Origin of the sequence: Streptomyces sp. NPDC051987 (assembly GCF_040680735.1) — a bacterium.
Classification (GTDB): Bacteria; Actinomycetota; Actinomycetes; order Streptomycetales; family Streptomycetaceae; genus Streptomyces.
In genome coordinates this window covers 113338-213370 of sequence record NZ_JBFAXI010000003.1, presented here as the reverse complement: position 1 = coordinate 213370, position 100033 = coordinate 113338, and the positions used below count along the sequence as shown (strand labels likewise).

The following is a 100033-nucleotide window of genomic DNA, read 5'->3' as shown; positions in this document are numbered from 1 at the left end:
AAACGCCCGGTTACATTCCGAACCCGGAAGCTAAGCCTTACAGCGCCGATGGTACTGCAGGGGGGACCCTGTGGGAGAGTAGGACGCCGCCGAACAAATATTGAGAAAGAGCCCCACACCTCACGGTGTGGGGCTCTTTCGCGTTGGTGCGTGTTCCTCAGAACGTGATGTCCGCCGTTTTCACCGTGCCGCCCTTTCGACCTGGCGCCTCCTGCCAGTTCCAGTAGAGGTTCGTGTGCGAGATGACCTGGTCCGGGGCCGGCGCCCCGTACGGGGAGAGGTCCTCCGTGGTGTGGGCGTCGGCGACCAGCGTGGCGTCGTAGCCGCGGACTATCGCGCCGTGCAGCGTGGAGCGGATGCAGGCATCGGTCTGGGCGCCGGTGACGACCACACGGCCCACGCCGCGTTCCGCGAGCACGGTCTCCAGTTCGGTCTCCTCGAAGGAGTCGCCGTAGCGCTTGTGGACGAGGGGCTCGGCTGCTTCGCGGATCAGCTCCGGGACATAGCGCCAGGGGGCGCTGTCGGGCTTCAGCTCGTCGCTGGAGTGCTGGATCCAGACGACCGGGACCGCCTCGGAACGGGCCTTGGCGAGCAGCGCGTTGATATTGGCGATGACCTCGTCGCGGTTGTGGGAGCCGTCCACCACTCCGTTCTGCACGTCCACGATCAACAGGGCGGTGTTCGGGCGGTTCGGCAGAGTTGTCATGGCGCTCACCGTAGACGGTGGCACTGACAAACCAGGTGAGAGCGTCGGCCGGCCCGCGCTAGCGTGGCCGCATGAGTGCTACGACCAGTGCTACGACCAGCGGTGATTACGAGATCCGGGCGATACGGGCCGACGAGTGGGAGGCAGCCAAGCGGTTGCGGCTCGTCGCGTTGAAGGACCCGGTGGCGGACATCGCGTTCCTGGAGAGCTACGACGATGCGCTGGGACGGCCGGACTCCTTCTACCAGGAGCGGGCGGCGCGGTCGGCCGAGGAGCCGAGCGGAGCCCGGCAGTTCGTCGCGGTGGCGGCGGACGGGGAGTGGGCCGGGACGGTGACCGTGCTGATCGAGGAGGCCGGGACGACGGACTGGGCGGGGTTCCCGGTCGAGCGCCGACAGGGACATGTCGTGGGCGTGTTCGTCCGGCCCGAGCACCGGGGGAGCGGGTTGGTGAAGGCGTTGTTCGACGCCGGTGCGGAGTGGGCGCGGCAGCGCGGTGCGGAGCGCATGCGGCTGCTGGTGCACGCGGACAACCTGCGGGCCCAGGGGGCCTATCGCAAGGCGGGGTTCGCGCCGAGCGGGGTGGTCGTGCCGTTCTCCAAGGACGAGGCACAGGACGAGATCGAGTTCGTCCTGGAGTGGCCGGCCTAGACCGGCAGTTCCCGGTGCGGCCAGCGGGAGCGGGCCTGTTCGTGGGAGCGGAGCAGGGCGAGGGCCGGCAGGCCCAGGTCGGGGCCGGTGGCCAGCAGGTCGGGGAGCTGGGGGAGCGGGGCCACGGCCGCCACGTCGTCCAGGACCAGGGTCAGTGGTGGGTCGAGCCGACCGGAGGATGACCGTTCGGCCATGCGCCGGCCGTGCTCGACCACGCTGGAGGCGAGAGCTGTCAGGAGGGGCATCGCGCCCGGGTTGGTCCTGGGGTCCTCGATGGATTCACCGACCACATAAAGCGTGCCCCCTTCGGCGACGAAGGAATCCAGGGCGAGGGCATCGGATCGGTTGGGTGTGCAGGCCTCGCGGACGTTGACGGTGAAGAGGGCGGCGAGCGCCCGTGCCGTCAGCTCCTGGGCGATGTCCCGGCGTTCGGGGTGGGACGTGAGGGCTGCCTCCAGCTCGCCGGCGGCGCCGGGGGCCGCCTTGGGGTGGGTGCGCAGGGTTCGTACGGCGTCCTGGACGCCGGTGCCCTGGGCCCAGCGGTGGACGTGACGGATCGTGCGGTTCTCCAGGGCGGCCGCGTGCAGGTAGCTGCGCAGGAGGGTCTCGGCCGTGTCGGAGACCGTCTGGTCGATCTTGGCGGTGGGCCTGACCGGGGTGAGGAGGGCGTGGGCGCGCCGGATCGCGGTCTGCTTGTCCTCGCAGTGGGCCGTGGGGGACCAGTGGAAGCGGGCGGGGGTGTCGCAGAGGTGGTTCGGGTCGTAGAGGAGGACGGGGCCGAGTTTGGCTCGGGCGTCCTTCGTCTCCGCCCAGAGGGTGGCGTTCGAGGTGACGACGAGGGCCGGGCCGAGCGCGTCCTGGATCGCCTGGACCGCGGTGGCCTGTCGGCTTTCGCGCGGCGCGACGTGGATCCTGGTCCAGTTGCCCAGCCGGTCGTCTGCGGCGGCGGGGCGGATGTCCGCGAGCTCCGCGAGGGTGTGCTCCCCGGGGGTCTGTTCCACGGAGGCCGCCGGGCTCCCGGCCGGGATCGCCGGCTCCTGGAAAGACTTCTGGAGCGGGGCCTGGAGCGGGGCCTGGGGAGTGGCCTGCGGCGGGGTCTGGTGAAGGGCTTCGTGAGAGACCTGGAGCGGGGGCTGGAGATAGGGCTGCTGAAGGGCCGACCGGGGGGCGTCCTGGACCGGCTCCCGTTCGGTGTGGGGGTCCGGCAGGGTCCCCGCGCGTCTCCGGCGCCGCCCGGCCCGCCAGCGGGCCACCGTGCCCAGCAGGAAGACGGTGAGGACGAGCAGGATCATCAGCTGGCCGATGAACAGGCCCCAGAACAGCCCCCAGCCCGCCAGCCGGGCCGCCGGTGTGTCCGGCCAGGCGCCCGCGATGTCGTGCGGGGCGCCGATGAGATGGCGCATCGCGAGCGGGGTGTGGGAGAGGGTGACGGTCGACGGCCAGCTGCCGTGGGCGAACCAGGCCGCCAGACCCGTCGCCGTCCACACCAGGATGGTGATGCCGAGCAGGAACACGAGTATGCCGATCAGCAGGCCGTCGGGAATCCCGCCGCCCTGCTGGTCGCGTTCCTGCCGAGGGTCCGGTCTCACGGACGGTCCTCCCTACGCCACCGTCGATTCGGAGTCGCCGAGGTGCTGCTCCACGAAGGCCGCCGCCCGCCGCTCCGCCTCCAGTTCGGCGGCGAGGAGGGCGTCGTCCTCGGCCATGACGTCGCTGGAGGACTCGGTCATCGCGCGGTCGGTGAAGACGAGCGGGCGTTCGGTCTCGGTGACCAGGTGCTTGACCACCTGGACGTTGCCGTTGACGTCCCAGACGGCGATACCGGGGGTGAGGGTCGGGATGATCTCGACCGCCCAGCGGGGCAGGCCCAGCACGCGGCCCGTCGCCCGTGCCTCGTCCGCCTTCTGGGCGTAGACCGTCCTCGTCGACGCCATCTTCAGAATGGCGGCCGCTTCCTTGGCCGCTGCCCCGTCCACGACGTCGGACAGGTGGTGCACCACCGCCACGAAGGACAGTCCGAGCCGTCGGCCGAACTTCAGCAGCCGCTGGAACAACTGGGCCACGAACGGGCTGGCGATGATGTGCCAGGCCTCCTCGACCAGGAAGATGCGCTTCTTGCGGTCGGGGCGGATCCAGGTGTGCTCCAGCCACACGCCGACGATCGCCATCAGGATCGGCATGGCGATGGAGTTGCGGTCGATGTGGGAGAGGTCGAAGACGATCAGCGGGGCGTCGAGGTCGATGCCGACCGTGGTCGGGCCGTCGAACATGCCGCGCAGGTCACCGTCGACCAGGCGGTCCAGGACCAGGGCGACGTCCAGGCCCCAGGCGCGCACGTCGTCTATGGCGACGTTCATCGCCTCGGCCGACTCCGGTTCGGGGTGCCGTAGCTGCTCGACGATGTCCGTCAGGACGGGTTGGCGGTCGAGGATCGTCTCGTTGACGTAGGAGTGGGCGACCTTGAGGGCGAAGCCGGAGCGTTCGTCGAGGCCGTGGCCCATCGCGACCTCGATGATGGTGCGCAGCAGCGCCAGCTGGCCGGTGGTGGTGATCGCCGGGTCCAGCGGGTTGAGGCGGATGCCGTGGTCCAGGGCCGCCATCGGGTCGAGCCGGATGGGGGTTATCCCCAGCTCCTCCGCGATGAGGTTCCACTCGCCGACGCCGTCCTCGCCCTGGGCGTCCAGGACGACGACCTGGCGGTCGCGGAAGCGGAGCTGGCGCAGGACGTAGGTCTTCTCCAGGGCGGACTTGCCGTTGCCGGACTCGCCGAGGACGAGCCAGTGCGGGGCGGGGAGTTGCTGGCCGTAGAGCTGGAAGGGGTCGTAGATGTAGCCCTTGCCGGAGTACACCTCGCGGCCGATGATCACGCCCGAGTCGCCGAGGCCGGGCGCGGCCGTGGGGAGGTAGACCGCCTGGGCCTGGCCGGTGGAGGTGCGGACCGGGGAGCGGGTCGTCTCGACCTTCCCGAAGAGGAAGGACGTGAAGGCTTCGGTGAGGACGGACAGCGGGTCCCTCATCAGCGCATCAGCCTCTACCTTCGGATTCCGGTGGCGAAGGGCAGTGTGTTCACGAAGGCGCGGTGGTGCTCGCGGTCGCACCACTCCAGCTTCAGGTACGACTTTCCGGCGGACGCCCTTATCGTGCGCTTGTCGCGGTTGAGGGCTTCCGGGGTGCGGGAGGAGACCGTGATGTAGCCGACGAGGTTGACGCCGGCGGCGCCGCTGGCCAGGTCCTCGCCGCGCTGGTCGAGGCGGGTGTGGGCGGCGATGTCGCGGGGGTCGACGGTCCGGTTCATCTTGGCGGCTCGGGACGCCTCCGCCTCGTCGTTGGTCTTCTCGGTGAGCATCCGCTCGATGGCGACCTCGGTGGGTTCGAGATCCATGGTGACGGCGACGGTGCGGATGACGTCCGGGGTGTGGACCAGGAGCGGGGCCAGGAAGTTGACGCCGACCGGGGTCATCGGCCATTCCTTCACCCAGGCCGTGGCGTGGCACCAGGGCTCGCGGGTGGCGGACTCGCGGGTCTTCGCCTGGAGGTAGGTGGGCTCCATGGCGTCCAGTTCGGCAGGCCAGGCGTTGCGCTGGGTCATCGCCTGGATGTGGTCGATGGGGTGGTCCGGGTCGTACATGGAGTGGATCAGCGACGCCAGGCGGCCCTGGCCGAGGGGCTGGCGGACGCGGATGTCCGCTTCCTGGAGGCGGGAGCAGATGTCGGTGAGCTCGCGGGCCATGACGACCGCGAGGCCGGCGTCGCGGTCCAGCTTGCGGCCGGCCTGGGGGCGGGCCGCGCGGGCCATCGCCTGGGCCTCGGAGGCCAGTTCGCGGGAGTAGTGCATGCAGGCGACGAGGTAGGCGCGGTGCTGCTCGCTGCTGGTGGAGACCATGGACTGGAGCTGGTCGTAGGAGCGGGCCAGCCAGTCCGGGGCCTTGTCGTCGCCGCGCTGGGCGACGTCCTTGGCGTGGGCGTCGGGGTCGGCGGGCAGGGTGCGGGCGAGCATCTGGAGGCGGGTGACGAAGCCGTCGCCGTTGGCCACGTGCTTGAGGAGGGTGCCGAACCGGTCGACGAGGGCTTCCTGGTCCTCGGAGTCCCGCAGGCCGACGCCGGGGCCCTCGATCTCGATGGCCGCCGTCACCGTCTTGCGGTCGGCGTGCAGGAGTACGGCGATCTCGTCGGGGCCGAAGGGCGCGGCGAGCCAGGTGATGCGGCCGATGCCGGGCGGCGGGCCGATCTCGACCTCGCGGCCGTCGAGGCGGGTGCCGGCCTCGGCGGCGGCGGAGCGGTAGGCGGTGCCGTTGCGCAGGTTCCGCTTGTAACTGCGGTTGATCTCGAACCACTTGTAGAAGGTGCGGCGCTTGTAGGGCACGTAGACCGCGGCCAGCGCGATCAGCGGGAAGCCCATGAGCAGCACGATCCTGAGGGAGAGGATCGGGACGAGGAGCCCGCACATCATGCCGAGGAACGCGCCCACGATGATGAGCGCGATCTCGCCGGACTCACGGTTCCTGCCGATGATCGCGTTCGGCCGGGCGCGGCCGATGAGATACGTACGGCGGGGCGTGATCGGATGGGACAGGTGGGACTCTGTCGTCAACGCCCTTCACCTCCCGAGCTGTTGTTGCGGGTGTTGCTGGCATGCGGGGTGTTCGCCGGGCTGGGCGCGCGGGGCGCGGGGGCGGCGGAGGGGACAGTTCCGCCGCCACCACCGGTCGAGGTGCGCGTACTGTGCGCGGCGACGCCGCCCGAGGCGGGGTTGGCCGGGCGGGCGGCGGAGGCGCCGCCCCCACCGCCCCCGCCGTTGTTGTCGGCGCGGGCGCTGTGGGTTCTGATGCCCTGGGCGACGAGGTTGGCGGGGCTGCTGATGACGGCGGCGGCCTTGCCTTCGGCGCCCTGCATGATGCGGTTGCTGCGGCCGGCCGCGATCTCGTCGCCGAAGCCGGGGACGAAGCGGTAGATCATCGCGCTGGCGAAGATGGCGAGCAGGATGATGGCGAGGCCGGAGACGACGGCGGAGAAGGCGTCGGGGCCGCCGTCGGAGGACAGGGCGCCGGCGAGGCCGAGCACTATCACGATGACCGGCTTGACGAGGATGACGGCGATCATGATGCCGGCCCAGCGGCGGACGTGGCCCCACAGGTTCTTGTCGACGAGGCCGGCGTAGACGACGGTGCCGAGGAGGGCGCCGACGTAGAGCAGGGCGGCCCGGATGACGAGCTCCAGCCAGAGGACGCCGGCGGCGAGGATGCTGACCAGGGAGACGACGATCAGCATGATGGGGCCGCCGCCGATGTCCGTGCCCTTGTCGAGGGCGCCGGAGAAGGTGCCGAAGAACGTGTTGGTCTGGTCGCCGGTGGTCTTGGCGAGGACGTCGGAGACGCCGTCGGTGGCGGAGACGACGGTGTAGAGGATCAGGGGGGTGAAGGCGGAGGCCAGGACGGTGAGCCAGAGGAACCCGACGGCTTCGGAGATGGCCGTGCTCAGGGGGACCCCGCGCACCGCCCGCTTCGCCACGGCCAGCAGCCACAGCAGGAGGGTGAGGATCGTGGACGCGGCGAAGACCACGGCGTACTGCTGGAGGAACTTCTCGTTGGTGAAGTCGACGTTGGCGGTCTCCTTGACGGCGCCGCTGAGCTTGTCGATGGTCCACGAGGCGGCCTTGGCACACCCCTGGCCGAGGGAGGTGAGGGGGTCGAGGGTGGAGGTGAGGGGGTCGGTGGTGGTGCTGCTGCCGCCGCCGCGGGAGCTGCTCTCGCAGAGTTGCAGGGAGGGGCCGGTCATGCCCGCGCAGTTGTTGCTGCTCGGGGTGGCGGACGGCGTCACGGAGGGGGAGGCGCTCGGCGAGGGGGCGGCGAGGGCGCGGGTGGCCAGGAGGACGACGCAGGCTTGCGCGGAGGCCACCAGGCCGGTCAGCTTGAGCACGCGGTGCTGGCTAGCGGGCATAGGTGAACCCTCCGAATTCCTGGACCGCCTTGCTGATCTCGTCGGACCCGGACACGGGGTTGTCCCCGTTGACCGGGGTGGGGCCGGTCCTCTGGCTGGACTCCAGGACCTTCCAGTCGCCGTCGCTCCAGGTGAGCTTCATGGTGACGGTGAACCAGTTGCTGGTCACGGGGTTGGTGGAGGTCTGGCTCGCCATGCCGAACAGGCCGTTGCACCAGACCTCGACGGTGGCGGCGCTGTCGCTGTACGCCGTGATCGTGGTGCCGGCCGGCAGGGTACGGCTGACGAAGGTGCTGCCCTGGGGGGCCGTGCCGTCGGCGGTGAGGCCGGCCTTCTTCAGGAAGTCGGCCGAGTAGTCGCTGTCGAAGCCGGACTGCATGCTGGTCACGACGGTGGGGTCGGCGACGGTCTGCACGATGGCGTGCCGTCTTGCCGTGTTGAACATGCCGTCGGAGCCCAGTGCCGTCGCGTAGTTGGCGGCCGCGCTCTGGGCTCCCTGCTCGCTGTGGGCGAAGCCGGTCGGGATGCCCTGGTTCTTGGTCTGGACCGGCTTGGTCCCGCTGGCCGCCGTGGCGGAGGTGCCCGGCCGGCCGCCGTCGGTGGTGGAGCCGGTGTCGCTGCCGCTGGAGGACGTGTCGTTGCCGCCTCTGTTCGCGAAGGCGATCGCTGCGATCAGGAGGACGACCACGCCGACGACCGTGACCAGGCTGCGGGAGGAGGAGCGGCCGCCGCGGCGGGCGGCGCCGCCGTAGGGGTCGCCCTCGGGCAGTCGGGTGCGGGTGTGGCCGGTCTCCGGGTATCCGGGCTCGTCTCCGAGGCTCATGCCGGGTACTCCCCCTCCACGTCGTACCGGAACGCGTAGCAGTACGACGGTAGCCGTGCTGGTTCCCGCGCGGGCGCGGTGTGGTGACTCGACATCAGGGAAACGCAACCTCGGAGCGGGGGAAAGGGAGGTGCAAGTCGCTAGACGGCCATGCCGTACACGATGGTGAACAGGGTGCCGAGTGAGCCGATGATGAAGACTCCGGTCAGGCCGGCGATGATGAGACCCTTGCCCTGTTCGGCGCTGAAGGTGTCGCGGAGGGCTGTGGCGCCGATGCGCTGTTTGGCGGCACCCCAGACGGCGATGCCGAGGCAGATCAGGATGGCGACGGCCATGACCACCTGGATCATCGTCTTCGCCTCGTTGCCCAGGCTGCCGAAAGGCCCCCAGTCCGGAGCGATTCCGCCGATGATGGTGTTGATGTCTCCCTTGTCGGCCGCAAGGAACATGTAAGTCACCGCCCCTGGTGGGTAGTTCTCTCCGCCTCTGCCGAGTGCAGAGGTCACGCATCATTGTCGCCGACAACGCCGCCGGAGTATGTCGACTTGACGTCATTGATTGGCGGGTTTCGTACGAAGGTATCGTACGGTCACTCTGTGTATCACGGCAGGTCACGCCGGGCAATGAGGACTGGACGGAACCTGTGTGTGGTTCCGTCGTTGACCCCTTTTACGGCCTGGCGGGGTTCTTGACGGCCAGTCGGGTGAACAGCCACCGTCCCGATGTTCTCATGACGAACGGGCCGCGGCTGGTTGCCGCGACCCGTGGGGTCCGTCGGGGGACGGGCCTGACTAGTTGGCGAAGGCGGTGATGCCCTCGGGGGTGCCCCAGCCGGTCGGGCCGTCGTAGCCGGTGGTGGCGGTGCAGTAGTACGAGACGGAGCAGGAGCCGTTGTTGCCGCTCGTCACGTCGTTGAGGGCGGAGGTGCCCGCGTAGTCGTACGGGTACTGGGCGGGGTAGGTGCCGCTGGCCGGGGTGCCGGCGAGGGCGTAGACACCGGCGATGATCGGCGCGGAGACGCTGGTGCCGCCGAAGGTGTACCAGCCGGCGGTGACGCCGTAGGAGTCGTAGACGGAGACGCCGGTCGCCGGGTCGGCCACCGCGGAGACGTCGGAGATCATGCGCTTGGTGCAGCTGGTGTCGGTCTGCCAGCTGGGCTTGGCGTCGTAGGCGGAGCAGCCGGAGCCGGTGCCCTCGGTGCTCGACGTCTTCCAGACGGTCTCGGTCCAGCCGCGGGTGGTGGAGGACGTGGACAGCTTGGTGCCGCCGACCGAGGTCACGTAGCGGGAGGCGGCCGGGTACTCGGCGCCGTAGGCCGAGTCACCGGCGGAGACGGTGATGGCGACACCGGTGTGGTTGAAGTACGAGGAGTCGTACGAGGTGTCCGAGGAGGACTCGCTGCCGCCGTAGCTGTTGGACACGAACTTCGCGCCCAGGGTGACCGCCTCGTTCACCGCGGTGCCGAGGTTGGCCATGGTGGCGCTGGTGGCCTCGACGAGCAGGATCTTGCAGTTCGGGCAGATCGCGGAGGCCATGTCGAGGTCGAGGGAGATCTCCTCGGACCAGCCGGAGTCGGAGGAGGGCAGCGAGGTGGTGGAGCCGGTCTGGCTGACCTTCTTGAAACAGCCGTTGGCCGTGGTGCAGGCGGAGAGGCCGTAGTACGAGCGGTAGGTCGCGAGGTCGGACTCGGCGTTCGGGTCGTTGTACGCGTCGACGATCGCGATGGTCTCGCCCGAGCCGTTGGAGGCGGCGGCGGAGGTCAGGCCGTAGGCCGACCGGAGGTTGGCCGGGCTGTAGCCGGAGGGGGTGGACGCGTCGGCGGCCTTGGGGGTGATGCCGGTCCTCGCGGCCTGCTGCTTCTGGTAGGCGGTGAGACCGCCGGTGACGCGGTAGGAGTTGCAGGCGAGTTCGCCCTTGTGCTTGGGGGTGGCACAGGGGGTCGCGGTGTAGGTCACCTTCGAGGAGACCGACGGTGCCGCGTCGGCCTGGACGGCGGTGCCGAAGCCGGCGAACACCAGCGCGGCCGTGGCCGCCGCGGCGGCGCCGATGCGGCGCAGGCCGCGGCGGGCGGACGGTCTGTTGGGGGGAGTGGAACGCATACGTGCAGCCTCCTGAGTTCCGGTACTGGGGTGGGAACAGGGGCGGTGCGGGTGCGATCTGGTGCGTGCGCCGTCGGTACGGGTTCCCCGGCGGCGGGGCGGCGGCCCGCGAAGAGAATCCTTTGTTGAGTACGTGACAACAAGAGGCTGCTGGAATCCTGACTTCCGCATTGCCGAACAGGGCCTTCGCGTGACCCTTCGATGGCCGCCCGTTGTCCTGGGGGTGACGGATGCTTGACGCAACTCACAGGTTTTCCACGGGAGTTGCAAAGGGCATGGAACCGGAGTCGCCAGGAACATGAAAGACGGGCCACGGCCGGCTGCCGTGGCCCGTCTCTCTTTCCCTGCCGCCGAGGGGACCCCACGTCCCCCTCACGATGGCGGCTCCCCGTGACCCGACGGGGAGGTCGGTCGGCGAGGGGCTCAGCCGGTGAAGGCGCCGGTCCCCTCGGGGGTGCCCCAGCCGGTCGGGCCGTCGTAGCCGGACTTGGCGGTGCAGTAGTACGAGACGGAGCAGGAGCCGTTGTTGCCGCTCGTCACGTCGTTGAGGGCGGAGGTGCCGGCCGCGGCGTACGGGTACTCGGCCGGGTAGTCGCTGCTGCCCGGGGTGCCGGCGAGGGCGTAGACCGAGGCGATGATCGGCGAGGAGGCGCTGGTGCCGCCGTAGGTGTTCCAGCCGGTGCCGTCGGAGCCGTAGGAGTCGTAGACGGAGACGCCGGTGGCGGGGTCGGCGACGGCGGAGACGTCGGCGATCATGCGCTTGGAGCAGCTGGCGTCGGTCTGCCAGCTGGGCTTGGCGTCGTAGGCGGAGCAGCCGGAGCCGGTGCCCTCGGTGCTCGACGTCTTCCAGACGGTCTCGGTCCAGCCGCGGCTGTTGGAGGAGGTCTTCAGGGCGGTGCCGCCGACGGCGGTCACGTACCGGGAGGCGGCCGGGTACTCGGCGCCGTAGGCCTCGTCACCGGCGCTCGCGGTGATGGCCACGCCCGCGTGCTTGTAGTACGAGGTGTCGTAGGACGTGTCCGAGGACGACTCGGAGCCGCCGTAGCTGTTCGACACGAACTTGGCGCCCAGCTTGACCGCCTCGTTCACCGCGGTGCCCAGGTTGGCGTCGGAGGCGGACTTGGCCTCGACGAGCAGGATGTTGCAGTTCGGGCAGGTCGCGCTGACCATGTCGAGGTCGAGGGACTCCTCGCCGGCCCAGCCGCTGTCGGCGGAGGGCAGGGAGGTGGTGGAGCCGGTCTGGGAGACCTTCTTGAAGCAGCCGTTGTCGGTCGTGCAGTCCGGCAGGCCGTAGTACGAGCGGTAGGTCGCGAGGTCGGCCTCGGCGTTCGGGTCGTCGTAGGCGTCGACGATGGCGACGGTCTCGCCCGAGCCGTTGGCGGCGGCGGCGTCGGTCAGGCCGTAGGCGGACTGGATGTCGCTCGGGCCGTATCCGGTGGGGGAGGCGGAGGCGGCGTTCGGCTTGACGGTCTTCGGCGTGACGCCCTTGAGGGCGGCCTGCCGCTCCATGAAGGCGGTGGTGCCGCCGGTGACCCGCAGGGCGTCGCAGGCGGCGTAGCCCTTCTTCGGGGTGGCGCCGCAGCCGGCCTTCTCGTACCGGACGTGGGCCTTGGCGACCTGAGCGGCGATGGCCTTGGCGCTGACCTTGTGGGTCGCGGTGGGGGCCGCGGTGGCCGCGCTGGCGTGGGCCGCGGTGCCGAAGCCGGCCGCGAGAAGCGCGGCGGTGGCGGCGGCTGCCGACCCGAGCTGCCGCCATCTGCCGCGTATGTGGGGGGAGTTGGGGGTGGTCGTACGCAAGGTACTGCCTCCTGGGGAGAGGTCGGGACAGAGGCCTGCGGGTGGGGGACCACCGGTGTGGTTGCCGGTGGGGGCGGCGGCCCGCGACGAACCATCCCGTTGTTGAGTACGCGACAACAAGGGAGTTTCGGAATCCTGACTTCCGCGTTACCCAAGGGCGGGAAGGGCTTACTGATCATTGGGGCCCGGATGGCCGGAAATTGGGGTTCGATTGACCCGAAGTCCGTTCCGGGCAGGGCTCAATGCGCGTTGATCGGGCGTACCGAGCCGCCGGGAAAGCCGAATCAGGCCTGGATCAGCGGGGCTTGAGGCCGTACAGCATGAGGTGGATGTGGTGCTCCAGGCCGGCCAGCACCGCCTCCGGCCGGAGGCTGCCGTTGGTGGCCAGCGCGGCCAGGCCGTGGATGCCTGCCGCGGCCGCGAGGGTGACGGCCTCCGGGTCGCCCTCGACGATCTCGCCGCGCCGCTGGGCGTCGGCGACCAGCTGGACGAAGCAGCCCATCGCGTGCTCGGCGGCGGTGGCCAGTTCGGCGTCGATGTCCGGGTCGTGCTTGCGGGAGTACATCAGCTCCAGCAGCTCGGGGTTGGTGACGGCGAAGGTGACGTAGGCGCGGGCGAGCGCGGTGAGGCGCGGTTCCAGGGCGGTGTCCGGGAGGTCCGCCGCGTCCAGTGCCTCGTTCAGGCGCTCGAAGCCGGTGCGGGCGAGCGCGTCCAGCAGGGCCTGCTTGTCCTTGAAGTGCCGGCCGGGGGCGGCATGGCTCACCCCGATGTCGCGGGCCAGTTCGCGCAGGGACAGGGCGGCGCTGCCCCGCTCGCGCAGGGTGCGCTCGGCGCTGGCGAGCAGGGCGGCGCGCAGGTCTCCATGGTGGTAGGGGCGGCTTTGCGACATGCCGGTCATCGTAACCCGATGTTGTCGTTGACATCATTGTTGTCGGCGCCTACATTTGCGGCCATGGCTGAGAAGAAGAACAAATGGAACGTCTCCCAGCTCCCCGATCTCTCCGGACGTACGGCCGTGGTCACCGGGGCCAACAGCGGCCTCGGCTTCACGGCCGCGGACGCGCTGGCCGGCGCGGGCGCGCACGTGGTGCTGGCGGTACGCGACGTGGAGCGCGGGCGGGCGGCCGCGGCGCGGGTGACCGGCAGCACCGAGGTCCGCCGTCTGGACCTGGCCGACCTGTCCTCGGTGCGGGAGTTCGCCGCGGGCTGGGACCGGCCGCTGGACCTCCTGATCAACAACGCGGGCGTGATGATGCTCCCGGAGCTGCGCACCAAGGACGGCTTCGAGATGCAGTTCGGCACCAACCACCTGGGCCACTTCGCGCTGACGAACCTGCTGTTGCCGTATGTCACGGACCGTGTGGTGACGGTCTCCTCGGGTCTGCACCGGAGCGGCGACGGAGTGATCCGCTTCGAGAACGTGAACCTGGAGGGCGCCTACCACCCGACCCGGGCCTACGCCCAGTCCAAGCTGGCGAACCTGCTCTTCGTGCTGGAGCTGCAGCGCCGGCTGACCGAGTCCGGCTCCCGGGTCCGCGCCCTCGCCGCCCACCCCGGCTACGCGGCCACCAACCTGCAGAGCCACACCGCCAGTCCGCTGGCCCGCCTGGGCATGCGGCTCGGCAACCTCCTCGTCGCCCAGGACGACCGCGCGGGCACCCTGCCCACGCTGTACGCGGCGACCCAGGACCTGCCGGGCGCCAGCTATGTCGGCCCGGACGGCCTGGGCGAGATGCGGGGCGCGCCCACCCTGGTCGGCCGCAGCGCGGCGGCCAGCGACCCGGCGGCGGCCCGCAGACTGTGGACGCTGTCGGAGGAGCTGACGGGCGTGCGCTGGCCGCTGGGCGTCGAGACGGCGTGACCGTGCGGGCCGGCCGCGCGACCGTGCGGGAGTGCCGCGTGATCGGCGGGTTGGTGACCGAGGGCGGGCCGGGTGGCCGACGGGTGTGCCGGGCGACCGGCGGGTCGGGCGGGTGAGCGTTCGGGTGCCGGGTGGCCGGTAGGACCGGTGTGGCGTCCGGATACGGTGAGCGCAGACGACGGATCGACGGATACGACGGCTCTCCGGGAGGTGGCCGGATGCGCGGCGGCGCCGTGGACTTCACGCTCGACGGGCGTACGGCTCTGGTGACCGGCTCCGTGCGCGGGCTCGGCCTGGAGATGGCGCGGGGGCTGGCCGGCGCCGGTGCGCGGGTCGTCCTCAACGGCCGGGACGCCACGGCGCTGGCGGAGGCGGTCTCCCGGCTGCGGGAGGACGACGGCCTGGACGTGACGGGCGCCGCCTTCGACGTCACGGACCGCGAGGGGGCCGAGGAGGCCGTGACCGCGCTCGGCGCGCTCGACATCCTTGTCAACAACGTGGGCCCCCGGGACCGCGGAGGCGTCGAGGAGATGACCCCCGAGGAGCTGTCCGAACTGCTCGACGTCCACCTGACGTCGGCGTACGCGCTGAGCCAGACGGTCGCCCGGGGACTGGCCGCGCGCTCCACCCCGGGCCGCATCATCAACGTCTCGTCCGTCGTCGGCCGGCTCGGCCGCATCGGCGACGTCGCCTACGCCACGGCGAAGGCGGGCCTGGACGGCCTGACCCGGGCGCTCGCCGCCGACCTCGGCCCCAGCGGCACGACCGTGAACTCGGTGGCCCCGGGCACCTTCGCCACGGACGCCGACCCGGAGCACGCCGAGGACCCGGAGCAGGACAGATGGCTGCGCACCAGGACCGCACTGGGCCGCTGGGGCCGCCCGGCCGAGATCGCGGGCGTCGTCGTCTTCCTGGCGAGCGACGCGGCGTCCTTCATCACCGGGCAGACGATCGCGGTGGACGGCGGGATGACGACGACGTTCTGAGCGCCGCGGCGCCTGACGGATTCGCCACGAAAGGACCCGTTCCGGGGACGACGTACCGGCCGCAAGGGCGGTTCCCAGGAAAATCTCAGCGAAGTCGGGAACCGTTTCTCACCTTTGTGGGGGACAGTGGGCGCTGATGAAGCGCACCTCGGGTATCTCCGTCACCTCGCGACGCGTCGCGCTCTGCGCCGTGCTCGTACTGGCCGCCACCTCGGCCTCCGTCGCGGCCGCCGACGAGGCCGCCGGGCCGTTCGGGGTGACCGCGGTGGTCGGGGACACGGCTCAGAGCGCCCGGGTCGGGGCGCTGTTCGGCGCCGACAAGGCCGGCAGCCTGTCCGGCAACCACTTCTGCACCGCCTCCGTCGTGCACAGCCCGCGGCGGGACCTGATCATCACGGCCGCCCACTGCATCGACGGGGAGGGCGACGCCACCGGACTGGTGTTCGTGCCGGGATACCGGGACGGCCAGGCGCCGTACGGGGTGTGGAAGATCGGCAAGCGGTACCTGCCCGACGGATGGGCGCACGGGCAGGACGAGGACAGCGACATCGCCTTCGCCGTCCTGGACGAGCGGGGCGGCAGGCGGATCGAGGACGTGACCGGGAGCAACCGGTTCGCCGCCGGGGTGGCCACCGGCGCCACCGCCGTCACCGTCACCGGCTACCCCGACTCCCGTGAGGTGCCGGTCAGCTGCACCAACAAACCCGTCGCCCACAGCGCCACCCAACAGCGCATCGACTGCCCCGAGTTCACGGGCGGCACGAGCGGGAGCCCGTGGGTGAACGGGGACCACGAGGTGGTCGGGGTGCTGGGCGGGCACGAGCAGGGCGGGTCGACTCCCGACGTCTCGTACAGCGTGGTGCTCGGCCGGGAGGCCGCCGAGCTGTACCAGGACGCCACGGCCGGCTGAAAGAGAGCCGCTGAGGGGGCGTCATGTGGGGCGTCTTCCTGTGAAATAGCGCCACTCTCGGCCGAAATGGCGTTGAACAGCCCTGACATGGGGGAGGGTTGGGGCGTGCGGAAAGTATGGGTGGTCGGTGGCGCGGTGACGGCGCTCGGGGTGAGCTTCGTCATGCTGCTCGTCGTCGGCGTGTACATCGTCGCCGGGAACCTTCTCAACGGCGTCGGCGGCGCCGGCAAGACCCTGGCCAAGGGCGCCGTACCGGCCGCGTACTCCACGCTCGTGCAGAAGTGGGGCAACCTCTGCTCCGCCCTCAACCCCGCGCTGCTCGCCGCACAGCTCTACCAGGAGAGCGGGTTCAACCCGAGGGCGCAGAGCCCGGCGGCCGCGCAGGGGATAGCTCAGTTCATCCCGGGCACCTGGGCCACCCACGGCATCGACGGCAACGGCGACGGGGTACGGGACGTCTGGGACCCGAACGACGCGATCCCGTCGGCCGCCTCCTACGACTGCGAGCTCGCCTCGTACGTCAAGGACGTCCCCGGCAACCTCTCCGAGAACATGCTCGCCGCCTACAACGCGGGGGCGTACGCGGTCATCAAGTACAAGGGCGTGCCGCCGTACAAGGAGACCCAGAACTACGTCAGGACGATCACCACCCTGGAGCAGAGCTTCGCCGCGCCGGTCAGCCGGCTCTCCCCGACCAAGCAGGCCGCCGGGGCCATCAACTACGCCCAGACGAAGCTCGGCACCCCCTACCTCTGGGGCGGCAACGGCACCGCCGCGGACGGCGGCCGGTTCGACTGCTCAGGGCTGACCAAGGCGGCGTACGCCAGCGTCGGGATCACGCTGCCGCGCGTGGCCAACGACCAGTACAACGCCGGGCCGCATCCCTCGCGCAGCGAACTGCTCCCCGGCGACCTCGTCTTCTTCTCCACCGACCTCACGAACTCCCGTGCCATCCACCACGTGGGGATCTACGTCGGCGGCGGATACATGATCGACGCTCCCTACACCGGGGCCGTGATCCGTTTCGACCCCATTGATTCCGCCGACTACTTCGGGGCCACCCGCGTCACCGAAGATGGCGCGAAAGCGCTCCCCACGACGGTGTGAACGGAGCGTATAACCCACCCCCTGAGCTGGGGCTTTGTATCTCTCTTCGATAACGTCTGCGTGATCATTCGGTGGAACCTGGAACGCAGGGGTGGGGGGCATGCGTTCCTGTTGACGTAGCCGACCACGGGGGTGGCAGCGAGCGACGCACACCAGGTGCGTCCCGGAACGACGACGAAGGGGCCGCAGCACGATGGCTGTACTCGCCGAATCCGGATCGAACCCCGACGTCGACCTGCTCTACGACATCAACGGCCTGGCCAAGGACGCGCCGCACTGGTTCGACCGGGCCGTGGAGTTCGTCGGGGAGTACGGACTGCTGGTCGCGATGGTGCTGCTGGTGGTGGGGTGCTGGTGGTCCGTGCGGCGCCGGGCGGACGAGGACCTGCCCGCCACCATGGCCGCGCTGGTCTGGGCGCCGCTCGCCGCCGCGATCGCCGTCCTCGTGAACGTTCCCATCCGCGGCTTCGTCGAGCGGCCCCGGCCGTTCCTCACCCACCAGGGCCTCGACGTCCTGGTCTCCGGCAAGACCGACTACTCCTTCGTGAGTGACCACGCGACGATCACCATGGCGCTGGGGGTCGGCCTGTTCGTCGCCCACCGGAAGTTCGGGGTGGCGGGGATAGGGCTGGCGCTGCTTGAGGGGTTCTGCCGGGTGTACATGGGGGTGCACTACCCGACGGACGTGATCGGCGGGTTCGCCCTCGGCACGGCGGTCGCGCTGCTGCTGTCCCCGCTGGCGACGGCTCTGCTGACGCCGGTGATGAAGGCGGTGGAGGGGGCGCCGCGGGTGGGGTGGATCGTGCGTCGGCGGTCGGCGCGGGTGGGACTGGTGCGGGGGGCGCGAACGCCCGTGGCAGCGGAGGAGCGTGACCTGGCGGCGTAGGCCGGGGCTGGGGGCCCGAGGGGGGGCTTACCGGCGCTGGCAGGGTGCCGCTGCGCCCACCCGTGCCGCCCCAGCGGCACGACTGCCCGCAGCTGAGAAGTGTCAGGAGCGCGCGCGGCTGGGAGGAGGCGGCGAGCGAACCGCCCCGCAAGGGGCGCGGGGAACTGCGCGATCAGCCCCCCCCCGCGCCCGTGGATGCACGATCCGCCCAGCCACCCCGCTCTACATCTACAACCCCTGCGGCGAAGAGAAGAACCGGTTCGGGTCGTACTGCTTCTTCACCTTGGCCAGTTTGGTCACGGCGTCGCCGTAGTACGCCTGCTTCCAGCCGGTCAGCGTCGGGTCCGTGTAGTTCTGGTAGGCCGCGCCGGAGGCGTACGGCTTCATAGCGGCGTGTGCCGCGCCCAGCCAGGACTGCCCCGTACTGCCGGTGCCCCCCGCCCCCCACGACACGATGTACTGCGCCAGCATCCGCGACCGCCGGTGCACGAACGCCGTGGCCGTCGGCGCCACCCTGTTCACCGCTCCGCCCAGCGCCGTGAACGCGATACTGCCCGCACCGCCCCGGACGCCGGCGATCTGCCGCAGGGCCGTCTGGATGCCGGCCGCCGAGAGCGAGCGGTCGAAGAAGTCGGAGCGGGCCGCGTACGTCTCGCGGCCGAGCCTGCCCTGCGGGGAGCGGCCGGGGGTGGAGCCCGGCAGGTGGCACTGGGGTTCGGTGGCGAAGGAGGAGCAGCCGGCGTAGATCTCCATCACCTCCTCGTAGGCGTGGCGGCGCAGCGAGACGGAGGAGGCGTTGGCGCCCGCCTTGTGGGCGAGCGCGTCGACCGCGTTCTGCAGCTCGCCGTACGTGCCCATCGAGAAGCAGGCCACCGAGACGCGCGGGCCGCTGCCCGAGTTCTCCAGGTGCAGGGAGGACCAGATCTCGTCGGGCTGGGCGGGGCCCCACTCCTGCCAGGCCTTGAGGACCTGCGCCGCCTTGGACCACGGCCAGGTCAGGTACGCCGTGACCCCCTGCGGGGTCGGGTGGGTCCGGAACTGGAGTTCGGTGACGACGCCGAAGTTGCCGTTGCCGGCGCCGCGCAGGGCCCAGAAGAGGTCGGCGTTGCTGCTCGCGTCGGCGGTCACCTGCGTGCCGTCGGCCGTGACGGCCGTCGCCCGCGTGAGGCTGTCGCAGGTCAGGCCGTACGCGCGGGACGCGACCCCGTGGCCGCCGCCCAGGACCAGGCCGGAGACGCCGACGGTGGGGCAGGAGCCCGCCGGTATGGTCACGCCCTTGGCCGCCAGGGCCCGGTAGACGTCGATCAGTTTGGCGCCGGCGCCGACGACCGCGGTGCCGCCGCTGACGCGGACGCGGTTCAGCTTCGAGACGTCGACGATCAGACGGCCGTCACCGGAGGAGTAGCCCGCGTAGGAGTGGCCGCCGTTGCGGATCGAGACCTTCAGTGCGTGGGCCTGGGCGTAGGACAGCGTGGTGCGGATGTCGTCGGCGTGGGCCACGTACGCGACCGCCGCCGGTTTCAGGCCGTCGAAGCGGGTGTTGTAGAGCTGGTGCGCCGTCGCCCAGGAGGCGTCGCCGGGGCGTACCAGGGTGCCGTCGAGGGCGTGCGCGAGGGCCGTCCAGTTGGCCGCGGCCGCCGCGCTGGTGGTCTTCAGCGCCGTACGGGAGGATGTGGTGGCGAGCGGCGCCCCGGTTGTGCGGGCCGCGGTGGCGCCGCCGGAGCTGCACCCCGCCAGTGCGGTCGCCGCGAGGGCGGCCGCCCCGCCCGATATGAAGGTACGCCGTTCCATGCCCGTGCCTTTCGTCGGCTGTCGTGGGACGAGACGGCGTTCGTCGCACACGGGTTCCCGTGCGGTGTAACGGACGCTGTGACGTCGTAACGACTGCGATGGCGAACGCCGAAGACTTGTTCGCTTAACCCGCCCGTTGGAACCGGCACGTGCCCTCACCGTAAGCGTTCCGTGACCTCACCGGGTTGACGGCAGGGGTTCACCCTCCGTTCACCTATGGCCATCGGCCGCTTCACCTGTTCTGCCTAATTTCGGCCGTACCGGGTGCGGTGAGCGGCCGTCAATGCCCCAGTGCAGGAGGTCGTCGCCCACCACTTACTTCGCACGCCGCCGAAGGTGGCGCCTCTGGAAGGAACTCCCGAAAGTGAAGCTTCAGCGCAAGAACCGGCTGCGCGCCCTGTCTCTCGGTGCTGTCGCCGTCTCCGGCGCCCTGGCCCTTACGGCGTGCGGCTCGGACGACAACGGTGGCGGCAGCGGTTCGAGCACGTCTTCGGCGTCCGCCAACGCCAGCTCCATCAAGTGCGACGGCGCCAAGGGTCAGCTGCTCGCCGACGGCTCCTCCGCGCAGAAGAACGCGATCGACGCCTGGGTGAAGAACTTCTCGCAGGCCTGTGGTGTCCAGATCAACTACAAGGGCTCCGGCTCCGGTGCCGGTGTGACCGCCTTCACGCAGGGTCAGATCGCCTTCGCCGGTTCCGACTCCGCGCTCAAGCCGGAAGAGGTCACCGCCTCCAAGAAGGTCTGCTCCGGCGGCCAGGGCATCGACCTCCCGATGGTCGGCGGCGCCATTGCGATCGGCTACAACGTCCCGGGTGTCGACAACCTGGTTCTGGACGCGCCGACCCTCGCCAAGATCTTCGACAGCAAGATCACCAACTGGAACGACGCGGCGATCAAGAAGCTGAACCCGACCGCGAAGCTCCCGAACCTGAAGATCCAGGCGTTCCACCGCTCGGACGAGTCGGGTACGACGGACAACCTGACCAAGTACCTGATCGCCACCACCCCGTCCAACTGGAAGTACTCCGGCGGCAAGGCCTGGCAGGCCAAGGGCGGCCAGTCCGCTCCGCAGTCCGCGGGTGTCGCCCAGCAGGTCAAGCAGACCTCCGGCGCCATCGGCTACTTCGAGCTCTCCTACGTCTCGGACGGCATCAAGGCCGCCAGCATCGACACGGGCGCCAGCAAGCCGGTCGCCCCGTCCACCGCGTCCGCCACCGCCGACATCGCGGCCGCCCAGGTCGTCGGCACCGGCAAGGACCTGTCGCTGAAGCTGGACTACAAGACCAAGGCCGAGGGCGCGTACCCGATCAGCCTGGTCACCTACGAGATCGCCTGCGACAAGGGCAACAAGGCCGACACCCTCCCGGCGACCAAGGCGTTCCTGCGCTACATCGCCTCCGAGGACGGCCAGAAGATCCTCTCCACGATCGACTACGCCCCGATCCCCGACGAGATCATCGCCAAGGTCCGCACCACCGTCGAGGGCCTGAGCTAAAGATCCGCGAGTGCGGCCGGGTTCCGGACGGAACCCGGCCGCACCGTCCGGTGCACCGCCGCCCGGAGCCGTACGCCCTTACGTGTGGGGAGTACGGCTCCTCCGAGCCGCCCTCAGGCGACTCCGCAGACCGGAGAACCCGATGGACATAACGACGCAGACAGCAGACGACGCCTCTCCCCCCACACCCCCCCAGCCCTCCGTGGCCGAGCAGAAGCGCAACGCGCGCGGCGCCACCCGGGTCGGTGACCGAGTCTTCCTCGGTCTCTCCCGCGGCTCCGGCATCCTGCTCCTGGTGATCATGGCCGCGATCGCGGTCTTCCTCACCTACCGGGCCGTCCTCGCGATCAACCGCGACCACGGCAACTTCCTCACCACCTTCGAGTGGAACACCAACCTCATCCCGCCGAGCTTCGGCATCGCGGTCCTCGCCTTCGGCACGATCGTCTCCTCGATCATCGCCATGGCCATCGCGGTCCCGATCTCGGTCGCGATCGCGCTGTTCATCACGCACTACGCGCCGCGCCGCCTGGCCGGCCCGGTCGCCTACGTGATCGACCTGCTCGCCGCCGTGCCGTCCATCGTGTACGGCCTCTGGGGCGGCCTGGTCCTCGTACCGCACATGACCGGCCTGTTCAGCTGGTTGAACGACTACTTCGGCTGGACCGGGATCTTCTCCTGGGACGGCGGCGCCCCGCGCTCGATCCTGACCGTGTCGATCCTGCTCGCGATCATGATCCTGCCGGTCATCACCAACGTGAGCCGCGAGGTCTTCCGCCAGGTCCCGCAGATGCACGAAGAGGCCGCCCTGGCCCTCGGCGCCACCCGCTGGGAGGTCATCCGCATGGCGGTGCTGCCCTTCGGCCGCTCCGGCGTGATCTCCGCCTCGATGCTCGGCCTCGGCCGCGCCCTCGGCGAGACGATGGCCGTCGCCACCGTGCTCTCCCCGGACTTCGACATCCATGCCAGCCTGCTCAACCCGGGCGGCGGCACCTTCGCCCAGAACATCGCCAGCAAGTTCGGCGAGGCGACCTCCGACGGCCGTGACGCGCTCATCGCCTCCGGTCTGGTCCTCTTCGTCATCACCCTGCTGGTCAACGGCGCGGCCCGCGTGATCATCGCCCGCCGCGCGGAGTACTCGGGGGCCAACGCATGAGCACCGCAGCAGTCGACAGCAGCGCCAGCACCCTGCGCGGTGCCAGCCTCCCGAAGTGGTCCCCCTACGCCATCGTCGGCGGATCCGTCGTCCTCGGCGTGCTCATCGGCCTCGTGGCCGGCCTGGACAGCAAGGTCCAGTGGGGCCTGATCGCCGGCCTCCTCTACGTCCTCGGCACCTATGTCATCGCCGCCCGCGTGGAGGGCAGCCGGCAGGCCAAGGACCGGGTCGCCACCTCGCTGGTCTGGGTCGCCTTCGTCGTCGCCGTGGTCCCGCTGGTCTCCCTGCTCTGGGTGACCGTCTCGCGCGGTGTGAAGGTCCTGGACCCCTACTTCCTCTCCCACTCCATGGGTGTCGTCGCGGACTCCCAGCCCGGTGGTGGCGCCTACGCGGCCATCATCGGCTCCCTGGAGCAGGTCGGCCTCGCCACCCTGATCGGCGCCCCGATCGGCATCCTCACCGCGGTCTACCTCGTCGAGTACGGGCGCGGCCGCCTCGCCAAGGCCGTCACCTTCTTCGTGGACGTGATGACCGGTATCCCGTCGATCGTCGCGGGTCTGTTCATCCTCAGCCTCATGCTGATCTTCGACATGCAGCCCTTCGGCTTCGCCGGATCGCTGGCCCTGGCCATCCTGATGATGCCGGTGGTCGTGCGCTCCACCGAGGAGATGCTCAAGCTCGTCCCGAACGAGCTGCGCGAGGCGTCGCTGGCGCTCGGCGTGCCCAAGTGGCGCACCATCCTGAAGGTGGTCCTGCCGACCTCCATCGGCGGCATCACGACCGGTGTCATGCTGGCCATCGCCCGTATCGCGGGTGAGACCGCGCCGGTGCTGCTGCTGGTGTTCGGCAACCCGTTCATCAACAACAACCCCTTCGAGGGTGCGCAGTCGTCGCTGCCGCTGTTCATCTACCAGCAGTACGCGAACAGCGCCGGTGCCAACGCGGCGTACGACCGTGCCTGGGCGGCCTCGCTCACGCTGATCGCCTTCGTGATGATCCTGAACCTGGTGGCCCGCGGCATCGCCCGCTGGAAGGCCCCCAAGACCGGTCGCTGACCGGCCGACAGCGACCGACTCCTGGAAGTGAAGAAGTAATGTCCAAGCGAATCGACGTGAGCGGGCTCACCGCCTACTACGGCTCCCACAAGGCCATCGACGACATCTCGATGAACATCGAGCCGCGCACCGTCACGGCGTTCATCGGCCCCTCCGGCTGCGGCAAGTCGACGTTCCTGCGCACGCTCAACCGCATGCACGAGGTCACCCCCGGCGGCCGTGTCGAGGGCAAGGTCCTCCTCGACGACGAGAACCTGTACGGCGCCGGTATCGACCCGGTGTCGGTGCGCCGCGAGATCGGCATGGTCTTCCAGCGCCCCAACCCCTTCCCCACGATGTCGATCTTCGACAACGTGGCGGCGGGTCTGAAGCTGAACGGCAACTTCAAGAAGAGCGAGCTGACCGACATCGTCGAGAAGTCGCTCAAGGGTGCCAACCTCTGGAACGAGGTCAAGGACCGCCTGAACAAGCCGGGTTCCGGTCTCTCCGGTGGTCAGCAGCAGCGTCTGTGCATCGCCCGCGCGATCGCGGTCGAGCCGAAGGTGCTGCTCATGGACGAGCCGTGCTCGGCGCTCGACCCCATCTCGACGCTGGCGATCGAGGACCTGATCGGTGAGCTGAAGGAGCGCTTCACGATCGTCATCGTGACGCACAACATGCAGCAGGCGGCGCGTGTCTCCGACCGCACGGCGTTCTTCAACCTCGCCGCCGTCGGCCAGCCCGGCAAGCTGATCGAGATCGACGAGACGGAGCGCATCTTCTCCAACCCGTCGGTCCAGGCCACGGAGGACTACATCTCCGGCCGCTTCGGCTGAGCCGAGGTGCCCACCGACCCCTCGCGGTGCTGCATGGCGGTGCCACCGCGAGGACGCAAAGGGCCCGCCCCTGGCTCCCGGGGGCGGGCCCGCCTGCGTTTCCGTGCCTGCCCGACTGCCCGAGAGGGGTGAGGCCGAGGGTGGGTGGCGCCGTGCGACGACGGCCGCGGGCCTGGGTGGGCGCGGACGGGGTGGGGGGCACTGTCGTACGGCGGCTGCGGGTGGGTTGTGGCTGGTCGCGCAGTTCCTCGCGCCCCTTTCGGGGGCGTTGAGTGGACCGGGTCCCGGAAGGCTTCCGTGGGTGGGGCTGGCGTGGGGCGGGTGCGGTGTGGCTGGTCGCGCGGTTCCTCGCGCCCCTAGGGGGGGTGCTGTTGGGGTTCGGGTGCGGGTGGGGTGTGGCCGGTCGTGTGGTTCCTCGTGCCGCTGGTGGGGTGCGGTCGGGGGTTCGCGTTCGGGGTGTTTCGACCTGGGCTTTTCACCGACCGAGTCGGGTGGGTGGGTGGGCCAAGCGGTTACAGGAACGCGAGGTGCACGATGCCGTAGGCCGTTGCCGCCACCAGGGCCGCCGCCGGCATCGTGATGAACCAGCCGAGGACGATGTTCTTGGCCACGCCCCAGCGGACCGCGTTCACCCGCTTCGTCGCGCCGACGCCCATGATCGCCGAGGTGATGACGTGGGTCGTGGAGATCGGCGCCTTGAACAGGTACGCCGTGGTGAACATGATCGACGCGCCGGTGGCCTCGGCCGCGAAGCCCTGCGGGGGGTCGAGTTCGATGATCTTGCGGCCGAGGGTGCGCATGATGCGCCAGCCGCCGGCGTAGGTGCCGAGGGAGAGCATCAGCGCGCAGATGATCTTCACCCACGCCGGGATCGGGTCGCCGTACGTCTCGTGGCCGGAGATCACCAGGGCCATCACGACGACACCCATCGTCTTCTGGGCGTCCTGGAGACCGTGACCGAGGGCCATGCCGGCCGCCGAGACGGTCTGCGCTATCCGGAAGCCCCGCTTCGTCTTGTGCGGGTTGGAGCGGCGGAACAGCCACATGATCGCCGTCATGACCAGGTAGCCGAGGATCAGGCCGACGACCGGCGACAGGAACATCGGGATGATGATCTTGTCGAGGACGCCGTGCCACAGGACGGTCGTGCCGCCGGCCAGTGCCGCGCCCACCAGGCCGCCGAACAGCGCGTGCGAGGAGGACGAGGGCAGGCCGAAGTACCAGGTGACGAGGTTCCATACGATCGCGCCGACCAGCGCGGCGAACAGGATGCCCATGCCGGTGGCGCCCTTGGGCGTCTCGATCAGGCCCTCGCTGACCGTCTTGGCGACCCCGGAGCCCAGGAAGGCGCCCGCGAGATTCATCACAGCCGCCATCGCCAGGGCCGCGCGCGGCGTCAGGGCCCGGGTGGAGACCGAGGTGGCGATCGCGTTCGCCGAGTCGTGGAAGCCGTTCGTGTACGTGAAGAAGAGCGCGACCATGATGGTCACGATGAGCGCGAAGGTGTCCATCGACGGCTCAGGACTCCTTGACGGCGATGGTCTCCACCGTGTTCGCCACGTGCTCGAACGCGTCCGCCGCCTCTTCCAGGACGTCCACGATCTGCTTGAGCTTCAGCACCTCGATCGCGTCGTACTTGCCGTTGAAGAGGTGGGCGAGAAGCTTGCGATGGATCTGGTCCGCCTGGTTCTCCAGGCGGTTCACCTCGATCCAGTACTCGGTGAGGTTGTCCAGCGTGCGCAGGTGGGGCATCGCCTCGGCCGTCAGGTCGGCGGCCCGCGCCAGCACCTCGATCTGCTGCTCGACGCCCTTCGGCAGTTCCTCGACGTTGTAGAGGACGACCAGGTCGACGGCCTCCTCCATGAAGTCCATGATGTCGTCGAGGGAGGACGCGAGGGTGTAGATGTCCTCGCGGTCGAAGGGCGTGATGAACGAGGAGTTCAGCTGGTGGAAGATCGCGTGTGTGGCGTCGTCACCTGCGTGTTCCGCTGCCCGCATACGCTCCGCGATCTCGGCTCGGGCAGACGCGTCCGCCCCGAGCAGTTCCATCAGGAGTTTCGAGCCCGTGACGATGTTGTCCGCGGAGGCGGCGAACATGTCGTAGAAGCTCGTCTCCCTGGGGGTCAGACGAAAGCGCACTTGGGGTCCTCGGTAAGCATGGGTTTCGGTCAGGGTGATGCTAAGCGCATCATCCGGCCACGGCTAATGGGCCGCCGTCCAGTTTCGCTCATCGGCCACGGTGATCAGCAAGGGGGCTTCCCGAGGGCCCTATACCCAGCAGAGTTCGTTACCATATACCCACCAGGGGTATATGAATCCATGATGCGGAGGACGCGATGACGACCACCGAGGCCGGCGCCACGACACCCTCCGGAAGCGGTGCGTCAGCGGCGACCACGCACGGCTACCACAAGCAGAAGGACGAGCACCTCAAGCGGCTGCGCCGGATCGAGGGGCAGATCCGGGGTCTGCAGCGGATGGTCGACGAGGACACCTACTGCATCGACATACTCACCCAGGTCTCGGCGTCCACCAAGGCCCTGCAGTCCTTCGCCCTGCAACTGCTGGAGGAGCACCTGCGGCACTGCGTCGCCGATGCGGCGGTCAAGGGCGGGGACGAGATCGACACCAAGGTCGAGGAGGCCACCCAGGCCATCGCCCGCATGCTGCGGACCTGACCCGACCCGACGTGACCGGGGCGGGCCCGGCCTGGCTGCCTGGCCTGAATCAGTGGGTCTCGTGCTCCTCGCCCACGCGCAGCACCTCGTCGATGCTCTCCAGGCTGAGCCGGTCCTCGGCGGCCGACGCCGCGATGATCAGTTCTCCGCACAGCTCGATCTCGGCGAGGGCCACGTGGTCCTGAACTGCCGTACCGCCGACCGGAGCCACGTGCATCACCTCTTCTCTGCCGTCACCGACTCTCTAGAGTAGGCAGCGGTCTACACAACGCGCATGGCACGGACGGGCTAGTTCACAGGTTGTACGACATGGTTCCCGGACTAGTGCGTCGGCTGGTTTTCGGCGATCCGGCCCGCGTAGATGTCCGCGGAGCGGGGCAGTTTCACGTCCACCGGGGTGCCGAAACCGTACAGTTGAGTCGTCGAGGCGACCGCCACGGTGCCCTTGCCGCTGTCGTTGACGAAGCTGAACCGCTGCCGGAGCTTCCGGATCCGGCCCTGGTCGTCGAGGTAGACGTCGAACGGGACCTCGGCGGTGGCGAACCCTTTCGCCGCGGATGCCAGGGCGGCCCTGTTGCCGGCGGAGGCAGAGCGGGCCGCGGCCGCCAGGTCGGCGATGCCGCGGAAGTGCCGGACCTCGGTCCCGGCGAGCTCGGTCTTCCCCAGGTACGTCGCGGAGCGCGTGCCGCGCAGCAGCTCGGCCGCGGCGAACGGGTCGGTCGCGCCGCCGGTGACCAGGTTGCCGTCGGAGAGGGTCGCGGTCTCCACCCGGACCCATTTGTCGGCGGGCACCCCGGCGCCCCGGTTCTTCATGAACAGCGCGCCCGGGGCGAGGAGTTCGGTGATCGGGCGGTGCTCGGAGGCGCCGGCGGGGTCCTGCGGGAGGACGACCGTGAGTCTGCCGAGCTGGCGGTCGTAGTCGTAGACGCCCGTGCCGCGGATGGTGACGCGGGTGCCGCCGGCGGCCATCTCCATGGAGGTCGTCGCCTGAGAGGTGCGGGTGGCGCGCAGGGTGTCCGCCGTGCGCTTCAGGAGGGCGAGGGGGTTGTCGCCGGGGGTGCCGCTGGCGCCTTCCGCCGTGGCGCCGCCGCAGCCGGTGGCACATGCGCCGAGGCCGACCACGAGTCCTACGGTGACGGCCGTCATTCCAGCGCGCCAGTGCTGCCGCCGTTCCATCGCCTGCCTACCCCCAGCCGGTACGTCCGTCACGGGTCCCGCGTCGTTCCGCTTAACGAGGGGTGGGTGGGGCCGTCACGCATGCCTGGGCTTTACCCGGCGTGGGTAGCGTTGTCGGTGTGGCGCAGGAAGACGGTTCCGGGCGGGTCCTGCAGGGGTCGGGACACAATGCGAGCACCGTTGAACAAGGGCGGTTCTGTTTCGCGCGGTGCACGTGTGGGTGGCGGGGGCCGGCCAGGAGGGCGAGAAGCCTTGCGCGGACCGATGCGGAGGGGCACGTGACCGGCGGGTGAGGCAGGTCCCGTCCGGCGCGGCTGGGTGACACAGGCCACAGGAACTCCCCGGGTGCCGTGGAGAGAAGTGGTCGTGAGGGACTCAGAGAACGAGGTGCGCCGCCGCGTGCGCGAGGGGGACCGTGAGGCGTTCGCCCAGCTGTACGAGGAGTTCGCCCGCGCCGTCTACAACCACGGGCTGCGGCTGACCGGCGACTGGTCGACAGCCGAAGAGATCATGTCCGAAACCTTCCTGACCGCCTGGCGGACCCGCGACCGGGTGCTGGAGGACGGCGGCTCGCTGCTGCCCTGGCTGCTGGGCATCGCCACCCACAAGGCGGACAACGCCCGCCGCGGGCAGCGCAGACGCCAGCTGTTCCTGGCACGCCAGCCGCAGCCGCCGGCGGAGGAGGACTTCGCGCCCCGGACGGTCGGGCGCATCGACGACGCACGGCGCCTGCAGGCCGTGCAGGCCGCCCTGGGCCGGCTGCGGCGCCAGGAACGCGAGGTGCTGGCCCTGTGCGTGTGGTCCGGTCTGGACTACCGCGAGACGGCCGAGGCCCTGGGCATCGCCATCGGCACCGTGCGGTCCCGGCTTTCGCGGGCCCGCCGGAAACTCGCCCGGCTCGCCGAGGAGAACACGGAACTGCCCGCCGACCGTGGAGAGATGACAAGTGCGGCCGCGATCGCGGCCCTGCCCGTACGGAAGGAGCTCACATGAACGACGGCGACCGCGAGGAGATCGCCCGCCTGCTGCCGACCCTGGCCGACCAGGACCTTCCGCGCGAGCAGCACCATCGTCACAAGGAACTGCTGATGCACCGCATCGACCAGGACATCGCCATCGCCCGGGAGACCGGCCGGGGGACCGGCCGGGAGCGGGTCACCCGTACCCGTTCCGGCCGCCGGCTGCTGCGGCCCGCGCTGCTGGCTCCGGCGACCGCCCTGACCCTGGCCGCCGCGCTGGCCGCAGGAGTCGCCCTGAACGGCGGCGCCCGGGAGCACTCCGGCGCCACCGCGCACGGCGTGGCCACGGACATGCGGCCCGCCGCGGCCCTCCTGGGCCGGATCTCCGACGCCGCCGGGGACCGCACCGTGCCCCGGGTGCGGGACGACCAGTTCGTCTACACCCGGGAGAAGGCCCAGGGGGCCGATCTGACCAGCGGGAAGGCCGTCCTCGACCCTCTGCGGGAACGGGAGACGTGGATCGCCCAGGAACCGGGTCCCCTGCACAGGCTCGGGCTGGTCCGGGAGGACGGTGAGACCCTGCCGGTCAACGCCGAGCTCGGGGACACCGACGGCACCCCGGCCGGGCTCGGCCGGCCCACCTACGGCTGGTTCAGTGCGCTGCCCACCGACCCCGACAAGCTGCTGACCTACCTGTACGCGCACACCCCGTTCGCCGAGGGCCGGGGACGGGACCAGGCGGTGTTCGAGCAGATCGGGTCCCTGCTCGGCGGGATGATGCCGCCGGCCACGGCCGCCGCGCTCTACCGGGCCGCGGCGAAGATCCCCGGTGTCACTGCGGCCCCGCAGGCGCGCGACGCGATCGGACGGCGGGGGCTCGGGATCGCCCGTGACGACACGCGCTACGGGGTGCGGACCGAGTGGGTCTTCGACAAGGAGGACTACTCGTTCCTCGGGTCCCGCAGCTACCTGATCAAGGACCGGTCGTACGGGAGGGCGGGGACGTTGCTGTCCAGCGAGGCGGAGTTGGAGATCGCCGTCGTGGACAAGGCCGGTCAGCGGCCCTGAGCTGAGCTGTGGTTCTGTGGTCGGCTGCGGGCCGGTGGAGGCTCGTCGCGCAGTTCCTCCCCCCAGCCTTCGGCGGGGGTACCCCCCAGCGCCCCTGACGGGGCGCAGTCCCCCCCGCCCTTCCGCCCCTGATGGAGCGCTGATCTACTGCGTGTTGTCGAGTGACGCCAGGAGTTCGGTCACCAGTTCGGCGTCCCTCGGCTGTGTCAAGCGGCTTCGTGCCTGGGGTGGGCTCAGCCACAGGATGCGGTCGACCTCGTGGTTCGGGGTGAAGTGGCCTTCTCCCGCTTCGCCGGCCCAGTAACGGACCTCCTTGGGACGGCCGTTGGCGTAGTAGTGGACGGTGGACAGCTCGCTGCCGAGGGCCGCCGTGTAACCGGTTTCCTCCTCGACCTCGCGCAACGCGCCGGTGACCGCGTCCTCGCCGCGCTTGAGCTTGCCCTTCGGGTGGGACCAGTCGTCGTACTTGGGGCGGTGGACGAGGCAGACCTCCAGGTCACCGTCGACCGGCGAGCGGCGCCACAGGACGCAGCCCGCCGCCTGGACCGGGGTGTCGCTCACACGGCCTCCACCCGCTGCTTCTGCCAGGCCTGCTGGAACGCGAACCGGGCCGCCTCCACCTCGTGCCGCTGGTCGGCGTGGAGGACGCCGAGGGCGTAGGCCGTCGCGGGGGCGATCCGCGGGGTGCGGGCCGCGGCGGCGGCCGCCGCGGCCGCTTCCGAGGCGTCCCGGTGCCGGTTCAGGGCCTGGCCGGCTGCGAGCAGCCGTACGTCCGCCGGCGCGCCCTGGCCGCACATCACCTCGCGGGCGTAGCGGTGCAGGCGCAGCAGGAGCCGGACCTGGTGCCAGGGGCCGTCCTGGGGATGCGGGGACGGGTCCGGGGACAGGCCGTGGACCAGGGCCTCCGCGTTGTAGGGGTGGCCCGCGGTGACCAGGGGGAGCGCGGCGATGGCGTCGGTGAGGCGTTCCTCGGCCGCCGCCGCCTGCGGGCGCAGGTCGGTGGCGGGCGCCGCGGCCGTCAGCGGGACCTCGCTGGCCAGCACCGCGACCTTGTCGGCGACCGCGTGGAAGCGGGAGGAGCCGAGCGCCTGGAGGGCGGTGGAGTGGGCGCGGGTGCGGGCGAGGGTGAGCTGGCGGTCCAGGAGGGCGCCCGCCTTGGCCGCGCCGACGGTGAGGGTGCCGCGCTCGGCCACCGCCTCCGAAGTGGCCTGGGCGGGCAGGGCCGTCGACCCGGAGAGGCGGTGCAGCGCCAGCAACAGGCGCTCCAGCCGGGCCTCGTAGGCGTGCTCCAGGCCCAACGTGCCTGACAGCCAGGCCAGTTCGGGCCGGATCTCCTCGGACCAGTCGGTGTCCAGGAGCGGTCGGAAGGTGTGCAGGCTGCCGCTGATGCGCCGGGCCGAGCGGCGCAGGGCGCGGGCCGCGTCGACGGACTCCTCCGCCGCGCTCGCCGTCCCGGTCTCCCGGTGCAGGCGCAGCGCGCGGAGGAACTCCGTGGCCTGGGCGCGCAGGTAGCCCGCGAGGGCTTCCCCGGTCACGGCCCGGGTCGTGGGGTCCGTCGGGTCAAGGTGTTGCTGTGCCACGCCGGCGCCTCCGGGCGTCTATGAGCATCTCCTGGATGTTGCGCAGCGGCTGCCCGTCGGCGTCGGTCGCGTGCCGGGTCCATTCGCCGTCCGGGCCCAGGTGCCAGGAGGAGGTGGAGTCGGACATGCCGCTTTCGAGGAACCGGTTGAGCGCGGACCGGTGGGCCGGGTCGGTGACCCGGACCAGGGCCTCTATCCGGCGGTCGAGGTTGCGGTGCATCATGTCGGCGCTGCCGATCCACACCTCGGGCTCGCCGCCGTTGCCGAAGGCGAAGACCCGGGAGTGCTCCAGGAAGCGGCCGAGGACCGAGCGGACCCGGACGTTCTCCGACAGGCCGGTGACGCCCGGCCGTATCGCGCAGATGCCGCGCACCCAGATGTCCACCGGCACGCCCGCCATGGACGCGCGGTACAGGGCGTCGATGATCGCCTCGTCGACCATCGAGTTGACCTTGATGCGGACGAACGCGGGGCGTCCGGCCTTGTGGTGCTGTATTTCCTTCTCGATACGCGCGATCAGGCCGTCGCGCAGCGACTTGGGGGCCACCAGCAGGCGGCGGTACGTCTCCCGGCGGGAGTAGCCGGAGAGGCGGTTGAACAGGTCGGACAGGTCGGCGCCCACCTGCGGGTCGGCGGTCAGCAGGCCGAGGTCCTCGTACAGTCTCGCCGTCTTCGGGTGGTAGTTGCCGGTGCCGACGTGGCTGTAGCGGCGCAGCGTCTCGCCCTCCTGGCGGACCACCAGGGAGAGCTTGCAGTGGGTCTTGAGCCCGACCAGGCCGTAGACGACATGGCAGCCGGCCTCTTCCAGGCGCTTGGCCCACTTGATGTTGGCGTGCTCGTCGAAGCGGGCCTTGATCTCGACCAGCACGAGGACCTGCTTGCCGGCCTCGGCGGCGTCGATGAGCGCGTTGACGATCGGGGAGTCGCCGGAGGTCCGGTACAGGGTCTGCTTGATCGCGAGGACGTCGGGGTCGTCGGCGGCCTGTTCGATGAAGGCCTGCACGGAGGTGGAGAAGCTGTCGTACGGGTGGTGCAGCAGCACGTCCCGCTCGCGCAGGGCGGCGAAGATGTCGGGCGCGGAGGCGGACTCCACCTCGGCGAGGTCCCGGTGGGTGCCGGCGATGAACTTGCGGTACTTCAGCTCCGGCCGGTCCAGGCTCGCGATGCGGAACAGCCCGGTCAGGTCGAGCGGGCCGGGCAGCGGGTAGACCTCGGCCTCGGAGATCTTCAGTTCCCGGACCAGGAGGTCGAGGACCTCGCGGTCGACGGACTCCTCGACCTCCAGGCGCACCGGCGGCCCGAAGCGGCGCCGCATGAGCTCCTTCTCCAGGGCCTTGAGCAGGTTCTCCGCGTCGTCCTCCTCGACCTCCAGGTCCTCGTTCCTCGTCAGCCGGAAGGCGTGGTGCTCCACGACCTCCATGCCCGGGAACAGCTCCTCCAGGTGGGCGGCGATGACGTCCTCGATCGGGACGTACCGGCCCGGGGAGCTCTCCAGGAAGCGGGACAGCGACGGCGGCACCTTGACCCGGGCGAAGTGCTTGTGTCCGCTGACCGGGTTGCGGACCACCACGGCCAGGTTCAGGGAGAGGCCCGAGATGTACGGGAAGGGGTGCGCCGGGTCGACCGCCAGCGGGGTCAGCACCGGGAAGATCTGGTGCCGGAAGAGCGTGAAGAGCCGCGCCTGCTCCTTCTCCAGCAGCTCGCTCCAACGGACCAGGTGGATGCCCTCCTCCGCGAGTGCGGGGGCGACGTCCTCGTGGTAGCAGGCGGCGTGCCGTGCCATCAGTTCGCGCGAGCGGGCCCAGATCATCTCCAGCACCTCGCGCGGCTGCAGCCCGGAGGCGGACCGGGTGGCCACACCGGTGGCTATCCGGCGCTTGAGGCCTGCCACCCGGACCATGAAGAACTCGTCCAGGTTGCTCGCGAAGATCGCCAGGAAGTTCGCCCGCTCCAGCAGCGGCGTGTTCGGGTCCTCGGCGAGCTCCAGCACCCGCTCGTTGAACGCGAGCCAGCTGCGCTCCCGGTCGAGGAAGCGCCCCTGGGGCAGCCGGGCCCCGTCGGCCTGCGACTCCTCGTACGCGTCGAGGTCGGCGTCGATGTCGGGTTCCAGGTCGGAGACCGCGGCGGCCACGGTGTGCGGGCGGTGCGCGGCGATGGAGCCCACGGAGGGCTGGGCGTGCTGGACCTCTGCCTGGGCGTTCTGCTGACTCATGCCCCCATTCTTCCGCGCCCGGGGCGTCACAGGCGCGTCGGAACGCGCGGGTGGGAGCTGGACGACCCCGTTCCCCGCGAACCCCTCGGGGGGTGGCGAAGGTTCTGGCACGGCGGGCTTCATTGGCTGAGCGTCGCAAGTCCGTCTGAACCAATGGTTACGAAGACATGGCGTGCGGGATAGCGGGGAGCGGCTCGCGGACGTCCGTGACCAGCCGGGGCGGGCGCGGAGGATCACGAAAGCGACGATCCCGTACGAGCTTCCCCGCCACCGTACGTCCTTCCGCCGTCCGGGGGAGGCACGGGCCGACGGTCCCGCAGCGGGCCGTCGGGCGCAAGAGGCGGAACCCGCCCGTCGACCCGCCCGCGGTGCACCCGTGGCTGCCCGGCGCGGCGGCCCGCGCCCTCCTCAGAGGGGCGCCCCGGTGCGGTGCTTGAGGAGGCGGAAGGACAGGAGGGCGGCCAGGACGGCGACGGTGAGGACGATCGCGGTCTCGGTGAGGTGCAGGGGCCAGTAGTGGGAGACGGGGTGGTAGGTGGCGAAGTCGCCGTGGCCGTTCGAGCCCTCGCTCACCAGCCAGACGCTGTCCGGGAGATCGAAGGCGTGCGCCCCGGTCCGGGTGCGGGCGGGCCACAGGTGCGGGCGGCAGTACGTCAGCACGGTGTCGAGGACCCACATCGCCCCGGCGGCGGCCCCGAGGGCGGCCAGCGTGCGGCGCAGCAGCAGCGCGGTGAGGGTGCCGACGGCGAGCGCGCACAGGGCGTAGGCCACCGCCAGCGGGCCGCGCGCCACGAACACGGGGGCGGCGGTCCAGTCCTCGGTCCACAGCAGGCCGGGACGGGCGGCGAAGGCCCAGCGGAAGACCAGGACCAGGGCCGAGGCACCCGCCGTCAGCGCGAGGGCGGGCAGCGCCAGTTTGGCGGTCAGCCAGCGCGTCGGGGTGACGCCCTGGGTCCATGCCAGGCCGGCGGTCCCCGACTCCAGTTCCCGGCCGACCAGGGCGCTGCCCGCGAACGCGGCGACGGCGACGAAGGCGTAGCTGATCAGGGTGGCGGCCCAGTACATCTGGGTCGGGTACGGGAGCGGGAGGGGACGGTTGCAGGAACCGAGGCAGGACAGTCCCCGAAGCTCCGGGTCCTTGGCGGGGACCTCGGTCAGCCACACCAGCCAGCCGCTCACGGCCGCCACGAACCCGGCCCAGCTCAGCAGGGCGGCCCGGTGCAGCCGCAGCACGGTCCGGGACAGGCCGCCGCCGGTCAGGGGCAGGGCGCTCATCGGGTGACCGCCTTTCCGGTCAGGCGGCGCAGCAGCAGGAAGCAGGCCGCGGTCAGCAGGGCCGTCACGGTGAGGATCAGGGCCGTGGTGGTCAGCTGGAGCGGCCAGTAGTGGGAGTAGGGGTGGTAGGTGTGGAAGTACCCGACCGCGTCCACCCTCGCCCCGCACCCCTGGTCGAGGTACCAGGCGCAGCCGGTGTCGGGGACGTGCGCGCCGGTCGGGGTCACCAGGCCCGAGGCGACGTCGAGCCCGGCGCCGGTGTATCCCTGGCGGAGGGTGCTGAGCCGGGTGACGGGCGGCCACAGCCGGGGCGTCAGCCGCTGGACCGCGACCCAGATCGCGCCGGTCAGCAGGAGGCCGAGGGCCAGGGCGGGCAGTGCCCGCCGGCACAGCAGGCCGGTCAGCGCGCCCGCCGCGAGGCCGGCCAGGGCGAGGGCGACGAGGGTGGGGCCGTTGGTGTGGAAGGTCCAGATGTCGTACCACTGCTTGAGGGTGTCGACCCGGCCCCTGCCCGCGCTCCAGGCCTGGTGGTGCAGCCAGACCAGCAGGGCCGAACCCGCCGTGACGACGGCTGCCGGGACCGCCAGCCGGACCGTCAGCCAGCGGACCGGGCTGCTGGACTGCGCCCAGGCCAGCCGGGCCGTCCCCGACTCCAGTTCCCTGCCGAAGAGGGCGCCGCCCGCCCAGGCGGCGGTCAGGAAGGGCACGGCGGACATGGCCAGGGTGGCGTAGTTGTACCAGTCCTTGTAGCGCAGGATCGCGGCCTGGTCGTAGCCGCACCTGGGGTGGAACCCGCAGGCGTCGAACTGCCGCCAGCCCTCGGCCGCCGCGTCGGTGAACGGGCCGCGCAGCAGCAGGAGCAGGACGGTGGTGAGGACGACGAGGGCTGTCCAGGTGTACAGCGCGGGGCGGTGCAGCCGCAGCACCCAGCGGGCCAGGCGCGGCCTGACCGCGGCGGCCGACGAGGGTGCGGGCGAGGGCGAGGGCGAGGGTCCGGGTGCGGACAGGGCGGTCACGCGACGGCCTCCTCGGTCGGGGCCAGCGCCGGGGCCTGGGGGTTGCGGAGGTGGCCGAGGACCAGTTCCTCCAGGGAGGGGGTCTCGGTGCGCCACTCGCCGGGGAGCGCGCCGGCCGGGCGGATGAGGGCGCTGAGCTGACGGCCGGTGGCCCGGGACTCCACGACGGTGTGCGGGGCGAGGTCGGTGTCCGCGGCCGCGGCGACCCGGGTGTGGGCGGCCAGCAGGTCGTCGATCTCGCCCGCCAGCCGGACCCGGCCGCCGCCGATCAGCAGCAGGTGGTCGCAGGACTCCTCCAGTTCGGCGACCACGTGCGAGGACATCGCGATGGTGGTGCCGTGCTGGGCGGCCTGCACCATCAGCACGCCCATCAGCTCGTGCCGGGCGAGCGGGTCGAGGTCGGCCATCGGCTCGTCCAGCAGGAGCAGTTCGGGCCGCTTGCCGAGGGCGAGGGCGAGCGCGACCCGGGTGCGCTGGCCGCCGGAGAGCGCGCGGACCTTGGCCTTGGGGTCCAGGTCGCCGGCGGCCACGATGTGCTCCGCGGCCGCCGCGTCCCAGCGCCCCGGGTTGAGGTCGGCGCCCATCCGCAGGGTCTCGGCGACCGTGAGCTGCGGGTAGAGCGGCTTGTCCTGGGCTACGTAACCGACCCGGGCGCGGGCCTTTGCCGGGGTGGTGCCGAGGACGGTCAGCACTCCCTCGGTGGCGCCCAGCAGGCCGGCGGCGAGCGCGAGGAGCGTGGACTTGCCCGCTCCGTTGGGGCCGACGACGGCACAGACCCGCCCGGCGGGCAGCCGGAAGGCGCAGTCCCGCAGCGCCCAGCCTCCGCGCCGGCCGAACCGCTTGCCGAGCGCGGCCGCCGCTATCGCGGTGTCGGTCATGAACTCTCTCCTTGGAAGTGCTTCTCGAGGACGGCGGTGAAGAGCGCGGCCACGTCGTCGCGGTCCAGGCCGGCCGCGCGGGCCCGGTCGGCCCAGGCGTCCAGCTCCCCGTGGAGCGGGGACTCGGCCGGGGCGGTGCCCAGGGAGCGCTTCACGAAGGTGCCGAGGCCTCGCCGGGCCTCGACCAGCCCCTCGCGCTCCAGCTCCCGGTAGGCCTTCAGGACCGTGTTGGGGTTGATGGCGGTGGCCTCGACCACCTCGCGTGCGGTCGGCAGTCTGTCTCCCGGCTGGAGGTGGCCCAGGCGAAGGGCCTGCTTGGTCTGCTGGACGATCTGGACGTAGGTGGCGACGCCGGAGCGCCGGTCGATGCGGTACTCGACCACCCGTACAACCACCCTTTCACTAATTAAGTAGTGAAAGGGTGGTGGAAGGCCGTCCGGAAAGTCAAGGCCGGTCCCGTGAACCGATCGGCGGGGCCGGTGCGATGAGGGGATGTGAGCGGAACGAGAAGCGACGGGGAGCTGCTGCGGGCCATTGCCGCGGACGCGGACCGGCGCGCCTTCGAGGAGCTGTACCGGCGGTACGCCCCGTGGCTGACCGCGCGGCTGCGCGGCCGGTGCGCGGACCCGTCCGTGGTCGACGACGTCGTGCAGGAGACCTTCCTCGCGGTGTGGCGGGGGACCGCCCGATACCGGGAGACCACCGAGGACGGGGTGCCCGCCGACGCGGCCGGGTGGCTGTGGCGCATCGGGTCGCGGCGGCTGATCGACGCGGTGCGCGGCGACGGCGCCCGCGGCCGGCTGCGGCAGGCGCTGGCCCGGCTGCGGCACCGGGACGAGGCCTCGGCGGAGGAACGCGTGCTCGCGGGGGTGGAGCACGGGGACCTCGCCGGGGCCCTGGTCCGGCTCTCGCCCGAACTGCGGGCGGTGCTCCAGGCGACGGTGATCGACGGACTGACCACCCGGGAGGCGGCGGTCCTGCTCGGCATCCCGCCGGGGACGGTCAAGACCCGCGCGATGCGGGCGCGCAAGCAGCTGCGGGAGGAACTGGCATGACCTGGCATGTGTCTCAGGACGATCTGCGGGCCTACGCACGCGGGGAGCTGGCGCCGCCGCGGCTGTGGTCGGCCGACACCCACGTCGGTTCCTGCGCCGACTGCCGCGCGGTGCTCGCGGCGGTGTCCGACCCGCTCGCGCTGGACGCCGGCTGGGAGCGCCTGGACGCCGAACTGGACGCGCCGCGCCCAGGGTTGGGCCACCGGTTCCTGGTCCGCCTCGGGGTCGCCGACCACACCGCGCAGCTGCTCACCGCGACCCCGGTGCTGCGCCGCTCCTGGCTGGCGTCGGTGGCCTGCGTGCTGGCGGCGACGGTCCTCGTGGTCCACGCGGTGGACGCGCCGGCGCTGTTCCTGGCCCTGGCCCCGCTGCTTCCGCTGGGCGCGGTGGCCCTGTCGTACGGACCGGTCCTCGACCCGACGTACGAGATCGCCGCGGTCGCCCCGACGCACGGCTTCCGGCTGCTGATGATCCGCACGGTGGCCGCACTGACCGCCTCCCTCGGCTTCAACTGCCTGGCCGCGCTGGCCCTGCCCGGCTACGGGCTGCTCGCCTTCGGCTGGCTGCTGCCCGCCCTCGCGCTCACCGCGGCCGGCCTCGCCCTCTCCGCCAGGCTGGGCCCGGTGCTCGGCCCCGGCCTGGTCGGCGGGGCGTGGACCGTCCTGATGGCGGTGGCGGCGCTGCACCCGACCGGCACACCGGCCGCGTTCACCACGGCCGGGCAGTCGGTGGCGGCGGCGCTCGCCGCGCTGGCCACACTCGTCCTGCACCAGGTGCGGGACCGCTTCGACGCCAAACCCTACTGACCGACAGCCCCAGCTGGAGTCCCACGTTGCCCACCACTGTCTCCGCCGTCGGCCTCACCGTGCGCCACGGCGGCACCCCGGCGCTCGACGGCGTCACCCTGTCCCTGACGGACGGCGTCACCGGCCTGCTCGGCCCCAACGGCGCCGGGAAGACCACCCTGCTGAAGGTCCTCGCCACCGCCGTACCGCCGGATGCCGGCGCCTTCACGGTGTACGGCGCGGACCCGGCCACCCCGTCCGGCCGGCTCGCGGTCCGCCGCACGCTCGGCTACCTCCCGCAGACCCCCGGCTTCCACCCGGACTTCACGGCCTTCGAGTTCGTCGACTACGTGGCCGTCCTCAAGGAACTCACCGACCGCGGCGGCCGCCACCGCGAGGTGCGCCGCGTCCTCGACCAGGTCGGTCTGGCCGACGTGCGCGGCACCCGGATCAAGCGGCTGTCCGGCGGGATGCGGCAGCGGGTCGCGCTGGCCGCCGCGCTCGTCGGCGACCCCCGGTTCCTGGTCCTGGACGAGCCGACGGTCGGACTCGATCCCGAACAGCGCATGCGGTTCCGGGAACTGATCGCGGAGGCCGGGGAGGGCCGCACGGTGGTGCTGTCCACCCACCAGACCGAGGACGTGGCGATGCTCTGCAACCGGGTGATCGTGCTGGCCGGCGGCCGGGTCCGCTTCGACGGCACCCCCGCCGAGCTGACCGCCTGCGCGGCCGGACGCGTGTGGAGCAGCACGGAACGCGCCCCGGGCGCGCGGGCCGGCTGGCGCACCGGCACCGGCGCCTTCCGCAACGTCGGCGACCCGCCCACCGGCGCCGAGCTGCTCGAACCCACCCTGGAGGACGGCTACCTGCTGGTTCTCGACGCCGAGAGCACGGAGGTCGCGGCATGACGAGCGTCCTCGTGAAAGAGCCGGAGGCGGCGGCCGCCGGGCGTGAGCGGAGCGAACGCGCCACCGCGTGGGGGTCCGTCCGCGCGCTGGCCGCCTTCGAGGCCCGCCAGCTCCTCCTGCAGATCCCGATGCTGCTCTTCGGCCTGCTGTACCTGACCTACGTCGGATACGGCCTGTTCGGCCGGGACGAGGGCATGGACGCGTACCCGGTCCTGCACGACGTGGACCGCTCGACCCAGGGCGGCCCCGAGCTGTTCGCCGTCGCCCTGCTGGTGTGCGTGCACCGGGCGGCGCTGCTCAACCGGCGGCGGGGCCTGGAGGAGCAGTTCGGGGTGCTGGCGATGCCGACCGCGCGCCGCACGCTGGCCCACGCGCTGTCCGTGGTGCCCTTCGCGCTCGGCGTGGCCCTGGTGGTCGGCGTCCAGTTCACCTGGGCGGCGCTGCGGCCGGGCGCGGTCGGCCACGGCTCGGTCTTCGAACTGGCGGTGGCCCCGCTGGCCGTCCTGCTCGCCGGCGCGGTCGGGGTGCTGCTGGCCCGGCTCCTGCCCCACCCGGCGGCCCCGCTGCTGCTCCTGCTCGGGTTCGGGTTCGTCACCAGCCTGCTGCCCGGCGGCTCGGGCGCCCACGGCGTGGACTGGCTGTGGCCGGCCGTGCTGGAGAACGGCGGCACCCCGGTCCCCGGCGAACTGCTGGGCCGTCCGGCGGGCTGGCACGCGCTGTATCTGCTGGGGCTCACGATGCTGGTGGTGTGCGTCGCGATGTGGGTGGCCGGCAGCAGGGCCCGGGTGCTGAAGGCGGCGACCGCCGTGGCCCTCGCGGCCGCGGTGGCCGGCGCGGTGGGTCAGGCGCCGGGCGACTCCGCCGCTCTGCGGGCCGCGCGGAAGGCGGAGGCGGACCACCCGGCGAAGTTCCAGACGTGCGTCGAGCGGGCCGGCTCCCGCTACTGCGCGTACCCGGACTGGAAGGGCTGGACGGTCGACTGGGCGTCGGTGGTCGACCGGGTCCGGTCCGAGGCGGGCGGTGCCGCGGCCACGACCCGGCTCACCGTCCGTCAGCGCATCCAGGAGATCAGCGACCTGACCACGGACGCCACCCTCCCGACGAGCGCCACCCCCGGCACGGTCACGGTGGGCACCCAGTGGGGCGGCAACCGGGTCCCCGAGTTCGCGGTCGGGGTCGCCCGGGTCCTGGTCGCGGGCAGCGAACAGGCCTCTGCGGACATGTGCGACGCCCGCGGGGTGACGACGATGTGGCTGGCCCTCGCCGGCGACTCCACCCCCGCCACCACCTTCCGCCACCTCCGCATCGACGACAGCCTCAAGGGCTCCGGCGTGGTCCGCACCTCGGACGGCGGCAGCATGTCCGTCTCGGCCCAGCAGACCCAGGTCGTCCGCGAACTGCTCCGCGAGCCGCACGACACGGTGGCGGCCCGTGTGAAGTCCCACTGGCGGCAGCTGGTCTCCCCGCACACGACGACGGCCGACGCGGCCCGCCTGCTCGGCGTGAAGGCGCCGACGGGGCCGGACGACTGCCCGGCGGGCTGACGCGGGCATGATGGGGGCGACCGGTGGCGGGCGGAGAGGAGACGGGCATGGACAACCCATTCCGTGACGGGGGCCCGGCCGAGAGGGCGATGCCCTGGCTCTCGGCCGCCGTCGTCCTCGGCCTCGCCGCGGCCACCCTGGCCGGCGGCGCCGCGCCCCTCGTCAAGGCGCTCGCCGCGGCGGTGGCCGTCGCCGTTGCCTGCAGGTCCGCCTACCTGGTCAGCCGCAGGCGTCCGCCGGGCCGGTGAGGGATCCTCAGGTCTCCGTGCGGTACATCAGGTCCGTCTCGTGGGTGGTGAAGCCCAGGCGTTCGTAGACCGCGACCGCCGCGGTGTTGTCGGCGTCGACGTACAGCATCGCCGTCGGCAGGCCGCGGTCGGCCAGGTGGCGCAGGCCGATGGTGGTGAGGGACTTGCCGAGGCCGCCGCCCTGGGCGGCGGGGGAGACGCCGAGGACGTAGACCTCGCCGAGGCGTTCGGCGTCGTGGACCTTCGTCCAGTGGAAGCCCAGCAGTTCGCCCTCGCGCTCCGCGAGGAAGAAGCCGGCCGGGTCGAACCAGGGCTGGGCCTTGCGGTCGTCCAGGTCGCGCTGGGTCAGCGAGCCCTGTTCCGGGTGGTGGGCGAAGGCGGCGGCGTTGACGGCGAGCCAGGCCGCGTCGTCCTGGCCGGGCACGAAGGCGCGGACGGTGACGCCGTCGGGCAGCTTCGGGTCCGGCAGGTCCAGGTCCGTCAACGGGCGGCGCATCTGCCGCAGTTCGCGGAACAGGGTGAGGCCGAGGACCTGCGCGAGGTGGCGGGCCGCCGAGTGGCCGCCGTGCGCCCACACCCGCAGCCGCTTGCCGGACGCGGCCAGCAGGGCCGAACCCAGGGCGCGGCCGTGTCCGTGGCCCCGGTGCTCCGGGTGGACGACCAGTTCGGCGGCCGGCGCCTCCACCGGATCGGTGTCCTCCAGCTGGGCGTAGCCGACGAGTTCACCGCCGGCGGTGAGGAGCAGATGGGAGACGCCCTCCCGGGCACCGCCGCCGAGCTGGAGGCGGCCCTGCTCGGACACCGGCTGCTGGCCGTCGGCCCGAGCGGCCTGCTCCAGCAGCTCCCGTACGGCCTCGGCCTGATCCGGGGTGAGCGCGGAGAAGGTGTCGATGGAGCGGGAGTACATGGGCGGCCGTGCGGTGTCGTCGCTGGTCATGCGTACGAGGGTACGGGGCCGGATCGGCAAAGTGCGGGCACCGGGAGAAGGCAAGGGGGAGGGCAACCGGCAACCGAGACGTAAGCACGAACACCCTGATGTGCTACGCGCGTTGACCCTGGGCTGCGCCGGACCGGATGCGGGCACGCCGCGAAGGAGGACCGGCCCGCACAGGAGAAGTTCCACGGCGTCTCGTGCGGCCACCACGCGCACGAGAAGTCCCCGGCTCCAGCCAGGGGAGGAGTCACGCAAGCGAAGTCCCTACGCCTCATGACGGCCAACTCCTCGCCGACCGCCCCGCTCGCACCGTCGGCGACGAACCGGATCACGATCGTGCACCGGGCCCTTTTCTGTCGGACCTGTTGGACCTGCCGGATCTGGTGGATAAAACCTATGTGAGACGGCATTCGGTTCCCGGTTGCTTCTGAAAATTAATCTCAGCCGCAATTCATCGAGGTCTCACTGGAAATGGCTTTTTCGGGCGCTCGGGTCCCGTAATGTTTTCCATGTCGAAAGCGAACGGCGCGGACGACAGAGTGAAGGAGAACAGCATGAGCTTCCATAAGATCGTCCCGGTCAAGAAGCACCGCAAGCCCGCCCCGGCCCCGAAGAAGCCCGCTCCGAAGAAGCCGGAACCGAAGCGTCGACCGATCGGCGACGAGCGCTGACCAAGCATTTACAGAAGTAATTCACATTCATTCACAGGTTGTTGCGGCAGGTCGGTAGAGAAACTGTTGCAGAACCACGACACATGTCACCGCGACACGCGTCACCACGGAAAGGAACCACACCATGAGCTTCCACAAGATCGTCCCGGTCAAGAAGCACCGCAAGCCCGCCCCGGCCCCGAAGAAGCCCGCTCCGAAGAAGCCGGAGCCCAAGCGCCCCGTCGGCGACAGGCACTGAGACACGCCGTGCGGCGGGGTCACCGGTCACGCGTGGTCGTACCGGTGGCCCCGCCGCGGCCATGTCCGCCCCCCGACCGCCCCTGAAGGGAGTTGCCGACCATGAGAGAAGCCCGTGCGGCCTTCCGCCGTTTCTGGCCGCTGACCCGCGGCGACCGCAAGTGGCTCTGGCTGATCATCGGGTGCGTGGTGGTGTCCGCGCTCGCCGAGACCGCCGCGATCCTGCTCTTCGCCGACCTCACCGACAACGCCCTCAAGGCCGGTTCGCTCTCCGCCTTCTGGGGCCCGGCCGGCGCCTGGCTCCTGGTCGCCGCGGTGGGTGCTCTCGTCGGCTACCTCGGCAACTCGCTGGCCGCCTGGACCGCCGAGAGATTCGTCCTGCGCCTGCGCGCCAAGGTCTTCCGGCACGTCCAGGACCTGCCCCCGCACTTCTTCCAGCAGCACCGCCAGGGCGACCTGGTGGAACGCCTCACCGGTGACGTCGAGGCCATCGAGCAGATGGTCGTGTCCGGTGTCGTCGGCACCGTCGCCGCCGCCTTCTCCGCCGTCTTCTACGCGGCCGCCGCGTTCTGGCTGCGCTGGGACCTGGCCCTTGCCACCTTAGTCCTCGCGCCCCTGTTCCTGCTGGCCGCCCGCCGCTTCTCCGGCCGGATCAGGACGGCCTCCCAGGACGAGCGGGTCGCCGACGGCGCGATCACCTCCGTGGTGGAGGAGTCCCTCGGCAACGTCGTCCTCACCCAGGCCTACAACCGCCGCCGGGACGAGGAGCAGCGCCTCGACGCCGAGGCCCGCGCCTGGCTGCGGGCGAGCGTGCGGGGCGCCCGGCTCAGCGAGATGTACGCCCAGTTCGTCGAGGTCGTGGAGACCCTCTGCGTGCTCGCCGTGATCGGCCTGGGCGTCTGGGAGATCTCCGCGGACCGCATGACCCTCGGTCAGCTCCTCGCCTTCGCCGCCTTCCTCGGCTACCTCTATCCGCCGGTCCGCAACCTCGGCCAGCTCGGCCTCACCCTCACCGCGGCCACCGCGGGCGCGGAGCGCATCGGGGAGATCCTGGACGCCGAGCCCGCCGTCACCGACCCCGCCCGGCCCGTCGGCCCCTGGCCGGTCCGTGGCTGGGTCAGCTTCCACAACGTCTCCTTCCGCTACCCGGAGTCCCCCCGCGCCTCCCTCCGCGGCGTCGACCTCACCGCCGGCCCCGGCGAACTGGTCCTGGTCACCGGCAAGAGCGGCGCCGGCAAGTCCACCCTCGCCAAGCTGCTCACCCGCTTCTACGACCCCTCCGCCGGCGTGCTCTGCCTGGACGGCGTGCCGCTCACCGACGTCCCCCTGGAGTTCCTCCGCGAGAACGTCGCCCTGCTCCCGCAGCAGACGCTGATCCTCAACGGCACGATCCGCGAGAACATCGCGTGCGGCCGCCCCGGCGCGACGGACGCCGAGATCGAGCAGGCGGCACGGGACGCGGCCGCCCACGCCTTCGTCACCGCCCTCCCCGAGGGCTACGACACCCACATCGCCCCCGGCACCGCCGCCCTCTCCGGCGGCCAGCTCCAGCGGATCGCCATCGCCCGCGCGATGCTCCGCGCCGCCCCGGTCCTGGTCCTCGACGAGCCGACGGCGGGCCTGGACGCGATCGCCGCCCGCCAGGTCGTCGCCCCCCTGCGCAGGCTCATGGCGGGCCGGACCACCATCATGATCACGCACGACCTCACCCTCGCCCCCGACGCCGACCGCATCCTGGTCGTCGACCGCGGCCGCCTGGTGGAGTCCGGCACCCACGCCGAACTCCTAGCCCGGGGCGGCGCCTATGCCACCCTGGCCCACCCGCTCCCCGAGGCCGCGGAACCGGCCCCGGCCCCCGACGAGACGATGATCCTCAGGTGGTAGCGGCGTTCCCGAGCGTGACCCGCTCCTGATGCGGGCGGGCTACGGCTGCCGGGCCGGGGAGTGCGGCGGCCGGGCGCGCCAGTACCGGTCGAGCACGAAGGCGAGGGCCGCGCCGGCGGCCAGGGGCACGCACACGAAGAGCACGAAGGGATGGTCCGGACGCCCCACCGTGATCAGCGCGACGTCGAGCACGAACATGAGGCAGAAGACCGCGATCGCGCCGTACGCCCCCCAGGTCCCGGCCCTCCGCCGCGCCGCCCCGCGCAGGATCAGCTCCTCGACGTCCGGCCGGCGCTCCCAGGTGAGGCTGCGCAGCGGGGCCGCGGCCAGGCACAACTCCGCGACCTCGGCGTACGGGTCGTCCAGCTGCCAGTCGTTGAGGTGCCACAGCAGGAAGCGGCGGCCCTGGAAGTCGTACAGGTAGGTGAGCCACCGCGGAGCCGCCCGCCCGGAACCGCGCGGCGACTGCTCCACCCGGATGTCGTACACCTCCGACCAGGCCCAGGTCCGCGCACGCAGCGGCCCCTGCGCGGTGATCCCGGCGGCCGTGACCCTGGTGCGCGCCCGGAACTGCTCCAGCGCGACCCGCGCGATCGCCAGCCCCATCAGTACCGCGAGGGCCGGCGGCCCCCACCAGAACCCGCTCCCGCCGCCGTCCCCGTCGCGGGAGACCCGGCTCGTCTGGATCAACGCGTTCATCATCAGCAGCCCCGGCAGGAGGAGGTACGCCAGGGGCGGCTTCCGGCGCCTCCGGTACACCCGCTCGACTCCACCCTCGTCCACGATCCGTGCCCCTCCCCAAGCGCACCGAACGGGTGCGCGACTGGGGAGAGGATAGGGCGGCCCTCCGTCGCCTCGGAAAGCGGTCCGGTCCAGGCGTGACGGTCCGGTCCGTGATCGCTCGAACGGGTGATCTGGCGTCAGACCGCCAGGTCACCGGTGACGCCGTTCCCGAAGGCCCCGCCAAGGGGCTCGTGATCGGGGAGGCGATCACAGGGCCGAAGCGCGGATGAGGCATGCGCGTGGCGGCTACGGTGTTTCCGGCGGAGCCGTGGGCGCTCCCGGCAGGCGTACCGTCGCCACCGTGCCGCCGCCGCTCGCGCGGGTCAGGGTGACGTCGCCGCCGGCCTGCTGCACCGTGCGGGCCACGATGGAGAGGCCGAGGCCCGAGCCGGGCAGGGCCCGTGCGCTCGGGGAGCGCCAGAAGCGGTCGAAGACGTGGGGGAGTTCGTCCTCCGCGATGCCGGGTCCGTGGTCGCGGACCGTCAGGACCCCGCGGTCCAGGGTGACCTCGATCGTGCCGCCCTCGGGACTGAACTTCACCGCGTTGTCGAGGATGTTGACGATCGCCCGCTCCAGGGCGGAGGGCTCGGCCCGGACGAACCACGGCTGGACGTCCGCCGTGATCGTCAGCTCCGGGCCGCGCAGGCGGGCGCGGCGCAGGGCCGCCTCGACCGTGTCCTCAAGCGCCACGATCTGCACGCGCTCACCGCGCTGACCCTCCGAGCGGGACAGCTCCTGGAGGTCGCCGATCAGCGACGCCAGCTCCGTCACCTGCGCCTTCACCGAGGCGAGCAGCGCCTTGCGGTCCGCCGCGGGGATGGGCCTGCCGGTCTCCTCGCTGCGGGTCAGGAGCTCGATGTTCGTGCGGAGCGAGGTGAGGGGGGTGCGCAGTTCGTGGCCGGCGTCCGCGATGAGCTGTTGCTGCAGTTCGCGGGAGCTGGCCAGGGAGCTGGTCATGCTGTTGAAGGAGCGGGAGAGGCGGGCGATCTCGTCGTCCGACGCGTCCTCCACGGGGATGCGGATGCTCAGGTCCTCGGTCCGGGCGACGTGCTCGACGGCCTGCGTGAGCTCGTCCACGGGGCGGAGACCGGCGCGTGCGACGGCGAGGCCCGCGGCTCCGGCGCCGAGGACGCCGACGCCGGAGACGAGGAGGAGGATCAGGGCGAGGTCCTTGAGGGTGTCCTGGGTGCTCTTCAGGGGGACACCGGTGACCAGCCCGACGTAGGAACCGTTCTGCGCGGGGAACACCTGGGTCATGACCCGTACGGCGTTGCCGCTCTTGTCGGTGCCGTTGCGGAAGTAGAGCGTGTCGGTGTTCCCGCTCTTGATGATGTCCTCGTCGGACTGGCCGATCCGGATCACGTCCGTGGAACCGGGCAGCAGGCAGACCGTGCCGTCCGTCGTGACCGCCTGGCCGTAGTCGATCCGCAGGTGGTTGGCGCCCTGAGGGGTGTCGAAGCAGTCGCTGAGGGCACCGCTGAGGAGCTGCGCGGCCACCGGGCCGTGCAGTTGCTTCTCCAGGTCGCTCTGCAGTTGGTCGTACAGCTTCCCCTGCACGATGAACCAGCAGGTCACCGAGACCGCCGCCACCGCGAACGCCACCGCCGCCGCGACCAGCATGGACAGGCGGGCGCGGATCGGGAGGGTGCGGAAGCGGGCGGCGAGCCTGTTCACTCGGCGCCGCCCTGGCGCAGCACGTAGCCGACGCCGCGCACGGTGTGGACGAGTCGGGGTTCACCGCCGGCCTCGGTCTTGCGGCGGAGGTACATGACGTAGACGTCGAGGGAGTTGGACGAGGGCTCGAAGTCGAAGCCCCAGACGGCCTTGAGGATCTGCTCGCGGGTGAGGACCTGGCGCGGGTGCGCCATGAACATCTCCAGGAGGGTGAACTCCGTGCGGGTCAGCTCGACCTGGCGGCCGGACCGGGTGACCTCCCGGGTCGCGAGGTCCATGCGCAGGTCGCCGAAGGTGAGCGCCTCGTCCTCCTGGACGGCGTCGGCGACCGTGGCCGCGTAGGAGCTGCGGCGCAGCAGGGCCCGGATGCGGGCGAAGAGCTCGTCGAGTTCGAACGGCTTGACCAGGTAGTCGTCGGCCCCGGCGTCGAGACCGGTGACGCGGTCGCCGACCGTGTCGCGGGCCGTCAGCATCAGGATCGGGGTGGTGTCGCCGGCGCCACGGATGCGGCGGGCCGCGGTCATGCCGTCCATGCGGGGCATCTGGATGTCGAGGACGATCAGGTCCGGCTTGCAGGCCGTCGCCTTCTCCAGCGCGTCCGCGCCGTCGACCGCGACCTCGGTCTCGTACCCCTCGAAGGCGAGGCTGCGCTGGAGGGCTTCGCGTACGGCCGGCTCGTCGTCGACGATCAGGATGCGCTGGGGTTCACGGTCGCCATCGGCGGGGCTCATCGCTCGCGTTTCCTCGGGGTGCGGTGGGTCTGGGTCGGGACGCGCCTCTCAGCCTCGCATGTTTCCGGGCTGCCGGGTATGCACGCCGGTGGGGTGGTACGCCCCTAGCCGCGTACCAGCGTCATGCGGCTCAGCGGCACCTTGCGCTGGTGCGGCCGGGCCGTGGAGGTGCGCAGGCCCATCAGCTGCGGGGCGGGGACGACCTCGGGGGCGCGCGGGGCCGGGGTCGGGACCGGGGTCGCCATGGGCTCGGGGGAGCGAGGGCCGGGGGTCGGAGCCACGACGGCCTCCGTCGGCGCGTGGAGCTCGTACGCCACGGCAAGGGCCAGGCTGACACCGGCCGGGCTGTCGGCGGACATCGTGTGCGAAACCTGCGTGATCATGATGTGCTCCCTACGTGCTCGTGCCGGTGGTTCAGCTGGTGGAGCCCGACCGCAGCTTGGCCAGGTCGGACTTGACGGTGTTGATCGGGATGGCGAAGCCGAGGCCGACGCTGCCCGCGTCCGAGGAGGACGACGAGGAGTCCGAACTGGCCGAGTACATCGCGGAGTTGATGCCGATGATGTCGCCGCTGGCGTCGATCAGCGCGCCGCCGGAGTTGCCGGGGTTCAGGGACGCGTCGGTCTGGATCGCCTTGTAGGTCGTGGTGGACGAACCGGTGTCGCCGTTGAACTGCTGGCCGCCGAAGGAGAACGGCCACCGGCCGTCGCCGCCCTGCTGTTGCTGCTGCTGGCCCTCGTCGGTGGAGACGGTCACGTCCCGGTTGAGCGCGGAGACGATGCCGCTGGTGACGGTGCCGGTCAGGCCCTCGGGCGAGCCGATCGCCACGACCTGGTCGCCGACCTGGACCCCGGCGGAGTTGCCGAGGGTGGCGGGCGTGAGGCCGGAGGCGCCCTGGAGCTTGATGAGGGCGAGGTCCTTGGAGCTGTCGGTGCCGACGACCTGGGCGGTGTACGACGTGCCGTTGCTGGTGGTGACCTTGACGGACTGGGCGCCGGAGATCACGTGGTTGTTGGTGACGATCTCGCCGTTGCTGGTGATGATCACGCCGGAGCCGGTGGAGGTGCCGCTGCTGAGGGTCGCGACGATCTCGACGACGCTCGGGCTGACCTTGGCGGCGATCGTGGCCACGTCGCCCCTCTTGCTGGAGGGCACCACGCTGGTGGTGGTGCTGCTGGAGACGACCTGGTTCTTGCCGGTCAGCTCCTGGAAGGCGTACGCGGTGCCGCCGCCGACGGCCGCCGCGACGATCGCGACCGCGGCGAGCAGGGCTATCGGGCCCCGGGGGCGCTTCTTCTTGGCATGGACCGAGTGCTCGGGGTGCTCCGCCGGGTGCTCCGCGGGGTGCTCCGCGGGGTGCTCCGCGTCGGGGCCGACCGTCGGCTGGTGGGCCGGTGGGGGCGGCCACTCCGGGTTCACGGGGGAGGGGGCGGAGGCGTGCTGCTGCCGGGGGTACGCGCCCTGGTAGGCGTCACCCTGGGGACCCTGCGGGTTCTCGTACTCGCCGCTGCGGCGGAAGCTCTCGGTCATGACAGACAGCTTGTCCCGCGACCATGAGAGCTCCCTGAGTGCCCGCTGAGAACGCCGCGAGAAGCTCGTTCGCCCGATATAAGGAACCTTCTCGCAGGTCGGGAGAGGTTCTCAGGAAGCGTTCATGAAGGCTTCGCGCTTTGGGGCGCGTCTGTGGCGCCCCTTGCTTCAGCGCCCCGTCAGGGGCGCGGGGAACTGCGCGGGCAACCACGACGCACCCGCGGCCGAAGACCTATCCGCACCCGCAGGACCCACGCACCACCAGCCGGGAAGGAAACGTCTTCAGGCGCTCCCTCCGCGACCCCGCCACCCGCAGCCCGTCGTCGAGCACCAGGTCCACCGCCGCACGCGCCATCGCCGGCCGGTCGGAGGCGATCGTCGTCAGCGGCGGATCCGCCAGCGCCGCCTCCTTGATGTCGTCGAAGCCCGCCACCGCCAGCTCCCCCGGCACGTCGATGCGCAGCTCCCGCGCCGCCCGCAGCAGGCCGATCGCCTGGTCGTCGGTGGAGCAGAAGACCGCCGGAGGGCGGTCCGGTCCGGCCAGCACGTCGAGGGCGACCCGGTACGCGTCGTACCTGTTGTACGGCGCCTCGAACAGCCGGCCCTCCGTCTCCAGGCCCGCCTCGGCCATGGCCCGCCGCCAGCCCTCGACGTGGTCGGAGACCGGGTCGCCGACGGCCGGGGTGTCCGCGGTGCCGCCCATGCAGGCGACGTACTCGTAGCCGTGCTCCAGCAGATGGCGGACGGCGAGCTGGGCGCCGCCGAGGTCGTCCGTCACCACCGCCACGTCGTCGATCGCCTCCGGCCGCTCGTGCAGCAACACCACCCGCGCGTCCCAGGCCTCGATCTCGGCGGCCGCCGAGTCGTTCAGCGCGTGGGAGACGAGGATGAGACCCGAGACCCGCATGCCGAGGAAGGCGCGCAGGTAGTGGACCTCGCGCTCCCCGACGTAGTCGGTGTTGCCGACCAGCACCATTTTTCCGCGCTCGGACGCGGCCTGCTCGACCGCGTGCGCCATCTCGCCGAAGAACGGCTGGCGGGCGTCCGGGATGATCAGGCCTATGAGGTCGGTGCGCCGGGACGCCATCGCCTGGGCGACCCGGTCGGGGCGGTACCCCAGCTCCTTGATCGCGGCGAGGACGCGCTCGCGCGTTGCCGGGGCGACCGGCCGGGGTCCGTTGTTGATGACATAACTGACGACGGCGGTGGAGGTCCCCGCCAGCCGCGCCACATCATCCCGAGTCACCTTGGCCACGCGCGGAGTCTACGCGGATGGACCCGCTCTGGGCAGGGCGAACCGGAGCTTCGCTTGCGTAAGCAATGCCCCGTCCGGGCGACGGCCATGCCTCACCCGGACCCCTGCTACGCCTCCGACGGCACCTCGACCGCGTCCAGAGCCGCGGATGCGTCCGCATCCTCCGGCTTTGGCCGGTCCGCGTGGGCCTTGGCCGCCTCGGCGGTCCGGTCGCCCTTCTCGGGCGTAACGAATCGATAACCGACGTTCCGGACGGTTCCGATCAGGGACTCGTGCTCGACGCCGAGCTTGGCGCGCAGCCGTCGCACGTGCACGTCGACGGTCCGGGTGCCGCCGAAGTAGTCGTACCCCCAGACCTCCTGCAGCAGCTGTGCGCGAGTGAACACCCGGCCGGGGTGCTGGGCGAGGTACTTCAGCAGCTCGAACTCCTTGAAGGTGAGGTCGAGGACCCGTCCCTTCAGCTTCGCGCTGTACGTCGCCTCGTCGACCGACAGGTCGCCGTTGCGGATCTCCATGGGGGAGTCGTCGGCGACGATCTGCTGGCGGCCCATGGCCAGCCGCAGCCGGGCCTCCACCTCGGCGGGGCCGGCGGTGTCGAGGAGCACGTCGTCGATGCCCCAGTCGGCGGTGACGGCGGCGAGCCCGCCCTCCGTCACGACCAGGATCAGCGGGCAGCCGGGGCCGGTGGAGCGGAGCAGCTGGCAGAGGCTGCGGACCTGCGGGAGGTCGCGGCGGCCGTCGATCAGGATGACGTCGGCGCCCGGGGTGTCGACGAGCGCGGGCCCTTCGGCCGGTGCGACCCGCACGGTGTGCAGGAGCAGGCCGAGGGCCGGCAACACCTCCGTGGACGGCTGGAGGGCGTTGGTCAGGAGCAGCAGAGAACTCATATGTCTGGTTCCTCCTCGGTCCCTGCGAGGACTGTGTGCAATGACACTGCGCTGCGCTCCCGAGATTCCGTACACCGGCGGTCACCTGGAGTTTCCCGCTTCGTATACGGCCCTTCCGAAAGCACAAAAGGACCCGGTGGCGGCGCTGCCCGAGTCCTCTGCCAGCAGAATAGCCCACATGAGCACCGGTCCGGCAGGTCATGTGGCACGTTCCGCCGTTCGTCCGACATATGAGACGAGCAGAAACGCCTCTATGCGGACGTTTCTGCGCACGGACGACGGGGTTTCCATCGATTCCGTATACGATCCCGCCTCCGTCGTATACGACAACTCGCGGCCACCTTCCGGTGATCTGGTGTTCGTCATGGCCCACGGGTTCACCGGCGACGTGGACCGACCACATGTACGACGGGTGGTCGCCGCCCTGACGGAGCACGCGCCGGTGGTCAGCTTCTCCTTCCGCGGCCACGGCCGCTCCGGCGGCCGCAGCACCGTCGGCGACCGCGAGGTCCTCGACCTGGCGGCGGCGGTGGCGTGGGCCCGCGACCTCGGCCACGCGCGCGTGGCCACCGTCGGCTTCTCGATGGGCGGCTCGGTGGTCCTGCGCCACGCGGCGCTGCACGCCGGGGTGGACGCGGTGGTCTCCGTGTCGGCCCCCGCACGCTGGTACTACCGGGGCACCGCCCCCATGCGCCGCCTGCACTGGCTGGTCACCAGGCCGGAGGGCCGGCTGGTCGGCCGCTACGGCTTCCGCACCCGGATCCACCACCGCGACTGGGACCCGGTGCCGCTCTCCCCGGTCGAGGCGGTGCCGAAGATCGCCCCGACCCCGCTGCTGATCGTGCACGGCGACAGCGACGGCTACTTCCCGGTCGACCACCCCCGGATGCTGGCCGACGCCGCAGGTGGCGCCGCCGAGCTCTGGCTGGAGCCGGGCATGGGCCACGCCGAGCACGCGGCGAGCGACCGGCTGCTGGCCAGGATCGGCGACTGGGCGGCCGCGCGGGCGGGCTAGCCTGAGCCTGTACACAGGTACACAGCCGACCGAATGTTCTTGTCGAGTCCCTTGAGGAATCTGATGCCCGAGGTCACGGTGCGCTACTGGGCCGCCGCGAAGGCCGCGGCCGGTGTCGCCGAGGAGCCGTACGCCGCGGACACCCTCGCCGAGGCGCTGGCCGCGGTGCGCACGCGACACCCCGGCGAACTCACGCGCGTCCTGCGGCGATGCTCCTTCCTCGTCGACGGCGACCCCGTGGGCACCCGCGAACATGAGACGGTACGGCTGGCCGAGGGCGGCACGGTCGAGGTGCTCCCGCCGTTCGCAGGAGGGTGAGCGACACCGATGACCAACCAGCCCAACCAGCCGTACGAGGGCTACGACCCGTACCAGCAGCAGCCCCCCGCCCAGCCGCAGTGGGGGTACGACGAGCAGAGTTACGCCACCCAGCAGTGGCAGGGGCAGACCTGGGAGACCCAGACGCACGCCCCGGTGCAGGAGACCGCCGTTCCGCCGGCGGCGGCCACGGCCTCGGCCGCCGCCGCGGCCGAGGCGGCGTACGCGGCACCGCGGTCGTACGAGGGGCCGTACGCCACCGGGCAGCAGGCGTACCCCGCCGCCGCCCCCGCCCCCTCCGCCCCCGCACCGGCCGCGGCTCCCGTCGACACCGCGGGCTACGGTCCCGCGACCCTCTCCGGCAACGCCCGGATCACCGACGCCCAGCGGGCGCGCCTGGAGGGCCGCTCGCCGATCATCGAGCCGGGCATGCAGCCGGCGCTGCTCACGGCGCTGCTGGGGCTGCTGCTCGCGGCGACGGCGCCGGTCTCCTCGTACGCGCTCGTCGTCCCCCTGGTGATCCTCCAGGCCGTGACGGCGGCGGGCTGGTTCCGGCTGAACGGAATGTGGCCGGCCCGGCAGGGCATCGCGCTCGCCTTCATGGGCGGGGTCACGGCGGACGTGGCGGTCCTGGTGGCGGGCCGGGACCAGGCCCCGGCGGCGATCCTCGGTCCGCTGGGCGTGTGGGTCCTGCTCACCCTGGTCCTCCAGCTCCGCTCGCACGCGGACCCCGACACCCGTATGTACGGCCTGATGGCCACGGTCGCCTCCTCCGCCCTGGCGATCATCGCCACCGGCTACCTGGGTGCGGACCCCGACGCGGTGTCGGTGGGCGCGGCCGCGGTCGCGGTGGCGGTCCTGGCGCGGGCGCTGCCGCTGCCGACCCCGGCCTCGGTGGCCGTGTCCCTGCTCGCCGCGGCCGGGGCGGGCATCGCGGTGGGCGGCATGACGGGGCTGGGCGCGAAGGGTGCGCTGATCGGGGCGGCGGCCGGGGCGTGCGCGCTCATCGGGCATCGCGCGGCGAGCTACGACTACCCGTCGAGGTTCGTCCACTTCACGGCGGGCGTGGCGTTGCCGTTGACGGCGGCGGCGCCGGTGGTGTGGGTCCTGCACTAGCGCCCTGTAAGGGGCGCGGGGAACTGCGCGGCCGGCCCCCACCGGCCCGCGCCCGAAGACGAACCGGCTCCCCTTGAGGGCCCCGATGTCACAGGTGCTCGACAATCGCCGTCGGTCCGCTCCCGCAGGGTTAGCGTGGCGGAAGCGACCATGAACAGCCGACTTCGGGGGACCCCCTACACATGCGTGCTCTGCGAATACTCCTGATCACCGTCGTAGTCCTCGGCATCCTCTTCGTGATCGTCGACCGCGTGGCCGTGCACTTCGCCCAGGGCGAGGCCGCCGACAAGCTGAGGACGACGGAGAACCTCGCGAGCACCCCCGACGTCTCCATCAAGGGCTTCCCGTTCCTGACGCAGGTCGCGAGCGGCACCCTCGACGACGTGCAGGTCGGCATCAAGGAGTACGACGCCACCACCGGCACCGCCGGCAAGACCATCCGTGTCGAGGACCTGAACGCCGACATGAAGGACGTCACCTTCACCGGCGACTACAGCTCCGGCACCGCCCGGACCGCCACCGGCACCGCACTCGTCCCCTACGACGAGCTGCTGAAGAACGCCCAGTCGACCCCCACCGACCTGGGCCTCGGTTTCACCGGCCGGGTCGTCGGTCTCGCCGACGGCGGCGACGGCAAGATCAAGGTCACCCTCGACGTCGGCGTCCCCGGCGTCGGCGCCCACCAGAAGGTGACCGTCCTCAGCACGGTCACCGTCAAGAACAACACCGTGCAGGTGCACGCCGACAACCTGCCCAAGCTCGCCGGTGTCGGCCTCGTGGAGGACCGTTTCCGCCGGGCCTCCGACTTCCAGCAGGCGATCGACCAGCTCCCCGGCGGTTTCAAGCTGGACTCGGTGCAGGCCGCGCCGAACGGAGTGGAGATCGCGGTGAAGGGTTCGAACGTCAGGCTCGCCGGGTAGAAGCGGCACGGCGAGGACCGGCGCCGTTCCAGTAAGCGAGACGGCTGCGTCCGTACAGTAGATGGGGTGACCGACACAGGTGCCCGGCCGCCCCGGAACCACGCCCGGGGCCTCACCCGCGTCCCACAATTCGGACGATCGCGTCTCACCATACGACATGCCGGTGACATGCCCGCTTGTCCGTCCCTACGATCGAGCCCATGAAGCGTCAGGCGGATCTCACGAAGCGGCGGGCAGTCGACCTGTGCCGCGTCGCCGCCATGCTCTGTCGCCCCTTCTGACGGCGGAGGCCGCACCGCCTCCGCATCCCCCTGCCCTCCCCGTCGAGGGCCTCCGTGCGCTCGCTCGCGCACCCACCCGCACTCGCACGCCCCGCCGCACCTGCCCCGGAGGAGAAAGAGCATGAGCCGCAGCGACGTCCTGGTCGACGCCGACTGGGTCCAGGACAACCTGGACAACCCCGAGATCGCGATCGTGGAAGTGGACGAGGACACGTCCGCGTACGAGAAGAACCACATCCGCAACGCGATCCGCATCGACTGGACCAAGGACCTGCAGGACCCGGTCCGCCGCGACTTCATCGACCAGGAGGGCTTCGAGAAGCTCCTGTCGGCGAAGGGCATCGCCAACGACACGCTGGTGATCCTCTACGGCGGCAACAACAACTGGTTCGCGTCCTACGCCTACTGGTACTTCAAGCTCTACGGCCACGAGAACGTCAAGCTCCTCGACGGCGGCCGCAAGAAGTGGGAGCTGGACGCGCGCGAGCTGGTCGAGGAGGTCCCGGAGCGCACCGAGACCACCTACAAGGCCAAGCCGCAGAACACCGCGATCCGCGCCTTCCGCGACGACGTCGTGGCGGCCATCGGCTCGCAGAACCTCGTCGACGTGCGGTCGCCCGACGAGTTCAGCGGCAAGCTGCTCGCCCCGGCCCACCTGCCGCAGGAGCAGTCGCAGCGTCCGGGCCACGTCCCGACCGCCCGCAACATCCCGTGGTCGAAGAACGCCAACGACGACGGCACCTTCAAGTCGGACGACGAGCTCAAGGAGCTCTACGCCGCGGAGGACGTGGACCTCGCCAAGGACACCATCGCCTACTGCCGCATCGGCGAGCGCTCGGCCCTGACCTGGTTCGTCCTGCACGAGCTGCTCGGTGTCGAGAACGTCAAGAACTACGACGGCTCCTGGACCGAGTACGGCAGCCTCGTGGGCGTCCCGATCGAGCTCGGCGCCAACAAGTAGACCGACCTTTCCAGACCCCATCCTCACCCCATCCCCAGGAGTACGACATGTGTGGAGCGAAGGCCGGCGGCCCGGACCCCTCGACGATCAAGCCCGGCGAGACCACGATCCAGGGTCAGGTGACGAAGGACGGCGAGCCCGTGGTCGGCTACGTCCGCCTGCTCGACTCGACCGGCGAGTTCACCGCGGAGGTCCCCACCTCCGCCACCGGACAGTTCCGCTTCTACGCGGCCGAGGGCACCTGGACCGTCCGCGCCCTCGTCCCCGGCGCCACCGCCGACCGCACGGTCGTCGCCCAGCAGGGTGGCCTGGCCGAGGTCGCGATCGCGGTCTGACCGTCCGGCCGTCCGGCCGCGACACCAGCGCGACGGCAGAGGGCCGCGCCCCGGGAATCCGACACCCGGGACGCGGCCCTCGGTCATGGCGCCGGAGTGGCCGTGCCGACCTACCCTGGAGGCATGCTGGCCCGTCGTCGTCGCGTCTACTTCGTCATGATGGGGATCTGCATCGGTCTCTTCGTCCTGGCGTGGGGGGTCGTGCGCATCTGGTCGGTGCCCGCCGCGGTGGGGATGTGTGTGGTGGCCATGGTGATTCCGCCGGTCGCCGCGATGGTCGCCAACCGGCGGGGGCCCGACGACCGCTGGTGGGACGACCCCTCCGGCGATCCGCAGTCCGACGAGTGGTGGGACGAGCTGGACGGCAAGAAGCGGCCGCGGTCCTGACGGCCGCGCCGCGTCGGCGCCGCAGTCGGCAGACGACGCGCCGCGGCACCTCCTGCGGAGCGCTCAGTACACGAGCGCCTGCGTCCCGTCCGCCATCGCCTCCTGGACGAAGACCTGGGCACCCGCGATGCGCACGCCCTCGATGACGTCCTTCTCCGTGATGTCCCGGCGGGCCGCACACTGGGTGCACAGGGTGACGCGGCCGCCGGCGAGGAGGGAGTCGAGCAGGTCCGGCAGGGGCGCGGCGTGCGGGAGCTCGAACTCGGCGGCGCGGCCCGGCAGCGCGAACCACGCGGACTCGCCGGTCAGCCACAACGACACCTCGACGCCACTGGCCACGGCCACCGCCGCCACCGTGAACGCCTGCGAGCACCGCTCGGGGGCGTCCGCCCCCGCCGTCACCTTGATCACGAGCTTCTTCGCCATGCCGGAAGCGTAACCACCGCGCAGGTCGGCATCCGCCCGCGAGCGGCCATGCCGCCGTCCGCCGTCGCGTCCGCGATCGGTCACGCGATCGAGCAGCCCGCCGGCATCGACATCGACGAGATCGTGGTCCGGCCGACCGCGCAGGCCTGACGCCGGACGGCGCCTGCGCTCCAGCCGGGCACGGAGGGCGTAGGGAACCCCGCCGTCAGTCGTGGTGGTGATAGGCCGCGAGTGCCACCCGCACGAACGACCGCAGCAACGGGTTCCCGTCCCCCTCCGCCCACGCCAGCACCACCCGGCTCGGCGGCATGTCGGCGACCGGCACCACCGTGAGCCCGTCGCCCGGGTGGTGGCCGGCGAGCGTCATGCCGACCGTGCCGTTCCAGAGCACCGCCTGCCGGCACTCCTGCACGGCCCGCACGACCGGCCCCTCCCGTGCCTCCCCGCCGTTCCAGTACGACTGCCAGAGCGGGTCCGTGCCGTCCGGGAACCGGAACCAGCGCCGGTCGGCGAGGTCGGCCAGCTCCAGGCTCTCCCGCCCGGCCAGCGGATCGTCGGCGCGGAGCAGTGCCCCCACCGGATCGGCCCCCACCTCCCGCACCACCAGCCCTGTTCCGTCGAACGGCGCGCGGGTGAGGGCGACGTCGACGGCCCCGGCGTGCACCCCGCAGGTGGGGTCCGTCAGGTCGGTCTCGCGGATGCGGATCTCCACGTCCGGGTGGCGCTCGCGGTACGCGCGGGCCAGCCGCCGCACCCCCGGATCCGTGCTGTCGCCCAGGAGGCCGACGGTCAGGACGGCGGTCCCCGCCGCCGTCGCGACCCGCACGCGCAGCCGGTCGGCCTGGTCGAGCAGTGCGCGGGCCTCGTCGAGGAGGACGGCCCCGACGGGGGTCAGCGCGACCCCCGCCGGCGACCTCTCGAGGAGCCGTGCCCCCACCTCGGTCTCCAGCGCCTTGATCGCACGGCTCAGCGGGGGCTGGCTCATGTGGAGCCGTGCGGCGGCCCGGCCGAAGTGGAGTTCCTCGGCGACCGCCACGAAATAGCGCAGCGTCCGTAGTTCCATCCGCTCCATCCGCTTCACACAGCAACGATACCGATCGGGTATCGGGTCGGCGGAACAGGTCTTGGACGGCTGGACCGCCCGGGGCGTCGAATCGGAGCATGACGACTCACGACAACGACGTCCCTCCCGCGGTATCCGTCGTCGGGCCCGGCGACGGCGAGGTGCTGATGCTCGGCACCACCCGGATGCGTGTCCTGGAGGACGGCCGTACCACCGGCCACCGCCTCGGCCTCGCCGAATCCGTCCTCGCGCCGCACACACCCGGCCCGCCGCAGCACCGGCACGCCCGGCACGACGAGGGCTTCTACGTCGTCTCCGGCTCGGTGCGCTTCACCGTCGGGGACGAGGAGTACGACGCCACGGCCGGAACCCTCGTCATGGTGCCGCCCGGCGCCCCGCACACCTTCGCCAACGTCACCGGCGAACCGGCCGTGATGCTCAGCACCTTCACCCCCGACCTGTACGTGCAGTACTTCCGGGACCTGCGGGACCAGTTCGCCACCGGCGAGCCGCCGAGCCCGCGGACGAGCGCCGAGATCATGAGCCGTTACGCCACCGAACCGGCCACCTCATGAGCGTCGCGTACTGGGTGGTGGCCGGTCTGCTCGCCCTCTTCTACCTCTACGCGGGCGGGCTGAAGGCTGTGGGGAGCAGGGAGCGGCTGCTGCCGATGATGGCGTGGGTGGACGGCACGCCGATGCCTGCCGTGCGGGCGATCGGGGGCGTCGAGCTCCTCGGCGCGGCCGGCCTCGTCCTGCCGCGCCTGACCGGCGTCGCGCCCTGGCTGGGCCTGGCCGCCGCCGTCGGGTTCGTCCTGCTCCAGGTCGGCGCGGTCAGGGTCCATCTGCGGATGGGGGACCGCCAAGTGGCCCTCAATCTCACGCTCTTGCTCGCGGCGGGGGCGACCGTCTGGCTGGCGGCGGTGTCCTGATCGTCATTGCCCCTCCCCGCCCCAGACGCTGCGGCTCCGGCGGCGCGGCCCCGGCGGCGTGACCGTGCGTGCCGCGGACCGTGACCCCGGGGCCCACGACTGACCACGCGAGGGTGCACCTCGCCAAGAGGGCCGGGGCCGGGCCGCGTAAGCTGGGGCCCGGCTCTTGTACGCCCGCCCGTCCTCGCTCAAGGAGCACCCGTGGAAGCCTTCTTCGAAACCCTGCTGGTCCTGGTCTGCGTCGGCGTCATCGCGTTCGCCGGGCTCACCGTGAAGAAGCTGTACCAGGGCCAGCGCTGAACCGAGTCCGAGTCTAGGAACCACCACCCATGATCGAGATTCCGTCCGACCTGCACAAGGACCTGGTCCCGCTCGCCTTCCTGCTCGGCAGCTGGGCCGGCGCGGGCGTCCACGACTTCCCCGGCTCGGAGAAGTGCAACTTCGGCCAGGAGGTCACCTTCAGCCACGACGGGCGGGACTTCCTGGAGTACCACTCCCAGACGTGGGTGCTGGACCACGACGGGAACAAGGTCCGTCCGCTGGAGACCGAGCACGGCTTCTGGCGCATCGAGGCGAACCGCAAGGTCGAGGTCACGATGGTCCGCGACGACGGCGTGATCGAGATCTGGTACGGCGAGATGGCCGACAAGAAGCCCCAGATCGACCTGGTCACGGACGCGGTGGCGCGTACGGCCGCCTCCGCGCTCTACAGCGGCGGCAAGCGCCTCTACGGCTACGTCAAGAGCGACCTCATGTGGGTCGGTGAGAAGCAGACCCCCGAGGTCGAGCTGCGCCCCTACATGTCCGCGCACCTGAAGAAGGTCGTCACCCCGGAGGACGTCGAGCGCTGGGCCAAGGCCCTTCCCGACGACATGCCGGACGACGGCATCGCGTTCTTCAAGTAGTCCCCTGCCGCTTCCGCAGGGCCGCGCCGCGGTTCGCCGCTCGCCCGCGCCACCGGCGGCCACCGCGGCGCGCATGTCGACGCTTCGACGAACGGCGTTCCGTCCGCCGAGGAGTGACCTGACCGACCCGCCCTAGACTGGGTGTGTGGTGAGCACCGACTGGAAGAGCGACCTAAGGCAGCGCGGCTACCGGCTGACGCCGCAGCGGCAACTCGTGCTCGAAGCCGTGGACACCCTGGAGCACGCGACCCCCGACGACATCCTCGGTGAGGTGAGGAAGACGGCGTCGGGGGTCAACATCTCCACGGTCTACCGGACCCTGGAGCTCCTGGAGGAGCTGGGGCTGGTCAGCCATGCCCATCTCGGGCACGGTGCGCCGACGTACCACCTCGCCGACCGGCACCACCACATCCACCTGGTCTGCCGCGACTGCGAGAACGTGATCGAGGCGGATGTGGCGGTGGCCGCGGAGTTCACGGCCAAGCTGCGGCGGGAGTTCGGCTTCGAGACGGACATGAAGCACTTCGCGATCTTCGGGCGGTGCAAGGACTGCGCGCTCAAGAGGGCCAGGCCCGCATCCGTCCAGACTTCAATTACCGAGTCGTAGGCTTACGCATATGAAGAGCCCCCTGCTGTCCCTGTCCGGCGCGGTGCCCGCCGAGGGCGTGGACGAAGGCGTCGCCGCGCACTACGGCGACCTGTTCCGTGAGCAGCGCGCCCTCGCCGACGGCGCCGGTTTCGTCGACCTCTCCCACCGGGGCGTGGTCGCCGTCACCGGCGAGGACCGCCTCAGCTGGCTGCACCTGCTCCTCACCCAGCACGTCAGCGAGCTGCCCGTCGGCCAGGCCACCGAGGCGCTGATCCTCTCCGCGCACGGCCACATCGAGCACGCCCTGTACCTGGTCGACGACGGCACGACGGTCTGGGCCCACGTCGAGCCCGGCACGCAGGAGGCGCTGATCGCCTACCTGGAGTCGATGAAGTTCTTCTACCGGGTGGAGGTCGCCGACCGCACCGACGACTTCGCGGTCGTGCACCTGCCCGCCGGCTCCATCGCCGAGGCCCCGGAGGGCGTCGTCGTACGCGAGACGCCGTACGGCCGTGACCTCTTCCTGCCCCGCGCCGACCTGGAGCCGTACGCCGCGAAGGCGGGCCCGGCCGCCGGGCTGCTCGCCTACGAGGCGCTGCGCGTCGAGCACCACCGGCCCCGGCTCGGCTTCGAGACCGACCACCGGACCATCCCGCACGAGCTGGGCTGGATCGGCACCGCCGTCCACCTGCAGAAGGGCTGCTACCGCGGTCAGGAGACGGTGGCCCGGGTGCAGAACCTCGGCAAGCCGCCGCGCCGCCTGGTCTTCCTCCACCTCGACGGCAGCGAGGTCCACCTGCCGCCGCACGGCACCGAGATCCGCCTGGCCGACGAGGGTGCGGACGGCCGGAAGATCGGCTTCGTGACGACGTCGGTACGCCACTTCGAACTGGGCCCCGTGGCCCTGGCGTTGGTCAAGCGCAACGTCCCGCCGGACGCCCGGCTGGTCGCGGGGGAGACGGCCGCGGCCCAGGAAGTGATCGTCGAGCCGTAGCCTCACATCTCCAACAGGACGGTGAACGGGCCGTCGTTCGTCAGCGACACCCGCATCTGGGCCCCGAACCGCCCAGTGGCCACGGTCGCCCCGAGCGAGCGCAGCTGCGCGACCACCTCGTCCACCAGCGGCTCGGCCACCTCGCCGGGCGCCGCCGCGTTCCAGGTCGGCCGCCGCCCCTTGCGGGCGTCGCCGTACAGCGTGAACTGACTGATCACCAGGAGCGGCGCGTCGACGTCGCTGCACGACCGCTCGTCCGCCAGCATCCGGATCGACCAGAGCTTGCGGGCGAGTTGGGCCGCCTTCTCCTTGGTGTCCTCGTGCGTCACGCCGACGAGCACGCACAGGCCCTCGCCCTCGATCGCGCCGACCGTCTCGCCGTCCACGACGACGCTCGCGCCGTCCACCCGCTGTACCACCGCTCGCATGCGCACCATCATGCCCGGTGGTCCCGCGACTTCACAGGGGCCCATTTTGGCTCCTTAACCGCCCAACTAGGGCCGTTCGGGGGCACTCGGTCACATTGCGGCCACTTGGGGTGGCACCATGCTTCCACACGCCGGTCGAGGGGACGGTAGAGGCGTATGAGCACACCGAGTACCGGGCGACTGAAGACGCAGGGCACGCAGAGCGTGCAGAGCCTGCCCCGGCCGCCCGCACAGCGCGGCGACGACCTCCCGCTGCCCGCGGAACCGCCGGAGCACGACCTGGCCCGCCTGAGCCTGCCCGAACTGCGGGTCCTGCGCCGGGACGCGCAGCGCGACGAGGCCGACCTGAGCTACGTCCGACGGCTGCTGCAGGGCCGTATCGACATCCTGCGCGCGGAACTGGCCCGCCGCTCCCCGGCGGGCGCGGCCTCGGTCGTGGACCGCCTCCCGGAGATCCTCACGGACGCCCCGGCCCGCCACCGCTCCTCCGCCCGCCACGTCACCCTGGGCACCCCGCACAACGAGGAGTACGGCAGGCTGGCCGCCGACATGCTCTCCGAGGTCGAGCTCTCCGACCTGGAGGCCCGCACGGACACCGAGCTGACGACCGCGATGGGCCGCCTGGTCCGCTACGAGCAGGAGGTGTCGCGGCGCAGGCAGCGCCTGCAGCGGACGGCCGACGACTCCAGCGGAGAGATCACCAGGCGCTACCGCGAGGGCGAGGCCCAGGTCGACGATCTGCTGACCTGAGGCCGACCGCTGGGGGCGCGGGCCTGCGGGGATGTGCGGCTCCGCCGCGTGGGCGCGCTCGGCCACCGGCCGGCGACCGTGGCCCCCGGCCGCACCGGAAATCGAATCGGCACCACCCCCGTCGAGCACCTACCGTGCTGTCATGACCGACGCCGTCGAAGTCCGCCCCATAACCGAATCCGAGTTCGAGGACTGGCAGAGGGCCCTGTCCACCGGCTTCCTCCGCCCGCCCAATCTCACGGCCGAGCAACTCGACGCCCGCCGAAGGCAGTTCGTGCCGGGCAGACTCCTCGGCGCCTTCGACGGCCCCCGCTGCGTGGCGACGTTCCGCTCCTTCGACCAGGAGCTGACCGCCGTCGGCGGGGCCGCCGTCGCCGCCGACGCCATCTCCAATGTCACCGTCACCGCCACCCACCGCCGCCGCGGCCTGCTGACCCGCATGATGAGCCAGGACCTGGCCGCGGCGAAGGAGCGCGGAGACGTGGTGGCCACCCTGATCGCCGCCGAGTACCCGATCTACGGCCGCTACGGCTTCGGCCCGGCGACCACGCTGACCGAGTGGACGATCGAGGTCCAGCGGGCCGGCCTGGACCCGCGCTGGTCGCGCCCCGAGGACGGCGGCCGGATCGACCTGGTCGACGCCGAGGACGTCCGCAAGCTCGGCCCCGAGCTGCACGAGCGCGTCCGCCGCGGCACGCCCGGCGCGGTCAGCCGCACCGACCTGTGGTGGCAGGCGCGCACCGGCGCGGTCCGCTTCGAGGAGGAGTGGAAGGAGCCCTACTTCGCGGTGTACCGCTCGGCGGCCGGCGAGGTGGAGGGCATGGTGTCCTACGAGTCGGACGACACCTGGCAGGGCAAGCAGCCGTACGACACCGCCGACGTGCACTGGCTGCTCGGCACCACCCCGGCGGCCGAGCGCGCGCTGTGGCACTACCTGTGCTCGATCGACTGGATCACCCGGGTGAAGAGCGGCTGGCGGTCGCCGGACGACCTGCTGCCGCACTACCTGCCCGACCCGCGCGCGGCGCGGATCACCAACCAGGCGGACTGGCTGTGGGTGCGGATCCTGGACGTCGTACGGGCCCTGGAGGCGCGGACGTACGACAGGGCCGGCTCGCTGGTCCTGGAGGTGGCGGACCGGCAGGGGCTGGCCGGCGGCCGGTTCCGGCTGGACGCCTCCCCCGATGGGGCGTCCTGCGCCCCGACCGCCGACACCCCCGACCTCGCGCTCGACATCGCCGAGCTGGCGAGCGTCTGGCTCGGCGACCAGTCCATGGCGCGGCTGCACGCCCTCGGACGGGTCCGGGAAGAGCGAGTGGGCGCCGCCCGGGAGGCCGACGCCCTGCTGCGCACGTCCGGGCGGCCTTGGTGCCCGGACATCTTCTGAGGGGCTCCTTCCTCCCGGGGACGGGTGCCTGAATCACCTGTGTTCACTTGTGACTGTGCGGTGCACCGCCGTGCGGTGCCGTGCTGCTCATCCGTAGCGAGCTGTGAAGTTGTGGCTGTGCGGGTCTGCCTGTGTTCGGTTGTCGGTGTTCAGTTGTGACTGTGCGGTCAGCGCTGTCCGTCTCCATGGCGCTGGTCGTGCTGGTCGTGCGCCCCGGCGGCCGGTCTGGTGGACCGGGCTCCCGGCTCCCCTCCGGAAGGGAACCCGGATGGCCGGCGACCGGGGAAGTATGACCATGTTGCAGGAGTTGGTGACCAACTCAACAGTACTTATCTCCACTTGGATGCGGCTCATAACCACCTTCCCATGAACTGCCTAAAGATGGCGGGAAGTTGTACTGTTTGTCCGTGGACCCGGAACTCGCCTCCGTCAATGGACGGAAAAGGCCACAACGGCCTCAGGCGTCACACCACAAGGTGGCCGACGAACTGCGCACCCGGATCAGGTCCGGGGAGTTGCGGCCGGGCCAGCGCATGCCCACGCAGGCCAAACTGGCGGACGAGTTCGGGGTCGAGCGCGGGGCGGTACGGCAGGCGCTGCGCATTCTGCAGTCGGAGCACCTGCTCACCAACGCTTCGAAGGGCGCTCCGGCGACGGTGGCGACGGATCCCGGTCCGGCGCGGCTCGCGGTGGGCCCGGCGGCGCCCCCGCAACCGACCATGGTGGCCCTCACCCCCCGGATAGAGGCGGCCTTCGCGGCCTCGCACGTGAGGATCGACGCGCTCTGCCTGACCTCGGTCTCGCTCAATCTCGCGCTCGGCGGGCCGCTGCGGCTCATCCACGCGGGGCGGCTGGAACCGGCCAAGATCGATGTCCGGGTGCTGCTGCCGAGCCGGAACATCGACCTCGCGTTCCCGACGGCGGTCGCGGCCGACGCCTCGGCCGAGGACGCGGTGCACGAGCGCTGGCTGGCCCAGCGCAACGCCCAGGGCCAGGTGCTGCGACACAACCTGCTGGCGCTGCGCGCCACGCACGGCATCGACGTGCACGTCACCTTCCGGGCCCTGCCGTTCACCCCGCCGGTCAAGCTGTACCTGCTCAACGAGGCGGAGGCGCTGTTCGCGTACTACACGCTCGAGCGCCACGAGCGGGAGATCGACCACGAGCACCTGCAGACGTACGACGCCGAGGGCACGCGGTCGATGCTCTTCGCCTTCGAACAGGGCGCGGGACTTCGGGACACCACGTTCGTGGACCAGTCCACCCGGTGGTTCGACGCCCTGTGGGAGACGATCAGTTCGGAGCTGCACCTGACCTCGTAGGCAGCCCCGGCGGCCTTCACAACGCGGGCCCGGCCAGCACCAGGGCGAGCAGGACCGCACCGGCGGAGCTGAACGCCGGGCTCTTCGCCTTGATGCCCACGGTGAGCAACAGCAGGCCGATAATGCCAGTGGCACCGTACGTCGACTGGACCATCTGCTCGAAGGCGATGACGAAGACGGCGGAGAGGAGAGCGAGGGCGGCGGGCATGGTGGTTCCCCCCATCGGTCGGGAAGCAAGGCTTCCGCCAACTCAATCAAGTTGGTAACCAACTCTGATTAAGTTGTCCCCAGTTGGCTGCTAGTTATAAACAACCTTCAAACAACTCCCGCCAGATGGATCAAAGTTGTAGCGTTTGGTCGTGACTCAGGAGAACGTGGCAGTGAACGCCGGCAGCACACCCCAGGAGATCGCCGACACCCTGCGGCAGCGCATCCGCTCGGGCGAGCTCAAGGCCGGCGACCGCCTGCCCACCCAGGCCGAACTGGCCGAGGAGTTCCACGTGGAGCGGGGAACCGTGCGCCAGGCCGTGCGGGCCCTGCACGACGACGGTTTCCTCGTCGACGTCGGCAAGGGCAGCCCGCCGCGCATCGCCGATCCGCGCCCCACGGCGCTGGACGAACCCCAGCCGACGATGGTCGGCCTCGGCCCCCGCATGACGGAGGCGTTCGCCGCCGACCATGTCCGCATCGACGCGGCCTGCCTGACCGCCCAGAGCCTGCTGCCGGCGCTCGCCGAGCCGCTGCGTCTGATCCACGAGGGCCGGTTCCGCCCCGGCCGCATCGACGTCCGTGTCCTGCTGCCCAGCCGGGACATCCCGCTCGCCTTCCCGACCGCGGTCGACGGCGACGACGACACCGTCCACAACCGCTGGCTCGGCATGCGCAACGCCCAGGGCCAGGTCCTCCAGTACAACCTCCAGGGCCTGCGCTCCACCCACAAGATCGACGTGAACGTCACCTTCCGGGCCCTGCCGTTCACCCCGCCGATCAAGCTGTACCTGCTCAACGGCGAGGAGGCGCTGTTCGCGTACTACACGGTCACCCGCCGCGAGGAGCAGACGGAGGACGGCCTGCTCGACATGTACGACGCCGTCGGCTCGGAGTCCCTCCTCTTCTCGTTCGAAAAGCGGACCGGCCCACGCGACGCCGCGTTCGTGGAGCAATCGCAGAAGTGGTTCAACGCCCTCTGGGAAACCATCACGACGGACCTGACACTCTCTTAGTGACTTCTGATACGACGCAGACTGAACTGGTGGCAGCCAAGAGCAAGAGCACGACCGAAGAGATCACGGAACTGGTCAGAGGTGCCCATGTCGTCCTCTGGGACTTCGACGGGCCGATCTGCCGGCTGTTCGCGGGACACTCGGCGGCGGGCGTGGCCGGCGAACTGGTCGACTGGCTGGCGGTCCGGGGCCTGCACGGCCTGGTCACGGAGACCGAGCGGGACTCCCTCGACCCGCACCTCGTGCTGCGCGCCGTGGACCGCCGGCACCCCGGCAGCGACCTGGTCGCGGAGCTGGAGGAACGCCTCACCAAGGAGGAACTGCGGGCCACGGCGACGGCGATGCCCACGGCGTTCGCCGACATCGTCATCCAGACGTGGCGGGCGCGGGGGGCGCGCATGGCGGTGACCACCAACAACTCCCCCCGGGTGGTCCGCGCCTACCTCGACGACCGCGCCCTGACCCCCTGCTTCGCCCCGCACATCTACGGCCGCACCCGGGACCTGCACCGCCTCAAGCCCGACCCGCACTGCCTCCACCGCGCCCTCAACGCGATGGGCGCCGCCCCCGGCGCGGCCCTGATGATCGGCGACTCACCCACGGACTTCCAGGCGGCCCGGACGGCCGGCGTCCCGTTTCTGGGCTACGCGCGTAACGCACGGAAAGCCAGGCTTTTGACCGAGGCCGGCGCGGAGTACGTGGTGGGGTCCTTGTGGCCGCTGCTGGAGATACTCCGGCGCTAGGGGGCACCGGGCGGGGCCGTCGGTCGCGGCGGGCGCCGGGCGGCCGGGGGGCGGCGCGCCTGCGGCGCCAGGCCGCCAGCATGCCGATCAGCCCGGAGCCGTACACGCTCAACTGGACCAGGTCGTCGACCTGTACCGTCACCCCGCATATCCGTAACTCCATGGCGTCCGCCCCCTGCACGCTCCGGTCGACCGTGTGGCACCCGGGCCCACCTGCCTGGTTGCCGGTCACTTTCAGGCATGCCCAGGCAGGTTGATCGGTTAACCGGCAGGGCCGGCCGGCTTCCTGCCTGACCGGTTCGTGTTTGGGTGTCGGCCGGGGGAGGAACGTTCGCTGTATGACGGCCAGGCAGGCGCGTGACGGCGGTGGCAAGGCGTTCCGGCAGGTTTCCGAAGCGCTGCGGACCCGGATGCTGGACGGGACGTACCAGCTGGGTGCCGAACTGCCCGCTCAGGGCAGGCTCGCCAAGGAGTTCGGGGTGTCCCGCGACACCGTCCAGCGGGTGGTGCGCGAACTGGGCAACGAAGGGTGGATCACCTCCCGCCAGGGCAGCCCGGCGCGGGTCGTCAAGGTACAGCGCGTGCAGTCCACCACGGCCAAGGCCACCAGGTCACGGCAGGCGATGACGCTGCAGCCGCTGATAAGCGAGGCGTTCGAGCAGTCCACGGTCTCCCTGGACGTCTTCACCTTGACCTCGGAGTCCCTCGACACCCACATCCGGCTCCAGGCGGAGCGGATCCGGGCCGGTCTCATCGCGCCCGAAAGCATCGTCGTACGGCTGCTGCTGCCTGATCCGCAGCTCGACCTGCCGTATCCCGTGGCCAGGCAGGACAAGAACGATCCGCGCCTGCGGGAGCGGATGCGCGCCATCACCGACCGGCACACCGAATCGCTGCGCACCGCGCTGCGGGACCTGCGGGCCGAGCGGGGGGTGCCGGCCGTCGACGTGCAGATCAGGCATGTGCGGCTGGCTCCGGCCTTCAAGCTCTACGTCATCAACCGAACCGAAGTGCTGCACGGCCTCTACGAGGTCGTCGAACGGCCCATCATCCTGGACACGGGCGAGGAGATCGACGCGCTCGACGTGCTGGGGCTGGGCGCGATGCTGACGCACCACGTCGAGGACGCCGACCCGGACTCGCAGGGATCGGCCTTCGTACAGAAGATGCGGTCCTGGTTCGAGTCGGTTTGGGACTTGCTCGCCGAGTAGCGTTTCTGTCAGGTCCTGGACCGAACACGGTAGGAACAAGCGACGTGCGCTAGCATGCCCGCATTATCTGAGCAACAGCTCCGGTTCGTACGTATGAGAAGGTCAAGCACACCGATCTCAGAACGACCCGACGCAACGGGGCACCAAACCCACCCGTTGTGGCTACTCGATTGCGCCTCTGGTCGTGCGGGCAGTCCGTCGCGTTTACCGTTTGCCGTACCTTCCAGCCAGCGCTAGCAATTCCGGAGCGGCCAGTGGGCGCATCTCCCGTTCCCTCCACGTCCTTCGGGGAACGCGCCAAACCCGGTGCAGGTCGTGCGCTCTACCAGCAGATCATGCGCCATGCCATGGAACACGGCAAGGCGCACAGCGGGCACCACAACAAGAACTACGTCCTGCCGCTGACCGGCCCGATGGCGCTGCTGCTGCGCCAGGAGCCCGGCCTGTCGGCGACGGTGCGCATTCGGCGTTCCGACGCGCTGCCCGTGGTGATCAGGACGTGGCAGAACGAGGCGGAGATCCTCCGGGCCGTCAGGGCCGCGCTGCCGCACGTTCCGCAATGCCTCTTCGAGGGCGACGACTTCGCCATCCACAGCTATGTGGAAGGAGTGCCGCTGTCCAGTGTCTGCGGCAACGGCAAGCCCGTCGACCCGTTGCTCATCGGGGAGATCGCCTGGCTCCTCGCCCAGATGACCCAGGTGCGCAGAAGCACGCTTCCGGCGCTGCCGGACGCCTGGCCCAGCAACGGCCACGACGGGCAGGGCTTCCTGCAGACGCTCGCCCACTGCGCGGACCGGCAGATCCGGCGCGCCAACCTGGACGCGTTCGGCGGACTGTTCGCGGCGCTGGGCATTCCCGAGGACGCCCTCATCCGGTTCGCGGAGCGCGTGCCGGTGATGGCCCGTCGGCCGTACAGCCTGCTCCACGCCGACCTGCACCGGGACAACCTGATCGTCACCTACGGCGGCAAGCCGTCGCTCATCTGTGTGGACTGGGAGCTCGCCACCTACGGCGATCCCCTGCACGACCTGGCGACCCACCTGGTGCGCATGCGCTACCCCGGGCACCAGTGGTCCGAGGTGATCGAGGCCTGGGCCCGGGCCATGGACATCGTCCGGCCCGGAGCCGTCAACGGCGTGGGCAAGGACCTGCGCCACTACGTGGACTTCGAGCAGGCGCAGTCCGTCTATCCGGACGTGATGCGGGCCGCCATGTCCCTGGACGAATCGTTCGACCAGAAGGGCCTGGACGTGGCCACGGCCTCGGTGCGCCGCGCCCTGGAAGCGGCCCAGGCCCCGCTGCGGCTGCGGCAGCTGCCCAGCGAGGCCGAGATCGAGCGCGTCCTGTTCCGCTGGCGGATTTCCCGGGATGAGGCACGCACGGGGCTTTTCTCCAGTTTCGGCACCGCACCCTGGACGCCGGACAGACGTGTTCCGGAGCGCCGGGACTTTCCTTATCTGGCGGTGCACGGGGCACTGCATGCCGAGGGAGCGGCCCCGGCCGGCCGGGTGTTCAAGGGGACCGGTCACCTGAATTCCGTGGTGCGGGTTCCCGGTATCCCGTTCCCGGTCGTGGTGCGGCGCAAGGTGAAAAAGGTGTTCCGCCGCGAACGCAGTTTTCTCAGTGAGCACGCCGTGCTCCGGGCGATCGAGAATTCGGGTGTTCCGGTGGCGGCACCGAAACTCCTGGCCCTCGGTGAGAGCTACCCGGGGAAGTACCAGAGAGACAGCTTTGCCATTCACACCTACGAAGGACCGCTCGACATCGACCGGCCCCCCAATCACCCGGTGCACGGTCTGCTGCCGCACGAGGCGGACCGGCTCGTGGACCAGCTCACCGCGCTGAAGGACGTCGACTACACCGCGCTCGATCCGGCCGCCGATGCCGCGGAATACAGCTTCTACAGCTATCTGAGCGACCAGCTGGTCCTGCTGGTCGAGAACCTGCCCAAGGAGTCCCGACAACTCGCCAGGCAACTCGGCCTGCCTGATGCCGGCCGGCTGCGGCAGATACTTGCCCGACACCGGGTGACTGATCGCAGACCGATCCTCCTGCACGGTGACCTGAACCCCTGGAACCTGGTGCGCCGGGACGACGCCATGGCGCTCACCCTCATCGACTGGGAGATGGCGGTCGTCGGCGACCCCTTGTACGACCTGGTCCGGCACATGCATCTCACCCCGACCCGGCCGGAGATCCGGGACCGGATGTTCCGCCGCTGGGAGCGCCTGCTGCCGGACGCCTACACACATGCCTGGCAGCAGGACTGGCGGGTCTACCGGTGGATCGAGATCGTCCGCTCCGCCTACGTGGACCTGGACCGGCTGGTCACGGGGGCGAGCCTGGACGCTCCCAACGTCCGCCGGGCCGTGGACTCGTACGCCATGACACTGGCGGCGGCGATCGCCTCGCTGGGCCTGCCGGTACGGGCCACCGCCAATCCCCACCTGGCCCGCGCGCTGGCGTAGGGGGCCGTGGCGGGCCCGCAGGTGCGTCTGCCCGCGGCCTGCCTGGCCCGGCGACTTGCCTGACCCGGCGGCCCGCCTGGCCCGGCGACTTGCCTGGCTCGTCACGGAACGCTCGGCCCGGCACGCCTGGCATGCCTGGCGCGTCCGGCCGCGGCACGGCCTGACCGCCGCTGCGTAGGCTCGGCCCCATGGGTGAGATGGGCCTGCGCGAGCGCAAGAAGCGGCGGATGTACCAGGACGTGTCGGACATCGCCGTGCGGCTGTTCCTGGCGAAGGGGTTCGACGCGGTGTCGGTCGCCGAGGTGGCCGCCGCGGCCGGCATCTCGAAGCCGACGCTGTTCCGGTACTTCCCGGCCAAGGAGGATCTGGTCCTGCACCGGATCGCCGACCACGAGACGGAGGCGGCGCGGCTGGTCGCGGGCGCCGAGTCGCCGGTCGGTGTGCTGCGCGAGCACTTCCTCGACGGGCTGCGCCGGAGCGACCCGATCACCGGGCTCAACGACCACCCCCAGGTGCTCGCCTTCCACACCCTGCTCAACAGCACCCCCACCCTGGTCGCCCGTCAGTACGCCTACCTGGAGCGGTCGGAGGCCGCGCTCGCCGAGGCGCTCGGCGGCACCCTGGAGGCCCGGCTCGCCGCCGGCCAGATCATCGCCGTGCAGCGGATCCTGGCGCGGGACAACTGGCGGCGGATCGCGGCCGGGGAGCGGGTCGAGGAGGTGCGGGAGGAAGCGCTGCGGGCGGCGGAGCGGGCGTTCGGGCGGCTGGAGCGGGCCATGCCGGACTGGGGCTGAGTTAAAAATGTAACCCGGTCACATATTTTCCCCTACGCTGTCCCCATGCAGCAGGAACTCGACCGCGAACGCGCCTGTCATGACGCCTGCCGAGCCGCCCTCGCCCGCATGATCGACGGCGCCGTCGAGCACGTCGTCACCGGCGAGGACGTCTCCGCGTCCGGCGCCGACGCCGAAGTGCTCGGACGCCGGCTGCGCAGCCGTGCCAAGGAGATGCGCGAGCTGCCGGAGGGCCCCCTCTTCTTCGGCAGGCTGGACTTCGAGGCGGGCGAGCACGCCGGGCAGACCTACCGCATCGGGCGCCTGCGCATCAGCGAGGAGCCGGCCGCCCCGCCCCTGGTCGTGGACTGGCGCGCCCCCGTCTCCCGCGCCTTCTACCAGGCGGGCCCCGACGACCCGCAGGGCGTCGCGGTACGGCGCCGGTTCGGCTGGGCGCCCGGCAGCCGCGGCGACTCCGCCGACCTCACCGGGCTGGAGGACGAACACCTGGGCAAGGGGGAGCCCGGGACCGGGAGCACGATCCTGACCCGAGAGATCGAACGGCCCCGCGTCGGCCCCATGCGGGACATCGCCGCCACCATCCAGCCCGACCAGGACGACCTGGTCCGGGCCGGTCTCACCGACTCCGTCTGCGTCCAGGGCGCCCCGGGCACCGGCAAGACCGCCGTCGGCCTGCACCGCGCCGCCTACCTCCTCTACACCCACCCCCAGCGCGTCCGCCGCTCCGGCCTGCTGATCCTCGGCCCCAACCGCACCTTCCTCTCGTACATCTCCGAGGTCCTCCCGGCGCTGGGCGAGACCGGTGTCCGGCAGGCGACCCTGCCGGAGGAGATCGGCCGCCACCCGGTCACCGGCACCGACCCCGACCGCACCGCCGTGCTCAAGCACGACCCGCGGATGGCCGAGGTCCTGCGCCGTGCCCTGTACGCCCGCGTCCGCACGGACGCCGTCACCCCCCTCTCGCTCGCCGACGGCACCTACACCTGGCGGGTGCCCGCCGGCACGCTCACGGCGATCGTCGAGGGGGTGCGGGACGAGGAACCGCCGTACGCGGTCGGGCGGGAGCGGGTGCGGGGCCGGGCGATGCGCGCCGTGCAGCTCCAGGCCGAACGGCGGGCCGGCCCGCAGCCCGCCGCCTGGGCCAGGCGCCTGGAACGCTCCCGGGCGATGAGCGCCTACCTCGACACCGTCTGGCCGAAGGTGCGTCCGGAGGAGGTGCTGGCCGAACTCCTCACGGACGGCGAGGTGCTGGCGGCGGCCGCCGAGGGGCTGCTGACCCCCGGCGAACAGCGGGACCTGCGCTGGCCTCGCCCGCCGCGCTCGTACAGGTCCGCCCACTGGTCGGCAGCCGACCTGGTCCTCCTCGACGAGCTCGCGGGGCTCGTCGAACACCCCGAGGGCTACGGTCACATCGTCGTGGACGAGGCCCAGGACCTGTCTCCCATGGAGTGCAGGGCGATCGCCCGCCGCGCGGTGTTCGGCTCCCTCACCGTCCTCGGCGACCTCGCCCAGGCCACCACCCCCTGGGCGGCGCGGAGCTGGGACGCCGTACTGGCCCACCTGGGCAAGCCGGAGGCGGCCGTGGTCCCGCTCACCACGGGTTTCCGCGTCCCGGCGGCGGTGGTGGCCCTGACCAACCGGCTGCTGCGCCGCCTGGGCACCGACGTACCGCCGACCAGGTCCTACCGCGGCGACGGCCAGGTGACGATCCGCCCGACCACCGACGTGCCCGCGGCGACGGTCACCGCCGTGCGGGAGGCCCTGACCCACGAGGGCTCGGTGGGCGTCGTGGCGGCGGACACCCAGGTGGCCGCCGTACGCGAGGCGCTGACAGCCGCCGGCCTCCACCCCGCGGCCCCGGCCGAACTGGGCGCACGGCTGACCGTGGTCCCGGCGAGCGAGGTCAAGGGCCTGGAGTACGACCACGTGGTGGCCGTGGAACCGGCGGCGGTGGCCGAGGCGGAGCCACGCGGCCTGCACCGCCTGTACGTGGTCCTGACCCGAGCGGTCTCCCGCCTGGACGTGGTCCACACCCGGCCACTGCCCTTCTGAAGACACGGCGACCCCAGCGCGCCTTCTCGGACGGACCGCAGCCCGTCGAGCTGCTCGACGAGTGTCAGCCGGCCGAGCATCCGCACTCCCTGTCACGAACAGCCCCTCTCGCCGGCCGAGTCGGCCCGGCCCCAAGCAGGGGCCTCGCCCGAGCGGCGGGCGCCGGGTCATGAATCCCGGCGCGAGCCCCTGTGCCGGCTCCGGTGCCTGGTCGTCAGGCGGGGCGCTGGGCCATGACGACCACCCCCGGTCCGCTGAACTCATCTGCCGGGAGGCGAAGTTCGGCGACGGGGCGCAGTCCGGCCTGCTCGATCAGGCCGACGAACCGTTCTGGCTGCCACTTGTGTGTCGTCCAGCGGACGGACACACCTCCGTAGGCCTCCGTGCGCAGCGCGTCCTCGTCGCCGACGTGGGTTCCGGTGATGAGGTGTCCGCCCGGCTTCAGGGCCCGCGCGAACAGGGCGAGGACCTGAGGAAGGACGTCGCGCGGGAGGTTGAACAGTGACCACCACCCGAGTACGCCGCCGAGGGACGCCTCATCGAGGCTGAGGTCGGTGGCGGAGGCGACGCTGAAGCGGCAGTGCGGATACAGGCGGCGCGCGTTCTCGATCATGCGGGGTGAGAGATCGACCCCGGACACGTCGAGTCCGCGTTCGGCGAGGTAGGCGGTCACCGTTCCGGGCCCGCAGCCGACGTCGAGCACAGGCCCGAGCGCGCCCACGGTGTCGGCGAAAGCGTCGATCGCCGCCTTGAGCCAGGGATGGCGACGGATGTCCCCCATTCCCGTCGTCGCCACCATCTCGGCGTAGTTGTCGGCCACCCGGTCATAGGACTCACGGACCACGTCGAGATCGGCCGGTCGGTCGATTTGGTGTGCACGCATCAGCCAACGATAGGGGGGACGAGTTCGCCGAGGCAGGAGATCGAACCACTCGGCCGGGCAAGCGGCCCCAACCCAGTTCGCCGTTCCCGATACGGGCGGGTACGTTCCGCCCGTCCAATTCCTCATGGACTGACTGTCCTGCACGACGACTCCGACTTCGTCACCGTGGCGCGTTTCCTGCCCGACGTCAGCGGGCGGAATGTGCGCAACGCCCCGGGTTTCCAGCATCCTCGGCCGGCGTCGACACTCCTGGGAAGAGAGCAGGGAACGGCTCTTCCGCAAACACCCCAGGGCTCGTTCCCATGCCGCTCTCACAGCCAGGGACATGAGACGAAGCACGCTGGATGATCTACTCCGGGGGGCCAGTGATCGTAGGCGATCACGTTCTTTGCTCCGCAGGCACCCCTTGGACCACACCACCAGGAGGGACCAGTGTCACACCCGCAACCGCTCAGCCCCGAGGAGAAGCTCGCCGACGCGAAGACGCAGCTGGGCCTCCCGCGTATCGTCGTGATCTGCGGCTCCACCCGTTTCATGACCGAGATGACCGAGGCTGATCTGCGAGAGACCAAAGCCGGAAAGATTGTCGTCAAGCCGAGTTGGGACATGAAGTCGCCGCACGAACTTTGGGTCAGTCCTGTCGAGGCCGACGCGCTGAAGGTTCGACTGGGGGATCTGCACCGTGCGAAGATCCGGCTCGCTGATGAGGTGCTCGTAGTCGGCGACTACATCGGAGACAGCACCCGAGCCGAAATCGCCTACGCCCGGTCGCTGGGCAAGCCGGTGCGGTTCACGCACCCCGAAGTGAACCCTGACGCCTGACTGTCCGCTGTCACCCCGACGCGGTCCGGAACGCGAGATACCGGCTGAAGGCTTCGTGGCTGTCGGGAGTGAAGCGCCACTCCAGCAGGGCCGACCGCAGTTCATGTTCCGTCAGCCAGCCGTACCAGGCGACCTCGTCGGGATCCGGGACCACGGCATCCGGCACCACGGCTTCGTGCACGCCGAGCCAGTGAGGGCTCAGGCCGCTGCGGTTGATGAACGTGAACAGCAGGCGCGGCAGCGCACGAATGCCCAGCTCTTCGGCCAGCTCCCGCGCGGCGGCCTGTTCATAGGACTCGCCGACATGTGCGGCGCCACCGACCTCGACCTCATAGAGCCCGGGGAAGCGCCACACCTGCTCCGACCGCCGGTGGACGAGGATCCGGCCACGATCATCACGACACACCGTGACGGCGACCCGATGCAGCCACCCCTCCCGGATGGCCTGCCGGCGGCTGACCACCATCCCCAGCTCACGATCGTGATCGTCGACACGCTCCACCAGTTCGTCCACGTCGAGCACCCTGGCAGAGCCCACTGACATCCCTGCTTCCCAGTGACTCGCGGGAACCGGACCGAAGAGCACCTGGGCAAGGAGTCCGGGCCCGGATGACGACAGCCGTCGTGCACGTTGGCACCCATCCTGCTCGGGCTCTGAGCTGGGCGTTGGTGATGAGCCTGCTTGAGCCTGAAGGTATGCAGTCCGCCCGGGGCGAAGCCGCGACCTCTTCTGTCGGCGTTCAGCGAACCAGACGTGCATCCCGCGGATACATATACTGGATATTGTCCTTGAATAGAGGAGTCCAGTATGAGCGTGACGACGATCGACCTTGATGACGATGCGCTGGAGAAGGCCATGCGTGTCGCCGGTGGTGGCACCAAGAAAGATGTGGTCAACGCCGCCCTTCGCGAGTACGCCGAACGCCATGAGCGGGCCGCGCTCGTAGCCAAGCACTTCCACGCCGCCCAGCAGTGGGACTACGAGGGCTGGCGGCAGCGCCGCGTCGAGGACAAACAGGGTGGCGCGTGATCCACTACCTGCTCGACTCCTCGGGTCTGTGGCGCCTCCTGCGCGAGGAGCAGCTGAGGGACGCGTGGCTGGAGACCACCACCCTCCGGGCCATCGGGTCGTGCGCCCCCCAGCGGGCCGAGTTTCGGCGCTCAGCGCGCAACGCCGCGGAGTACGAGGCCATGGGGGAAATGTTCATGGATCTGTACCCCGACGTACCTCTCCCGAAGAGGTTGTGGGACTGGATTGAAACAGCCCAGTACGCGCTCGCGGAGAAGGGGGCGCTCGGTGCGGCCGGGCCGCTCGACCTGATGATCTGCGCGACCGCCGTGCATCATGGACTGGTTGTACTGCACGACGACGCTGATTTCGTCACCGTGGCCCGCTTCCTGCCCGACGTCAGCGAGCGGAATGTGCGCAACGCTCCAGGCCTCTAGCGCCGTTGGCGCGCGGCGCCTGTGGGACAACCTGCGAGAGACCTCGCTGTGCAGATCGACCGGGATCCGATCACATCACCGAGCAGATTCCGTGGGAGTCCGCACAAACACTGGGAACGGACACCAAAGCGGTAAGTCACACGGCCGTCCGGGTATGACGCGGCACACTTTTGCAAGCAGGTGCTTGCAATTGTTAGCGAGGGTGGGGCAGGGTGGAGGTATGGCATCGCTGAACGTCGGCAATCTCGGTGAGTACCTGCGTGAGCAGCGGCGCAACGCGCAGCTGTCGCTCAGGCAGCTCGCCGATGCCGCCGGGGTGTCCAATCCGTACCTGAGCCAGATCGAGCGCGGGCTGCGCAAGCCGAGCGCGGAGGTGCTGCAGCAGGTCGCCAAGGCCCTGCGGATCTCCGCCGAGACGCTGTACGTCCGCGCCGGAATCCTCGACTCCGAGCGGGATCTGAACGAGGTGGAGACCCGCGCGGTCATCCTCGCCGACCCCACCCTCGACGAGCGGCAGAAGCAGGTGCTGCTGCAGATCTACGAGTCGTTCAGGAAAGAGAACGGCTTCGGGTCGGGCGAGGAACGCGCGCGCGACACGGAGACCCCGGGCGCCGAGGGCGACGACGCCGACAGCGAGAAGACCGATCCGCGGCGGACGGCCGGATGAGCCGGCCAAGCGCGCCGGCCGCCGCGCCGCGGACCACAAAACCCTCAACCGAACTTTAATACGGGAGGACCATCACCATGGCCATCACCGACGACCTGCGCAAGACCCTCAGCGACCCGACCCCGCTCTACTTCGCTGCCGGCACCGCCGACCTGGCCCTCCAGCAGGCCAAGAAGGTCCCCGGCCTGGTCGAGCAGCTGCGCGCGGAGGCCCCGGCCCGCATCGAGGCGGTCCGCAAGGCCGACCCGAAGGCCGTCCAGGAGAAGGCCGCCGCCCGCGCCAAGGAGGCCGGTGCCAAGGCCAAGGAGGCGCAGGCCAGCCTTCAGTCCAAGGTCAACGACTTCATCGTGTCCCTCGACGGCGACCTCAAGAAGCTCGGCGAGTCCGCCCAGGACTTCGCGCTGCGCCAGGTCGGCGTGGCCGCCGAGTACGCCGTCAAGGCCCGCGAGACCTACGAGAAGGTCGCCGAGCACGGCGAGCAGGCCGTGAAGACCTGGCGCGGCGAGGCCGCCGAGGAGATCGAGGACCTGGCCATCGCCGTCGAGGGCAAGGCCGAGACGGTCCAGGACGACGAGAAGAAGGCGGAGGCGCCGAAGGCCGCCGAGACCAGGCCGGCCGCGGTGAAGAAGGCCCCGCTCGCCAACGCCAAGAAGGCCCCGGCCCCCCGCAAGGCCACCCCGGTCAAGAAGACCACCCCGCCGGCCAAGTAACCGGCGCACGCGTCAGCGGACCGTACGGGCCGGGCACCATGAGGGTGCCCGGCCCGTTCTACGGGTACGGTGACCGCGTAGGGATCGGGAGAGAGCGGGTGGTGGCAGCATGCTGATGCTGGGGTTCGCGGGGTTCCTGGGACTGTTGAAGATCGTCCTGATGGGCCTTGCCGCGTTCGCGCTGGTCGACGCCGTGTTCCGGCGCGAGGACGCCTTCCGCGCGGCCGACAAGCAGAACAAGATGTTCTGGCTGATCATCCTGGCCATCGCCCTGGTCGTCAGCTACCTCTTCTCGATCCTCTCCATCCTCCCGATCGCGGGCGTGGTGGCGAGCATCGTCTACATCGTCGACGTCCGCCCCGCGGTCAAGCAGGTGTCGGGCGGTGGCGGCGGCTGGCGAGGCCGCCGAGGCGGCAGCAGCAGCGACGGCCCGTACGGCCCCTACAACGGCGGCCGCTGACCCTCCAGGACGCGCCTGCTGGGAGAAGCGCCCCCGAAGGGGCGCGGGGCTGTATTGATCATGCGGCTCCGCCGCGTGGACGCGACCAGCCACGAACCGCCCGCACCCGTCCGACGGCAGCAGCCCCTCCGGCGAGCAGCCGCTCTCAAACCCCCCGATCCAGAAGCACGACGGCCACGTCATCCGTCAGCTCGCCCCCATTGAGCTGCCGCACCTCATTCACCGCCGCCCGCAGCAACGCCTCCCCGGTCAGGCCGGAGGCCAACTGCCGCCGCACCATCTCGACCATCCCGTCCTGCCCCAGCCGCTCGCCGCCGGACCCCACCCGGCCCTCGATCAGCCCGTCGGTGTAGAGCATCAGACTCCACTCGGCGCCCAGCTCCACCTGCATCCGCGGCCACCGGGCCCCCTTCAGCAGCCCCAGCGCCGGTCCGTTGTTCTCGTACGGCAGCAGCTCGGCCGGCCGGCCCGGCCGGGCGACCAGCGGTGCCGGATGCCCGGCCAGGCACAGCCCGGCCCGGCGCCCGTCCGGCGTGATGTCGACGGTGCACAGCGTCGCGAAGATCTCCTCGTCGGACCGCTCGTGCTCCAGCACCTCCTGCAGCGTGGACAGCAGCTCGTCGCCGCACAGCCCCGCCAGGGTCAGCGCCCGCCAGGCGATCCGCAGCTCCACGCCGAGCGCGGCCTCGTCCGGGCCGTGCCCGCAGACGTCACCGATCATCGCGTGCACGGTCCCGTCGGGCGTGCGCACGGTGTCGTAGAAGTCACCGCCGAGCAGCGCCCGGGAGCGGCCGGGGCGGTAGCGGGCGGCGAAGCGCAGTGAGGAGCCCTCCAGCAGCGGCGTGGGCAGCAGGCCCCGCTCCAGGCGCCGGTTCTCCTGGGCCCGCAGCCGACCCTCCGCCAGCTTGCGCTCGGTGGTGAGGGAGCGTTTGCGCTCGACGGCGTACCGGATGGCGCGGCTCAGCAGCCGTCCGTCCAGTTCGTCCCGGAAGAGGTAGTCCTGCGCGCCGACGCGCACGGCCTCGGTGCCGCGCTCGGCGTCACCGGAGGCGGTGAGTGCCAGCACGGCGTGCCGGGGCGCGAGCTCCAGCACGTGCTTGAGCACGGCGAGCTCGCCCTCCGTGTCCTTGCCGCCCGGCGCCGGGAGCGCCAGGTCCAGCAGGATGCAGTGGACGTCGTCGGTCAGCAGCCGCTCGGCCTCGGTGAGGTTGCGGGCGGTGCGGACGCGGATCGAGGTGCCGGACGCGTCCCGCAGCTCGGGCAGGACCGGTGAACCGGCCGGATCGTCCTCGATCAGCAGCAGGGTGAGAGTGGTGCCGCCGGTGTTCTGGGCGACGGCTTCCGTGCGGTTGGCCTCTTCCTTGAGGGGGCCGCCGCCCTGTGCGGGCGCGGCGGCCGGCGCCTGACCACTCTCCACGGCCGGGATCGCTCTCTGCCGCGGTACGGGTGCGGGCATCGTGTCGGGTTCCTTCCCTCCCCCCGAGGGCACGGCGGGGCGAGGGACCTCGACCCACCAGACGGGGACCATAGCGGTACTGGCCGCCGCAACGGAATGGGGTGAGCCGCACCGCCCTGTCTCAGGCCTCTGTCATATGCCGCGTGCCGCACCGGAGTTGGGCGGGAGGGACGCCGGACGGGAATGACGAAGGTCACGTGCCGCCGCGGTTTGAACGGATGTTGGCGTGCACTGGGTCACATGACTCAGCTCACGAAAGGGACATCACGCCCGAAGTGCTCGGCGGTGCCGCGGTGCTGCTCAGGCGTCCGGCCGGACCACCCCGAGGATCGGCATCGATCCCGCGCCGCCTATCGACACGGTCCGCCCCGGGCGCGGGGCCTGGATGATCGCGCCGTCCCCGATGTACATCGCCACATGGCTGGCGTCGTCGAAGTAGATGATCAGGTCACCGGGCCGCATGTCCTGCACGTCGACGTGCTTGAGCTGCTTCCACTGCTCCTCGGAGGTGCGCGGGATCGGCTTCCCGGCGCTCGCCCAGGCCTGCGAGGTCAGCCCCGAGCAGTCGTAGGAGTCCGGGCCCTCGGCGCCCCACACGTACGGCTTGCCGAGCTGCCGGGTGGCGAACGCGACCGCCTTCCTGCCCGCCGCGGACGCCTTGCTGTGGATCTCGTCGAGCACCCCGGTGTCCAGCCAGGCGGTCTGTGCCTTGTACGCGGCCTCCCGCTCCAGCTCGGCGAGCCGCTCCTTCTGCTTCTTCTCCAGCGTCGACTGGAGCTTCTCGGCGGCGGCGATCCGCTGCGTGATCTTCTTCTTCGCGGCGGCCTTCGCCTTGCGGCCGGCCTCCAGCCTGTTCCACTGGTCGGCCGCGTCCGCCGCGTACTGCGTCAAGTCCTGCTGGGTCTGGGTCAGTTCCCTGATCAGGGCCTTGGTGGCGCGCTCGCCCTGGAGCACCCGCCCGGCGCCGTCCAGGAACTCGGTGGGGTTGTCGCTCAGCACCAGCTGGGCGGTGTCCGGCAGGCCGCCGGTGCGGTACTGGGCGGCGGCCGCCCGGCCCGCCCGCTCCTTCAACTCGTCGAGCTTCTGCTGCCCCTTGGCGATCTTCTTCGCCAGGCCGACGATCTCGGCGGACTGCTTCCGGGCCGCCTCCTCGGCGGCGTTGTACGCGTCGGTGGCGACGGCCGCGTCGTGGTAGAGCGCGTCCAGCTTCTCGCGTACGGCCTCAAGGTCCTTGTCCGGCGGGAGAGCCGCGGAGACGTCGGCCGAGGCCGAGGCGGTGGGGGAGGGGGTCGGCGCGGGCGCCGCGAACGCCGGGCCGGGCGCCGCCAGTACCGTCACCGCGCAGACCACGGTCACCGCCGTCGTCAGGATCCCCCGCCCGCCTGCCCGGACGGTGTGCTTGTCCGGTCCCATGACCCGCCCCCCAAAAAACTGATTAACCGTCAGTAACTTCCGCTCCGGGGAGGATCGTGCCACGGTGCGCCACAAAGCGACAGAGGCAACGGCAGGTGGGTTCCTCCCCGGATTTCCCCCGAGCATGACGATCTCCCCGCCTGTGTGACGAACGACTCATGGAGCTCGTTCCCACCCCCGCGTCACCCCGTCCCATCAGGCCTTCGGCGCCAAAGCCCGCCACGCCACCGTCACTTCGCCCTGCCGCCAGCGCCCCGCGGAGTCCGCCACCGGCCAGTCGGCCGCCAGGTCCCGCACCGCCCGGATCCAGCGCTGCCGGGCGCCGTACGAGGCGTAGGGCGCGGCCGCCGCCCAGGCGCGGTCGAAGTCCCGCAGGAACGCGTGCACCGGCTCGCCCGGCACATTGCGGTGGATCAACGCCTTCGGCAGCCGCTCGGCGAGGTCCGAGGGCCGTTCCAGGGAGCCGAGCCGGGTCGCGAAGGTCACCGTCCGGGGCCCCTCCGCCCCGAGTGCCACCCACACGTGCCGCCGCCCGATCTCGTCACAGGTCCCCTCCACCAGCAGTCCGCCGGGCGCGAGCCGCCCGCACAGCCGCCGCCACACCTCGGCGACCTCGCCCTCGTCGTACTGCCGCAGCACGTTGGCCGCGCGGATGAGCGACGGCCTGGCGGGGACCGGGACCTCGAACCCGCCGTGCCGGAAGGTGAGCCCCTCCCGCTCGTACGGCCTCGCGGCGGCGACCCGCGCGGGCTCGATCTCCACCCCGACGACCCGCGCGCGGGGCGCGACGGTGCGCAGTCGGCCGAGGAGTTCGACGGCGGTCCAGGGGGCGGCGCCGTAACCGAGGTCGACGGCGACCGGGTCGTCCGCGCGCCGCAGCGCGGCCCCGTGCGTGGCGGCGATCCACCGGTCCATCCGCCGCAGCCGATTGGGGTTCGTGGTCCCGCGTGTCACCGTCCCCACGGGGCGGGAGGCGACGCGGGCTGTCATGCCTAAGAGGGTAAACAGCGACACACCCCACCTGGAGACGCCCTGCATCGAACCACCCTGAAGACTCGAACGGTTGATCGATGAAAAGTAATCTGTCGGCAAAATCCCCCACCTCCGGAATGGGAATCCCTCCCTCCGCGTTGCATCCCGTTGGACGGCACCCGTTGCCCTCCCGCCGGCATGCCCGCACCGAGAGAGGACCGCCACGTGAGCCAGTACGTCAGCAGGCTCGGGCGTCGCTCCCCGTCGGCTGCCTCCCGGCTCCGCCGGGCCCGTCGGCCGCGCCGCGTCGCCATGCTCTCCGTCCACACCTCACCGCTCCACCAGCCCGGTACCGGCGACGCCGGCGGCATGAACGTCTACATCGTCGAGCTCGCGCAGCGCCTCGCCGCGATCGACATCGACGTCGAGATCTTCACCCGGGCCACCTCCGGCGGCCTCCCACCCACCGTCGAGCTCGCCCCCGGCGTCCTCGTCCGGCACGTCGACGCCGGCCCCTACGAGGGCCTCGCCAAGGAGGACCTCCCCGCTCAGCTCTGCGCCTTCACGCACGGCGTGATGCAGGCCTGGGCCGGTCACCGCCCCGGCTACTACGACCTCGTCCACTCGCACTACTGGCTCTCCGGCCACGTCGGCTGGCTCGCCGCCCAGCGCTGGGGCGTCCCGCTCGTGCACGCCATGCACACGATGGCCAAGGTCAAGAACGCCAACCTGGCCGACGGCGACACCCCCGAGCCCGCCGCCCGGGTCATCGGCGAGACCCAGATCGTCGCCGCGGCCGACCGCCTCGTCGCCAACACCTCCGAAGAGGCCGACGAGCTGGTACGGCACTACAGCGCCGACCCCGGCAAGGTCGCCGTCGTCCACCCCGGCGTGAACCTCGACCGGTTCCGCCCCGCCGACGGCCGCGCCGCGGCCCGCGCCCGCCTCGACCTCCCGCAGGACGCCCTGATCCCGCTCTTCGCGGGCCGCATCCAGCCCCTCAAGGCTCCCGACGTGCTGCTGCGCGCCGTGGCCGTCCTCCTCGACGAACGCCCCGAGCTCCGCTCCCGGATCGTCGTACCGATCGTCGGCGGCCCCAGCGGCAGCGGTCTGGCCAAGCCCGAGGGCCTGCAGAAGCTGGCCGCGCGGCTCGGCGTCGCGGACGTCGTGCGGTTCCGGCCTCCCGTCGGCCAGGAGCAGCTCGCGGACTGGTTCCGGGCGGCCTCCGTGCTGGTGATGCCGTCCTACAGCGAGTCCTTCGGCCTGGTGGCGATAGAGGCCCAGGCGGCCGGCACCCCCGTCCTCGCCGCCTCGGTCGGCGGACTGCCCGTGGCCGTGCGGGACGGCGAGACCGGCTTCCTGGTCAGCGGGCACGATCCGGCCGACTACGCGCGCCTGCTGCGCCGGTTCGCCGACGACGCGACTCTGGCGGACCGTCTCGGCAGCGCCGCCGCCCGGCACGCGGAGTGCTTCGGCTGGGACACGGCGGCCGCCGCCACCGCCGAGGTCTACCTGGCCGCGACCCAGTCCCACCGGCGTCGCGTACGCTCGGCCCATGGGTGATGTCGACAGCGCCGCGCAGGTCATCGAGGGCGTCCTCAAGGACGCCGAACTGGAGTGGGAGAGCCCCGAGTCCGGCACCTACGTGGTGCAGCTCCCCGGCACCCGCAAGCTGAAGACGACCGTCTCCCTCCGCGTCGGCCGCCACTCCCTCTCCCTGAACGCCTTCGTCATCCGGCACCCCGACGAGAACGAACCGGCCGTCCACCGCTGGCTTCTGGAGCGCAACCTCAAGCTGTACGGCGTGAGTTACGCCGTCGACCGCCTCGGCGACGTCTATGTCACCGCGCGGCTCCCGGTCGGCTCCGTGACCGCCGACGAGATCGACCGCCTGCTCGGCCAGGTCCTCGAGGCCGCGGACGGTGCCTTCAACACCCTCCTGGAGCTGGGCTTCGCCTCCGCGATCCGCAAGGAGTACGCGTGGCGGGTGGCGCGCGGCGAGTCGACCCGAAACCTGGACGCGTTCACCCACCTGATCGAACGTCCTGCTGACTGATTTCAGGTCCCTGCCTGTCCCTCACCTGACCCCCGCCTGATTGGCCTCTGCACGACCCTTTCGAGGCGCCGGGGCGACGTGGCATGCTCACGGCCGACGCAGATCTGAACGGCGTTCACAACCATGAAAGTCGCCATGGGAAGGACGTACGGAATGAGCACCGCTCCCCTCGGCAGGACCGGCCCCGTGACCGGCCCCCTCGCCAGCCCCTTGACCAGACGGACCCTGCTCGCCGGTGCCACGGCGGTGGTCGCGTCCTCCGTGGCGGGCGGCACGGCACACGCCGCCGGCACGGCCGGCCAGGTCCCCTCCCTCTGGCGGGAGTTCCGGCGCACCCCCTTCACCCACCCGCAGATCCCCTACGTGGGCCGGGCGGGAGCGGCCCGGATCCGCCGCCTCCCCGTCGTCGCGGACGTCCGGGCGTTCGGCGCCGTGGCCGACGGCGTCACCGACTGCGCCCCCGCGATCAACCGTGCCATCGCCGCTGCCGCCAGGGCCGGCGGTGGCACGGTCACCATCCCGCCCGGCACCTTCCGCATCGACGGCCTGATCCTCCTCGGCCACGACCACGTGGTGCTGCGCGGCGCCGGCAGCGGCCGTACCACCCTGTACGCGACGAAGAACCTCACCGAGCTCATCGGCCCGTACGGCTCCCGCTACGGCGGCACCAAGTCGGCGTGGTCCTGGGCGGGCGGGCTCATCTGGCTGGCCCCGCAGGCCCGTTGGGACTCGCTGACCGCGGCGATCAGGGCACAGGCCTGGCCGTTCGAGGGCTGGACCGGCAACAAGCGGGACGAATGGGCCCAGTTGACGCCCGTCGAACCGGCCCGGCAGGGCGACCGGACGGTCACGGTCACCGATCCCTCCCGCCTGAGCCCCGGCCGACTCGTGCTGCTCCGCGTCGCCGACGACACCGCCCACACCCTCCTCCAGCACATGTCCGGCGGCGGCCCCGGCCCGGCGGCGTACTCCTGGGAGGACAAGACCAAGCTGCTGTCGTACGTCCCCTACGAGTGGCCCGTCCGCGTCACGGCCGTCCGCGGCCGCCGGGTGACCCTGGAACGCCCGCTCCCGCTGGACCTGCGCCCCGAGTGGAACCCCCAGTTCACCACCCATGTCAGAGAACTGACCGGCTCCGGCGTCGAAGGCCTCACCCTGGACGTCATGGAGACCCCGCAGTCCCCGCACCTCCTCGACAAGGGCTACAACGGGGTCGTCCTGCAGTGCGCGTACGACTGCTGGGTGGACGACGTCACCGTCCGCAACGTCGACAACGGCTTCGGCCTGGTCGCCGCCTCCGCCTGCACCCTGCGCCGCACCCGGGTCGGCGGCCGGGGCGAGCACCACCCCTACTTCTGCCGCGAGGGCTCGCACGACAACCTGATCGAGGACTTCACGATCGAACAGCGCACCGTCCCCGCCCCCGCCGACACCCAGCTGCACGGCATCAACGTGGAGGGGCTCTCCTCCTACAACGTCTGGTCGCGCGGCGAGCTGGAGATGGGCACCTTCGACTCCCACCGCGGTCTTCCCTTCGCCAACGTGCGCACCGACATCACCGTGAACAACAACGGCCGGCACGGCGGCGACGCCAATGCCGGGCCGCTGTTCGGCGCCCGCTTCACCCACTGGAACGTCCGCGTCACCAACGGCCGCGCGGGCCTGATGCGCCTCGACGGGCTGGCCCCGCACTCGGCCACCGTCGGCCTCAACACCGTCACCGACTTCGACCAGATCGACGTACCGGACTTCACCGGCGACCTGAACTCCCGGCTGGAGCTGTACGGCACCTGGGACGCGGTGCGGCCGCGCAACCTGTACGAGGCCCAGCGGGACCTCGACGTCCGGGGCGCCCCGTCCACCACCGGCCGGGCCGCGGACGGCGGCTGAGGCACGGCGGACCTCAGCCGACGTACCGCGCGCTGTCGCGGTAGCGCCCCGGGGTCACCCCCACCAGCTTCCGGAAGTGCCGGGTGAGATGGGCCTGGTCGTAGAAGCCGGTGGCGGCGGCCGTCTCGCCGGGCGGCACGCCGTCGAGCAGCAGCCGGCGGGCCCGGCCCACCCGGCGGGACATCAGGTACTGGTGCGGGGCGATGCCGTACGCACCGCTGAACGCCCGCACCAGGTGGGCGGGATGGGCGTGCAGCAGCCGCGCCGCCTCCTCCAGGGCGAGCCCGTCCGCGACCCGCTCGTCGAGGAGTTCGCGCAGGGCGCGGGCGAGCGACGGGTCCCCGGCCCGCCGGAGCGCGAGCCGGGGGCGGAGCAGGCCGCGCAGCCGCTCGCCGATCAGGGCGAGCCGGCTCTCCGCCTCCAGCTCGTCGCCGCGCCGGGCGAGCGCGGTGTGCAGCCGGCCGACCCGCTGCCGGAGCAGGGGGTCCCGCAGGTCGGGCCCGTCGACGGCGGCTCCGATGAGGTCGTCGCCGAGCAGGGTCCCGTCCAGGTAGACCACGCGCTTGCGGAAGCCGTCCGCGGTGGCGGGGGAGCCGTTGTGCGGGACGTGCGGCGGCAGCAGGGTCACGGTGTCGGCGGGGGTGCCGTGCTCGTGCCGGTCGAGGTCGTACCGCACGGCGCCGTCGTCCACGATGAGCAGCGTCCAGGCGTCATGGACGTGCATCGGGTAGGCGTACCCGGTGAAACGGGCGTGGAAGACCTCGGTGACGCCCGGGACCGCGGGGCGCCAGGCGGTGACCTGCTGGGTGACGGACTGCCGGGCGGCCATGCAAAGAACGTACAAGACGGGGTCGTACGACGCCCGGCAGTCTCAGGGCATGAGTTCCACGACCCCGCTGCACACCCCCGACCCGGCCCTCGCCCCGGTCCGGTTCGACACGAAGATCGCCGTGCTGCTGCGCGCGGACCTGGCGCCCTGGCAGCGCCTGAACGTCACCGCGTTCCTGGTCAGCGGCCTGGGCACGATGCTCCCCGAGGTGGTCGGGGAGCCGTACGCGGACGCGGACGAGGTCGTCTACCTGCCGATGTTCCGGCAGCCGGTGCTGGTCTTCGAGGGCACCGAGGAGACCCTGAAGGCCGCCCACGAGCGGGCACTGGGCCGCGCCCTGCCCCGCGCCGTCTTCACCGCCGACCTCTTCACCACCGGCAACGACCGCGACAACCGCGCGGCGGTACGGGCGGTGCCCACGGCGGAGCTGGACCTGGTCGGGCTCTCGGTGTACGGGCCCCGGAACGCGGTGGACAAGGTGGTGAAGGGGGCCCGGATGCATCCGTGAGGCGCGACGCGTCTGATCCTTGGTGCACTGAGCCCCGGTGCGCGGGTGAGGCCCGGCGCGCCGAGGCCCGGTGCGCGGGTGAGGCCCGGTGCGCGGGTGAGCCGACCGAAGGAATCGCATGGCGTGACCGGGTGATCTGATCATCGGATACGAACATGTTCTACGCGGACATCACATCTCATAACCATGCGATACATCAGACTCTCCACCGCGGTCGCGGCCGCTGCCGCGATTCTCACCTGCGCGACGGGCGCCCCGGCGGCCGCCGGCGGCGACTCGTCGACACCGGTCCCCTGCTACACGGCAGCGCTGACGAACGCCATCAGCGGCGCCTCGTCGGGGGAGACCCTGTCCCTCGCCCGTAACTGCACGTACCACCTCACCGCCGCGCTGCCGGACATCAACCAGTCCCTCACCATCCGGGGCAACGGCGCGACGATCGTCCGCGACGGGAACGGGACCCCCGCGTTCCGGATCTTCCATGTCCTCTCCACCGGCGTCCTCCGCCTGGAGAGCCTGACCGTCCGCGGCGGCAACGCCGTCGGTATCACTGCCGCCAGCGGCAACGGCGGAGGCATCCTCGTCGACAGCGGTGGCAGGCTCACCCTGGTGGGCGTCGACGTGATCGACAACACCGCCACGCTCGACGGGGGCGGTGTGGCGGTCTCCACGGGCGCCACGGCGACGATCCGACGCAGCTGGCTGGCGTTCAACAACGCGGCCGACGGCGGGGCCGTGAACAGCCTGGGGACACTGACCGTGGAGAACTCCGAGTTCAGCCGCAACCACGCCCAGGCCCTCGGCGGCGGCCTCCGGCAGAGCGGTGGCACCGCCTTCGTCCACGCGAGCATCATCAGCCGCAACACCGCCGGCCTCGCCGGTGGCGGCATCCACAACAGCGGCGGCGCACAGACGACGATCATCGAGAGCAAGATCGCGAACAACACGACCTCCGGCTTCGTGGGCGGCGGGATCGCGAACACAGGGGCCGGGTCGACGGTGACGCTGGAGAAGTCGGAAGTCAGCGGCAACGTCGTCGGGGGCCTGGGGGGCGCCGGCGGCGGCATCCACAACTCCGGTACGGCCACCACCGTGCTCACTCTCCGCGGCAGCAAGGTCATCCGCAACAGCGCGAACGGCTCCGGCCCGTCCCAGGCCGGCGGCATCTTCAACAACAACGGGGCGCTCACGCTCGACCACAGCTACGTCCAGAACAACGCCTCCACGACAGCCCCCGGAGGCCTCCGCACGAACGTCCCCATCACGCTCACGGACTCGGTCATCACCCACAACATCCCGACCAACTGTGTCCCGTTCCCCATCCCGGGCTGCACGAACTGACGCGTCGTCCGGGCGACGGCCCCTGCCCCAGGTCCCCGAAGCCCCTGCGGCTCCGAGGTTCCCGAGGGCAGGGGTCCGCCTTTCGCTTGCCGCGGCCGTCGGTCGCTGTGCGGGTCCGCCTTTCGCTTGCCATGGCCGTCGGTCGCTGAGCGGTTCCGCCTTTCGCTTGCCACGCCCGTCGGTCGCTGTGCGGGTCCGCCTTTCGCTTGGCGCGCCCGTCGGTCGCTGAGCGCGCCTGCCTTTCGCTTGCCATGGCCGTCGGTCGCTGAGCGGTTCCGCCTTTCGCTTGCCGCGACCGTCGGTCGCTGAGCGGCCCGCCTTTCGCTGTTCCCGTCCATCGGTCGCTCAGGGCGCCCGCCCTTCGCTCACTCCGCTCGTCCGTCGCTCATCCCGCCCGCACCTCGGTCTCCGCACTCGCCGTCGGAGCCCCCGCCGCGGGCCGCTCCTTCGGCAGCCGCCGCATCAGCAGGCCGTACCCCAGCGCCGCCCCCGTGCCCACGACCGCGCAGAACCCCCACAGCCACCGCGCCCCGAACCGGTCGATGACGACGCCGGACAGCAGCGGCGCGATGAGTGCGGCGGCGGACCAGGAGAGCGTGTACATCCCCTGGTACCTGCCCCGCCCGTGCACCGGCGAGAGCCGCACCACCAGCCCCGTCTGGGTCGGCGCGTTGACGATCTCGGCGAGCGTCCACACGCAGACGGTGAGCGCGAACACCCCGACCGACCCGGCGAAGGCGGTCAGCCCGAAGCCGTACCCCGCGAGCAGGGACGAGACGACGAGCAGGGACCGCGGATCCCGGTGCTGGATGACCCGGGTCACCGGGATCTGCAGGACCACGATGAGGACGCCGTTCACGGCGATGGCCATGCCGTAGTCGGCGGGCGAGAACCCGGCCTCGCCCATCGCCACCGGCAGCCCGACCGACCCCTGCTGGAAGATCAGGGCGATCAGGAACGACAGCCCGACGACGCCCATGTACCGCCCGTCGCGCACCACGGTGAGCAGGCTGACCTCGCCGTCCTTCGCGGCCTCCGCGGCACCGCGCCGGGGCCGGGACTCGGGCAGCCGGAGGAAGACGAGGACGGCACAGAGGGCGGTCATCCCGGCCTCGATCAGGAACCCGGCACGGTAGCTGACCTCGGCGACGAACCCGGCGCCCATGGAGGACACGGCGAACCCCAGGTTGATCGCCCAGTAGTTGAGCGAGAAGGCCCGTACCCGGTCCTCGGGCCGCACGATGTCGGCCATCATGGCCTGCACGGCCGGCCGGGAGGCGTTGGAGGCCACGCCCACCAGGAACGCGACGGCGGCGATGGCGACGGGATCGCGCACGAACCCGAGCAGCGCGACGGCCGCGGCGGTGGAGGCCTGGGCGACGAGCAGGGTGGGCCGCCGCCCGAGCCGGTCCGCCATCACCCCGCCGCCCAGCGAGGACACGACCCCGCCCAGCCCGTGCAGGGAGGCGACGAGCCCGGCGTACGACGCGCTGTAGCCGCGGTCGAGGGTCAGGTACAGGGCCATGTACGTGGCCACGAAGGCGCCCAGCCGGTTGACGAGGGTGCTGGTCCACAGCCACCAGAACTCACGGGGCAGACCGGAGACGGTCTCCCGGACGGCGCGGCGCAGGGCGGCGGACGGCATGGTTCTCCCGGAGCAGGCGTGAGCGACACAGATGTAAGCGACACAAGGCGCGTCGGCAACTTACATACCTGCTGCTCGCCTGAGCCAGTCAATTAACAGATGGCGGCGGCTGTCCGCCCCCTGGGACGCCCCGCGGGCGCCCGCCCTGCGCCCCGAATACGTGGATTACGCTCTGACCCATGGCCGACGCACCGTACAAGCTGATCCTCCTCCGCCACGGCGAGAGCGAGTGGAACGCGAAGAACCTGTTCACCGGCTGGGTGGACGTCAACCTCAACGAGAAGGGCGAGAAGGAGGCAGTCCGCGGCGGTGAGCTCCTGAAGGACGCCGACCTGCTCCCGGACGTGGTCCACACGTCCCTCCAGAAGCGGGCGATCCGCACGGCGCAGCTCGCCCTCGAAGCCGCCGACCGCCACTGGATCCCGGTCCACCGCAGCTGGCGCCTGAACGAGCGCCACTACGGCGCCCTCCAGGGCAAGGACAAGGCGGCGACGCTGGCCGAGTTCGGCGAGGAGCAGTTCATGCTCTGGCGCCGCTCGTACGACACCCCGCCCCCTCCGCTCGCGGACGACTCGGAGTTCTCCCAGTCCGCCGACCCGCGCTACGCCTCCATCCCGCCGGAGCTGCGCCCCCGCACGGAGTGCCTCAAGGACGTCGTCGTCCGCATGCTCCCGTACTGGTACGACGGCATCGTCCCCGACCTGCTGGCCGGCCGCACGGTCCTGGTCGCCGCCCACGGCAACAGCCTGCGCGCCCTCGTCAAGCACCTGGACGGCATCTCGGACGCCGACATCGCGGGCCTCAACATCCCCACGGGCATCCCCCTCGCCTACGAACTGGACGCCGACTTCAAGCCGGTCACCCCCGGCGGCCAGTACCTCGACCCGGACGCAGCAGCCGCAGCCATCGAGGCGGTCAAGAACCAGGGCAAGAAGAAGTAGGTTTGGTGATCATGCCCCCGAGCTGCGCAAACGGCGCGGTGCGGGGGCATTCTCACGGCCTGGGCCCACTGTGGGCCCTCAATGAGGCTGAAGAGGCGCTTCGCCGTACGAGCTCCTGAGCCAGAACGCCCGAGATGATCAGGGCGAAGCCCCAGCCCTTGCTCACGGGCATGATCACACCGCCCACGCCCACCACGGCGTAGCGCCCCTGCACGAGCGGCCTTGGCGCAGCCCCCGAATCGTGCTCGTCTCGCGGGGGGACTGTGAGCAGGAGACGCTTCGTTGCCAGGGGTGTGCCTGGCGGTTACCGGATCTGGGACAACCGAGGACGTCGATGGTGGGGCGATCTCCACGAGTTGCGGCGCCGCCGAAGCGGACAGGACGAGGGCGCGTCCCTGAGCAGCAATAACCTGACTCACCAAGATCCCGGCAACAACCCGGGCAGGAAAAAGTAACCCCGCATCAGCAAGTCCCCGAGCTGCGTTTTTCGTTGCGGGGCGGGGGTGGGGCGGCAGGTGTGTCGTTGTGGGGTTTTCTTCGGCCGTCTGCGGAGTGGTGTTCATCGGTTCGGGTGACTGTCTGCGGAGTCTTCGTGGCTTCGGGCATATGCCGCGCGTGAAATGAGCGCTGTAGCTCGATGGGGCGGGCGGCCGGTGCGAACCGGCTGCCCGCCCTCCGCGCGGCGCCCGGTCGGCGCCGGAACAGAAGGGACACCGAATGCGCGTGCTGCGCGCCTTCGCGGGGAGCGCCCTCGCCTCGCTCCTCCTGCTGATCGGCATCTCACCGGCCACGGCCCAGACCGATCACCCCTCCGCGAGGAAATCCGTCGACTGCCCGGTCACGAACCGCAGTCGCGGCACCAACACCGCCCCGCAGACGGCCTACCAGACCTACTACCTCAACGACTGGCGCCTGGGGCCGGTCCACCTTCCCCACCAGGGCGCTCTCGGCAGGATGCTGAAGGGCTACCAGCGCACGGACCACACCTCCGCCTACTGGTTCCTCGGCTGCTACTGGCAGACGGATCCGCAGACGGGGAAGTCGGGTTGGTGGTACCCCGACAACAACGGCTTCGTCCTGAAGAACGGCAAGCCGGTGGAGCACGCCCTGACGCTCCGCAAGGGTCAGCTGGTCGACCTCTTCGGCAGCGGGTTCGGCAACTTCTTCGCTCCCGCGGGCACTCCGTACGCCAAGCGCGCGATCCCGCCGAGCAATCTGGACACCTACGTCAAGACCTTCCCGTACAGCTACCACCTCTACCGGGTGCTCAAGCCGTTCACGGTCGAGGCAGGTCCGATCCGGCCCTGGTTCGGTCAGCCCGGTCTCGGTCTCCAGTACCTGACGAAGTCGTCGGTCTCCGACCTCGTCACCGCGAAGTATCTGGACGCGCTGCCGGTGACCTGACCCCCGGAGCGCCGGGTGAGGAGACGTGCCTGATGGACCGCGCAGAACTCGTCGACAGACTCCGCGCAGCGGACGTTCCCGAGGCGTTCTACGACATCGACGGCGTCCACGCCGTTCCCGTCCAGCCGGACGCCTACTTCTTCCTGCGCCAGGAGGCCGCCGCTGCCTGGACCGTCGGCCTGCGCCAACGGTCCCAGGACAGCGTCCTGCGGCGTTTCGGCACCGAAGCCGACGCCTGCGCGTACCTCTACGACAAGCTCACCCGGTCAACCCCCCCGCCCACGGCGGCCGCCGAACCCCTGGACGATCTCCTCGCGAACGCCGAGGAGATCCAGCGGCAGGCGTGGGAGGACTACCACCGGCACCGGAGACCGGCTGACGACGGATGACGGCGGAGGACGGCGGGGCGCGACGGTTGGCGACGGAGGACGGGCTCCCCCGCAACACGCCGGGTGATGACCCTGCGTGAGGATGCGGTCACCGGTTCGTAGGATGAGCCAATGATCAGGTTCGTTGAGCGGCGCCTCCGGCAGTGGCGGGCGCGGCGGAAGCCGGTGCGCCGTCGGCGTCCGGTCGTCCTCGGTCTGGTCGTCCTCGGGCTGGTCGGGGCCGGCGTGGTGGGTGCCGCGGCGCTCGCGTCCCGCGCCGGTTCCGAGGACGCGGCACCGGCGTCCGCCGAGGCGGTCCGAACCCCCGTCCGGCCCCCCGTCCGGCCCCCCGTCCGGGCGACCGGGACCGCGCGGCCCGGTGCGCCGGCGCCGCCGCGCCCCGTCGGCGACGTGCGGATCACCGCCGTGGGAGACGTCGTCATGGGCTCGCTCCCGGACGACCTCCCGCCGGACGACGGCGCCTCGTTCTTCGACCCCGTCAAGGACCTGCTCACCGGTGACGTGGTGCTCGGGAACCTGGAGGGCACGCTCACCGACGGCGGTGCCAGCAAGTGCGACCACATCGACGGGCCGAACTGCTTCGCGTTCCACGCCCCGCCGTCGTACGCCCGCTGGTTGAAGAAGGCCGGCTTCACGGTCCTGAACACGGCGAACAACCACATCGACGACTTCGGGGCGGAGGGGCGGCGCAACACCTTCGCCGCGCTGCGCTCCGTGAACCTGCCGTACACCGGCCGCCTGGGCCAGATCACCGTCCAGCGGGTGCGCGGGATCAGGGTCGCGGTGATCGGCTTCGCGCCCGACCGAGGGGCGAACGACCTCACGGACATCCCCGAGGCCCGGCGACTGACCGCCCGCGCCGCGGCGATGGCGGACGTCGTGATCGTGACGATGCACGCCGGCGCGGAGGGCTCGGACCGCACCCACGTGGAACCCGGCACCGAGTACTTCCTCGGCGAGGACCGCGGCGACAGCTACCGCTTCAGCCGCGCGGTGATCGACGCCGGCGCCGACCTCGTCGTGGGCAGCGGTCCGCACGTCATGCGGGGCATGGAGTTCTACAAGGGCCGTCTGATCGCCTACAGCCTGGGGAACTTCTCCGGCTACAAGGTGCTCGGCCTCGGCGGCACCCTCTCGACCAGCGGCGTACTCCAGGTCACCCTCCGCGCCGACGGCGCCTACGTCTCCGGGCGCCTGCGCCCGACCCGGATCGTGGAGCCGGGCACGCCGGAGCCGGGCGGCGACGCGCTCGACCTCGTCTCCGGCCTCTCGGAGGACGACTTCGGGTCACGTGCCGCCGACATCTCCGCGGACGGGACGATCCGGCGTCCGTAGCCGGGCGCGGCCTGTCCGTACCAGGTGACATGATCCGCGGCATGGATCTGCCCCCTGTGTTCGCCGGACTCGGACCAGATCATCCTCGACGGCGAACGCTCTCGCGCCGAGTCCCGAAAGGTCCTGCGGACACTGACCCCGGAATCCCGCCGACAGATAGTACTCTTGACGATAGTATCGCTTGCGATACTATCTTTGCCGCGAGGTTGCCATGCGTCGTTTCATCGGGCGGGACCGAGAGTTGAACGTACTCGGCAGTGTCTTGCGGGCGGTCCGCGACGCCGTCGGGTCGGCGCAGCCGGGGCAGTGCGTCCTCATGCGGGGAAGGCGGCGGGTCGGCAAGTCCAGCCTCGTCGAGGAGTTCCTCCGGCGCACCGGGGCGCCGTACCTCTTCTTCACCGCTGCGGGCGGCGCGGCCGAGGACGAACTGACGGAACTGCTCGACGCCGTCGCCAGGTCCACCCTGCCGGAGCGGGAACTGTTCTCCGAGGAGACCCCGACACAGTGGAACGCGGCCTTGCGGCTGCTCGCGGAGATCCTTCCCGACGACAGCCCGAGCGTGGTGGTCATCGACGAGGTTCCGTATCTCATGGACCGCGTCGACGCCTTCGAGGGCATGCTCCAGCGGGCCTGGGACCGGCTGCTCAGCCGCAAACCGGTGCTGCTCCTCCTGGTCGGGTCCGATCTGTCGATGATGGAGGCGCTGAACAGCTACGACCGCCCCTTTCACCAGCGGGGCCGGGAAATGGTCGTGGGACCCCTGAACCCGGCCGACATCGCCGAGATGCTCGATCTGTCCCCCGCCGCCGCGTTCGACGCCGCTCTGATCACGGGTGGTCTCCCGCTGATCTGCGCCGAGTGGCGGGTCGGCGCGGATGTCCGGGAGTTCCTCCGCGACTCGCTGGACAATCCCATCTCGGCGCTGCTGGTCTCCGCCGAGCGCTCGCTGGCCGCGGAGTTCCCGCCGCAGGCGATGAGCAGGGAGGTCCTGCGGGCCATCGGATCCGGGGAACGGACCTTCACCAACATCGCTCGCGCGGCGGGCGGCATCGCCCACACCACTCTCACCCGGGCCACCGACGTCCTGACCGAGAAGAGGGTCGTCGCCGCCGAGCTGCCGTTCTCGCTGAGGCCGTCGAAGGAACGCCGGTACCGGGTGGCAGATCCCTACCTGCGCTTCTGGCTCGCGTTCCTGGATCCGCACATGGCGGAGATCGAGCGGATGCGGGGAGATCTCACTCTGAACCGCATCGAGGAGCGGTGGACGAGCTGGCGCGGCCGCGCGATCGAACCCCTGGTGCGGGAATCCCTCGCCCGTCTCCTGCCGGACGGGTCCGTGCCCGCAGCCTCGGCGATCGGCGGGTACTGGACCCGCAGCAACGACGTCGAAATCGACCTGGTGGGCGCCGACCGGCAACCGGTGGCCAAGCAGTTGCTCTTCCTCGGCTCGGTCAAGTGGCTGGAGAACGCGGCGTTCGACAGCCATGACCTGGCCGCGCTGCACAAGCACCGGGCAGCGATCACCGACGAACCGGTACCGCTTGTGGCTGTCTCCCGCGGCGGAGTCGACTGCTCCGGCCTCCAGGCGGCGTACGGCCCCGAGGAACTGCTCAGCGCTTGGCGTAGGGCATGAGCAGGAACCGCGCTTACCGCGACTGGGCAGCGCCGTGATGGCTACCGCGAGCTGGCGGGTGGTCCGGCCAGTGAACGTGTAGTGGGGGGTGGGCGTGTCGCCGCGCAGGCGTACGAAACACAGGAGTCCGCGAGGCTGCGGGCCGCGCGCAGAGCGGTGTCGGCGTAGGAGTCGTCGCCGAAGTGGCGCCATGCGTCGAGGAGTACGGGGACGACTCCGGCCGTACTGGTGTGGAGCGTGGGGCTGAGGCGGTCGTCCGAAAGCTTCGTCGTCCAGGCCAGGCCGCCCCCAGGCGTCTCCCGCGCCGGCCCGGTCAGCCACCGCAGCCCGTCCACCGCGAGATCCTCGACCTCGTCGACCGCTTCCGGTGCCGGTGTCATGGGGCCACTCTCGCATGACCCCCGGTGCGTGCCCAGGGGCCGCCGAGATGCCCGAGACGCCCGCACGTCAGCATGCGGGCCTCACCAGATCGAGAGCGGTACCTGGTGGATCTCGTCCGCCGGATGGCCCGAGCGTTCGTGGACGCGCCTGACCGCTTCGGCCGAGGGGGCGTCGGAGAGACAGTAGACGTTGCCGGACTCCGGGTCCGCCCAGGCCCGTTCGAAGTGGACGCCCTCGTCCTTCTCGACGGCGAGGTCGGCCTCGTGGGCCTCCTTGAGCTGGTCGGCGGTGATGCCCTGCATCCCGTGGTGTACGTCCATGAACTGCGGCATGGCTGCCACCTCCTGTCTCCCCTCCCCGCGACCCTCCCGTTGCGCGTCCCGTTCCGTTTCCTGTTTCGCTTCCGGTTCCGCCTCCCTTTCCATGCTGCGCCCGTCCGTGCCGCCTCGCGCGCCGCCCCTCGGCGGCGCGAAGGGCCCCCGACCGGAGTCGGGGGCCCTTCGTCGTACCTGCCGTGGTCGTACCTGACGTGCGGAGGTGTTCGGTCAGCCGCACTGGCAGGGGCTGCCCGACTGGCAGCCGCAGCCGCAGCCCGAACCGCACCCGCAGGCGCCGATGACCAGGAGGTTCTTGATCTCGGCGGGCTGATCGGTCTCGCGCTCCTGCGTGGGGTCGGGCGTGGTGCTGGGGGATTCGGCCATGGATCCCTCCCGGAGGTCCCTGAATGCCCTAGAGCTAGGGCCTTGCCCATTCCATGCCCGTTTCTCCGGGCGCATCAACAGCGCACGGCAGCGCATGGTGGTGCCCCGCGCCCGAACCGCACCCCGCGAGCCCCGCCCGGCCGGGCGGTTACGCCCCCTCGGCGCCCGTCACCGGCTGGATGTCGGGCTGCAGGTCGTCCGCGTGCTCGCCGGTGACCAGGAAGACGACGCGCTTGGCGACGGCGACCGCGTGGTCGGCGTACCGCTCGTAGTAGCGGCCCAGGAGGGTCACGTCGACGGCGGTCTCGATGCCGTGCTTCCAGCGGTCGTCCAGCAGGTGCTGGAAGATCGTGCGGTGCAGCAGGTCCATCTCGTCGTCGTCCTGCTCCAGCTGGAGGGCCAGGTCGACGTCCTTGGTGATGATCACCTCGGCGGCCTTGGCCATCAGGCGCTGCGCGAGCTGTCCCATCTCCAGGACGGTCGCGTGCAGGTCGTGGGGGATGGCGTTCGCCGGGTAGCGGAGCCGGGCCAGCTTCGCCACGTGCTGGGCCAGGTCGCCGGAGCGCTCCAGGTCGGCGGACATGCGCAGCGAGGTGACGACGATCCGCAGGTCGGTCGCCACCGGCTGCTGGCGGGCGAGCAGGGCTATCGCGCGCGCCTCCAGGTCGTGGTGGAGCTCGTCCACCTTCTGGTCGGCCTCGATGACGCTCTCGGCGAGCTTGAGGTCGGCGTCGAGGATCGCCGTCGTGGCGCGCCCGATCGCCGATCCGACCAGCCGGGCCATGTCGACCAGGCTGTCGCCGATCGAGTCGAGTTCCTCGTGGTACGCGTCCCGCATGGGTTCCCTCTCCTACGTGTGTTCCCGGGGCTCCGTGGGCCGGGGCCCGTGGCCGAAACCAGCTGCGAACCCCACGCTTCCACGTTCCGGTCTCAACGCGACCGTTTCTGCCACCCCAAATGAACCAATACTGGCTCCAAGGTGAACTCTGGGCGACGAGTGTTCGAGCTGACACCTCACGGACTGTGGGGATGTCGTACCCCCTGCTTAACCTGTTTGCATGGACGTGAACGCGGCGGTCGCCGCAGCGGCAGCGATCGCCGGGGTGCTCACCGGTGTCATCGCCATGCTGGCGTTCCGCTGGAGCGAACGCGACCAGAAGCGACCGACCAGGACTTCTCTGCACACCGACCCCGTACTGCCCCCGGGCGTGGACACCGTACTGAGCGTGCTGCGCTCCTCCGCGGTCGTCCTGGACGAGGCCGACGCGGTGGTCAAGGCGAGCTCGGCGGCATACGCCCTCGGGCTCGTGCGCGGCGGCAAACTCGCCATCGAGCCGATGCTCGCGATGGCCCGGGACACCCGGCGCGACGGCGAGATACGACAGGTCGAGCTGGACCTCCCGCGGCGTGGGACCGGGCGGGGCGAGGCCCTGGCCGTATCCGCCCGGGTGGCGCCCCTCGGCTCCCGGCTCGTGCTGCTCCTCGTGGAG

The 100033-nt window shown here is 71.2% G+C and carries 104 protein-coding genes, 1 rRNA gene and 1 pseudogene (1 of these 106 cut by a window edge); 61 read left to right on the top strand and 45 right to left on the bottom strand.

Features of this window, described 5'->3' with window-relative positions:
- Positions 1-95 (top strand): 5S ribosomal RNA (rrf, locus tag AB0M11_RS03010); the annotation flags it as partial.
- 62 nt (positions 96-157) lie between these two features.
- Here the strand turns inward: rrf and AB0M11_RS03005 are convergent.
- On the bottom strand, positions 158-706 hold the full coding sequence (locus tag AB0M11_RS03005; protein ID WP_365700677.1) for an isochorismatase family protein: 549 nt from the start codon (positions 704-706) through the stop codon (positions 158-160).
- 71 nt (positions 707-777) lie between these two features.
- Here AB0M11_RS03005 and AB0M11_RS03000 point away from each other — a divergent pair, with 71 nt between their 5' ends.
- Complete coding sequence (locus AB0M11_RS03000) at positions 778-1356, top strand: GNAT family N-acetyltransferase (RefSeq protein WP_365700675.1); 579 nt, start codon at positions 778-780, stop codon at positions 1354-1356.
- Here the strand turns inward: AB0M11_RS03000 and AB0M11_RS02995 are convergent.
- From AB0M11_RS02995 to AB0M11_RS02955, 9 genes are all read right to left on the bottom strand, one after another.
- Positions 1353-2945, bottom strand: coding sequence for a type VI secretion protein (locus AB0M11_RS02995; RefSeq protein ID WP_365700673.1), 1593 nt, complete (start codon positions 2943-2945; stop codon positions 1353-1355). The two genes, AB0M11_RS03000 and AB0M11_RS02995, sit on opposite strands and share 4 nt — an antisense overlap.
- 12 nt (positions 2946-2957) lie before the next feature.
- A complete protein-coding gene (locus AB0M11_RS02990) occupies positions 2958-4373 on the bottom strand; it encodes an ATP-binding protein (protein ID WP_365700671.1) in 1416 nt (471 codons plus the stop codon).
- A 14-nt stretch (positions 4374-4387) separates the two neighbouring features.
- The gene (locus AB0M11_RS02985) at positions 4388-5947 is read right to left on the bottom strand and encodes an SCO6880 family protein (RefSeq protein WP_365700669.1); all 1560 of its coding nucleotides are present in this window, start codon (positions 5945-5947) and stop codon (positions 4388-4390) included.
- Positions 5944-7293, bottom strand: coding sequence for a hypothetical protein (locus tag AB0M11_RS02980; protein WP_365700667.1), 1350 nt, complete (start codon positions 7291-7293; stop codon positions 5944-5946). Before AB0M11_RS02980 ends, AB0M11_RS02985 begins: the two co-directional genes overlap by 4 nt.
- Complete coding sequence (locus tag AB0M11_RS02975; protein ID WP_365700665.1) at positions 7283-8116, bottom strand: hypothetical protein; 834 nt, start codon at positions 8114-8116, stop codon at positions 7283-7285. The genes AB0M11_RS02980 and AB0M11_RS02975 overlap by 11 nt, the downstream gene beginning before the upstream one ends.
- A 140-nt stretch (positions 8117-8256) precedes the next feature.
- On the bottom strand, positions 8257-8565 hold the full coding sequence (locus AB0M11_RS02970; RefSeq protein ID WP_181804900.1) for a hypothetical protein: 309 nt from the start codon (positions 8563-8565) through the stop codon (positions 8257-8259).
- Positions 8566-8907: 342 nt separating this feature from the next.
- Entirely contained in the window at positions 8908-10215 is a 1308-nt protein-coding gene (locus AB0M11_RS02965; RefSeq protein ID WP_365700663.1) for a S53 family peptidase, read from the bottom strand.
- A gap of 423 nt (positions 10216-10638) precedes the next feature.
- The gene (locus AB0M11_RS02960; protein ID WP_365700661.1) at positions 10639-12012 is read right to left on the bottom strand and encodes a S53 family peptidase; all 1374 of its coding nucleotides are present in this window, start codon (positions 12010-12012) and stop codon (positions 10639-10641) included.
- Between the two features lie 295 nt (positions 12013-12307).
- Entirely contained in the window at positions 12308-12910 is a 603-nt protein-coding gene (locus AB0M11_RS02955) for a TetR/AcrR family transcriptional regulator (RefSeq protein WP_365700659.1), read from the bottom strand.
- 54 nt (positions 12911-12964) lie between these two features.
- Here AB0M11_RS02955 and AB0M11_RS02950 point away from each other — a divergent pair, with 54 nt between their 5' ends.
- The 5 genes from AB0M11_RS02950 (at position 12965) to AB0M11_RS02930 (ending at position 17762) form a co-directional block, all read left to right on the top strand.
- Complete coding sequence (locus AB0M11_RS02950; protein ID WP_365700657.1) at positions 12965-13873, top strand: oxidoreductase; 909 nt, start codon at positions 12965-12967, stop codon at positions 13871-13873.
- A 218-nt stretch (positions 13874-14091) separates the two neighbouring features.
- Complete coding sequence (locus AB0M11_RS02945; RefSeq protein WP_365700655.1) at positions 14092-14859, top strand: SDR family oxidoreductase; 768 nt, start codon at positions 14092-14094, stop codon at positions 14857-14859.
- A 136-nt stretch (positions 14860-14995) separates the two neighbouring features.
- Entirely contained in the window at positions 14996-15769 is a 774-nt protein-coding gene (locus AB0M11_RS02940) for a trypsin-like peptidase domain-containing protein (RefSeq protein WP_365700653.1), read from the top strand.
- 87 nt (positions 15770-15856) lie between these two features.
- On the top strand, positions 15857-16876 hold the full coding sequence (locus AB0M11_RS02935) for a bifunctional lytic transglycosylase/C40 family peptidase (RefSeq protein WP_365700651.1): 1020 nt from the start codon (positions 15857-15859) through the stop codon (positions 16874-16876).
- Between the two features lie 193 nt (positions 16877-17069).
- Positions 17070-17762, top strand: coding sequence for a phosphatase PAP2 family protein (locus AB0M11_RS02930; protein ID WP_365700649.1), 693 nt, complete (start codon positions 17070-17072; stop codon positions 17760-17762).
- 228 nt (positions 17763-17990) lie between these two features.
- Here AB0M11_RS02930 and AB0M11_RS02925 read toward each other — a convergent pair whose 3' ends face one another.
- Positions 17991-19553: an FAD-binding oxidoreductase gene (locus AB0M11_RS02925; protein WP_365700648.1), complete on the bottom strand. Its 1563-nt coding sequence runs from the start codon at positions 19551-19553 to the stop codon at positions 17991-17993.
- A gap of 364 nt (positions 19554-19917) precedes the next feature.
- On the opposite strand from AB0M11_RS02925, the gene pstS reads away from it, so the two are divergent.
- From pstS to pstB, 4 genes are all read left to right on the top strand, one after another.
- Complete coding sequence (gene pstS, locus AB0M11_RS02920; RefSeq protein ID WP_365700647.1) at positions 19918-21048, top strand: phosphate ABC transporter substrate-binding protein PstS; 1131 nt, start codon at positions 19918-19920, stop codon at positions 21046-21048.
- Between the two features lie 142 nt (positions 21049-21190).
- Positions 21191-22204 carry a phosphate ABC transporter permease subunit PstC gene (gene pstC / locus AB0M11_RS02915; protein WP_365700646.1) on the top strand — a complete coding sequence of 338 codons (1014 nt, stop codon included), beginning with the start codon at positions 21191-21193 and terminating at the stop codon, positions 22202-22204.
- Positions 22201-23259, top strand: a complete 1059-nt coding sequence (gene pstA / locus AB0M11_RS02910; protein WP_365700645.1) for a phosphate ABC transporter permease PstA — start codon at positions 22201-22203, stop codon at positions 23257-23259. The genes pstC and pstA overlap by 4 nt, the downstream gene beginning before the upstream one ends.
- A gap of 38 nt (positions 23260-23297) precedes the next feature.
- Positions 23298-24074 carry a phosphate ABC transporter ATP-binding protein PstB gene (gene pstB, locus AB0M11_RS02905; protein ID WP_365700644.1) on the top strand — a complete coding sequence of 259 codons (777 nt, stop codon included), beginning with the start codon at positions 23298-23300 and terminating at the stop codon, positions 24072-24074.
- A gap of 512 nt (positions 24075-24586) precedes the next feature.
- Here the strand turns inward: pstB and AB0M11_RS02900 are convergent.
- The gene (locus AB0M11_RS02900; RefSeq protein ID WP_365700642.1) at positions 24587-25585 is read right to left on the bottom strand and encodes an inorganic phosphate transporter; all 999 of its coding nucleotides are present in this window, start codon (positions 25583-25585) and stop codon (positions 24587-24589) included.
- A 7-nt stretch (positions 25586-25592) separates the two neighbouring features.
- Entirely contained in the window at positions 25593-26213 is a 621-nt protein-coding gene (locus tag AB0M11_RS02895; RefSeq protein WP_132892118.1) for a DUF47 family protein, read from the bottom strand.
- Between the two features lie 197 nt (positions 26214-26410).
- Here AB0M11_RS02895 and AB0M11_RS02890 point away from each other — a divergent pair, with 197 nt between their 5' ends.
- The gene (locus tag AB0M11_RS02890; RefSeq protein WP_365700641.1) at positions 26411-26752 is read left to right on the top strand and encodes a metal-sensitive transcriptional regulator; all 342 of its coding nucleotides are present in this window, start codon (positions 26411-26413) and stop codon (positions 26750-26752) included.
- 49 nt (positions 26753-26801) lie between these two features.
- Here AB0M11_RS02890 and AB0M11_RS02885 read toward each other — a convergent pair whose 3' ends face one another.
- Entirely contained in the window at positions 26802-26969 is a 168-nt protein-coding gene (locus tag AB0M11_RS02885; protein WP_365700640.1) for a hypothetical protein, read from the bottom strand.
- A 104-nt stretch (positions 26970-27073) separates the two neighbouring features.
- On the bottom strand, positions 27074-27928 hold the full coding sequence (locus AB0M11_RS02880; protein ID WP_365700638.1) for a hypothetical protein: 855 nt from the start codon (positions 27926-27928) through the stop codon (positions 27074-27076).
- 366 nt (positions 27929-28294) lie between these two features.
- Between AB0M11_RS02880 and AB0M11_RS02875 the strand changes: the two genes are divergently transcribed.
- Together AB0M11_RS02875 and AB0M11_RS02870 are read left to right on the top strand one after the other, a co-directional pair.
- Positions 28295-28921, top strand: a complete 627-nt coding sequence (locus tag AB0M11_RS02875; RefSeq protein WP_365700636.1) for an RNA polymerase sigma factor — start codon at positions 28295-28297, stop codon at positions 28919-28921.
- Positions 28918-29955: a CU044_5270 family protein gene (locus tag AB0M11_RS02870; protein ID WP_365700634.1), complete on the top strand. Its 1038-nt coding sequence runs from the start codon at positions 28918-28920 to the stop codon at positions 29953-29955. Before AB0M11_RS02875 ends, AB0M11_RS02870 begins: the two co-directional genes overlap by 4 nt.
- A 144-nt stretch (positions 29956-30099) precedes the next feature.
- Here AB0M11_RS02870 and AB0M11_RS02865 read toward each other — a convergent pair whose 3' ends face one another.
- The 7 genes from AB0M11_RS02865 to AB0M11_RS02835 all read right to left on the bottom strand — a co-directional run bounded on the left by AB0M11_RS02865 (position 30100) and on the right by AB0M11_RS02835 (position 37299).
- Positions 30100-30516, bottom strand: a complete 417-nt coding sequence (locus AB0M11_RS02865; RefSeq protein WP_365700632.1) for an NUDIX hydrolase — start codon at positions 30514-30516, stop codon at positions 30100-30102.
- Complete coding sequence (locus AB0M11_RS02860; RefSeq protein ID WP_365700630.1) at positions 30513-31535, bottom strand: CHAD domain-containing protein; 1023 nt, start codon at positions 31533-31535, stop codon at positions 30513-30515. The genes AB0M11_RS02865 and AB0M11_RS02860 overlap by 4 nt, the downstream gene beginning before the upstream one ends.
- A complete protein-coding gene (locus tag AB0M11_RS02855) occupies positions 31516-33747 on the bottom strand; it encodes an RNA degradosome polyphosphate kinase (protein ID WP_365700628.1) in 2232 nt (743 codons plus the stop codon). The genes AB0M11_RS02860 and AB0M11_RS02855 overlap by 20 nt, the downstream gene beginning before the upstream one ends.
- 408 nt (positions 33748-34155) lie before the next feature.
- On the bottom strand, positions 34156-35022 hold the full coding sequence (locus AB0M11_RS02850) for a hypothetical protein (protein WP_365700626.1): 867 nt from the start codon (positions 35020-35022) through the stop codon (positions 34156-34158).
- Positions 35019-36038, bottom strand: coding sequence for an ABC transporter permease (locus tag AB0M11_RS02845; protein WP_365700624.1), 1020 nt, complete (start codon positions 36036-36038; stop codon positions 35019-35021). The genes AB0M11_RS02850 and AB0M11_RS02845 overlap by 4 nt, the downstream gene beginning before the upstream one ends.
- The gene (locus AB0M11_RS02840; protein WP_365700622.1) at positions 36035-36916 is read right to left on the bottom strand and encodes an ABC transporter ATP-binding protein; all 882 of its coding nucleotides are present in this window, start codon (positions 36914-36916) and stop codon (positions 36035-36037) included. Before AB0M11_RS02840 ends, AB0M11_RS02845 begins: the two co-directional genes overlap by 4 nt.
- Positions 36913-37299 (bottom strand): GntR family transcriptional regulator, encoded by a 387-nt coding sequence (locus tag AB0M11_RS02835; RefSeq protein ID WP_365700620.1) that lies wholly within the window; start codon positions 37297-37299, stop codon positions 36913-36915. Before AB0M11_RS02835 ends, AB0M11_RS02840 begins: the two co-directional genes overlap by 4 nt.
- A gap of 111 nt (positions 37300-37410) precedes the next feature.
- On the opposite strand from AB0M11_RS02835, the gene AB0M11_RS02830 reads away from it, so the two are divergent.
- The 5 genes from AB0M11_RS02830 to AB0M11_RS02810 are packed head-to-tail and all read left to right on the top strand — an operon-like array spanning position 37411 to position 41456.
- The gene (locus AB0M11_RS02830) at positions 37411-37971 is read left to right on the top strand and encodes an RNA polymerase sigma factor (RefSeq protein WP_365700618.1); all 561 of its coding nucleotides are present in this window, start codon (positions 37411-37413) and stop codon (positions 37969-37971) included.
- The gene (locus AB0M11_RS02825) at positions 37968-38777 is read left to right on the top strand and encodes a zf-HC2 domain-containing protein (protein WP_365700616.1); all 810 of its coding nucleotides are present in this window, start codon (positions 37968-37970) and stop codon (positions 38775-38777) included. Before AB0M11_RS02830 ends, AB0M11_RS02825 begins: the two co-directional genes overlap by 4 nt.
- A 26-nt stretch (positions 38778-38803) precedes the next feature.
- Entirely contained in the window at positions 38804-39664 is an 861-nt protein-coding gene (locus AB0M11_RS02820) for an ABC transporter ATP-binding protein (protein ID WP_365700614.1), read from the top strand.
- Positions 39661-41208 carry an ABC transporter permease gene (locus tag AB0M11_RS02815; protein ID WP_365700612.1) on the top strand — a complete coding sequence of 516 codons (1548 nt, stop codon included), beginning with the start codon at positions 39661-39663 and terminating at the stop codon, positions 41206-41208. The genes AB0M11_RS02820 and AB0M11_RS02815 overlap by 4 nt, the downstream gene beginning before the upstream one ends.
- Before the next feature lie 47 nt (positions 41209-41255).
- Entirely contained in the window at positions 41256-41456 is a 201-nt protein-coding gene (locus tag AB0M11_RS02810) for a hypothetical protein (protein ID WP_365700610.1), read from the top strand.
- A gap of 7 nt (positions 41457-41463) precedes the next feature.
- Here the strand turns inward: AB0M11_RS02810 and mshD are convergent, their stop codons facing one another.
- Positions 41464-42393: a mycothiol synthase gene (mshD, locus tag AB0M11_RS02805; RefSeq protein ID WP_365700608.1), complete on the bottom strand. Its 930-nt coding sequence runs from the start codon at positions 42391-42393 to the stop codon at positions 41464-41466.
- A 1007-nt stretch (positions 42394-43400) separates the two neighbouring features.
- Between mshD and AB0M11_RS02800 the strand changes: the two genes are divergently transcribed.
- Positions 43401-45182 carry an ABC transporter ATP-binding protein gene (locus tag AB0M11_RS02800; RefSeq protein WP_365700607.1) on the top strand — a complete coding sequence of 594 codons (1782 nt, stop codon included), beginning with the start codon at positions 43401-43403 and terminating at the stop codon, positions 45180-45182.
- Positions 45183-45221: 39 nt separating this feature from the next.
- On the opposite strand, the gene AB0M11_RS02795 is transcribed toward AB0M11_RS02800, so the two are convergent.
- From AB0M11_RS02795 to AB0M11_RS02765, 7 genes are all read right to left on the bottom strand, one after another.
- Positions 45222-45965: a PH domain-containing protein gene (locus AB0M11_RS02795; protein ID WP_365700606.1), complete on the bottom strand. Its 744-nt coding sequence runs from the start codon at positions 45963-45965 to the stop codon at positions 45222-45224.
- A 246-nt stretch (positions 45966-46211) separates the two neighbouring features.
- Entirely contained in the window at positions 46212-47639 is a 1428-nt protein-coding gene (locus AB0M11_RS02790) for a HAMP domain-containing sensor histidine kinase (RefSeq protein ID WP_365700604.1), read from the bottom strand.
- Positions 47636-48370 (bottom strand): response regulator transcription factor, encoded by a 735-nt coding sequence (locus AB0M11_RS02785; protein ID WP_365700602.1) that lies wholly within the window; start codon positions 48368-48370, stop codon positions 47636-47638. The genes AB0M11_RS02790 and AB0M11_RS02785 overlap by 4 nt, the downstream gene beginning before the upstream one ends.
- Positions 48371-48474: 104 nt before the next feature.
- Complete coding sequence (locus tag AB0M11_RS02780; protein WP_365700600.1) at positions 48475-48753, bottom strand: hypothetical protein; 279 nt, start codon at positions 48751-48753, stop codon at positions 48475-48477.
- 31 nt (positions 48754-48784) lie between these two features.
- Positions 48785-49900, bottom strand: coding sequence for a trypsin-like peptidase domain-containing protein (locus AB0M11_RS02775; RefSeq protein WP_365700598.1), 1116 nt, complete (start codon positions 49898-49900; stop codon positions 48785-48787).
- Positions 49901-50132: 232 nt separating this feature from the next.
- Positions 50133-51155: a LacI family DNA-binding transcriptional regulator gene (locus tag AB0M11_RS02770; protein ID WP_365700596.1), complete on the bottom strand. Its 1023-nt coding sequence runs from the start codon at positions 51153-51155 to the stop codon at positions 50133-50135.
- A gap of 107 nt (positions 51156-51262) precedes the next feature.
- On the bottom strand, positions 51263-52042 hold the full coding sequence (locus tag AB0M11_RS02765) for a response regulator transcription factor (RefSeq protein WP_365700594.1): 780 nt from the start codon (positions 52040-52042) through the stop codon (positions 51263-51265).
- 178 nt (positions 52043-52220) lie between these two features.
- Between AB0M11_RS02765 and AB0M11_RS02760 the strand changes: the two genes are divergently transcribed.
- The 8 genes from AB0M11_RS02760 (at position 52221) to AB0M11_RS02725 (ending at position 57375) form a co-directional block, all read left to right on the top strand.
- A complete protein-coding gene (locus AB0M11_RS02760) occupies positions 52221-53057 on the top strand; it encodes an alpha/beta fold hydrolase (protein WP_365700592.1) in 837 nt (278 codons plus the stop codon).
- Between the two features lie 63 nt (positions 53058-53120).
- Positions 53121-53375, top strand: coding sequence for a MoaD/ThiS family protein (locus AB0M11_RS02755; RefSeq protein WP_365700590.1), 255 nt, complete (start codon positions 53121-53123; stop codon positions 53373-53375).
- Between the two features lie 9 nt (positions 53376-53384).
- Positions 53385-54491 carry a hypothetical protein gene (locus AB0M11_RS02750; RefSeq protein ID WP_365700588.1) on the top strand — a complete coding sequence of 369 codons (1107 nt, stop codon included), beginning with the start codon at positions 53385-53387 and terminating at the stop codon, positions 54489-54491.
- A gap of 182 nt (positions 54492-54673) precedes the next feature.
- Entirely contained in the window at positions 54674-55411 is a 738-nt protein-coding gene (locus AB0M11_RS02745) for a DUF2993 domain-containing protein (RefSeq protein WP_365700586.1), read from the top strand.
- A gap of 200 nt (positions 55412-55611) precedes the next feature.
- Positions 55612-55692 (top strand): Ms5788A family Cys-rich leader peptide, encoded by an 81-nt coding sequence (locus AB0M11_RS02740; protein WP_350751515.1) that lies wholly within the window; start codon positions 55612-55614, stop codon positions 55690-55692.
- A 121-nt stretch (positions 55693-55813) separates the two neighbouring features.
- On the top strand, positions 55814-56653 hold the full coding sequence (locus tag AB0M11_RS02735; protein ID WP_365700584.1) for a sulfurtransferase: 840 nt from the start codon (positions 55814-55816) through the stop codon (positions 56651-56653).
- A gap of 47 nt (positions 56654-56700) precedes the next feature.
- Positions 56701-56988, top strand: a complete 288-nt coding sequence (locus tag AB0M11_RS02730; protein WP_093501297.1) for a DUF1416 domain-containing protein — start codon at positions 56701-56703, stop codon at positions 56986-56988.
- 123 nt (positions 56989-57111) lie between these two features.
- Positions 57112-57375 carry a DUF3099 domain-containing protein gene (locus AB0M11_RS02725; RefSeq protein WP_351703420.1) on the top strand — a complete coding sequence of 88 codons (264 nt, stop codon included), beginning with the start codon at positions 57112-57114 and terminating at the stop codon, positions 57373-57375.
- A 63-nt stretch (positions 57376-57438) separates the two neighbouring features.
- Here AB0M11_RS02725 and AB0M11_RS02720 read toward each other — a convergent pair whose 3' ends face one another.
- A complete protein-coding gene (locus AB0M11_RS02720) occupies positions 57439-57801 on the bottom strand; it encodes a DsrE family protein (protein WP_365700582.1) in 363 nt (120 codons plus the stop codon).
- A gap of 45 nt (positions 57802-57846) precedes the next feature.
- Between AB0M11_RS02720 and AB0M11_RS02715 the strand changes: the two are divergent.
- A pseudogene (locus AB0M11_RS02715) lies at positions 57847-57951 on the top strand (oxidoreductase); the annotation flags it as partial.
- 55 nt (positions 57952-58006) lie between these two features.
- On the opposite strand, the gene AB0M11_RS02710 reads toward AB0M11_RS02715, so the two are convergent.
- Positions 58007-58864 carry a LysR substrate-binding domain-containing protein gene (locus tag AB0M11_RS02710; RefSeq protein ID WP_365700697.1) on the bottom strand — a complete coding sequence of 286 codons (858 nt, stop codon included), beginning with the start codon at positions 58862-58864 and terminating at the stop codon, positions 58007-58009.
- 98 nt (positions 58865-58962) lie between these two features.
- Here AB0M11_RS02710 and AB0M11_RS02705 point away from each other — a divergent pair, with 98 nt between their 5' ends.
- The 5 genes from AB0M11_RS02705 (at position 58963) to AB0M11_RS02685 (ending at position 62283) form a co-directional block, all read left to right on the top strand.
- The gene (locus AB0M11_RS02705; protein WP_365700578.1) at positions 58963-59439 is read left to right on the top strand and encodes a cupin domain-containing protein; all 477 of its coding nucleotides are present in this window, start codon (positions 58963-58965) and stop codon (positions 59437-59439) included.
- Positions 59436-59795 (top strand): DoxX family protein, encoded by a 360-nt coding sequence (locus tag AB0M11_RS02700; RefSeq protein WP_365700576.1) that lies wholly within the window; start codon positions 59436-59438, stop codon positions 59793-59795. The genes AB0M11_RS02705 and AB0M11_RS02700 overlap by 4 nt, the downstream gene beginning before the upstream one ends.
- 329 nt (positions 59796-60124) lie before the next feature.
- Positions 60125-60700: an FABP family protein gene (locus AB0M11_RS02695; protein WP_365700574.1), complete on the top strand. Its 576-nt coding sequence runs from the start codon at positions 60125-60127 to the stop codon at positions 60698-60700.
- 145 nt (positions 60701-60845) lie between these two features.
- Positions 60846-61307, top strand: a complete 462-nt coding sequence (locus tag AB0M11_RS02690) for a Fur family transcriptional regulator (RefSeq protein ID WP_365700572.1) — start codon at positions 60846-60848, stop codon at positions 61305-61307.
- Positions 61308-61317: 10 nt separating this feature from the next.
- Positions 61318-62283 (top strand): folate-binding protein, encoded by a 966-nt coding sequence (locus AB0M11_RS02685; RefSeq protein WP_365700570.1) that lies wholly within the window; start codon positions 61318-61320, stop codon positions 62281-62283.
- Between the two features lie 2 nt (positions 62284-62285).
- Here AB0M11_RS02685 and dtd read toward each other — a convergent pair whose 3' ends face one another.
- Positions 62286-62711 carry a D-aminoacyl-tRNA deacylase gene (dtd, locus tag AB0M11_RS02680; protein ID WP_294005195.1) on the bottom strand — a complete coding sequence of 142 codons (426 nt, stop codon included), beginning with the start codon at positions 62709-62711 and terminating at the stop codon, positions 62286-62288.
- Between the two features lie 156 nt (positions 62712-62867).
- Between dtd and AB0M11_RS02675 the strand changes: the two genes are divergently transcribed.
- The 3 genes from AB0M11_RS02675 to AB0M11_RS02665 all read left to right on the top strand — a co-directional run bounded on the left by AB0M11_RS02675 (position 62868) and on the right by AB0M11_RS02665 (position 66170).
- Entirely contained in the window at positions 62868-63461 is a 594-nt protein-coding gene (locus AB0M11_RS02675; RefSeq protein ID WP_365700568.1) for an aerial mycelium formation protein, read from the top strand.
- A 142-nt stretch (positions 63462-63603) separates the two neighbouring features.
- The gene (locus AB0M11_RS02670; protein WP_365700566.1) at positions 63604-64848 is read left to right on the top strand and encodes a GNAT family N-acetyltransferase; all 1245 of its coding nucleotides are present in this window, start codon (positions 63604-63606) and stop codon (positions 64846-64848) included.
- A 401-nt stretch (positions 64849-65249) separates the two neighbouring features.
- A complete protein-coding gene (locus AB0M11_RS02665; RefSeq protein WP_365700564.1) occupies positions 65250-66170 on the top strand; it encodes a winged helix-turn-helix domain-containing protein in 921 nt (306 codons plus the stop codon).
- 16 nt (positions 66171-66186) lie between these two features.
- Here the strand turns inward: AB0M11_RS02665 and AB0M11_RS02660 are convergent, their stop codons facing one another.
- Positions 66187-66378, bottom strand: a complete 192-nt coding sequence (locus AB0M11_RS02660) for a hypothetical protein (RefSeq protein WP_365700562.1) — start codon at positions 66376-66378, stop codon at positions 66187-66189.
- Between the two features lie 145 nt (positions 66379-66523).
- Here AB0M11_RS02660 and AB0M11_RS02655 point away from each other — a divergent pair, with 145 nt between their 5' ends.
- From AB0M11_RS02655 to AB0M11_RS02630, 6 genes are all read left to right on the top strand, one after another.
- Positions 66524-67393 carry a GntR family transcriptional regulator gene (locus AB0M11_RS02655; RefSeq protein WP_365700559.1) on the top strand — a complete coding sequence of 290 codons (870 nt, stop codon included), beginning with the start codon at positions 66524-66526 and terminating at the stop codon, positions 67391-67393.
- A gap of 29 nt (positions 67394-67422) precedes the next feature.
- Positions 67423-68136, top strand: coding sequence for an HAD-IA family hydrolase (locus tag AB0M11_RS02650; protein ID WP_365700557.1), 714 nt, complete (start codon positions 67423-67425; stop codon positions 68134-68136).
- 338 nt (positions 68137-68474) lie between these two features.
- Positions 68475-69347, top strand: coding sequence for a winged helix-turn-helix domain-containing protein (locus AB0M11_RS02645; RefSeq protein WP_365700555.1), 873 nt, complete (start codon positions 68475-68477; stop codon positions 69345-69347).
- 335 nt (positions 69348-69682) lie between these two features.
- A complete protein-coding gene (locus AB0M11_RS02640) occupies positions 69683-71815 on the top strand; it encodes an aminoglycoside phosphotransferase family protein (protein WP_365700554.1) in 2133 nt (710 codons plus the stop codon).
- 188 nt (positions 71816-72003) lie between these two features.
- The gene (locus AB0M11_RS02635) at positions 72004-72609 is read left to right on the top strand and encodes a TetR family transcriptional regulator (RefSeq protein ID WP_365700552.1); all 606 of its coding nucleotides are present in this window, start codon (positions 72004-72006) and stop codon (positions 72607-72609) included.
- 45 nt (positions 72610-72654) lie between these two features.
- A complete protein-coding gene (locus AB0M11_RS02630) occupies positions 72655-74661 on the top strand; it encodes an AAA family ATPase (protein ID WP_365700550.1) in 2007 nt (668 codons plus the stop codon).
- A gap of 214 nt (positions 74662-74875) precedes the next feature.
- On the opposite strand, the gene AB0M11_RS02625 is transcribed toward AB0M11_RS02630, so the two are convergent.
- The gene (locus AB0M11_RS02625; protein ID WP_365700548.1) at positions 74876-75544 is read right to left on the bottom strand and encodes a class I SAM-dependent methyltransferase; all 669 of its coding nucleotides are present in this window, start codon (positions 75542-75544) and stop codon (positions 74876-74878) included.
- Positions 75545-75976: 432 nt separating this feature from the next.
- Here AB0M11_RS02625 and AB0M11_RS02620 point away from each other — a divergent pair, with 432 nt between their 5' ends.
- Positions 75977-76366, top strand: a complete 390-nt coding sequence (locus AB0M11_RS02620; RefSeq protein WP_365700546.1) for a hypothetical protein — start codon at positions 75977-75979, stop codon at positions 76364-76366.
- Between the two features lie 10 nt (positions 76367-76376).
- Here the strand turns inward: AB0M11_RS02620 and AB0M11_RS02615 are convergent, their stop codons facing one another.
- Positions 76377-76910, bottom strand: a complete 534-nt coding sequence (locus AB0M11_RS02615) for an NUDIX domain-containing protein (RefSeq protein ID WP_365700695.1) — start codon at positions 76908-76910, stop codon at positions 76377-76379.
- A gap of 264 nt (positions 76911-77174) precedes the next feature.
- Between AB0M11_RS02615 and AB0M11_RS02610 the strand changes: the two genes are divergently transcribed.
- The 5 genes from AB0M11_RS02610 (at position 77175) to AB0M11_RS02590 (ending at position 79649) form a co-directional block, all read left to right on the top strand.
- On the top strand, positions 77175-77396 hold the full coding sequence (locus tag AB0M11_RS02610) for a type II toxin-antitoxin system VapB family antitoxin (RefSeq protein ID WP_365700545.1): 222 nt from the start codon (positions 77175-77177) through the stop codon (positions 77394-77396).
- Positions 77393-77812, top strand: a complete 420-nt coding sequence (locus AB0M11_RS02605) for a PIN domain-containing protein (protein ID WP_365700541.1) — start codon at positions 77393-77395, stop codon at positions 77810-77812. The genes AB0M11_RS02610 and AB0M11_RS02605 overlap by 4 nt, the downstream gene beginning before the upstream one ends.
- A gap of 220 nt (positions 77813-78032) precedes the next feature.
- Positions 78033-78479, top strand: coding sequence for a helix-turn-helix transcriptional regulator (locus tag AB0M11_RS02600; protein ID WP_365700539.1), 447 nt, complete (start codon positions 78033-78035; stop codon positions 78477-78479).
- A 77-nt stretch (positions 78480-78556) separates the two neighbouring features.
- Positions 78557-79189, top strand: coding sequence for a hypothetical protein (locus tag AB0M11_RS02595; RefSeq protein WP_365700537.1), 633 nt, complete (start codon positions 78557-78559; stop codon positions 79187-79189).
- 109 nt (positions 79190-79298) lie between these two features.
- On the top strand, positions 79299-79649 hold the full coding sequence (locus tag AB0M11_RS02590) for a DUF2516 family protein (RefSeq protein ID WP_365700535.1): 351 nt from the start codon (positions 79299-79301) through the stop codon (positions 79647-79649).
- A 145-nt stretch (positions 79650-79794) separates the two neighbouring features.
- Here the strand turns inward: AB0M11_RS02590 and AB0M11_RS02585 are convergent, their stop codons facing one another.
- The 3 genes from AB0M11_RS02585 to AB0M11_RS02575 form a co-directional block, all read right to left on the bottom strand.
- Positions 79795-81105 carry a fused response regulator/phosphatase gene (locus tag AB0M11_RS02585; protein WP_365700533.1) on the bottom strand — a complete coding sequence of 437 codons (1311 nt, stop codon included), beginning with the start codon at positions 81103-81105 and terminating at the stop codon, positions 79795-79797.
- 300 nt (positions 81106-81405) lie between these two features.
- Complete coding sequence (locus tag AB0M11_RS02580; protein ID WP_365700532.1) at positions 81406-82518, bottom strand: NlpC/P60 family protein; 1113 nt, start codon at positions 82516-82518, stop codon at positions 81406-81408.
- Positions 82519-82713: 195 nt separating this feature from the next.
- The gene (locus AB0M11_RS02575) at positions 82714-83508 is read right to left on the bottom strand and encodes a class I SAM-dependent methyltransferase (RefSeq protein WP_365700530.1); all 795 of its coding nucleotides are present in this window, start codon (positions 83506-83508) and stop codon (positions 82714-82716) included.
- Between the two features lie 207 nt (positions 83509-83715).
- Between AB0M11_RS02575 and mshA the strand changes: the two genes are divergently transcribed.
- The 3 genes from mshA to AB0M11_RS02560 all read left to right on the top strand — a co-directional run bounded on the left by mshA (position 83716) and on the right by AB0M11_RS02560 (position 87436).
- Positions 83716-85053: a D-inositol-3-phosphate glycosyltransferase gene (mshA, locus tag AB0M11_RS02570; protein WP_365700528.1), complete on the top strand. Its 1338-nt coding sequence runs from the start codon at positions 83716-83718 to the stop codon at positions 85051-85053.
- Positions 85046-85546, top strand: coding sequence for a YbjN domain-containing protein (locus tag AB0M11_RS02565; protein ID WP_365700526.1), 501 nt, complete (start codon positions 85046-85048; stop codon positions 85544-85546). The genes mshA and AB0M11_RS02565 overlap by 8 nt, the downstream gene beginning before the upstream one ends.
- A 153-nt stretch (positions 85547-85699) precedes the next feature.
- The gene (locus AB0M11_RS02560) at positions 85700-87436 is read left to right on the top strand and encodes a glycosyl hydrolase family 28-related protein (protein WP_365700524.1); all 1737 of its coding nucleotides are present in this window, start codon (positions 85700-85702) and stop codon (positions 87434-87436) included.
- 13 nt (positions 87437-87449) lie between these two features.
- Here the strand turns inward: AB0M11_RS02560 and AB0M11_RS02555 are convergent, their stop codons facing one another.
- A complete protein-coding gene (locus AB0M11_RS02555) occupies positions 87450-88265 on the bottom strand; it encodes an AraC family transcriptional regulator (protein WP_365700522.1) in 816 nt (271 codons plus the stop codon).
- Positions 88266-88314: 49 nt separating this feature from the next.
- Here AB0M11_RS02555 and AB0M11_RS02550 point away from each other — a divergent pair, with 49 nt between their 5' ends.
- On the top strand, positions 88315-88773 hold the full coding sequence (locus AB0M11_RS02550; protein ID WP_365700520.1) for a DUF2000 domain-containing protein: 459 nt from the start codon (positions 88315-88317) through the stop codon (positions 88771-88773).
- A gap of 186 nt (positions 88774-88959) precedes the next feature.
- On the top strand, positions 88960-90114 hold the full coding sequence (locus AB0M11_RS02545) for a hypothetical protein (protein WP_365700518.1): 1155 nt from the start codon (positions 88960-88962) through the stop codon (positions 90112-90114).
- Between the two features lie 385 nt (positions 90115-90499).
- Here the strand turns inward: AB0M11_RS02545 and AB0M11_RS02540 are convergent, their stop codons facing one another.
- Positions 90500-91759, bottom strand: coding sequence for an MFS transporter (locus tag AB0M11_RS02540; RefSeq protein WP_365700516.1), 1260 nt, complete (start codon positions 91757-91759; stop codon positions 90500-90502).
- 179 nt (positions 91760-91938) lie between these two features.
- On the opposite strand from AB0M11_RS02540, the gene AB0M11_RS02535 reads away from it, so the two are divergent.
- The 6 genes from AB0M11_RS02535 to AB0M11_RS02510 all read left to right on the top strand — a co-directional run bounded on the left by AB0M11_RS02535 (position 91939) and on the right by AB0M11_RS02510 (position 97461).
- Positions 91939-92700: a phosphoglyceromutase gene (locus AB0M11_RS02535; protein WP_365700514.1), complete on the top strand. Its 762-nt coding sequence runs from the start codon at positions 91939-91941 to the stop codon at positions 92698-92700.
- A gap of 263 nt (positions 92701-92963) precedes the next feature.
- A complete protein-coding gene (locus tag AB0M11_RS02530) occupies positions 92964-93155 on the top strand; it encodes a hypothetical protein (protein ID WP_365700512.1) in 192 nt (63 codons plus the stop codon).
- A gap of 262 nt (positions 93156-93417) precedes the next feature.
- Positions 93418-94104, top strand: coding sequence for a TNT domain-containing protein (locus tag AB0M11_RS02525; protein ID WP_365700510.1), 687 nt, complete (start codon positions 93418-93420; stop codon positions 94102-94104).
- Positions 94105-94136: 32 nt separating this feature from the next.
- Positions 94137-94493, top strand: a complete 357-nt coding sequence (locus AB0M11_RS02520) for a hypothetical protein (protein ID WP_365700508.1) — start codon at positions 94137-94139, stop codon at positions 94491-94493.
- A 111-nt stretch (positions 94494-94604) separates the two neighbouring features.
- Positions 94605-95828 carry a CapA family protein gene (locus tag AB0M11_RS02515; protein ID WP_365700506.1) on the top strand — a complete coding sequence of 408 codons (1224 nt, stop codon included), beginning with the start codon at positions 94605-94607 and terminating at the stop codon, positions 95826-95828.
- Between the two features lie 211 nt (positions 95829-96039).
- A complete protein-coding gene (locus AB0M11_RS02510) occupies positions 96040-97461 on the top strand; it encodes an ATP-binding protein (protein ID WP_365700504.1) in 1422 nt (473 codons plus the stop codon).
- A 41-nt stretch (positions 97462-97502) separates the two neighbouring features.
- Here AB0M11_RS02510 and AB0M11_RS02505 read toward each other — a convergent pair whose 3' ends face one another.
- The 4 genes from AB0M11_RS02505 to phoU all read right to left on the bottom strand — a co-directional run bounded on the left by AB0M11_RS02505 (position 97503) and on the right by phoU (position 99381).
- Positions 97503-97841 carry a hypothetical protein gene (locus tag AB0M11_RS02505; protein ID WP_365700502.1) on the bottom strand — a complete coding sequence of 113 codons (339 nt, stop codon included), beginning with the start codon at positions 97839-97841 and terminating at the stop codon, positions 97503-97505.
- Positions 97842-97922: 81 nt separating this feature from the next.
- Positions 97923-98174 carry an SCO4226 family nickel-binding protein gene (locus tag AB0M11_RS02500; protein WP_365700500.1) on the bottom strand — a complete coding sequence of 84 codons (252 nt, stop codon included), beginning with the start codon at positions 98172-98174 and terminating at the stop codon, positions 97923-97925.
- Positions 98175-98387: 213 nt separating this feature from the next.
- Entirely contained in the window at positions 98388-98543 is a 156-nt protein-coding gene (locus tag AB0M11_RS02495) for a hypothetical protein (protein WP_167391710.1), read from the bottom strand.
- Positions 98544-98691: 148 nt separating this feature from the next.
- Complete coding sequence (gene phoU, locus AB0M11_RS02490) at positions 98692-99381, bottom strand: phosphate signaling complex protein PhoU (RefSeq protein ID WP_089101798.1); 690 nt, start codon at positions 99379-99381, stop codon at positions 98692-98694.
- Between the two features lie 220 nt (positions 99382-99601).
- Between phoU and AB0M11_RS02485 the strand changes: the two genes are divergently transcribed.
- On the top strand, positions 99602-100033 hold the start of the coding sequence (locus tag AB0M11_RS02485; protein ID WP_365700497.1) for an ATP-binding protein. The gene runs 819 nt beyond the window's last position; 432 of the gene's 1251 nt are visible here — the first part of the coding sequence; the start codon lies at positions 99602-99604; its stop codon lies off the right edge, out of view.

What these genes read in the sequence shown, in the direction of transcription:
- AB0M11_RS03005 (WP_365700677.1), bottom strand. Translation starts at nt 706, where the DNA reads ATGACAACTCTGCCGAACCGCCCGAACACCGCCCTGTTGATCGTGGAC.
- AB0M11_RS03000 (WP_365700675.1), top strand. Translation starts at nt 778, where the DNA reads ATGAGTGCTACGACCAGTGCTACGACCAGCGGTGATTACGAGATCCGG.
- AB0M11_RS02990 (WP_365700671.1), bottom strand. Translation starts at nt 4,373, where the DNA reads ATGAGGGACCCGCTGTCCGTCCTCACCGAAGCCTTCACGTCCTTCCTC.
- AB0M11_RS02980 (WP_365700667.1), bottom strand. Translation starts at nt 7,293, where the DNA reads ATGCCCGCTAGCCAGCACCGCGTGCTCAAGCTGACCGGCCTGGTGGCC.
- AB0M11_RS02975 (WP_365700665.1), bottom strand. Translation starts at nt 8,116, where the DNA reads ATGAGCCTCGGAGACGAGCCCGGATACCCGGAGACCGGCCACACCCGC.
- AB0M11_RS02970 (WP_181804900.1), bottom strand. Translation starts at nt 8,565, where the DNA reads ATGTTCCTTGCGGCCGACAAGGGAGACATCAACACCATCATCGGCGGA.
- AB0M11_RS02965 (WP_365700663.1), bottom strand. Translation starts at nt 10,215, where the DNA reads ATGCGTTCCACTCCCCCCAACAGACCGTCCGCCCGCCGCGGCCTGCGC.
- AB0M11_RS02955 (WP_365700659.1), bottom strand. Translation starts at nt 12,910, where the DNA reads ATGACCGGCATGTCGCAAAGCCGCCCCTACCACCATGGAGACCTGCGC.
- AB0M11_RS02950 (WP_365700657.1), top strand. Translation starts at nt 12,965, where the DNA reads ATGGCTGAGAAGAAGAACAAATGGAACGTCTCCCAGCTCCCCGATCTC.
- AB0M11_RS02945 (WP_365700655.1), top strand. Translation starts at nt 14,092, where the DNA reads ATGCGCGGCGGCGCCGTGGACTTCACGCTCGACGGGCGTACGGCTCTG.
- AB0M11_RS02940 (WP_365700653.1), top strand. Translation starts at nt 14,996, where the DNA reads ATGAAGCGCACCTCGGGTATCTCCGTCACCTCGCGACGCGTCGCGCTC.
- AB0M11_RS02935 (WP_365700651.1), top strand. Translation starts at nt 15,857, where the DNA reads ATGGGGGAGGGTTGGGGCGTGCGGAAAGTATGGGTGGTCGGTGGCGCG.
- AB0M11_RS02930 (WP_365700649.1), top strand. Translation starts at nt 17,070, where the DNA reads ATGGCTGTACTCGCCGAATCCGGATCGAACCCCGACGTCGACCTGCTC.
- AB0M11_RS02925 (WP_365700648.1), bottom strand. Translation starts at nt 19,553, where the DNA reads ATGGAACGGCGTACCTTCATATCGGGCGGGGCGGCCGCCCTCGCGGCG.
- pstC (WP_365700646.1), top strand. Translation starts at nt 21,191, where the DNA reads ATGGACATAACGACGCAGACAGCAGACGACGCCTCTCCCCCCACACCC.
- pstA (WP_365700645.1), top strand. Translation starts at nt 22,201, where the DNA reads ATGAGCACCGCAGCAGTCGACAGCAGCGCCAGCACCCTGCGCGGTGCC.
- pstB (WP_365700644.1), top strand. Translation starts at nt 23,298, where the DNA reads ATGTCCAAGCGAATCGACGTGAGCGGGCTCACCGCCTACTACGGCTCC.
- AB0M11_RS02900 (WP_365700642.1), bottom strand. Translation starts at nt 25,585, where the DNA reads ATGGACACCTTCGCGCTCATCGTGACCATCATGGTCGCGCTCTTCTTC.
- AB0M11_RS02890 (WP_365700641.1), top strand. Translation starts at nt 26,411, where the DNA reads ATGACGACCACCGAGGCCGGCGCCACGACACCCTCCGGAAGCGGTGCG.
- AB0M11_RS02885 (WP_365700640.1), bottom strand. Translation starts at nt 26,969, where the DNA reads ATGCACGTGGCTCCGGTCGGCGGTACGGCAGTTCAGGACCACGTGGCC.
- AB0M11_RS02880 (WP_365700638.1), bottom strand. Translation starts at nt 27,928, where the DNA reads ATGGAACGGCGGCAGCACTGGCGCGCTGGAATGACGGCCGTCACCGTA.
- AB0M11_RS02870 (WP_365700634.1), top strand. Translation starts at nt 28,918, where the DNA reads ATGAACGACGGCGACCGCGAGGAGATCGCCCGCCTGCTGCCGACCCTG.
- AB0M11_RS02855 (WP_365700628.1), bottom strand. Translation starts at nt 33,747, where the DNA reads ATGAGTCAGCAGAACGCCCAGGCAGAGGTCCAGCACGCCCAGCCCTCC.
- AB0M11_RS02850 (WP_365700626.1), bottom strand. Translation starts at nt 35,022, where the DNA reads ATGAGCGCCCTGCCCCTGACCGGCGGCGGCCTGTCCCGGACCGTGCTG.
- AB0M11_RS02840 (WP_365700622.1), bottom strand. Translation starts at nt 36,916, where the DNA reads ATGACCGACACCGCGATAGCGGCGGCCGCGCTCGGCAAGCGGTTCGGC.
- AB0M11_RS02825 (WP_365700616.1), top strand. Translation starts at nt 37,968, where the DNA reads ATGACCTGGCATGTGTCTCAGGACGATCTGCGGGCCTACGCACGCGGG.
- AB0M11_RS02815 (WP_365700612.1), top strand. Translation starts at nt 39,661, where the DNA reads ATGACGAGCGTCCTCGTGAAAGAGCCGGAGGCGGCGGCCGCCGGGCGT.
- AB0M11_RS02810 (WP_365700610.1), top strand. Translation starts at nt 41,256, where the DNA reads ATGGACAACCCATTCCGTGACGGGGGCCCGGCCGAGAGGGCGATGCCC.
- mshD (WP_365700608.1), bottom strand. Translation starts at nt 42,393, where the DNA reads ATGACCAGCGACGACACCGCACGGCCGCCCATGTACTCCCGCTCCATC.
- AB0M11_RS02800 (WP_365700607.1), top strand. Translation starts at nt 43,401, where the DNA reads ATGAGAGAAGCCCGTGCGGCCTTCCGCCGTTTCTGGCCGCTGACCCGC.
- AB0M11_RS02785 (WP_365700602.1), bottom strand. Translation starts at nt 48,370, where the DNA reads ATGAGCCCCGCCGATGGCGACCGTGAACCCCAGCGCATCCTGATCGTC.
- AB0M11_RS02780 (WP_365700600.1), bottom strand. Translation starts at nt 48,753, where the DNA reads ATGATCACGCAGGTTTCGCACACGATGTCCGCCGACAGCCCGGCCGGT.
- AB0M11_RS02775 (WP_365700598.1), bottom strand. Translation starts at nt 49,900, where the DNA reads ATGACCGAGAGCTTCCGCCGCAGCGGCGAGTACGAGAACCCGCAGGGT.
- AB0M11_RS02765 (WP_365700594.1), bottom strand. Translation starts at nt 52,042, where the DNA reads ATGAGTTCTCTGCTGCTCCTGACCAACGCCCTCCAGCCGTCCACGGAG.
- AB0M11_RS02760 (WP_365700592.1), top strand. Translation starts at nt 52,221, where the DNA reads ATGAGCACCGGTCCGGCAGGTCATGTGGCACGTTCCGCCGTTCGTCCG.
- AB0M11_RS02755 (WP_365700590.1), top strand. Translation starts at nt 53,121, where the DNA reads ATGCCCGAGGTCACGGTGCGCTACTGGGCCGCCGCGAAGGCCGCGGCC.
- AB0M11_RS02750 (WP_365700588.1), top strand. Translation starts at nt 53,385, where the DNA reads ATGACCAACCAGCCCAACCAGCCGTACGAGGGCTACGACCCGTACCAG.
- AB0M11_RS02745 (WP_365700586.1), top strand. Translation starts at nt 54,674, where the DNA reads ATGCGTGCTCTGCGAATACTCCTGATCACCGTCGTAGTCCTCGGCATC.
- AB0M11_RS02740 (WP_350751515.1), top strand. Translation starts at nt 55,612, where the DNA reads ATGAAGCGTCAGGCGGATCTCACGAAGCGGCGGGCAGTCGACCTGTGC.
- AB0M11_RS02735 (WP_365700584.1), top strand. Translation starts at nt 55,814, where the DNA reads ATGAGCCGCAGCGACGTCCTGGTCGACGCCGACTGGGTCCAGGACAAC.
- AB0M11_RS02730 (WP_093501297.1), top strand. Translation starts at nt 56,701, where the DNA reads ATGTGTGGAGCGAAGGCCGGCGGCCCGGACCCCTCGACGATCAAGCCC.
- AB0M11_RS02725 (WP_351703420.1), top strand. Translation starts at nt 57,112, where the DNA reads ATGCTGGCCCGTCGTCGTCGCGTCTACTTCGTCATGATGGGGATCTGC.
- AB0M11_RS02720 (WP_365700582.1), bottom strand. Translation starts at nt 57,801, where the DNA reads ATGGCGAAGAAGCTCGTGATCAAGGTGACGGCGGGGGCGGACGCCCCC.
- AB0M11_RS02710 (WP_365700697.1), bottom strand. Translation starts at nt 58,864, where the DNA reads ATGGAACTACGGACGCTGCGCTATTTCGTGGCGGTCGCCGAGGAACTC.
- AB0M11_RS02705 (WP_365700578.1), top strand. Translation starts at nt 58,963, where the DNA reads ATGACGACTCACGACAACGACGTCCCTCCCGCGGTATCCGTCGTCGGG.
- AB0M11_RS02700 (WP_365700576.1), top strand. Translation starts at nt 59,436, where the DNA reads ATGAGCGTCGCGTACTGGGTGGTGGCCGGTCTGCTCGCCCTCTTCTAC.
- AB0M11_RS02695 (WP_365700574.1), top strand. Translation starts at nt 60,125, where the DNA reads ATGATCGAGATTCCGTCCGACCTGCACAAGGACCTGGTCCCGCTCGCC.
- AB0M11_RS02685 (WP_365700570.1), top strand. Translation starts at nt 61,318, where the DNA reads ATGAAGAGCCCCCTGCTGTCCCTGTCCGGCGCGGTGCCCGCCGAGGGC.
- dtd (WP_294005195.1), bottom strand. Translation starts at nt 62,711, where the DNA reads ATGCGAGCGGTGGTACAGCGGGTGGACGGCGCGAGCGTCGTCGTGGAC.
- AB0M11_RS02675 (WP_365700568.1), top strand. Translation starts at nt 62,868, where the DNA reads ATGAGCACACCGAGTACCGGGCGACTGAAGACGCAGGGCACGCAGAGC.
- AB0M11_RS02670 (WP_365700566.1), top strand. Translation starts at nt 63,604, where the DNA reads ATGACCGACGCCGTCGAAGTCCGCCCCATAACCGAATCCGAGTTCGAG.
- AB0M11_RS02660 (WP_365700562.1), bottom strand. Translation starts at nt 66,378, where the DNA reads ATGCCCGCCGCCCTCGCTCTCCTCTCCGCCGTCTTCGTCATCGCCTTC.
- AB0M11_RS02645 (WP_365700555.1), top strand. Translation starts at nt 68,475, where the DNA reads ATGACGGCCAGGCAGGCGCGTGACGGCGGTGGCAAGGCGTTCCGGCAG.
- AB0M11_RS02640 (WP_365700554.1), top strand. Translation starts at nt 69,683, where the DNA reads ATGCGCCATGCCATGGAACACGGCAAGGCGCACAGCGGGCACCACAAC.
- AB0M11_RS02635 (WP_365700552.1), top strand. Translation starts at nt 72,004, where the DNA reads ATGGGTGAGATGGGCCTGCGCGAGCGCAAGAAGCGGCGGATGTACCAG.
- AB0M11_RS02630 (WP_365700550.1), top strand. Translation starts at nt 72,655, where the DNA reads ATGCAGCAGGAACTCGACCGCGAACGCGCCTGTCATGACGCCTGCCGA.
- AB0M11_RS02625 (WP_365700548.1), bottom strand. Translation starts at nt 75,544, where the DNA reads ATGCGTGCACACCAAATCGACCGACCGGCCGATCTCGACGTGGTCCGT.
- AB0M11_RS02615 (WP_365700695.1), bottom strand. Translation starts at nt 76,910, where the DNA reads ATGTCAGTGGGCTCTGCCAGGGTGCTCGACGTGGACGAACTGGTGGAG.
- AB0M11_RS02610 (WP_365700545.1), top strand. Translation starts at nt 77,175, where the DNA reads ATGAGCGTGACGACGATCGACCTTGATGACGATGCGCTGGAGAAGGCC.
- AB0M11_RS02600 (WP_365700539.1), top strand. Translation starts at nt 78,033, where the DNA reads ATGGCATCGCTGAACGTCGGCAATCTCGGTGAGTACCTGCGTGAGCAG.
- AB0M11_RS02595 (WP_365700537.1), top strand. Translation starts at nt 78,557, where the DNA reads ATGGCCATCACCGACGACCTGCGCAAGACCCTCAGCGACCCGACCCCG.
- AB0M11_RS02590 (WP_365700535.1), top strand. Translation starts at nt 79,299, where the DNA reads ATGCTGATGCTGGGGTTCGCGGGGTTCCTGGGACTGTTGAAGATCGTC.
- AB0M11_RS02585 (WP_365700533.1), bottom strand. Translation starts at nt 81,105, where the DNA reads ATGCCCGCACCCGTACCGCGGCAGAGAGCGATCCCGGCCGTGGAGAGT.
- AB0M11_RS02580 (WP_365700532.1), bottom strand. Translation starts at nt 82,518, where the DNA reads ATGGGACCGGACAAGCACACCGTCCGGGCAGGCGGGCGGGGGATCCTG.
- AB0M11_RS02575 (WP_365700530.1), bottom strand. Translation starts at nt 83,508, where the DNA reads ATGACAGCCCGCGTCGCCTCCCGCCCCGTGGGGACGGTGACACGCGGG.
- AB0M11_RS02565 (WP_365700526.1), top strand. Translation starts at nt 85,046, where the DNA reads ATGGGTGATGTCGACAGCGCCGCGCAGGTCATCGAGGGCGTCCTCAAG.
- AB0M11_RS02560 (WP_365700524.1), top strand. Translation starts at nt 85,700, where the DNA reads ATGAGCACCGCTCCCCTCGGCAGGACCGGCCCCGTGACCGGCCCCCTC.
- AB0M11_RS02555 (WP_365700522.1), bottom strand. Translation starts at nt 88,265, where the DNA reads ATGGCCGCCCGGCAGTCCGTCACCCAGCAGGTCACCGCCTGGCGCCCC.
- AB0M11_RS02550 (WP_365700520.1), top strand. Translation starts at nt 88,315, where the DNA reads ATGAGTTCCACGACCCCGCTGCACACCCCCGACCCGGCCCTCGCCCCG.
- AB0M11_RS02545 (WP_365700518.1), top strand. Translation starts at nt 88,960, where the DNA reads ATGCGATACATCAGACTCTCCACCGCGGTCGCGGCCGCTGCCGCGATT.
- AB0M11_RS02540 (WP_365700516.1), bottom strand. Translation starts at nt 91,759, where the DNA reads ATGCCGTCCGCCGCCCTGCGCCGCGCCGTCCGGGAGACCGTCTCCGGT.
- AB0M11_RS02535 (WP_365700514.1), top strand. Translation starts at nt 91,939, where the DNA reads ATGGCCGACGCACCGTACAAGCTGATCCTCCTCCGCCACGGCGAGAGC.
- AB0M11_RS02525 (WP_365700510.1), top strand. Translation starts at nt 93,418, where the DNA reads ATGCGCGTGCTGCGCGCCTTCGCGGGGAGCGCCCTCGCCTCGCTCCTC.
- AB0M11_RS02520 (WP_365700508.1), top strand. Translation starts at nt 94,137, where the DNA reads ATGGACCGCGCAGAACTCGTCGACAGACTCCGCGCAGCGGACGTTCCC.
- AB0M11_RS02515 (WP_365700506.1), top strand. Translation starts at nt 94,605, where the DNA reads ATGATCAGGTTCGTTGAGCGGCGCCTCCGGCAGTGGCGGGCGCGGCGG.
- AB0M11_RS02510 (WP_365700504.1), top strand. Translation starts at nt 96,040, where the DNA reads ATGCGTCGTTTCATCGGGCGGGACCGAGAGTTGAACGTACTCGGCAGT.
- AB0M11_RS02505 (WP_365700502.1), bottom strand. Translation starts at nt 97,841, where the DNA reads ATGACACCGGCACCGGAAGCGGTCGACGAGGTCGAGGATCTCGCGGTG.
- AB0M11_RS02500 (WP_365700500.1), bottom strand. Translation starts at nt 98,174, where the DNA reads ATGCCGCAGTTCATGGACGTACACCACGGGATGCAGGGCATCACCGCC.
- AB0M11_RS02495 (WP_167391710.1), bottom strand. Translation starts at nt 98,543, where the DNA reads ATGGCCGAATCCCCCAGCACCACGCCCGACCCCACGCAGGAGCGCGAG.
- phoU (WP_089101798.1), bottom strand. Translation starts at nt 99,381, where the DNA reads ATGCGGGACGCGTACCACGAGGAACTCGACTCGATCGGCGACAGCCTG.